95 protein-coding genes and 1 pseudogene are annotated in these 107,593 nt (G+C 40.7%); 43 read left to right on the top strand and 53 right to left on the bottom strand.

From position 1 onward, the window contains the following. Positions 1–282: 282 nt before the first annotated feature. Positions 283–1,044, bottom strand: coding sequence for a TatD family hydrolase (locus PVK70_RS09805; RefSeq protein WP_130048027.1), 762 nt, complete (start codon positions 1,042–1,044; stop codon positions 283–285). Positions 1,045–1,195: 151 nt separating this feature from the next. Between PVK70_RS09805 and hemB the strand changes: the two genes are divergently transcribed. Next, positions 1,196–2,209, top strand: coding sequence for a porphobilinogen synthase (gene hemB, locus PVK70_RS09800; protein WP_130048026.1), 1,014 nt, complete (start codon positions 1,196–1,198; stop codon positions 2,207–2,209). A 321-nt stretch (positions 2,210–2,530) separates the two neighbouring features. On the opposite strand, the gene gppA is transcribed toward hemB, so the two are convergent. Both gppA and rhlB read right to left on the bottom strand, forming a co-directional pair. Then, complete coding sequence (gene gppA, locus PVK70_RS09795) at positions 2,531–4,027, bottom strand: guanosine-5'-triphosphate,3'-diphosphate diphosphatase (RefSeq protein ID WP_130048025.1); 1,497 nt, start codon at positions 4,025–4,027, stop codon at positions 2,531–2,533. Positions 4,028–4,060: 33 nt separating this feature from the next. Continuing rightward, entirely contained in the window at positions 4,061–5,365 is a 1,305-nt protein-coding gene (gene rhlB / locus PVK70_RS09790) for an ATP-dependent RNA helicase RhlB (protein WP_130046371.1), read from the bottom strand. A gap of 112 nt (positions 5,366–5,477) precedes the next feature. Here rhlB and trxA point away from each other — a divergent pair, with 112 nt between their 5' ends. The 4 genes from trxA to ubiD all read left to right on the top strand — a co-directional run bounded on the left by trxA (position 5,478) and on the right by ubiD (position 10,403). Next, positions 5,478–5,804 (top strand): thioredoxin TrxA, encoded by a 327-nt coding sequence (gene trxA / locus PVK70_RS09785; protein ID WP_005416871.1) that lies wholly within the window; start codon positions 5,478–5,480, stop codon positions 5,802–5,804. 240 nt (positions 5,805–6,044) lie between these two features. Continuing rightward, positions 6,045–7,304: a transcription termination factor Rho gene (rho, locus tag PVK70_RS09780; RefSeq protein WP_130048028.1), complete on the top strand. Its 1,260-nt coding sequence runs from the start codon at positions 6,045–6,047 to the stop codon at positions 7,302–7,304. A gap of 159 nt (positions 7,305–7,463) precedes the next feature. Next, on the top strand, positions 7,464–8,459 hold the full coding sequence (locus PVK70_RS09775) for a hypothetical protein (protein ID WP_130048024.1): 996 nt from the start codon (positions 7,464–7,466) through the stop codon (positions 8,457–8,459). A 90-nt stretch (positions 8,460–8,549) separates the two neighbouring features. Continuing rightward, positions 8,550–10,403 carry a 4-hydroxy-3-polyprenylbenzoate decarboxylase gene (gene ubiD, locus PVK70_RS09770; protein ID WP_130048023.1) on the top strand — a complete coding sequence of 618 codons (1,854 nt, stop codon included), beginning with the start codon at positions 8,550–8,552 and terminating at the stop codon, positions 10,401–10,403. A 37-nt stretch (positions 10,404–10,440) separates the two neighbouring features. Here the strand turns inward: ubiD and PVK70_RS09765 are convergent, their stop codons facing one another. After that, complete coding sequence (locus PVK70_RS09765; protein WP_130048022.1) at positions 10,441–11,529, bottom strand: methyl-accepting chemotaxis protein; 1,089 nt, start codon at positions 11,527–11,529, stop codon at positions 10,441–10,443. A gap of 189 nt (positions 11,530–11,718) precedes the next feature. On the opposite strand from PVK70_RS09765, the gene PVK70_RS09760 reads away from it, so the two are divergent. After that, positions 11,719–11,982: a 2Fe-2S iron-sulfur cluster-binding protein gene (locus PVK70_RS09760; protein WP_130048021.1), complete on the top strand. Its 264-nt coding sequence runs from the start codon at positions 11,719–11,721 to the stop codon at positions 11,980–11,982. Positions 11,983–12,079: 97 nt separating this feature from the next. Next, complete coding sequence (gene fre / locus PVK70_RS09755) at positions 12,080–12,790, top strand: NAD(P)H-flavin reductase (RefSeq protein WP_130048020.1); 711 nt, start codon at positions 12,080–12,082, stop codon at positions 12,788–12,790. A gap of 74 nt (positions 12,791–12,864) precedes the next feature. On the opposite strand, the gene PVK70_RS09750 is transcribed toward fre, so the two are convergent. Genes PVK70_RS09750 through hemC form a run of 4 tightly spaced genes read right to left on the bottom strand, consistent with a single transcriptional unit; the run spans position 12,865 to position 16,979 of the window. Continuing rightward, entirely contained in the window at positions 12,865–14,049 is a 1,185-nt protein-coding gene (locus PVK70_RS09750; RefSeq protein ID WP_130048019.1) for a heme biosynthesis HemY N-terminal domain-containing protein, read from the bottom strand. Further along, entirely contained in the window at positions 14,046–15,284 is a 1,239-nt protein-coding gene (locus PVK70_RS09745; RefSeq protein ID WP_130048018.1) for a uroporphyrinogen-III C-methyltransferase, read from the bottom strand. Before PVK70_RS09745 ends, PVK70_RS09750 begins: the two co-directional genes overlap by 4 nt. After that, entirely contained in the window at positions 15,271–16,041 is a 771-nt protein-coding gene (locus PVK70_RS09740; RefSeq protein WP_130046378.1) for a uroporphyrinogen-III synthase, read from the bottom strand. Before PVK70_RS09740 ends, PVK70_RS09745 begins: the two co-directional genes overlap by 14 nt. A gap of 2 nt (positions 16,042–16,043) precedes the next feature. Continuing rightward, the gene (gene hemC, locus PVK70_RS09735) at positions 16,044–16,979 is read right to left on the bottom strand and encodes a hydroxymethylbilane synthase (RefSeq protein WP_130046379.1); all 936 of its coding nucleotides are present in this window, start codon (positions 16,977–16,979) and stop codon (positions 16,044–16,046) included. A 255-nt stretch (positions 16,980–17,234) separates the two neighbouring features. Here hemC and PVK70_RS09730 point away from each other — a divergent pair, with 255 nt between their 5' ends. Both PVK70_RS09730 and uvrD read left to right on the top strand, forming a co-directional pair. After that, a complete protein-coding gene (locus tag PVK70_RS09730; protein WP_130048017.1) occupies positions 17,235–19,751 on the top strand; it encodes a class I adenylate cyclase in 2,517 nt (838 codons plus the stop codon). 151 nt (positions 19,752–19,902) lie between these two features. Beyond that, complete coding sequence (uvrD, locus tag PVK70_RS09725) at positions 19,903–22,107, top strand: DNA helicase II (RefSeq protein WP_130048016.1); 2,205 nt, start codon at positions 19,903–19,905, stop codon at positions 22,105–22,107. A gap of 67 nt (positions 22,108–22,174) precedes the next feature. On the opposite strand, the gene rarD is transcribed toward uvrD, so the two are convergent. Next, a complete protein-coding gene (gene rarD, locus PVK70_RS09720) occupies positions 22,175–23,089 on the bottom strand; it encodes an EamA family transporter RarD (protein ID WP_130048015.1) in 915 nt (304 codons plus the stop codon). Between the two features lie 180 nt (positions 23,090–23,269). Between rarD and recQ the strand changes: the two genes are divergently transcribed. The 5 genes from recQ (at position 23,270) to PVK70_RS19105 (ending at position 30,022) form a co-directional block, all read left to right on the top strand. Beyond that, on the top strand, positions 23,270–25,105 hold the full coding sequence (recQ, locus tag PVK70_RS09715) for an ATP-dependent DNA helicase RecQ (protein ID WP_130048014.1): 1,836 nt from the start codon (positions 23,270–23,272) through the stop codon (positions 25,103–25,105). Positions 25,106–25,108: 3 nt separating this feature from the next. Beyond that, positions 25,109–25,399 (top strand): DUF3630 family protein, encoded by a 291-nt coding sequence (locus PVK70_RS09710; RefSeq protein WP_130046384.1) that lies wholly within the window; start codon positions 25,109–25,111, stop codon positions 25,397–25,399. A 138-nt stretch (positions 25,400–25,537) separates the two neighbouring features. Beyond that, positions 25,538–26,212: a 7-cyano-7-deazaguanine/7-aminomethyl-7-deazaguanine transporter gene (locus PVK70_RS09705; RefSeq protein ID WP_130046385.1), complete on the top strand. Its 675-nt coding sequence runs from the start codon at positions 25,538–25,540 to the stop codon at positions 26,210–26,212. A 728-nt stretch (positions 26,213–26,940) separates the two neighbouring features. Next, complete coding sequence (gene polA, locus PVK70_RS09700; protein ID WP_130048013.1) at positions 26,941–29,742, top strand: DNA polymerase I; 2,802 nt, start codon at positions 26,941–26,943, stop codon at positions 29,740–29,742. A 232-nt stretch (positions 29,743–29,974) separates the two neighbouring features. Continuing rightward, on the top strand, positions 29,975–30,022 hold the full coding sequence (locus tag PVK70_RS19105; protein WP_439903470.1) for a hypothetical protein: 48 nt from the start codon (positions 29,975–29,977) through the stop codon (positions 30,020–30,022). Positions 30,023–30,465: 443 nt separating this feature from the next. Here the strand turns inward: PVK70_RS19105 and yihA are convergent, their stop codons facing one another. Continuing rightward, complete coding sequence (gene yihA / locus PVK70_RS09695) at positions 30,466–31,113, bottom strand: ribosome biogenesis GTP-binding protein YihA/YsxC (protein WP_130045179.1); 648 nt, start codon at positions 31,111–31,113, stop codon at positions 30,466–30,468. A 285-nt stretch (positions 31,114–31,398) separates the two neighbouring features. Here yihA and PVK70_RS09690 point away from each other — a divergent pair, with 285 nt between their 5' ends. From PVK70_RS09690 to hemN, 5 genes are all read left to right on the top strand, one after another. After that, positions 31,399–32,016, top strand: coding sequence for a c-type cytochrome (locus PVK70_RS09690; protein WP_130048012.1), 618 nt, complete (start codon positions 31,399–31,401; stop codon positions 32,014–32,016). 155 nt (positions 32,017–32,171) lie between these two features. Continuing rightward, positions 32,172–32,813 carry a class I SAM-dependent methyltransferase gene (locus PVK70_RS09685; protein WP_130048011.1) on the top strand — a complete coding sequence of 214 codons (642 nt, stop codon included), beginning with the start codon at positions 32,172–32,174 and terminating at the stop codon, positions 32,811–32,813. Beyond that, entirely contained in the window at positions 32,813–33,367 is a 555-nt protein-coding gene (gene yihI / locus PVK70_RS09680) for a Der GTPase-activating protein YihI (RefSeq protein WP_130048010.1), read from the top strand. The genes PVK70_RS09685 and yihI overlap by 1 nt, the downstream gene beginning before the upstream one ends. Positions 33,368–33,369: 2 nt before the next feature. Next, positions 33,370–33,861 (top strand): DUF2489 domain-containing protein, encoded by a 492-nt coding sequence (locus PVK70_RS09675; protein ID WP_130048009.1) that lies wholly within the window; start codon positions 33,370–33,372, stop codon positions 33,859–33,861. A gap of 106 nt (positions 33,862–33,967) precedes the next feature. Then, positions 33,968–35,341 carry an oxygen-independent coproporphyrinogen III oxidase gene (gene hemN / locus PVK70_RS09670; protein WP_130045174.1) on the top strand — a complete coding sequence of 458 codons (1,374 nt, stop codon included), beginning with the start codon at positions 33,968–33,970 and terminating at the stop codon, positions 35,339–35,341. A 190-nt stretch (positions 35,342–35,531) separates the two neighbouring features. Here hemN and asnC read toward each other — a convergent pair whose 3' ends face one another. Further along, positions 35,532–35,993 (bottom strand): transcriptional regulator AsnC, encoded by a 462-nt coding sequence (gene asnC, locus PVK70_RS09665; RefSeq protein WP_130048008.1) that lies wholly within the window; start codon positions 35,991–35,993, stop codon positions 35,532–35,534. 154 nt (positions 35,994–36,147) lie between these two features. Here asnC and PVK70_RS09660 point away from each other — a divergent pair, with 154 nt between their 5' ends. Further along, on the top strand, positions 36,148–36,924 hold the full coding sequence (locus tag PVK70_RS09660; protein WP_130048007.1) for a class I SAM-dependent methyltransferase: 777 nt from the start codon (positions 36,148–36,150) through the stop codon (positions 36,922–36,924). Between the two features lie 37 nt (positions 36,925–36,961). Here the strand turns inward: PVK70_RS09660 and PVK70_RS09655 are convergent, their stop codons facing one another. Beyond that, on the bottom strand, positions 36,962–37,390 hold the full coding sequence (locus PVK70_RS09655) for a universal stress protein (RefSeq protein ID WP_130048006.1): 429 nt from the start codon (positions 37,388–37,390) through the stop codon (positions 36,962–36,964). A gap of 182 nt (positions 37,391–37,572) precedes the next feature. Here PVK70_RS09655 and ftnA point away from each other — a divergent pair, with 182 nt between their 5' ends. The 4 genes from ftnA (at position 37,573) to PVK70_RS09635 (ending at position 42,399) form a co-directional block, all read left to right on the top strand. Continuing rightward, positions 37,573–38,100 (top strand): non-heme ferritin, encoded by a 528-nt coding sequence (gene ftnA, locus PVK70_RS09650; protein WP_130045168.1) that lies wholly within the window; start codon positions 37,573–37,575, stop codon positions 38,098–38,100. A gap of 94 nt (positions 38,101–38,194) precedes the next feature. Next, the gene (gene uspB, locus PVK70_RS09645; RefSeq protein WP_130045166.1) at positions 38,195–38,533 is read left to right on the top strand and encodes a universal stress protein UspB; all 339 of its coding nucleotides are present in this window, start codon (positions 38,195–38,197) and stop codon (positions 38,531–38,533) included. A 48-nt stretch (positions 38,534–38,581) separates the two neighbouring features. Next, positions 38,582–39,766, top strand: a complete 1,185-nt coding sequence (locus PVK70_RS09640) for an NAD(P)/FAD-dependent oxidoreductase (protein WP_130048005.1) — start codon at positions 38,582–38,584, stop codon at positions 39,764–39,766. A 143-nt stretch (positions 39,767–39,909) separates the two neighbouring features. After that, positions 39,910–42,399: a bifunctional diguanylate cyclase/phosphodiesterase gene (locus PVK70_RS09635; protein ID WP_130048004.1), complete on the top strand. Its 2,490-nt coding sequence runs from the start codon at positions 39,910–39,912 to the stop codon at positions 42,397–42,399. Here the strand turns inward: PVK70_RS09635 and PVK70_RS09630 are convergent. Next, complete coding sequence (locus PVK70_RS09630) at positions 42,363–42,992, bottom strand: tRNA-uridine aminocarboxypropyltransferase (protein ID WP_130048003.1); 630 nt, start codon at positions 42,990–42,992, stop codon at positions 42,363–42,365. The genes PVK70_RS09635 and PVK70_RS09630 overlap by 37 nt on opposite strands. A 4-nt stretch (positions 42,993–42,996) precedes the next feature. Next, positions 42,997–44,013: a COG3650 family protein gene (locus PVK70_RS09625; protein WP_130048002.1), complete on the bottom strand. Its 1,017-nt coding sequence runs from the start codon at positions 44,011–44,013 to the stop codon at positions 42,997–42,999. A 148-nt stretch (positions 44,014–44,161) separates the two neighbouring features. Between PVK70_RS09625 and PVK70_RS09620 the strand changes: the two genes are divergently transcribed. After that, entirely contained in the window at positions 44,162–44,797 is a 636-nt protein-coding gene (locus PVK70_RS09620) for a bifunctional 4-hydroxy-2-oxoglutarate aldolase/2-dehydro-3-deoxy-phosphogluconate aldolase (RefSeq protein ID WP_130045157.1), read from the top strand. A gap of 88 nt (positions 44,798–44,885) precedes the next feature. On the opposite strand, the gene PVK70_RS09615 is transcribed toward PVK70_RS09620, so the two are convergent. From PVK70_RS09615 to PVK70_RS09520, 20 genes are all read right to left on the bottom strand, one after another. After that, on the bottom strand, positions 44,886–45,332 hold the full coding sequence (locus PVK70_RS09615) for a low molecular weight protein-tyrosine-phosphatase (protein ID WP_130048001.1): 447 nt from the start codon (positions 45,330–45,332) through the stop codon (positions 44,886–44,888). Next, on the bottom strand, positions 45,325–46,746 hold the full coding sequence (locus tag PVK70_RS09610; RefSeq protein WP_130048000.1) for an O-antigen ligase family protein: 1,422 nt from the start codon (positions 46,744–46,746) through the stop codon (positions 45,325–45,327). The genes PVK70_RS09615 and PVK70_RS09610 overlap by 8 nt, the downstream gene beginning before the upstream one ends. Before the next feature lie 103 nt (positions 46,747–46,849). Beyond that, a complete protein-coding gene (locus tag PVK70_RS09605) occupies positions 46,850–47,326 on the bottom strand; it encodes a hypothetical protein (protein ID WP_130047999.1) in 477 nt (158 codons plus the stop codon). A gap of 90 nt (positions 47,327–47,416) precedes the next feature. Continuing rightward, positions 47,417–47,812 (bottom strand): VanZ family protein, encoded by a 396-nt coding sequence (locus tag PVK70_RS09600; protein ID WP_130047998.1) that lies wholly within the window; start codon positions 47,810–47,812, stop codon positions 47,417–47,419. After that, positions 47,805–48,437, bottom strand: coding sequence for a hypothetical protein (locus PVK70_RS09595; protein ID WP_130047997.1), 633 nt, complete (start codon positions 48,435–48,437; stop codon positions 47,805–47,807). The genes PVK70_RS09600 and PVK70_RS09595 overlap by 8 nt, the downstream gene beginning before the upstream one ends. A gap of 169 nt (positions 48,438–48,606) precedes the next feature. Then, positions 48,607–50,769: a choice-of-anchor A family protein gene (locus tag PVK70_RS09590; protein WP_130047996.1), complete on the bottom strand. Its 2,163-nt coding sequence runs from the start codon at positions 50,767–50,769 to the stop codon at positions 48,607–48,609. A gap of 66 nt (positions 50,770–50,835) precedes the next feature. After that, a complete protein-coding gene (locus tag PVK70_RS09585; RefSeq protein WP_130047995.1) occupies positions 50,836–51,576 on the bottom strand; it encodes a WecB/TagA/CpsF family glycosyltransferase in 741 nt (246 codons plus the stop codon). Beyond that, on the bottom strand, positions 51,563–52,747 hold the full coding sequence (locus tag PVK70_RS09580; RefSeq protein ID WP_130047994.1) for an aspartate-semialdehyde dehydrogenase: 1,185 nt from the start codon (positions 52,745–52,747) through the stop codon (positions 51,563–51,565). The genes PVK70_RS09585 and PVK70_RS09580 overlap by 14 nt, the downstream gene beginning before the upstream one ends. Next, positions 52,747–53,820, bottom strand: a complete 1,074-nt coding sequence (locus tag PVK70_RS09575; protein ID WP_130047993.1) for a glycosyltransferase family 4 protein — start codon at positions 53,818–53,820, stop codon at positions 52,747–52,749. The genes PVK70_RS09580 and PVK70_RS09575 overlap by 1 nt, the downstream gene beginning before the upstream one ends. Continuing rightward, positions 53,820–55,160 carry a phenylacetate--CoA ligase family protein gene (locus PVK70_RS09570; protein ID WP_130047992.1) on the bottom strand — a complete coding sequence of 447 codons (1,341 nt, stop codon included), beginning with the start codon at positions 55,158–55,160 and terminating at the stop codon, positions 53,820–53,822. The genes PVK70_RS09575 and PVK70_RS09570 overlap by 1 nt, the downstream gene beginning before the upstream one ends. A gap of 1 nt (position 55,161) precedes the next feature. Next, the gene (locus PVK70_RS09565) at positions 55,162–55,662 is read right to left on the bottom strand and encodes a serine O-acetyltransferase (RefSeq protein WP_130047991.1); all 501 of its coding nucleotides are present in this window, start codon (positions 55,660–55,662) and stop codon (positions 55,162–55,164) included. Between the two features lie 37 nt (positions 55,663–55,699). Beyond that, positions 55,700–56,902 carry a VpsF family polysaccharide biosynthesis protein gene (locus tag PVK70_RS09560; RefSeq protein ID WP_130047990.1) on the bottom strand — a complete coding sequence of 401 codons (1,203 nt, stop codon included), beginning with the start codon at positions 56,900–56,902 and terminating at the stop codon, positions 55,700–55,702. Beyond that, complete coding sequence (locus tag PVK70_RS09555) at positions 56,895–58,325, bottom strand: oligosaccharide flippase family protein (protein ID WP_130047989.1); 1,431 nt, start codon at positions 58,323–58,325, stop codon at positions 56,895–56,897. The genes PVK70_RS09560 and PVK70_RS09555 overlap by 8 nt, the downstream gene beginning before the upstream one ends. After that, complete coding sequence (locus PVK70_RS09550; protein WP_130047988.1) at positions 58,318–59,460, bottom strand: VpsD family glycosyltransferase; 1,143 nt, start codon at positions 59,458–59,460, stop codon at positions 58,318–58,320. The genes PVK70_RS09555 and PVK70_RS09550 overlap by 8 nt, the downstream gene beginning before the upstream one ends. A gap of 120 nt (positions 59,461–59,580) precedes the next feature. Further along, positions 59,581–60,819: a UDP-N-acetyl-D-mannosamine dehydrogenase gene (gene wecC, locus PVK70_RS09545; RefSeq protein ID WP_130047987.1), complete on the bottom strand. Its 1,239-nt coding sequence runs from the start codon at positions 60,817–60,819 to the stop codon at positions 59,581–59,583. Positions 60,820–60,854: 35 nt separating this feature from the next. Next, positions 60,855–62,003 carry a non-hydrolyzing UDP-N-acetylglucosamine 2-epimerase gene (gene wecB / locus PVK70_RS09540; RefSeq protein ID WP_130047986.1) on the bottom strand — a complete coding sequence of 383 codons (1,149 nt, stop codon included), beginning with the start codon at positions 62,001–62,003 and terminating at the stop codon, positions 60,855–60,857. Positions 62,004–62,012: 9 nt separating this feature from the next. Continuing rightward, the gene (locus PVK70_RS09535) at positions 62,013–64,229 is read right to left on the bottom strand and encodes a GumC family protein (protein ID WP_130047985.1); all 2,217 of its coding nucleotides are present in this window, start codon (positions 64,227–64,229) and stop codon (positions 62,013–62,015) included. Between the two features lie 36 nt (positions 64,230–64,265). Beyond that, positions 64,266–64,766: a polysaccharide biosynthesis/export family protein gene (locus PVK70_RS09530; RefSeq protein WP_422836532.1), complete on the bottom strand. Its 501-nt coding sequence runs from the start codon at positions 64,764–64,766 to the stop codon at positions 64,266–64,268. A 57-nt stretch (positions 64,767–64,823) separates the two neighbouring features. Then, entirely contained in the window at positions 64,824–66,056 is a 1,233-nt protein-coding gene (locus PVK70_RS09525) for an outer membrane beta-barrel protein (RefSeq protein ID WP_130047983.1), read from the bottom strand. A 10-nt stretch (positions 66,057–66,066) separates the two neighbouring features. Beyond that, entirely contained in the window at positions 66,067–67,470 is a 1,404-nt protein-coding gene (locus tag PVK70_RS09520; RefSeq protein ID WP_130047982.1) for an undecaprenyl-phosphate glucose phosphotransferase, read from the bottom strand. Between the two features lie 762 nt (positions 67,471–68,232). Between PVK70_RS09520 and PVK70_RS09515 the strand changes: the two genes are divergently transcribed. Then, positions 68,233–69,030: an RbmA family biofilm matrix protein gene (locus PVK70_RS09515; RefSeq protein WP_130047981.1), complete on the top strand. Its 798-nt coding sequence runs from the start codon at positions 68,233–68,235 to the stop codon at positions 69,028–69,030. Between the two features lie 43 nt (positions 69,031–69,073). Here PVK70_RS09515 and PVK70_RS09510 read toward each other — a convergent pair whose 3' ends face one another. The 6 genes from PVK70_RS09510 to glnA all read right to left on the bottom strand — a co-directional run bounded on the left by PVK70_RS09510 (position 69,074) and on the right by glnA (position 76,365). Continuing rightward, positions 69,074–70,258 carry a right-handed parallel beta-helix repeat-containing protein gene (locus tag PVK70_RS09510; RefSeq protein WP_130047980.1) on the bottom strand — a complete coding sequence of 395 codons (1,185 nt, stop codon included), beginning with the start codon at positions 70,256–70,258 and terminating at the stop codon, positions 69,074–69,076. Positions 70,259–70,513: 255 nt separating this feature from the next. Continuing rightward, positions 70,514–71,515, bottom strand: coding sequence for an adenosine deaminase (add, locus tag PVK70_RS09505; protein ID WP_130047979.1), 1,002 nt, complete (start codon positions 71,513–71,515; stop codon positions 70,514–70,516). 164 nt (positions 71,516–71,679) lie between these two features. After that, complete coding sequence (gene glnG / locus PVK70_RS09500; protein WP_130047978.1) at positions 71,680–73,083, bottom strand: nitrogen regulation protein NR(I); 1,404 nt, start codon at positions 73,081–73,083, stop codon at positions 71,680–71,682. A gap of 42 nt (positions 73,084–73,125) precedes the next feature. After that, on the bottom strand, positions 73,126–74,181 hold the full coding sequence (gene glnL / locus PVK70_RS09495) for a nitrogen regulation protein NR(II) (protein ID WP_130047977.1): 1,056 nt from the start codon (positions 74,179–74,181) through the stop codon (positions 73,126–73,128). An 81-nt stretch (positions 74,182–74,262) separates the two neighbouring features. After that, entirely contained in the window at positions 74,263–74,790 is a 528-nt protein-coding gene (locus PVK70_RS09490; RefSeq protein WP_130047976.1) for a DUF4124 domain-containing protein, read from the bottom strand. Between the two features lie 165 nt (positions 74,791–74,955). Then, entirely contained in the window at positions 74,956–76,365 is a 1,410-nt protein-coding gene (gene glnA, locus PVK70_RS09485; protein ID WP_130047975.1) for a glutamate--ammonia ligase, read from the bottom strand. Between the two features lie 557 nt (positions 76,366–76,922). Between glnA and typA the strand changes: the two genes are divergently transcribed. The 4 genes from typA (at position 76,923) to PVK70_RS09465 (ending at position 81,567) form a co-directional block, all read left to right on the top strand. Continuing rightward, the gene (gene typA / locus PVK70_RS09480) at positions 76,923–78,758 is read left to right on the top strand and encodes a translational GTPase TypA (RefSeq protein ID WP_130047974.1); all 1,836 of its coding nucleotides are present in this window, start codon (positions 76,923–76,925) and stop codon (positions 78,756–78,758) included. A gap of 313 nt (positions 78,759–79,071) precedes the next feature. Further along, a complete protein-coding gene (locus PVK70_RS09475) occupies positions 79,072–80,004 on the top strand; it encodes a virulence factor BrkB family protein (protein ID WP_130047973.1) in 933 nt (310 codons plus the stop codon). Then, entirely contained in the window at positions 79,976–80,410 is a 435-nt protein-coding gene (dtd, locus tag PVK70_RS09470) for a D-aminoacyl-tRNA deacylase (protein ID WP_130047972.1), read from the top strand. Before PVK70_RS09475 ends, dtd begins: the two co-directional genes overlap by 29 nt. Before the next feature lie 257 nt (positions 80,411–80,667). Then, positions 80,668–81,567: a bifunctional GNAT family N-acetyltransferase/hotdog fold thioesterase gene (locus tag PVK70_RS09465; protein WP_130047971.1), complete on the top strand. Its 900-nt coding sequence runs from the start codon at positions 80,668–80,670 to the stop codon at positions 81,565–81,567. 332 nt (positions 81,568–81,899) lie between these two features. Here PVK70_RS09465 and trmH read toward each other — a convergent pair whose 3' ends face one another. The 4 genes from trmH to gmk form a co-directional block, all read right to left on the bottom strand. Beyond that, on the bottom strand, positions 81,900–82,589 hold the full coding sequence (gene trmH, locus PVK70_RS09460; protein WP_130047970.1) for a tRNA (guanosine(18)-2'-O)-methyltransferase TrmH: 690 nt from the start codon (positions 82,587–82,589) through the stop codon (positions 81,900–81,902). A gap of 219 nt (positions 82,590–82,808) precedes the next feature. Continuing rightward, positions 82,809–84,935, bottom strand: coding sequence for a bifunctional GTP diphosphokinase/guanosine-3',5'-bis pyrophosphate 3'-pyrophosphohydrolase (gene spoT / locus PVK70_RS09455; protein ID WP_130047969.1), 2,127 nt, complete (start codon positions 84,933–84,935; stop codon positions 82,809–82,811). Between the two features lie 54 nt (positions 84,936–84,989). After that, positions 84,990–85,262, bottom strand: a complete 273-nt coding sequence (rpoZ, locus tag PVK70_RS09450; protein WP_060993374.1) for a DNA-directed RNA polymerase subunit omega — start codon at positions 85,260–85,262, stop codon at positions 84,990–84,992. 108 nt (positions 85,263–85,370) lie between these two features. Then, the gene (gene gmk / locus PVK70_RS09445; RefSeq protein WP_130047968.1) at positions 85,371–85,994 is read right to left on the bottom strand and encodes a guanylate kinase; all 624 of its coding nucleotides are present in this window, start codon (positions 85,992–85,994) and stop codon (positions 85,371–85,373) included. 241 nt (positions 85,995–86,235) lie between these two features. Between gmk and PVK70_RS09440 the strand changes: the two genes are divergently transcribed. Continuing rightward, on the top strand, positions 86,236–86,661 hold the full coding sequence (locus PVK70_RS09440) for a phosphate-starvation-inducible protein PsiE (RefSeq protein WP_130047967.1): 426 nt from the start codon (positions 86,236–86,238) through the stop codon (positions 86,659–86,661). An 81-nt stretch (positions 86,662–86,742) separates the two neighbouring features. Here the strand turns inward: PVK70_RS09440 and PVK70_RS09435 are convergent, their stop codons facing one another. Then, on the bottom strand, positions 86,743–87,606 hold the full coding sequence (locus PVK70_RS09435; RefSeq protein WP_130047966.1) for a YicC/YloC family endoribonuclease: 864 nt from the start codon (positions 87,604–87,606) through the stop codon (positions 86,743–86,745). Positions 87,607–87,766: 160 nt separating this feature from the next. Here PVK70_RS09435 and rph point away from each other — a divergent pair, with 160 nt between their 5' ends. Next, positions 87,767–88,483 carry a ribonuclease PH gene (gene rph / locus PVK70_RS09430; protein ID WP_130045092.1) on the top strand — a complete coding sequence of 239 codons (717 nt, stop codon included), beginning with the start codon at positions 87,767–87,769 and terminating at the stop codon, positions 88,481–88,483. 247 nt (positions 88,484–88,730) lie between these two features. Continuing rightward, positions 88,731–89,372 carry an orotate phosphoribosyltransferase gene (pyrE, locus tag PVK70_RS09425; protein ID WP_130045090.1) on the top strand — a complete coding sequence of 214 codons (642 nt, stop codon included), beginning with the start codon at positions 88,731–88,733 and terminating at the stop codon, positions 89,370–89,372. A 23-nt stretch (positions 89,373–89,395) separates the two neighbouring features. Here the strand turns inward: pyrE and PVK70_RS09420 are convergent, their stop codons facing one another. Continuing rightward, positions 89,396–90,136, bottom strand: a complete 741-nt coding sequence (locus PVK70_RS09420) for a ParA family protein (protein WP_130047965.1) — start codon at positions 90,134–90,136, stop codon at positions 89,396–89,398. A 211-nt stretch (positions 90,137–90,347) separates the two neighbouring features. On the opposite strand from PVK70_RS09420, the gene ompR reads away from it, so the two are divergent. Then, complete coding sequence (gene ompR, locus PVK70_RS09415) at positions 90,348–91,067, top strand: osmolarity response regulator transcription factor OmpR (protein WP_130047964.1); 720 nt, start codon at positions 90,348–90,350, stop codon at positions 91,065–91,067. Positions 91,068–91,466: 399 nt separating this feature from the next. Continuing rightward, a complete protein-coding gene (envZ, locus tag PVK70_RS09410) occupies positions 91,467–92,771 on the top strand; it encodes a two-component system sensor histidine kinase EnvZ (RefSeq protein ID WP_130047963.1) in 1,305 nt (434 codons plus the stop codon). A gap of 493 nt (positions 92,772–93,264) precedes the next feature. On the opposite strand, the gene PVK70_RS09405 is transcribed toward envZ, so the two are convergent. Then, positions 93,265–94,665, bottom strand: coding sequence for a uracil-xanthine permease family protein (locus PVK70_RS09405; protein WP_130047962.1), 1,401 nt, complete (start codon positions 94,663–94,665; stop codon positions 93,265–93,267). A gap of 684 nt (positions 94,666–95,349) precedes the next feature. After that, on the bottom strand, positions 95,350–96,054 hold the full coding sequence (locus PVK70_RS09400; protein WP_130047961.1) for a ComF family protein: 705 nt from the start codon (positions 96,052–96,054) through the stop codon (positions 95,350–95,352). 67 nt (positions 96,055–96,121) lie between these two features. Here PVK70_RS09400 and bioH point away from each other — a divergent pair, with 67 nt between their 5' ends. Further along, complete coding sequence (gene bioH, locus PVK70_RS09395) at positions 96,122–96,892, top strand: pimeloyl-ACP methyl ester esterase BioH (protein WP_130047960.1); 771 nt, start codon at positions 96,122–96,124, stop codon at positions 96,890–96,892. 49 nt (positions 96,893–96,941) lie between these two features. After that, positions 96,942–97,421: an ATP-dependent Lon protease gene (locus PVK70_RS09390; protein ID WP_130047959.1), complete on the top strand. Its 480-nt coding sequence runs from the start codon at positions 96,942–96,944 to the stop codon at positions 97,419–97,421. A 414-nt stretch (positions 97,422–97,835) separates the two neighbouring features. Here PVK70_RS09390 and PVK70_RS09385 read toward each other — a convergent pair whose 3' ends face one another. From PVK70_RS09385 to coaBC, 5 genes are all read right to left on the bottom strand, one after another. After that, complete coding sequence (locus PVK70_RS09385) at positions 97,836–100,172, bottom strand: Tex family protein (protein ID WP_130047958.1); 2,337 nt, start codon at positions 100,170–100,172, stop codon at positions 97,836–97,838. A 294-nt stretch (positions 100,173–100,466) separates the two neighbouring features. Further along, positions 100,467–100,934, bottom strand: a complete 468-nt coding sequence (gene greB, locus PVK70_RS09380; protein WP_130045074.1) for a transcription elongation factor GreB — start codon at positions 100,932–100,934, stop codon at positions 100,467–100,469. 32 nt (positions 100,935–100,966) lie between these two features. After that, positions 100,967–101,905 carry a Kdo(2)-lipid IV(A) acyltransferase gene (locus tag PVK70_RS09375; RefSeq protein WP_130047957.1) on the bottom strand — a complete coding sequence of 313 codons (939 nt, stop codon included), beginning with the start codon at positions 101,903–101,905 and terminating at the stop codon, positions 100,967–100,969. 21 nt (positions 101,906–101,926) lie between these two features. Beyond that, a complete protein-coding gene (slmA, locus tag PVK70_RS09370; protein WP_130047956.1) occupies positions 101,927–102,517 on the bottom strand; it encodes a nucleoid occlusion factor SlmA in 591 nt (196 codons plus the stop codon). Positions 102,518–102,637: 120 nt separating this feature from the next. Beyond that, the gene (coaBC, locus tag PVK70_RS09365) at positions 102,638–103,897 is read right to left on the bottom strand and encodes a bifunctional phosphopantothenoylcysteine decarboxylase/phosphopantothenate--cysteine ligase CoaBC (RefSeq protein ID WP_130047955.1); all 1,260 of its coding nucleotides are present in this window, start codon (positions 103,895–103,897) and stop codon (positions 102,638–102,640) included. A 216-nt stretch (positions 103,898–104,113) separates the two neighbouring features. Here coaBC and radC point away from each other — a divergent pair, with 216 nt between their 5' ends. From radC to PVK70_RS09335, 6 genes and pseudogenes are all read left to right on the top strand, one after another. Beyond that, complete coding sequence (radC, locus tag PVK70_RS09360; RefSeq protein WP_130045068.1) at positions 104,114–104,788, top strand: RadC family protein; 675 nt, start codon at positions 104,114–104,116, stop codon at positions 104,786–104,788. A 195-nt stretch (positions 104,789–104,983) separates the two neighbouring features. Next, positions 104,984–105,220 (top strand): 50S ribosomal protein L28, encoded by a 237-nt coding sequence (gene rpmB / locus PVK70_RS09355; protein WP_130045066.1) that lies wholly within the window; start codon positions 104,984–104,986, stop codon positions 105,218–105,220. Between the two features lie 14 nt (positions 105,221–105,234). Continuing rightward, positions 105,235–105,402, top strand: a complete 168-nt coding sequence (rpmG, locus tag PVK70_RS09350; RefSeq protein WP_012549068.1) for a 50S ribosomal protein L33 — start codon at positions 105,235–105,237, stop codon at positions 105,400–105,402. Positions 105,403–105,823: 421 nt separating this feature from the next. Further along, complete coding sequence (locus PVK70_RS09345; RefSeq protein ID WP_130047954.1) at positions 105,824–106,279, top strand: hypothetical protein; 456 nt, start codon at positions 105,824–105,826, stop codon at positions 106,277–106,279. A gap of 241 nt (positions 106,280–106,520) precedes the next feature. Next, positions 106,521–107,345, top strand: a complete 825-nt coding sequence (mutM, locus tag PVK70_RS09340) for a bifunctional DNA-formamidopyrimidine glycosylase/DNA-(apurinic or apyrimidinic site) lyase (protein ID WP_130047953.1) — start codon at positions 106,521–106,523, stop codon at positions 107,343–107,345. 7 nt (positions 107,346–107,352) lie between these two features. Next, positions 107,353–107,593 (top strand): annotated as a pseudogene (locus PVK70_RS09335) (LTA synthase family protein); the annotation flags it as partial.

Here is a 107,593-nt window from a genome sequence, read left to right as displayed (position 1 = left end):
CTGAATTAAATAGATTATGGTGCCAACAACCCCCTCTAACTCCCCCTTGTATTGATATTATCGATCCCAGTAATTCATAGATAAAGGGGGAGAACCTTCTTTGGTGCGGATATTTCAGCGATCGCAATACAGTTCCTCCCCTTGAGTAAATATCTCATCTGATCACCAATGTCGATATAAGGGGAGGTTAGGAGGGGTTGTGAATGCTGGTTTTCACCTCTCAAGCAACTTGTTGCATCTTAAGCGAAGCGCTCTCAAGGTGAAGCCGTCTATCTTTTGATCTTAAATCCCAAAAAGTTTTTTCGCATTCGCCGTCGTAATCGCATCCACATCCGCCAAACTCATTTCACGCAAATCCGCTACACGCTGAGCAACTAACTGCGTATATGCAGGTTCATTACGCTTACCACGGTGTGGTACAGGTGCTAGATAAGGGCAGTCTGTCTCTAAGATTAAGTAATCCATATTAAGGTGAGGAATGATTTTATCCATACCACCATTTTTAAAAGTAGAAACACCACCAAGACCTAAATGAAAGCCTAAATCATTGATCGCTTTGGCTTCATCAACCGAGCCACCAAAACAGTGGAAAGTGCCTGATAATGAGCCATCTTGCTCTTGTTTAAGCAGGGTTAATGTCTCTTCAATAGAATCACGAGTATGAATCACAACAGGCAATTTCATCTCTTTAGCCCAATTTAATTGGGTGATGAATGCCATCTCTTGTTCCGCTTTAAAGGTTTTATCCCAGTATAGATCAATACCTATTTCACCTACTGCAATGAAGTTGTGTTTTTCAAACCAAGAGTGAATAGTTGCTAAGGTCTCTTTGACATCAGCATTCACATAACAAGGGTGTAATCCCATCATTGAATGGCAAATCTCAGGGTAAGACGCTTCGGTTTTTAGCATTGATTCGATAGATTCTAAATCAATATTAGGCAATAGAATTTTGCTAATGCCTTGTGCTAGTGCGCGCTGAACAACAGCATCTCTATCTTCATCAAATTCTTTAGCATAAATATGAGCATGAGTATCGATCATGGTGAAACCCTAAAAAAAGAATAATTATCGCTATCATACCAAGTTCAAAGTAAAAATCAGATCTATACGAAAAAGTCAGGGTAAAGACTACGATTAGCTACCCGATAGGTATATATTGGAACGCATCATAAATACAAAAAAGGAGCACAGTGTGTCTGTATCCATTCTAGGTGCGTTTCCAAACCGCCGTATGCGTCGTATGCGTAAACATGAATTTAGCCGTCGTCTAATGGCTGAGAACCAATTAACCGTTAATGACTTAATCTATCCAATGTTTGTACTTATGGGTAAAGATCGTCGTGAAACGGTAGAGTCAATGCCGGGTGTTGAGCGCTTATCAATTGATTTATTGCTTGAAGAAGCACAACGTCTTTATGATTTAGGCATTCCTGCGATTGCACTTTTCCCTGTGGTTTCACAAGATGCGAAGAGTCTTTGTGCTGCTGAGGCTCACAACCCTGAAGGTTTAGTTCAACGTACAGTTAAAGCTTTGAAAGAGCATGTGCCAGAGCTTGGTGTGATTACAGATGTGGCTCTAGACCCATTCACAACACACGGCCAAGATGGCATCATCGATGAAGATGGTTACGTAATGAATGACGTAACGACAGAAGTTCTGATTAAGCAGGCGTTATCGCATGCTGAAGCGGGTGCTGATGTGGTGGCTCCGTCTGATATGATGGATGGTCGTATTGGTGAGATCCGTAAAGCACTAGAAAAAGCGGGCCATGTTCATACACAAATCATGGCGTACTCTGCAAAATACGCGTCTTGTTATTATGGCCCGTTCCGTGATGCAGTTGGTTCTTCATCAAACCTGAAAGGCGGTAATAAGAAAAATTACCAGATGGACCCAGCAAACAGTGATGAAGCAATTCATGAAGTGGCAATGGACATCAATGAAGGTGCGGATATGGTGATGGTAAAACCAGGTATGCCTTACTTGGACATCGTTCGTCGTGTTAAAACTGAACTTCAAGTGCCTACGTTTGCTTATCAAGTATCAGGTGAGTACGCGATGCACAAAGCCGCTATTATGAATGGTTGGTTGAGTGAGCGCGATACGGTAATGGAATCGTTACTGTGCTTTAAGCGTGCTGGTGCGGATGGCATACTAACTTACTTTGCGAAAGATGTAGCAGAGTGGTTGGCGGAAGAGAAATAAGAGTAGGGTTCAGATCGCTTCGCTTAAAGGTTTCAGGGGTGGGTGTGGTGAGTTTTGGTGTTAACTAGAGACTATACGCTGCGCTAACTAGAGGCTATAAGAGCATAGAATTCAGTGCTGTTAACTCTTTTCTAAAAAATAAAAAAAGCATGATGATTTTAGTTAATCATCATGCTTTTATTTTTCCTGAATCCTGAATCCTGAATCCTGAATCCTGAATCCTGAATCCTGAATCCTGAATCCTGAAATTAGTACCAGTAAGGCTCTTGTTCTTATAGAAGCGAAGCGTTCTAGCCTCTAGTTAGCGCAGCGCATAGGCTCTTACTCGTCCCTAGCATCTATAACCAAATCCCAACCAATATTCGTCTGCTTATCTGCTTCAATCTCTAGTTCAGCTCTTGTTAGAGGATTCGCAGCTAACCAAGTAGCATCAATAGACAGCGACAGAACATCGTTGTTTTCAGATAGCGTTACCGCTGGCGCTAAATTCACATCACGACGATGAGTGAGAATAATCGCTAAACGTAAAATACGTAACATACGTTGCGCTGAGGTATCTGAAACAGCATGTTGGGTTGGCATTGCTGAAAATGATTCACGGTAACGGCGTAATAGTTCGCCAAGTAAATGTTTTTGAGCGCGGGTAAACCCCGGTAAATCAAGGGCATTGATTAAATAGGCAGAGTGCTCTCCACCTTTTTTATAATCAATACACATACCAATTTCATGCAGCTGAGTTGCAGCCGTTAGTAAAGGTAATGCTTGAGGTTCAACAAGCCAGTTATCACCACACTGTTGAACGAGTTGGGTAGATAAGTCTGTCACTTGTTGTGCGTAATCAACATCTAGTTGATAGCGTTGTTGAACACTTTTAATCGTACGTTGACACACTTCGTCGTGCTGCAATTCATCGATCATGCCGTAGCACAGACCTTCACGCAAAGCGCCGCCAGCTAACGTCATAGAATCGATGTCTAATAATTCAAAAATAGCAATAAGGATGGATAAACCGCTCGGGAACACGAGTGCTCTCTCAAGAGTCAATCCATCGATATCTAATTCTTCTAGGTGTTCATATTGCATTGCTTGTTTTTGAAGGCGCTTTAGCTTGGCCAAGGTAATCACCTCATCCATGCCTTGCGCCAACATAATTTCTTGCAATGCTTGGACCGTACCACTTGCCCCTACACAAGTTTGCCAACCAAGGTTGGTATACTGAGTTAGGATAGGAGCTAGCGTCTCTTTTGCGCCAGCAATGGCCGCATCAAAGTTACTTTTCGTTAATGCACGATCTTTAAAATAGCCTTCTAACCAAGTTACACAGCCCATTTTTAAGCTTGTGAGTGCTTGTGCTTCAAAGCCATCGCCAATAATTAACTCTGTACTTGCTCCGCCGATATCAACAACTAAACGACGACCATTACCACCTGAAGTGTGCGCAACTCCTTGGTAAATCATACGAGCTTCTTCTTCGCCTTCGATCACATTAATGTCATGACCTAAGATTTGATTGGCTTTTTCTAAGAAGACATCCACATTGGTCGCGACGCGCAATGCAGCGGTTCCGACAATGCGAATGTTTTCTACAGGAATGTCTTGCAGGCGTTCTGCAAATAAGCTCAAACAATCCCACCCACGCTGCATAGCTTCATGGCTGAGTGTGTAGTTTTCATCTAATCCCGAAGCCAAACGAACTTTACGTTTAATTTTGGCCATGGTTTGCACACTACCATTTATATGACGCACAACAAGCATATGGAAGCTATTGGAGCCTAAATCAATGGCGGCATACATAGGTGATATTGTTGAACTTTTCATAAAATCCTTTTAATTTTTTCCGTAGAACTCAGATTATACTTGAGGGCTACGAGGTTGACGTGGGCGAGAGTATTTGCGATTTCCGCCTTGACGTTGACCATTATTGTTGCCGTTACGACGATTTTGCTGCGGACGACGTTGAAGACGTAGTGGCGCAGGTAAATCTTCAAGCAATGCTGAAGCGTCGTAATCAGATTGTGGAATTGAATGCTCAATATACTCTTCGATTGCTGGAAGGTTAATTGCGTATTCTTCACATGCGAAGCTAATAGAGTTACCACTTGCACCAGCACGACCAGTACGGCCAATACGGTGAACATAATCTTCTGCTTCGTTTGGTAAATCAAAGTTAAATACATGCGTTACTTGTGGAATGTGAAGACCACGAGCAGCGACATCAGTAGCTACTAAGATATCAACATCACCTTTAGTAAACTCTTCTAAAATGCGCTCACGTTTTTTCTGTGGAACGTCACCCGTTAGAAGACCAACGCGGTGTTTGTCAGCAGCAAGGTGGCCCCAAACTGATTCACACTTGTGCTTAGTGTTTGCAAAGATTATCGCGCGATCTGGCCACTCTTCTTCAATAAGAGTTTGAAGTAATGCCATTTTGTGATCATTTGAAGGATAGAAAAGCTCTTCCTTGATGCGATGACCTGTTTTTTGCTCTGGCTCAACAACAACGTGCTCTGGCTCTTGCATGTGTTCAAAAGCAAGCTCTTGTACACGGTAAGATAGCGTAGCAGAGAACAGCATGTTCAAGCGCTCTGTTGGCGCAGGCATACGACGGAAGATGAAGCGAATATCTTTAATAAAACCAAGATCGAACATACGATCGGCTTCATCAAGAACAACCACTTGGATCATCTTAAAGTCAATGTGACCTTGCTTGTAGAAGTCGATGATACGACCGGTAGTACCGATCAAAATATCAACGCCTTGCTCAATCACTTGCTGTTGTTTTTCGTAACGTTCGCCACCGTAAGCTAACGCGGCTTTTAGACCCGTACTTGCGATCAGTGACTCTGCATCATTGAAGATTTGAATCGCTAATTCACGTGTCGGAGCCATGATAATGGCACGCGGTTGCGTAATTTTACGACCTTCAGGAGCAGGTGTCGTTAATAGGTGATTAAAAGTAGCAGTAAGGAACGCTAGCGTCTTACCTGTACCCGTTTGGGCTTGGCCTGCAATGTCTTGGCCGGCGAGCAGTACCGGCAATGCCTTAGCTTGAATAGGAGTACATTTAATGAACCCTTTTGCATTCAAACCGTCGATAACCTGAGGCTGTAAACCTAGGTCGGCAAAGTTTTGCTCTGTGATGTGCGTCTTTTTCATTGCTATAGAATATCAGTTAAAGCTTGCAATACGAAACGGATTCCATTCAAATAGAGAATCAATTTGCTGGTTATCATCAAATCAGCCTTTAAATTTAACGTTGGAGTTGACGATGAGCGACAAAATTTTGCAGCTTACAGATGGCGGTTTTGAAGAAAGTGTGATCAATGCTGCAGGCCCAGTATTAGTAGATTTCTGGGCGGAATGGTGTGGTCCTTGTAAAATGATTGCTCCTATTTTGGACGAAATTGCTGACGAGTACGAAGGCAAATTAACGATTGGTAAATTAAATATCGATCAGAATGCAGGAACACCACCAAAGTTTGGTATTCGCGGTATTCCAACACTGCTTCTTTTCAAAGATGGCGGCGTAGCTGCAACGAAAGTGGGTGCACTTTCTAAGACTCAACTTAAAGAGTTTCTTGATGCAAACCTGTAATATAGGACAGCATTAAAGCAGATAGAACCGCATATAATGAGAAATTATGTGCGGTTTTGTTTTATCTGAGCTAAGCTAAGCTCAGAAATTAAGGGGAATCCCCTAGACTAAAAAGCGAATAAGTGATAATTTATCGCGCGTAATTCATACGATTTCATTTCTTGACCGAGCTCGAAGGTCATCCATTCTTAAATCAACTAAAGACAGAATCTGATTTTGACTAAACAACTACCTACCACTATGAATCTTACTGAACTTAAAAACCGACCTGTATCGGATCTTGTTGCTCTTGGCGAATCATTAGGCCTAGAAAACCTAGCTCGTCTAAGAAAACAAGACATCATCTTCTCCATCCTTAAGCAACATGCGAAAAGCGGTGAAGACATCTTTGGAGATGGGGTTCTTGAGATTCTTCAAGATGGCTTTGGTTTCCTTCGTTCAGCAGATTGTTCTTATTTGGCTGGTCCGGATGACATTTATGTGTCTCCAAGCCAAATTCGTCGCTTTAACTTGCGTACTGGTGACACGATTTCTGGAAAGATTCGTCCACCGAAAGATGGCGAACGTTACTTTGCACTTCTTAAAGTAAACGCAGTTAACCATGATCGTCCTGATAATGCTCGTAACAAAATCCTTTTTGAAAACCTTACTCCTTTACATGCGAATGATCGTTTACGCATGGAGCGTGGTAATGGTTCAACAGAAGACATTACAGCGCGTGTTCTTGATTTAGCATCACCAATTGGCCGTGGCCAACGTGGTCTGATTGTTGCTCCGCCAAAAGCGGGTAAAACAATGTTGCTTCAAAACATTGCTCAAAGTATTGCGCATAACCACCCTGAGTGTGAGTTGATGGTTCTACTTATCGACGAACGTCCAGAAGAAGTAACTGAGATGCAACGCCTAGTTAAAGGTGAAGTAGTTGCGTCTACGTTTGATGAGCCTGCGTCTCGTCACGTACAAGTTGCTGAGATGGTTATCGAGAAAGCAAAACGTCTTGTTGAGCATAAGAAAGACGTGGTTATCTTACTTGACTCTATTACTCGTCTAGCTCGTGCATACAACACCGTAATCCCATCATCTGGTAAAGTTCTTACTGGTGGTGTGGATGCTAACGCACTTCACCGTCCTAAGCGTTTCTTCGGTGCGGCACGTAACGTTGAAGAAGGTGGTAGCTTAACTATCATCGCAACAGCACTTGTTGATACTGGCTCTAAAATGGATGAAGTTATCTACGAAGAGTTTAAAGGTACAGGTAACATGGAATTACACTTAAACCGTAAGATTGCGGAAAAACGTGTATTCCCAGCGATTGATTTCAACCGTTCAGGTACTCGTCGTGAAGAGTTATTAACTAAGCCGGATGAGCTACAGAAAATGTGGATCTTGCGTAAGATTGTTCACCCAATGGGCGAGACTGACGCAATGGAATTCCTAATTGATAAGTTATCAATGACGAAGACTAATGACGAATTCTTTGATGCGATGCGTCGTCAATAATTGATACTTAACTCAATCATTGGTACCAAGGTCAATAAATAATGAAACGCTGCCTATTTAGGTAGCGTTTTTTGTTGAGTTTTTGTTAATTTAACGGCATTATCATTTGTACTAAGCTTGATAAGGAATATCAACTTAGTTTATATCAAGGAGTAACATATGCGACAAGGACTGTTAGCATCGATCCTCCTCTCTGCAAGTTTGCTGACGAGTCAGGTCTCGGCATCTGATGTTCAACCAAGCTTCATCAATAGCTTGCTGGTTGATCAGCTGCTCAATAAGAAGGTCGATGAACTGCATCAATATTTGATTGATGGCGATATCATCACACTCAACTTTTCTCTTAATCGTCTCTCTATGCCACAGCAAGAAGCCGTTCGCTTCATGTTGATACAGCAAATAGAACAAAAAAATCTGATATTAAGCCCTAAGGGGACCATTTGGCTGAAAGAACAATTGGCTATTCATCCAACTTATACCATTAAAGATCAAGGTAATGGGTATGTGGTGACTAAGTTAGCGTTTGATTATTCTAGTATAGCTTCGCGTGTTCTAAACCAAATGAAAAAAGACCAACAGGTATTAGATTTTATTCTTGCCGCTGAAGAGAGACGTTTGGTGTTGTCTGAATGGCTAGTGGGTGAGCCTCATGAGGTTCGTGTTCGTCAATCGATTGTCTTAGCTGAATTGGATAGCTTAACCCCTGAAGCGCTAGATTATCTTGTATCACAAATTATCGATGATCCTTTGTCTGTTTGGTTACCAACGACTGAGGTAATGGTGCGCCTTGCTCAATTGTCTCAAAGCAGTGATGTGTATAAAATCTTATGGAAAATGCGTACCGATCAACACAGTATTGCAGAGCTTGAGCGTTTATCTAGTATCGCTCCCGATCCATTTGCGACTCAGCAATTAATGTCAGCAACCAATAACCCATCTTTAAAACAGAATGCTTTTGCTTCATTAGCTCAGTTGCATCCTCTTCCTCAAGATGTTCAACAGTTTTTATTAGCCAAAATTGATCATATTCAAGACGGCGGTGCAGTGGCAATGCATCTTGCTAATTATGGCCATACATCGTGGTTAGAAAGCCTGTCAACAACACGCAATAAAGTTCGCAAGCAACACGTAAGATTAGCGTTATCGCAACGCTAATCACGAGCTTGATTGGCAAAAGTAAATAGAGAGTGTGAGTTTGAATTGGGTTGGGTATAATCTATTCAAACTTCACGACAGTAGATAGCGATGAAATATAAGGATTTACGTGATTTTCTCGATCACTTAGAACAGATCGGACAGTTAAAACGCATTTCACACCCCATTGACCCGCATTATGAAATGACAGAGATCAGCGATCGTACTTTACGAGCGGGTGGTCCAGCATTGCTATTCGAAAATCCTACCGGTTACGATATTCCTGTATTAACGAACTTATTTGGTACTGCTGAACGTGTTGCGATTGGTATGGGTCGTAAGGACGTTCTTGAGCTGCGTGAAGTGGGAAAATTATTAGCGTATCTAAAAGAGCCAGAGCCACCAAAGGGTTTTAAAGATGCTTTAGATAAACTGCCAGTATTCAAACAAGTATTGAATATGCCAACCAAGAATATTCGCAAGGCCAATTGCCAACAGATTGTTTGGCAAGGTGATGAGGTCGATTTAGATAAAATCCCCGTAATGAGTTGTTGGGCAGATGATGTCGCACCGCTATTAACTTGGGGTTTAACCATCACTAAAGGCCCAAATAAGAAACGTCAGAATCTGGGTATTTATCGTCAACAGAAACTGAGTAAAAACAAAGTTATCATGCGTTGGCTTGCTCACCGCGGTGGTGCGCTTGATTTGCGTGACTGGATGGAAACGAATCCAGGTGAACCTTTCCCTGTCTCTGTTGCATTTGGTGCCGATCCTGCCACCATTCTTGGCGCGGTAACGCCTATCCCTGATACCTTATCTGAATACGCATTTGCAGGTCTTCTGCGTGGTAGTCGAACTGAAATTACTAAGTCGATTAGTAACGATTTAGAAGTCCCAGCCAGTGCTGAAATTGTACTTGAAGGCTATATCGACCCAACAGAATTTGCCGATGAAGGCCCTTATGGTGATCATACCGGTTACTATAACGAAGTTGAAAAACATCATGTATTTACCGTAACGCACATTACCATGCGTAAAGAGCCTATCTATCACAGTACATATACGGGTCGTCCACCTGATGAACCCGCGGTATTAGGTGTGGCATTAAATGAAGTGTTTGTGCCGATCTTACAAAAGCAATTTCCTGAAATTATTGATTTTTATCTGCCACCTGAAGGGTGTTCGTACCGCATGGCGGTAGTGACGATGAAGAAACAATATCCGGGTCATGCCAAACGCGTGATGATGGGCGTGTGGTCGTTCTTGCGTCAGTTCATGTACACCAAATTTGTATTAGTGTGTGATGAGGATGTTAACGCACGAGATTGGTCACAAGTGACAGCAGCAATGTCTCAGCATATGGACCCATCACGTGATAGTTTGATGATAGAGAACACGCCAATCGATTCACTAGATTTTGCTTCACCAGTAGCTGGTTTGGGCTCAAAGATGGGCTTAGATATCACCAAAAAATGGGATGCAGAATTAGCATTATCACCAAACGTGGAATGTTCATTCACAAGCAGTGAGCAGATTGAAGGGTGTATCGCTGAAATAACCAAAATGTGTCCTGAGATGATTGAAATTCATTTGCAGAATGACAATGCCAGTATGGTGGTTGTATCCATCAATAAACAGGCTGCAGGCAATGCTAAGAAAATCATGGATGCCATTTGGTCTCAATTTGAAGAGAACAAATTTGTGATCGTGTGTGATGATGATGTCAATGTGAGTGATTGGAATGACATCATTTGGGCGGTAACCACACGAATGGATCCTGCGAGAGATACGCTCTTTTTGCAAGACGGGCTCGGTCACTCAAAAATGGGATTAGATGCAACCAATAAATGGGAAGGTGAATGTCTTCGTGAGTGGGGAACACCAATCAAGAAAGACCCAGAAGTCGTCGCTAAAATTGATGCTATTTGGGATCAGATGGGAATACTCGATCGATTTATATAAAATAAAGCAGTCTAATATGGCTGCTTTATTTTTAGATTTATCTTTTTTGTTTTACTTGGATTATTTCAGCTTCTAATGCATTTAAAATATGGATAACATCGTTTGCCGCATTTTCCATCTCTTTTATATATTCCATTCCCTGAATATCATTGTGCTCTGCGTAGGCTTGTAAAGCCTTTTGCCCAAAATTATGAACTCTAGCATGAGGTGTGAGGAGTTGTTTATAAGACTCACAATGAGAAAAAAGCGCTTTACCTCTTCCTGTGTCATACCACTGGCCAAGGCGGCATTGATGATGGTTAGGAGTATCTATCTTATTTAGATCGTTATTTTGAATCTTTTTATAAACATTAACTTTCCAAACGACATGATCAAGTTGAACAAGACGTAAGAAAATTGAAGTATAACTTTCATCTGCTAGATTGTAGAGTTGTTCAGTATTAGTCATTAAATTTGTAATAATATCGATAAGTGTTATTACTTTTCGATCTAAAGACTCACATTGCTTCTCGATAAGTGTTGAGTTTTGATGACAAGTGAGAGTATTTTTATTGATTTCATGAACGACATTTTCAATTTGCTTGGCGGCTTCATTGGCACTTCGTGCTAACTGACGGACTTCATTAGCAACGACAGAGAACCCGCGACCGTGTTCACCAGCTCTTGCTGCTTCAATAGCTGCATTTAGTGCTAATAAATTGGTTTGGTCTGAAACATTATTGATCGTGACAATAAACTTGGTTATGTCTTCTGAATTTATTTTTAAAGTATTAAGTAAGTCATTATTAATTTTTATTTGAGATGAAAGTGATATTAATATTTGTCGAAATTCATTTAAAATATTAATACCATCTCGATTTTCGGTAATATGTTGAGATAGGTGAGCGTTTAAGTTTTCTGCTGCAGTGGCAATATTAGTTCTAATTCTATCAATAGGTTCAATTGAAAATAACAGTTGAGAAATAAATTCATTTTGATTTTTCAAGTCGTTGTATAACGAAGATTCAGAAGATTTAAGTTCTTTTATTTCATTATCTTTTTCGGTGATATTTGTTTGAATAATATTGAACTGATGGTCTGAAGTAGGTTCAGAGGTCTGTTTTTTTTTGAAACTAAAGGTAAACATATAATGTAACCGTATGTTAATTTAATAGGGAATAAATAATAGTATTTGCATACTAATAATATATAAAAAGATCCTATTTTATTTCACTATTAATTTCTATAGTAAATATCACGAAATGAAAACGGTTTTGTAATGATTTTTTATTAGCTTTTAGAAAGTAACTATATTCTCCTTTGGGGTTAACGTTTAATGAACAGAATAGTATTATTACCACAACAAAAAGAATTCAGCATCGAAGAAGGACAGACCATCTTAGATGCAGCATTAGAGGCGGGGATAAACTACCCAAATCGATGCCAGGTAGGTGCATGTGCTATGTGTCTATGTAAAAAGTTAGAAGGAGAAATCGAATACGATTTAGAACCACTTCTAACCGACAAAGAACAACAAGAAGGGTGGGTATTTGCGTGTCAGGCAACAGCAAAAAGTGATTTAGTGCTGTTGTTAGAATAAATCCTCCCCGTATAATTAGAGCTTAATGCTCAATACACATAATAATGACAGCGTATAAATACCATGTTAAGTAGGTATCAGCTGAAAAAGGAAAGTCATGCCAATCAATTGCAAAGTAAAGTCTATCAAGCCATTGGCTTGTAATACTTTTCAAATATTACTTCACCCAGAACAACCAGTAGAATTCAAAGCAGGCCAATACCTCATGGTAGTGATGGGAGAGAAAGACAAGCGCCCATTCTCAATCGCGAGCAGTCCGTGTCGTCATGAAGGTGAAATTGAACTACACATTGGTGCCGCAGAGCACAATGCTTATGCAGGTGAAGTGGTTGAATCAATGAAAGCTGCATTAGAAAACGGCAGTGATATTCAAATTGATGCCCCTCATGGTGAAGCGTGGATCCGTGAAGACAGTGAGCGCTCAATGCTGTTAATCGCAGGTGGTACCGGTTTTAGTTACGTGCGTTCGATTTTAGACCACAGCATTAGCCAAAACATTCAAAAACCAATCTTCCTATATTGGGGTGGCCGTGATGAATGTCAGCTATACGCAAAAGCAGAAATTGAAACCATTGCTGCAGCGCATGAGCACATTACCTTTGTTCCCGTTGTCGAGAAAGCAGAAGGCTGGACAGGCAAAACGGGTAATGTACTTGAAGCGGTAAAAGAAGATTTTAACTCATTAGCAGAGATGGATATCTACATTGCAGGTCGTTTTGAGATGGCCGGTGCTGCGCGTGAGCAATTCACCACAGAAAAACAAGCGAAGAAAGAACAGTTATTTGGTGATGCGTTCGCTTTTATCTAATTTAGCTTTAGTTAATACAAATAAAAATGCCACTGTAATAGTGGCATTTTTTATGGGTATAAATTACTTTTGTATTACTCTGTATCATCAACCATAGTCAGTGCTTTACGAGATAAGTCCGCTGCTGCTTGTTTACGGTTTTGCTTATCTAGCACTCGTGCAAGGTAGGCGTAATCAGACATATCTTCACGCACCTCTAATGCCGCTTCAAAGTGGTCGCGTGCGGGCTGCCATTTTTCTGTGCGCATATATAGCTGGCCAAGCGTACTTTGAATAACAGGGTTACGAACGTCGTAATTGGCCATGTTTTCTAGTAATACGGTTGCAGGATGATAATCAGCCAGATTCAACGTAGGTAAGAGTGCGACTAGGCGATCATCCGTACGTTTCTTCAAGTTATCACGCAGGATAATATAAGCTTCAGAGTCTGCTTTACGCTCGTGTAATTGTTTGATTAAACAGATTAAAACAGGAACGTGTTTTTTTAGTTTTTTAGGCAACGTATTCCAATGCTCTAATAAGCCAGCTGTGCCTTTATTGGTTGCGATAAAGGCCATTAATCCACATTCCGCTTTCTCTTCCAGTTCTAACGCTTGCTGTTCCGAAATAAGATTCGCCTTAGTTAAAGGATGAATGATGTTCTTTAGGGCTTGCCATTCATTAAGTGCCAAATAACACTCTTTAAGTAGCTCAAGCAAAACAGGATTACGTGGGTAATCGACTTTGACTGACTGAAGAGTAGCAAGGGCGCGTTCATACTCTTCTTCACGCATTTGTAATTTCGCACTTGTTAGCGCTACCGCTAGTGTACTGTCTGATTGTTCAGAAGCCAGTTGTAGGTAGCGATCACGCAGCTCTATTTGTTGACGACCCTGAGCGGCTTCTGCTGCTGCAAGGTAATTCAATAATGGAAAGTCGTTGTGGCGACCACCTTTAGTGATTAGACGTTCCGCTTCTTTCCATTCCCCCTCATGCAGTTTGATCATACCTTTAAAGGTGTTGTAACGCGCTTTACGTAAGTGACGAGCACTGAACCAACCGCGAGTAAAATTACCAACAGAAAGAATGCGTTTTACCAGTATTTCTAATAAAAATAACCCTGCGATCAAGGCTGCAATAAAGATAACCAATGTGGTTAGGCTCATTTCAATCGTAGTATCAGCCACAGAAATAAGCACATAACCTTGTTGGTCGGCAAATGTCGTCCCTACGATTAATCCACCGACTAAGACAATGGCCAGAAGAAGTAATCGGATCATGATTTATCTCCTTCCGTGGTATTTTCTACACTTGCTTGCTTTTCAGGAACAAGAGCTTTCTTTGCTGACTCTGTTTTTACTTGCGTTTCGCCAATGGATTGGACGTTACGACGTAGGCGCTCAGAGATGAAATCAGACAGTAGCGCTTGAGTTTTAAGCTTTTGTGGATAGCGCACATCGACTTTGAATTTTGCTAAGGAATCCAACTGAGCCATAAAGCTTTTTACTGCTGGGTCATCTTGTTGGAAATATTGTGAAGACCATAATTTCGCACTTTCTAAAGCGGTTGCGTACACTTCACTTTGCTCTCGATATAACGCTTTTGAAGCCAGTAGCAATTTACCTTTAATGTTTTCTGTTAGGTAGAAGTGTTGCTCAGGACTTAGTAATGGGATGACATTGCCTTCACGCACACGATAAGTAATAAAGTGTCCTGCGAAGTCATCCAGTGATTGCATTAGGTTCGATTGCCAATCATTGATATTGGTTGACACTTCTTTTTTCTCAATCGCATTGGCTTCAGGAAGAATCGCACTGGCTAATGGTAATTGATTAATCTGTTGTTCAAGGCTATTCAGTTTAAGAACTAACCCATCACGGTCAATAAGAGGAATGGCTTTTAATGTCGCAATGTCATTAGCCATTGCACGGCGTAGAGGGGTTAAGCTTGGGTCGTTTAGTGCAGAGATTCGTTGGTCGGCATTTTCCATCAAGCGGGTAGCGCTCACCACATCATGTTCAAGCCACAGTTTACGACCAGCCATTTTTACTAAGTAATCGGCTTCAGCAAGTAGCCAGTCATTCGGGCGACGACCTTGCACATCAGCAATCGCCAATTGTAGGCTCGCAATGCTTTTATCTTGCTGTTGCATTAATACTGTTGCTTTACGAACGATTTCGTCTGCTTTATCGGTAATACGCTGCTCTGCGGTGACCAGTTTTGCATCAAAAGTGCTATCAGCTGCCTTGAGTTGTTGTTCAAGCTGAGCGATTTTAATTTGCTGTTGTGTTGTTTGTTGTTGAGATGCCAAGAAGGTTCCGCCACTCAACAGGATAGAGATAATAATAGCAACAGTGCCTAGGCGACGACTTTTTTTATCAACAGATGCGTCTGTTTTTGTCGTTGATTGTGGTGGTGTTTGCTCTGTTTTCTTCTGTTCTTTTTCTATTGCAGGAGAAGAGGAAACCAGTTCTGTTTCTTCTGCAGTCTGTGGTTTATTATTATTTTTTGTCATTTGAAATCCCATCATGATGATGCTCACTGATATAGTGCAGCAAGTCGGAATTAGAGGCTCCGCCAACCGTTTCAATATGTTGATAACCAAGTTGTTGTCCAAGTTGGTTAATTCGTTCGCTAGGCACTAACAATCGACAGTGCAGTACCCAATCTAAATCTGTTCCAGCAAATTGAGAGGTGAAAAACGACAGTTGCTCTCCGCTGGTAATAATTATGGTATTGATATTTTGTGATTGCCATTTTTTGGCGTTGAGTTTGCCATCAAAAGGCGTCATTTTACGTTGATAAGCTTCACAGTAATTTACTTCTGCACCGAGAGCTTCAAGTGCTTGATAAATTAGGTCACGTCCCCCGTTTCCTCGTAAAATAAGTACTTTCTTACCTGACACACGGTTTAGCACTGGAAGCGCTAATAAATGTTCACTGTCGCTCGGTGTTGGGAAGTGTACTGTATCTGAAATATAGGTTCTGAGGTGTTGGGCGCTCTTTTGACCAACAGCAAGATAATTTAGCCCTTTTTTCCACTCGATTTGATGGTGTTGCAAGTAATCTTGAGTGTGTTCGACAGCGTGCTGACTGACCGCAATAAGGAAATCCCCATCAGAAAGTGGTGAGAAAAGTTCTGGGAGTTGAGAGAGTTCTTTACCGGGGTGAATGGTTAACAGAGGATGAGAAATAGCAGGATGCCCTAATTGATTAAGGGCATCACACAATGCTTGGCTCTCTTGCTCTGGGCGAGTCACCAAAATCGTCATCGTTAGGCGTCAGCGTAAAGGCGATCTAAAATATCTTTCGCGCCATCGTTAAGTAACTGCTCTGCCAGTTGTGTACCCAATGCTTCTGCGTCTGATACCGGCCCTGTAATTTCACCACGAACCATGATAGAACCATCTGGCTCACCAACTAAGGCACGTAACCAAATTTGGTCACCATCGATAAGAGAGTAGCTACCGATAGGAACCTGACAGCCACCTTCAAGGCGGTTATTCATAGCACGCTCACACAACACTCGATGTGCGGTTTCTGGGTGGTTTAGTGGTTCAAGTAAAGCGCGAATGCGAGTATCGTCCAAACGCGTTTCAATACCCACTGCACCTTGACCAACCGCAGGTAACGATTGTTCTGGTTCAATTGAGCTTTTGATTCTATCTTCTAGACCAAGACGGATAAGGCCTGCACACGCAAGAATGATCGCATCATAATTACCGTCATCTAATTTTTGTAGACGAGTGCCTACGTTGCCACGTAGTTCTTTAATGATTAAGTCAGGGCGAGCTTCTTGTAATTGACATTGACGACGTAAGCTACAGGTACCAACAACAGAACCCAATGGTAAGTCTTCAATACAGTTGTAAGTATTAGAGACGAATGCATCACGCGGGTCTTCACGCTCACAAATCGTCACTAAGCCTAAGCCTTCAGGAAACTCAACAGGAACATCTTTCATTGAGTGAACCGCAAGGTCAGCACGGCCTTCTAACATAGCCACTTCAAGTTCTTTTACGAATAATCCTTTTCCGCCTACTTTTGCTAATGGCGTATCAAGAATGATGTCGCCTTTAGTTACCATTGTAACTAATTCTACTTCCAAACCTGGGTGAAGTGTTTGCAGTGCATCTTTAACAAAGTGTGCTTGCCATAGAGCCAGAGGGCTTTTGCGAGTGGCAATTCGAACTGGTAATTGCTGTGACATAGTAGTATCCGATCAAAATAATTACCTTATCCTACCACTACTTGAGGGTGAGGTGAAAATACAGGATGACAACAGTGTGATTATAGGTTAAAAACGACACCGAAATGGTATGGACACCCATATTGTTGTAAGCGTGTAAACTTTACGAGCATAATGAAAAGTGTTATCTTGATCACGTTTTACAGTCGGTATTGAATAAATGATATTCAATATTAACCGTCATCAGTGATGACAAAGATGAGCTAGGCTTTCTATTTGCAAACCTATATTGAAACTTTAATTGCTAGACAACAACGCCTTACTGAACAACGTATAGAGCGTGCACTGGCATTAATGAAACCACTCGGGCAAGAGATATTCCATCAATTGCCATTATTGTTGCATTTCAATCACTCGGAGCTTCCGGGTTTTATTGAAGGTGCACCTAGTGGTATTAAACAGTTTCATGCAAATAAGAAGCAGCGTGAGTGGATGGCTCAACTGACGCTTCGTTATCCTTTATCTACCTCTAATCAGGGCTGTATCCTTGGTTTGTATTCTATGGGTAGTACCTCTTCTATTGGCCAAACCATTGGCAGTGACCTTGATATATGGGTCTGTATTCCAGAAGATCTTCCCGCAGAGAAAAAAGTATTATTGCAGCAAAAATGTAATGCTCTAACAGAGTGGGCAGAGCAGTTTTACATTGAAGCAAACTTTTTCTTAATGGAACAAAGCCGCTTTCGTGAAGCTTATTCAGAAGAGATGACGGGCGATAACTGTGGTTCTTCTCAGCACTTATTATTGCTAGATGAATTCTATCGAACGGCAGTATGTCTCGGTGGACAGCAACTATTATGGCAAATTATTCCACCAGAAATGGAAGAAAGCTATGATGAATATGTTGAGCAATTATGTTCCCAAGGTATCATCAAAAGAGATCAGTGGATTGATTTTGGCCGCTTAAACCATATTCCTGCAGAAGAGTATTTTGGCTCTAGCTTATGGCAACTCTATAAAAGTATCGATTCACCGTTTAAGTCGGTGTTAAAAGCGATCTTATTAGAAGCCTATTCTTGGGAATACCCACACACTCAATTATTAAGCATTGATAGTAAACGTCGATTCTTTGCCGATGAGCCTGATCTCTACGGTATGGATGCGTATTATCTGATGCTAGAAAAAGTGACGCGTTATCTTGAGCGAACCAATGATCCGGCTCGTTTAGAATTAGTACGCCGTAGTTTCTACCTTAAAACCCATGAGAAACTGTCTCGTCGTCAAGGGCAAGGCTCTGTTGAATGGCGTCGTAAAGCGCTAACAGAATTGACGACTCAGTGGGGATGGTCTCAAGCAACGATTGTTGAGCTTGATTCTCGTCGTACATGGAAGGTAGAACAAGTTAAAAAATCGCATAACGACTTACTCGAAGCGTTAATGCAAAGTTATCGTAACTTGATCCGTTTTGCGCGTAATAATGATATAACGTCGTCGATTAGCCCTGAAGATATTAGTATTCTTGCTCGTAAGCTGTATGCGGCATTTGAAGAGTTGCCAGGCAAGGTGACCTTGCTGAACCCACAAATTACCCCAGACTTGCATGAAGCAGATTTGAGCTTCGTTGAAGTGCAAGATGGCGGTATTAATAAAGCGGGTTGGTATGTTTATAAAAAACCATTAATAGCAAAAGAATTAATGGGAGCGAAGCACCTAGAACATAACCGATATTTGAGTAAGTTAGTGGCATGGGCATTTTTTAATGGCTTACTAACCGAATCAACGCGTTTAGATGCGGTTGTTCGTCAGGCTGATTTGAACATTGATAAGTTCTATCAAATGGTCAGTGATTTAAGAAATACCTTTTCTGTTCATATGCCACAGCCAACCAAAGAAGAGTTGGGTAGTCCATGTGAAGTTCGCCAGCTTTCTATTTTTATTAATTTAGAAAATGACCCAACAGAAACATTGAAGATGAAGCCTGAACGTATGAATCAGACGGATGCGGATATTTTCAGTTGTGGTAGTGAGCAGAATAATCTGATCGGCAGTGTCGACTTGGTGTACCGTAATTCATGGCATGAAGTTAGAACGCTTAACTTTAGTGGTGAGACCGCCATTCTAGATGCGCTTAAAACCGTACTATGTAAAATGCACCAAGACGCAACACGTCCTGAATCGGTGGATGTTTTCTGCTACAGCAAACAGATGCGCGGTATTATTCGCAATAATATTTATCAATTGCTGGCTGAGTGTATCGAACTTCGTCTAAAACCCATTGAAAACAACGAAAAACGTCGTCGTTTTAAAGGCATAAAGATTGGCTCGACCATGTATGGCTTGTTCTTTGAGCGTCGTGGTGTATCTATTCAGAAATTAGAAGATTCGGTACAATTCTACTCGAGTATTTCAACCAATAAAGCGATTGGTTCAACGACTATTCCTCTTGGCGATAGCAGTGGTATTGTTATTCCAGAAGCAGTGGATTCGTTTGCAAGTGAAGGCTTAATTCAGTTTTTCTTTGATGATAGTGAAGATGAAGGCTTTAATATCTATGTCTTAGATGAAGAGAATAAGGTTGAGATTTACCATCAATGTTATGGCAGTAAAGATGACATGGTAAACAGCATTAACCATTATTACACCTCAAGCCGTAATAATGTCGATTTAGCGAATCCAGATAAAGTGAACTTCAATTTACCTCAGTTTTATGAAGTGGTCTCTAATGGTGAGCAAGAGACCTCTATTTTACCTTACCGTAGTGGACAGCAACAATGTAAGGCAAAACAGGCCTAAGCTTTCTTATAAACTAAAGCGAAGGCACATAAGCTAAGTCGAAGTCAGTCTTAGCTTTGCTCAATTAAAGGCAAATCCCCCCTCGGCGTTTGGGTCTCACTTCATTTCAGTATATACTTCACTCACATGTATAAATAACCAGTGTGATGTGATGGACGTTTCTTTTCTTCTTGATGGTCTTAATGACAAACAACGCGAAGCCGTAGCCGCTCCGTTAGAAAACATGCTTGTGCTTGCGGGTGCCGGTAGTGGTAAAACTCGAGTACTTGTGCATCGTATCGCATGGTTAATGCAAATCGAACAAGCGTCTCCTTTCTCAATCATGTCAGTAACCTTTACCAATAAAGCCGCCGCTGAAATGCGTGGTCGTATTGAAGAGTTAATGCATGGCAGTGCTGGCGGTATGTGGAATGGTACTTTCCACGGTATTTGTCACCGTATTCTTCGCGCTCATTATCTTGATGCAAAATTGCCTGAAGGCTTTCAAATTATCGATTCGGACGATCAACAACGTTTATTAAAACGCTTGATCAAAGCCCAGAATCTAGATGATAAGAACTGGCCAGCTCGCCAAGCGGCATGGTTCATTAATGGCAAAAAAGATGAAGGTTTGCGTCCGCATCAAATTAACACTTTTAATGATCCTATCGCTCAGACTTGGCTAAAAGTATATACCGCTTATCAAGAAGCATGTGATCGTGCTGGTTTAGTCGACTTTGCTGAAATTCTTCTTCGTGCTCATGAACTACTGCGTGATCACAAGCATATTCGTGAGCATTACCAAGCGCGCTTTAAGCATATTTTGGTCGACGAATTCCAAGATACCAACAACATTCAATATGCGTGGTTACGCATGATGGCTGGCTCAGATTGTAATGTGATGATCGTGGGTGATGATGACCAATCGATTTATGGTTGGCGTGGTGCGCAGATTGAAAACATTCAAAAATTCTTAGATGAATTTGTTGGTGCAAAAACCATTCGCCTAGAGCAAAACTACCGTTCAACTGCCAATATCCTAAATGCTGCCAATGAATTGATCAGTAACAACACTGAACGCATGGGCAAGAAATTATGGACTGAAGGGGTTGAAGGGGACTTAATCTCTATCTATTCGGCGTATAACGAATTAGACGAAGCGCGTTTTGCAGTAGGTAAAATTAAAGAGTGGCGTGATAACGGTGGCGCATTGGAAGACTCTGCTTTCCTATACCGTAATAACGCCCAGTCTCGTGTTCTTGAAGAAGCGTTAATTCAAGCAGGCTTACCGTACCGAATTTACGGAGGTATGCGATTCTTCGAACGACAAGAGATTAAAGATGCTTTGTCTTACTTGCGTTTAATGAATAACCGTAATGACGATGCTGCGTTTGAGCGTGTCGTAAATACGCCAACGCGTGGTTTAGGTGATAAGACATTAGAGACGGTTCGTTTTGCTGCTCGTGAGCGTGGTGCAACCATGTGGCAAGCGAGTATCGCTTTAATTGAAGAGCAAGTATTACCGGGTCGTGCTGCTGGTGCATTAAGTCGTTTTATCGAGCTAATTAATGCACTAGAAGACGATACTCGTGACTGTCGTCTGCATGAACAAACTGACCAAGTGATTAAAAGCTCGGGTCTGTTTGCTATGTATGAGCAAGAGAAAGGCGAAAAATCAAAAGCACGTATTGAGAACTTGGAAGAGTTGGTAACCGCAACTCGTCAGTTTGATAAGCCAGAAGAAGCAGAAGAGATGACTGATCTCACTGCTTTCTTAACTCATGCAGCATTAGAAGCGGGTGAAGGTCAGGCGGATGAGTTTGAAGATGCCGTACAACTGATGACACTGCACAGTGCTAAAGGGTTAGAGTTCCCATTGGTGTTTATGGTCGGTGTTGAAGAAGGCATGTTCCCAAGCCAAATGTCAGCAGAGGAAGCGGGGCGTTTAGAAGAAGAGCGTCGCCTTTGTTATGTTGGTATGACACGTGCAATGGAGAAGCTTTATATTACGTATGCAGAAATGCGTCGTTTGTATGGCCAAGATAAATACCATAAACCATCACGCTTTATTAAAGAGATCCCAACGGAATGCGTAGAAGAAGTACGCATGAAAGCGAAAGTCAGCCGTACCGGCTCATACGGTAGCTATGGCTCGCAGGGCGCGTCTTCAGACAGTCGTTTTGGTCAAAAAGCGGTAAATAATAACTTTAATGAAACGGGTTATGCGTTAGGTCAGCGAGTGAAGCATCCTAAATTTGGCGAAGGAACCATTATTAACTTTGAAGGTGCAGGTCCACAAGGTCGTGTTCAAGTTGCTTTTAATGGCGAAGGGATTAAGTGGTTAGTCACTCAATACGCTAAATTAGAATCGCTGTAATTTAAGTGATTTAAAAATAAAAAAAGAGAGCGAATTTGCTCTCTTTTTTATTAACGTAATATCAAAACTAATGGCTGATCTTCTTCTTTTTCTTTCTGAACAAGATAGCATCGGTAGTAAATACAATCAGAGCAGCCCAAATAAAGACAAAGGTAATTGCCTTATCTGCACTGAACTCCTCTCCGTAAAGTCCTACCGCAAGAATAAACATTAAACTTGGTCCTATGTATTGGAAAAAACCTAACGTTGATAGTTTTAATCGTGTAGCAGCACCGGTAAAACAAAGTAGAGGTACCGTGGTAATAATGCCCGCAGCAACGAGTAATAAGTTTAGGGTAATTGGGTTTGCTGCAAAGTTTGAGGTTGGGGAGTCTGCAATAAATAATAAATAAACAGCAGCAATAGGTAGCATGACTAAGGTTTCAATAAATAAGCCTGATTGTGCATCCATCGCTACTTTTTTACGTAATAAGCCATAAAAACCAAAACTACAAGCTAGTGCTAATGCAACGATAGGGATAGAGCCAAAAGTGACTAGCTGAATAATCACACCAATGACGGCAAAAGTAACTGCAAGCCACTGTAGTTTGCGTAATCGCTCACCCAAGAAAACCATTCCTAGCATGACGTTAAAAATGGGGTTGATAAAATACCCAAGGCTGGCATTCAACATATGATTGGTGGTAACAGCCCAAATAAAGATGAGCCAGTTAGTCCCTATTAATAATCCTGTAGTTGCCAGATAAGCCATTTTTTTCTTATCTTTTAACGTATTAGAAACGGTTTTCCAACCTTTAGATAGAAACAGTAATCCTGCCAGAAAAAAGAAAGACCAAATCACACGGTGGCTTAAAATCTCAAAAGGCGAAACTTCACTGATGGTTTTAAAATAAATAGGTGCAATGCCCCATATGGTGTAAGCACCAAGAGCAAAAAAAACACCCTGGCGAGTGCGCTGTTGTTCGAGTTCTGTGGCTGGCATAAGCAAACTCTTAATGAAGTATTGTAATAATAAGATGTTTTTATGATCACACCTTGTAGGCGTTATTATGCGACGAAGTATAGAGTGGAGTGTCGAATGTGCCTAGTATTTTCCTATTGCTCTTTTCCTCACCAATAACCATAGGTAGAATAAGCCTCCCATAGTATTGATGAGTTTTTTATGTCCAGCATTATCGCAGAGCAGTTAATGGAACAGGTATCGCCAAGTTATACCGTTTTAAAAGACGTGTTTGGCTACCAAGAATTCCGTGTTGGACAAGAAGAAGTCATTAATGTCGTTCTTGATGGTAAAGACAGCCTCGTTATTATGCCAACAGGTGGTGGTAAATCTCTGTGTTATCAAATTCCCGCGTTGGTTTTTGAAGGGCTAACCTTGGTTATTTCTCCTTTAATCTCATTAATGAAAGACCAAGTTGATCAGCTTAAAGCCAATGGGGTAAGAGCGGAGTGTTTAAACTCAACCATTGATCGCGAAGAACAAATAGCGATTTGGAATCGTGTGAATTCGGGTCAGGTGAAAATGTTGTATGTTTCTCCTGAGCGCGTGATGATGCGTGATTTTATGGATCGTTTAGAGTCCTTAAACCTATGTATGATCGCTGTTGATGAAGCGCACTGTATTTCACAATGGGGGCATGATTTCCGTCCAGAATACGCCTCTCTTGGCCAAATCAAACAACGCTTTCCTGCTGTTCCTATTATGGCCTTAACCGCGACAGCTGATGATGCTACGCGTAAAGACATTTTAAATCGTCTCTCTTTACCGAATCCTCATGAATATTTGGGCAGTTTTGACCGCCCAAATATCCGATATACGGTATTAGAAAAACACAAGCCAGTAAGCCAAATTGTTCGTTATCTTGCCACACAGAAAAACCAGTGTGGTGTGATCTATTGTGGCAGTCGTAAAAAAGTAGAAATGCTGACGGAAAAGCTCTGCAACAATCATATTCGAGCGGCGGCTTATCATGCTGGTTTGGATTTGGATGAGCGCAACTACGTACAAGAAGCGTTTCAGCGAGACGATATTCAGATAGTAGTCGCTACGGTTGCTTTTGGTATGGGGATCAATAAATCGAACGTCCGTTTTGTCGCACACTTTGATATTCCTAAGAACATTGAATCTTACTACCAAGAGACAGGACGAGCAGGGCGTGATGGTTTGCCAGCAGAAGCGGTAATGTTATACGATCCTGCGGATATTGTATGGCTAAGAAAACTGGTAGAAGAGAAGCCTGAAGGTCCTCAAAAATTGGTAGAAAGCCATAAACTGAATGCCATGACCGCTTTTGCTGAAGCCCAAACTTGCCGTCGCCAAGTACTATTAAACTACTTTGGAGAATACAGCGCTAAGCCTTGCGGTAACTGTGATGTATGTTTAGATCCACCAAAACAATTTGATGGTACAGAAGCGGCACAAAAAGCATTATCTTGTGTATATCGAGTAAACCAAGGTTTTGGTGTTGGCTATGTGGTGGAAGTACTCCGAGGGCTAAAGATCGCCCGTATTCGTGAACATGGCCATGATAAGTTATCGACTTATGGTATTGGTAAAGAACACAGCCATGAGTATTGGGTGAGTATTATTCGCCAGCTGATCCATAAAGGATTATTAGCGCAGAATATTACGCGAAACTCGACCTTACAATTAACAGAAGAAGCTCGTCCTATCTTAAAAGGACAAGAAGCCTTAGAGCTTGCTGTTCCGCGTTTAGATATTGCGGCGAAAACAGCAAAATCAGAGAAACTCAATAACCGTAATTACGATAAGCAGCTGTTTGCTAAGTTACGTAAATTGCGTAAATCGATTGCTGATCGTGATGATCTGCCCCCTTATGTTGTTTTCAGTGACGCGACCTTAATGGACATGGCTGATATTACGCCGACATCCTATGGTGAAATGCTTGCCGTAAATGGCGTAGGTCAGAAGAAGTTAGAGAAATACGCCGATCCATTCTTGGATCTGATTGAAATGCACATTACCGGACAAGGATAAATCATGAGCTTATTTTCTGTGATTGAGTTTGATAAAGACGCCGGGCGGATCATTTTTTCTATTCCAGAGTTTGATTTTGATTCGTTTGAAATGATAGGTAAGCAGCTAGTGAGTGCCATGGATGCTACAATTACAGAGCAGCAAATGGATGCAGATTTACATTCTTGGTTAATCGACTTTGAAGGCGCACAATTTATGCTGCGTGCTGAGCATTACTCTAATTCTGTTTGGCTAGAAGCCTTAGCTCGTACCGAGAATCAAGAGGAGTTAGCGTTTATCGCAGGTTTGTTTTAAGCGCCTCTTGTGATCAAAAACGGTTAATGTATAATCACCGCCCTGAAAATTGGCTAGAGTTATTACGTAAATAAACGGTAATTTTAGCTTTGTGTTTAATTTGGGTTCCCTCGCCCCCAATGACAAAAAGGTACTTATATGAGTACATTTACGCCCGCGCAACAGCGCAACGCTTTATCCTTCCTTGTAGTGTTCCACCTTGTAATTATTGCATCAAGTAACTATTTGGTTCAGTTACCCTTTACTATTTTTGGGTTTCATACCACTTGGGGTGCATTTACCTTTCCTTTCATTTTCTTAGCGACAGATTTAACGGTTCGTATTTTTGGTGCCAAAATGGCAAGAAGCATTATCTTCTTTGTTATGTTGCCAGCATTAGCGGTATCGTATTTCTTATCTGTTGTCTTTTTTGAAGGCCAGTATCAAGGTTTTTCCCAGCTTGGCGAGTTTAATTTATTCGTTGCGCGTATTGCGATAGCAAGCTTTATGGCTTACCTACTTGGGCAAATTTTAGATGTGCACGTATTTAATCGTCTACGTCAGCTAAAACAGTGGTGGGTCGCTCCGACGTGCTCGACATTGTTTGGTAACGCATTAGATACGCTTGCTTTCTTTAGCATTGCTTTCTATCAAAGCCCAGATGCCTTCATGGCGGAGCATTGGACAGAGATCGCATTGGTTGATTATGGCTTTAAATTGGTGATCAGTTTAGGTCTATTTGTACCAATGTATGGCATGTTATTGAATTATTTAACTCGTAAGTTAACTTCTGAAGGGCATCAATTAGCAACGCAGCCTTCGCAGGTTTCATAGTTGCTTGTGCTTTAAGAAGACGGTCAGCATTTTGCTGACCTTTTTTATATCTAATCTTTTGAAAATAAAAGAATTAATAATCTTGTTGAGATCTTTTCTCATTTAACTATTGCAATTCAAATGAGAATGGTTATTATTAACTTGTCTTCAGGGAGCTACGCACTATGGTTTACCCCGTATTGCTCCAAGAAGGCACGACATTGCTCACATTGCTTCCAGTGTAAATCAGCTCCATGAGTAGTGGTGACGTTTCTAAGTTAACGGTTATCATTATTCTCTTTTGCTGAGCGGCGCTTCTTTTCGAAGACGCCGCTTTTTTTTGTTTATTTTTTGACATGTTATCCAGATTTTTAATGAATGTTTATGATTATGAATTGAGTGTTTTTCCGCAAAAAAAGAGTTGATTTAATATTATTGTCCACAAAGCATGATCAATTAAGGATCTCTTTTAGGATCGTCGTATGCGATCTAAGTTTTTGATTTTTTAGTTTTAAATTTGCTTATTTTGAATTGATAAAATAGTTATTAATTAAGCAAAAAATAATTACAAACAGACTTATCCACAGAAAGGATGCTTGTGTGAATTAAGGTTTTTTCTTAAAAGATGGAGAAAAGCACGAGCTATTTGCAGAAGATAGCGAAGCAATTATCGTGGAAACTAGCATCTTGAAGTTACTTGGGTATAAAATGAAACTTACAGTTCATCAAATCTCTGGATAATACCGACCATGGCAAACATTCCTGATAACCCATTTATTTTAGTGGATGGATCTTCATACCTTTTCCGCGCTTATCATGCGGCACCTAACTTTACTAATGGCGATGGCCAACCAACAGGGGCGGTGTATGGTGTTATCAATATGCTGCGTAGTCTGTTAAAGCAATTTGAAACCGATCGTATTGCGGTTATTTTCGATGCAAAAGGAAAAACCTTCCGTAACGATATGTACCCAGAGTACAAAGCAAATCGTCCGCCAATGCCGGATGATCTGCGTTGCCAAATTGAACCACTGCATAAACTAATTAAAGCAATGGGTTTACCTTTAATTTCAATTCCGGGCGTAGAAGCGGATGATGTTATTGGTACATTGGCATCTCAAGCGTCAAAAGCGGGTATCCCGGTACTGATTAGTACGGGTGATAAAGACATGGCACAGTTAGTTGATGAAAACGTCACGCTAATTAATACCATGACCAATGTTGTTATGGGGCCTGAAGGCGTTGTTGAGAAGTTTGGCATTGGCCCTGAGCTTATTATTGATTACCTAGCACTGATGGGCGATAAGGTCGACAACATTCCGGGTGTTCCTGGCGTGGGTGATAAAACTGCGACAGCATTATTACAAGGCATTGGTGGTTTAGATGCGCTTTACGCTAATCTTGATGATATTGCACCCCTTGGTTTCCGTGGTTCAAAAACCATGGCGAAGAAGCTGATTGATAATAAAGAAGGGGCTTACCTTTCTTATGAATTAGCAACCATTAAACTTGATGTTGAATTAGATCAACGTCCAGAAGAATTAGTGAAACAAGAACCAAATGTGGATGAACTGATCCAAATGTTTGGTCAAATGAATTTTAAACGTTGGTTAACAGAAGTGTTAGACGGCGGTGACGGTAAGATCGTTTCACATGAAACATCGGCAAACCGCGCTACCAAAAATACAGCAACAGAAAGTACTGATCCTGAAGATGTGATTATTGCCGTTCAGGTTGATCGTTCAAAATACGAAACGATTTTAACCAAAGACGCATTTAACGTGTGGCTAGAGAAACTTACTAATGCGGATGTTGCTGCATTTGATACTGAAACCGATAGCCTAGATTACATGGTGGCTAATTTAATCGGTTTATCTTTTGCTGTTGAAGAAGGCGAAGCTGCCTATGTACCTGTTGCTCACGATTATCTTGATGCACCAGAGCAACTTGATCGCGATTGGGTTCTAGAGCAACTAAAGCCGTATTTAGAAGACGACAGCAAAGCAAAAGTAGGTCAAAACTTAAAATACGATGCAAGTGTATTAGCGCGTTACGATATCGAAATGAAAGGCATTAAATTCGATACAATGCTTGAGTCTTATGTGTATAACAGCGTTGCTGGTAAACACAATATGGATAGCCTAGCGCTGCGTTACCTTCAACATAACACGATTTCATTTGAAGAAATTGCGGGTAAAGGTAAAAAACAATTAACCTTTAACCAAATCGCGTTAGATGAAGCGGCCCCTTATGCTGCTGAAGATGCAGATATCACATTACGCCTACACCATGTATTAAACGCTAAGCTAGAAGCTGATGAGAAACTAAAATCAGTATTTACTGATATTGAATTACCTCTTGTTTCAGTGCTTTCTCGTATGGAAAGAAAGGGCGTATATATTGATGATATGCTGCTGTCTGCACAGTCGCTTGAAATTGGTCAACGCCTTGATGAGCTAGAAAAAGCTGCGTATGAAGTGGCAGGTCAAGAGTTCAATATGAACTCACCAAAACAGCTTCAAGCGATTCTATTTGAAAAAATGGAACTGCCAGTCATTAAGAAAACCCCATCAGGTGCGGCATCAACTAACGAAGAAGTACTGCAAGAGCTAGCACTAGATTATGAATTGCCTAAGCTGATCTTAGAGTATCGTGGCTTAGCTAAATTGAAATCCACTTACACTGATAAGTTACCTAAGATGATTAACCCATCTACGGGGCGTGTACATACCTCTTATCATCAAGCAGTAACGGCGACAGGTCGTTTATCATCGACCGATCCAAACTTACAGAATATTCCAATTCGTAATGAAGAAGGTCGTCGTATTCGCCAAGCGTTTGTGGCTCCTCATGGTTGGAAAATCTTAGCTGTCGATTACTCTCAAATTGAGCTACGTATCATGGCGCACTTATCTCAAGATAAAGCGTTATTAGAAGCTTTCTCAGCAGGTAAAGATATTCACTCAGCAACAGCGGCAGAAGTGAAGGGCGTATCTATTGAAGAAGTGACCTCTGAAGATCGTCGTCGTGCAAAAGCGATCAACTTCGGGTTAATTTATGGCATGAGTGCCTTTGGTCTTGCGAAGCAAATTGGTATTTCTCGTGGTGAAGCGCAAGATTACATGAATGTGTATTTTGAGCGTTATCCTGGCGTTATGCAGTACATGGAAGAGACTCGTTTACTAGCAACAGAACAAGGCTATGTTGAGACGCTATATGGACGTCGTCTGCATTTACCTGAAATTAATGCTCGAAATGGCATGCGTCGTAAAGCGGCAGAACGTGCGGCTATTAACGCACCAATGCAAGGTACAGCGGCTGATATTATCAAAAAAGCTATGATCCTAGTGGATAACTGGATTGAAGCGGAAGGTAATGGTCGAGTTAACTTGTTAATGCAAGTACACGATGAATTGGTATTTGAAGTGCAAGAAGATGCACTCGATGAAATCACCAATAAGGTGAAGGCATTGATGGAATCTGCCGTTGAACTCGATGTTCCATTAGTCGCAGAAGCTGATGCGGGCAACAATTGGGATGAAGCACACTAATTGTGATGTACTATGCATCATTTGATGTAACTGATTAAGTTGTAATTTAGTTACATTGAAAATAAAAACTATGAGCCAGCGCACGCGTTGGCTTTTTTTTATCTAAAATAAAGTGAAGTTTGTCAGGTATTTGTTGTGTTTTTTGATACGAAACTGAAAAAAAATTACAAATAAAGGTTTTCAAAACTGCTCGTTTGTTGTACATTTATCTGCGTAGGGTACAGAGGTAAAGATGTTCTATCTTTCAGACCTTTTGTTTCACGTTATTGAATTTGGCTAAATTCAGCCGCCTCAGTCAACCTTTTTGACTGGGGCGTTTTTTCTTTCTGGGCCTTATAAAACTCATTCCCCTCTCTTTTTCTGTGTTTTTCTCTATATCTTCTTATCTTTCATTCTATGTAATTTTACTACAAGTTATTTTATTGATAATTAATTTACATAAATATCTTAAGTTATTGTTTTTAAATTGTTTAATTGTGTATTGAATGGTTTTTAAGGTGAATTTTTTGCTTTGAAGGGGATTCGTTATTTTAATTGGCAGTATTGGCTTTGTGGCGGTTTGTTTACAGCGAGGGTTTGTAGCATGATGCGCAGCAGAAAAATAATAACACCTCTTTATCTCTCCCATTTCCCCACCTGTTACGGTGGGGTTATTTTTTGTCACAGGCTGAAGCTGAATCAATCTATACGGATAGTGTTTATATAGATTGATATTAGATGTGATTACTCTGCATCTAATTCTTCAATGAATTCGTCATCGATTTCAAAAGCCGGTGCAAACCATGTGTCTAATTTAGCGCGAAGAATATCCACACCAATGCCTTTTAATGAAGAGAAGGCATCAACCACTACTTCCCCACCAAAATCGACAGCAGCTTCACGTACTTTTAGCACTTGAGCTTTACGCGCGCCACTTTTCAGCTTGTCAGCTTTGGTTAACAAGATTTGTACTGGAATATTTTGGTCAACAGCCCAAAACACAAGTTGCTGGTCAATGTCTTTTAGTGGGTGACGAATATCCATTAATACCACTAAGCCTTTTAAGCACTGGCGCTTCTGTAGGTATTCACCTAAAGATTTCTGCCACTTCTTTTTCATCTCAATCGGTACTTGAGCAAAGCCGTATCCTGGTAAATCCACGATATGGCAGTTTTCATCCACTTTGAATAAGTTAATTAGTTGCGTACGACCAGGAGTCTTAGAAGTTTTCGCTAAGCCTCTTTGGTTTGTTAAGCGGTTTAATGCGCTTGATTTACCCGCATTCGAACGGCCAGCGAAGGCAACTTCAATACCTTCATCCTCAGGTAGATGGCGAATATCTGGTGCACTCGTAATAAAGTGCGTATTTTGGTAGTGAATAGTTTTGCTCACTGTTAACTCCGTCTCGAAGGAAACCAAGCTGTAGATAATGATCCAAGTAGGATTATTGTAGTCAGCTGATTACTTTTTTGTGAAAATGTGTAAAATAACCGCATCAAGGTTGTCACAATATTTTTTATAGTGTCAAACTTGGCATAAACGGTAAAGGTCGCTCATTGTACCATGCTGTAGCCAATTTAGAGCGGTACTGGAAGCTTAATATCCAACACAATGTAAATAAATCCTATTAAAAAGGATAACTCATTGTGGGGGAACGATAATAATAAATGGAATGTCATGAAAAAATTAGCGCTGATATTAACTCTCCTAGCTAGTTGCTCAACATGGGCTCAAGGAGATATCGAGGCTGGAAAGCAAAAATCGGTAACGTGCACAGCTTGTCATGGACAAGATGGTAACAGTGCGTTAACACAATACCCAAACCTAGCTGGTCAACATGCAGGTTATCTTGAGAAGCAGCTTCATGACCTAAAATTAGGTATGGAAACGCAAGGTAAACAAGGTCGTATGGACCCTGTAATGAGTGCAATGGCAATGCCACTAAGTGAGCAAGATATTAAAGATATTTCTGCTTACTATGCGTCATTACCTATGGCTGATAATACGACGCCAGAAAATGTAATCCCTGAAGGTAAAGCATTATACCTAGCCGGTGATATGGAACGCGGTATTACGGCTTGTATCGCTTGTCATGGTCCTCGTGGTAATGGTACTTCATTATCTGGTTTTCCTAAGATTTCAGGTCAACATGCAGATTACGTGAAAGCGCAGTTAGAGAAATTTCGTTCAAGTGATCGTAATAACGACATGAACGGCATGATGCGTGATATTGCAAAAAAACTGACAGATGAAGACATTGCTACCTTGTCTCAATATGTTGGCGGATTACATTAATTCGTAATGTAATTGCTGTTGCTTAACGACACAATTTGAAGAAGCAGCTCTCGTAGCTGCTTTTTTTTATCAAAAAGACGTTAAAACGATTATCTTTGCACCAGTATCAGGTATACTTCCCGCCCTAGAATTTTCAGGTAGTGGAGTGAGCGTATATGCAATCTTGCCCTTTGTGTCAGCATTCACACGCTGATGACTTCCATCAAGATAAGCGTCGACGTTATTACCGTTGTCAGCAATGTCACCTTGTTTATGTGGATAAGGCGGATCATTTAGACTCTGATACAGAGAAAGCTCACTATGATCTCCATGAAAATAATCTTGAGGATGAAGGGTATCGAACCTTCCTATCACGATTTGCAGAGCCGTTGTTGCAGCGTGTTGGTGAGACACCTCAACAAGGACTAGACTTTGGATGTGGCCCTGGACCATTGCTTGCTCATATGATGAGAGAAGCGGGTCACCATGTCGAACTCTATGATATTTATTACGCCCCAGATAAGCACGTGCTTACTAAGCAGTATGACTTCGTCAGTTGTACAGAAGCGATAGAGCATTTTTATCAACCTCAAAACGAATTGGAATTGTTATTGAGTTTGGTGAAACCTGGTGGTTGGTTAGGTATCATGACGAAACTAGCCAGGGACGAAAGCGCGTTTGCCACTTGGCATTACAAGAATGATTTAACCCATGTCAGCTTTTTCAGCAAAGAAACGTTTGAGTTTGTAGCAAAGCGTTACCAACTTGAGCTCGAATTTGTTGGGAATGATGTCATCTTACTGAGGAAAACCCAGTAATGAGCCGTATTAAAAAAGCCCGTAAGCCGGGAATGGCGAGTGAGCCAGTTGTTGTTACACGTAACCGTACCGATCGTGATGTTGATAGTCGTGAAATTAAGCGTAAGAGAAAGCGTAAAGGCCTAAAAGCGGGCGCTCGTAATGCTGAAAGTAACGCAGAGCAAAACCGTCGTTTCGCACAGAAAAAAGATCCACGTATCGGCAGTAAAAAACCAATTCAACTTGTTGTTGAAGCGAAAGTGAAGTCAACGAAACAAGAGCGTCGTTTAACCAACGAACAAGAATTAGCAATGCTAGAAAATGATGCACAGCTAATGGTTCTTCTAGACCGTCTCGATAATGGTGAGAACCTAGGTACTGGTCTTCAGAAATACGTTGATGAGAAATTAGCACGTATCGAACACTTAATGGGTCGTTTAGGCTTATTAGATGATGAAGAAACAGAATCAGAAGAAGAAATTGCTGAATTCCCTGAGTTCGCAGAGCGCAAAGCGAAAAGCGATGATGATCTGTTAGCTGAATTCGATGACTTCAACATGGATGACTTTAAGTAATTATGTCTACAGTAACTCTGTTAGCACTGCTTGGCGGTGCAATTATTCTTGCGTTAGCTGGTTATGCTGGCAGCTTACTGATGAAGTTAAAGAAGCAAAAGGAACTGCAAGAACAACACAGAAAATTGGCGATACAGAAACGTAACGCCAATATTTTTGAGAATGTGGTATTGCTATGCCAAGCAGGAATGCAGGAGCAGTGTGATCACTCAGAATTAGCGATTCGCTTATACTGCATCATGGATTATCTGCAAGAAGATGATCGTATTGATGTAGAGAAAGACTATCCAGCGCTTTCTGAGCTTTATCATGTGGTTAAAGACATGCCGCGTGGTGATGAAAGGCAAGAACTCGCAAAGCAAGATCGAATGAAAGACAATTTGATTCGAACTAAAGCGGAAGCTCGCCTACAAGATGCAATTAAAGAAGAGATTCAACAATTGCATGATCGCATCAAACCACAGAATCAAAAAATTGATATTAAAATGATCTGATCGACACTTCTATTTACCACTGCATTGAAGTCATCGGCTTTATGAAGCAAATGTTTTATGATGCAGGAACAGTGTCAATGCAGATATAAAGAGATGGAAGTAAGTCATGTCAAATCAACAAATAGTATGGGACCAAGAGATCATTGAGAAGTACAACTACTCAGGTCCGCGTTATACCTCTTACCCAACCGCTTTAGAGTTTCACGAAGCTTATACTCCTGCTGAATTCGATATGGCGTGTACTCAGTATCCTGAGCGCCCACTGTCTCTTTATATTCATATCCCATTCTGCCACAAGCTATGCTACTTCTGTGGCTGTAATAAGGTGATCACGCGTCATCATCATAAAGCAGATATCTATTTAGATTCACTAGAGCTTGAGATCCGCCAACGTGCAGCGCTATTTACTGAACGTAAAGTGACACAACTGCATTTTGGTGGTGGTACTCCAACCTTCCTAACTAAAATTCAATTTACTCGCTTAATGACGTTATTACGTGGTGAATTCAATTTTGAAGAAGGCGCAGAGATCAGCATTGAAGTTGACCCGCGTGAAATTGAATTGGATATGCTTGATCACCTACGTGATGAAGGCTTCAACCGTCTAAGCATTGGTGTACAAGATTTCAATAAAGAAGTTCAGCAACTGGTTAATCGCGATCAAGATGAAGATTTTATTATTTCTATGGTACAACGAGCAAAAGACTTAGGCTTCCGCTCAACAAACCTAGATTTAATTTACGGTTTACCAAAGCAATCTGCAGAATCTTTAGCATTAACGATCAAACGTGTACTAGAAATGGAACCGGGTCGTTTGTCTGTATTTAACTATGCACACATGCCAACGTTGTTTGCTGCTCAACGCAAAATTAAAGACGCCGATTTACCAGCACCCGCTGAGAAGTTAGTCATGCTGCAAGAAACCATCGAAAACTTAACGGGCGCAGGCTACCAGTTTATTGGTATGGATCACTTTGCTTTACCTGATGATGAACTAGCAGTTGCACAGCGTGAAGGTATTCTTCACCGTAACTTCCAAGGTTACACTACTCAAGGTGAGTGTGACTTATTGGGCATGGGCGTATCAGCCATCTCAATGATTGGTGACAGCTACGCACAGAACAAAAAAGACTTAAAAGAATACTACGCTCAAGTTGATGAAAAACGTCATGCTCTGTGGCGTGGTGTAGCACTTGACCAAGATGATTTAATTCGTCGTGAAGTGATTAAACAACTTATCTGTAATTTCACATTAGATACTAAAGCGATTGAAGCTGAATTTAATTTAGACTTTGATAAGTACTTTGCCGAAGACATTAAACTTCTACAAACGTTTATTAACGATGAGTTAGTAACAATGCATGAAGGCCGTATTGATGTTGAACTGCGTGGTCGTTTATTGATCCGTAATATCTGTATGTGTTTTGATAAGTACTTACGAGACCGTGCGCGTCAGCAGCAGTTTTCTAGAGTTATCTAAAAAGCGCGGTGATCTTTTTGAACATTTGAAACCGTAGGTGTTAATGCACCTGCGGTTTTTTTTAAGAGCAAGGTTTCAGGGCGCTTCGCTTGCAGGTTTCAGGATTTGTTCTTTTTTGTTTTTGTGCTGTGATTACAGCGAGCACCTCTGAATCCTTTAAGGGAGCTTGCGACCGATCTGAACCCTGCTCTTAAGGCTTCACATTCCTACTGATCGGGTTCTGCAACGAGATCAGCGTCTCCGTCGATTGAACCTCCTCAATCGCTTGCAGCTTATCAATCAATACAAACTGCAGTTCATGAATATTTTTACACATCAACTTAACGAAAATATTGTAAGCACCCGTAGTGTAATACGCCTCAACCACTTCCTCTAACGCATCTAACTTAGCAAGGGCTGAATGGTAATCACGAGCGGCGTATAAATTAATACCAATAAAGCAACACACGTCATAGCCCAAGGTTTTTGGATTCACGATAACCTCGGTACCTTCAATAATCTTGGCTGACTTCATTTTTTCAATACGAACATGAATAGTCGCAGGGCTGACATTAAAGCGCTTTGCTAATTCAGCATAAGGGGTGCGGGCATCATTCATCAGCGCTTGTAAAATATCGCGGTCGAGATCATCAATTTTGTTGGTTTGATTCATGAAGCGTCCTTAGCTGATGGGAATTTATATCGTCCAGCCTTTAAATTACCTCAAGATCCCCAGGACAGCGAGCACTTTATCTAGTCGTTTTTATCAATATCCATTACCATAGGCGCTTGCTGTTCCTAATTGATTAAGCTTGTTGGAGTACCCTGTGCAAATAGCGTTATTGTGTGAAGACCCAAATCGTCAACCTGAGTTAGAGGCCATTGCCACTCGCTGGGGATTAACGCATGACCAAGATAATGTCTTTGCTTTGGTGCTAACGACTGAGAAGCTAGAACTGCGTAAGCGTGATGAACCCAAATTAGGCGCAATCTTTGTTGATTTGGTTTCAGGCGCCGTTGCTCATCGTCGTAAATTCGGTGGTGGTAAAGGCCAATCTATTGCTAAAGCGGTTGGTTTAAACAAAGGGGCAACACCAGTTGTGCTTGATGGTACGGCAGGGTTAGGGCGAGATGCGTTTGTATTAGCATCGTTAGGCTGTAAAGTTCAAATGGTAGAACGTCATCCAGTGGTTGCCGCTTTACTTGATGATGGCTTAGCGCGTGCAAAACAAGATCTAGAAATTGGTGGATGGGTATCAGATCGTATGTCACTGCTTCACGCTTCAAGTCATGATGCGTTAGCGCAATTGATGGCACAAGATGATTTTGAGCAGCCTGATGTGGTTTATCTTGACCCTATGTATCCGCATCCAGAAAATAAAAAGAAAAGTGCGCTAGTTAAAAAAGAAATGCGTGTTTTCCAATCTTTAGTCGGTGCAGACAATGATGCCGATGCATTATTAGCACCGGCATTAATCATGGCAAAGAAACGAGTTGTGGTAAAACGTCCAGATTATGCAGAGTGGCTTGATAACCAAAAACCATCAATGGCAATTGAGACCAAAAAGAACCGTTTTGATGTCTACGTTAATGCGGCCATGTAATTTAGCCACAACGTGTTTACTCGTAAATAACTAAGCTTTATTCGTCTTTAAATGGCACCACAAGAACATCAATTGGGCAGGTGTTGATCACTTGTCTGGTTGATGACAGTAACTTACTCCAGAAATCTTGATGGTGACCACAAACCACGAGATCGACATCAAGATTTTCAATCGCCTCACACAGCTCATTACTCAAATCACCACTGCTTACTAATGTTTTATGGATTGGGTACTCTGCAAACGCCACTAAATGCTTCATGGCTTCTTTTGAGGCTTCCATTGCCTGATGTTGTGTTTCTGCAAGATTGATATCAATTAAGCCTGTGTAAAGCTCAGCATAGCTTACATCGATATGAATAAAAGAAACTTTAGCATCTAGAGCTTTTGCTAGCCCAGCAGCTTTAGTAACCAAAGATTTACTCTCTTCTGTTAAATCGACAGCAACAAGAATATGTTGGTAACTCATGATGTTTCTCCTATTAATCCAATATGAAATCTGTTCATAAATATAGATTAGCACCAGATCTGTTCTTTTTTTGTCGTCTAGATCTCGTTCTGATTGATGATTATTGAATAAGTTATTGGCTAGCGAGATATGATAGAATTGTTATCATTTTTGAAGAATACTGCTCATAAAGGAACGTGAATATGTTAGCTAAAACGATGGTTGATCATCTAAATGCACAAATTAACCTAGAATTTTTCTCATCTAATCTATACTTACAGATGAGTGCTTGGTGTGAAGATAAAGGTTTTGATGGTGCGGCGGAGTTTTTCCGAGCTCATGCTGCCGAAGAAATGGAACATATGCAGCGTTTATTTACTTATGTAAGTGAGACGGGCGCAATGCCAATTTTGGGCGCGATTGAGGCTCCACAATCAGAGTTTTCTGGTCTAGGTGATGTATTTCGTACTACGCTTGAACATGAGCAAATGATCACGCAAGAGATCAATAAATTGGCGCATGTGGCATTCACTTCACAAGATTACTCAACGTTTAATTTCCTTCAGTGGTATGTGGCTGAACAGCACGAAGAAGAGAAATTATTTAAAGGTATTTTAGATAAAATTGATTTAGTAGGTGAAGACGGTAAGGCATTATTCTTTATCGATAAAGATTTAGCAGTATTAGCGAAATCTGGTTCTACATCTATTATGGATAGCACTGCTGGATAAATATCAATCTTTGCAATGTAGTTGTCTACAGGTAATGTAAGTACACCAAGGGTCGTTATTTATCAGGCACACAGACAAGCATGTCGAGGTGATTATGATAAGTGGCGACCTTATATTATTAGCGTTATTCTCAGTAACGGGCATCAACATTATCCGTTATTTAAGTACATTAAAAACCCTTCTTTTTGTGATGAAAGAAGCGCATCCTCTGCTTTATCAACAAGTGGATGGTCGCGGATTTTTTACAACCCACGGTAACATTGGTAAGCAAACCAAACTCTTTCAATATTTATGGCAAGAAGAATACCTTGACCATTACGACACTCTTTTTGTTTTTAAATGTGAAAAAGCTCGTTATCTATTTATGCTCTCTAGCGCGTTATTGCTTGTGAGTGTGGCGGTGTTTTTCTTCGTAATTAGTTTGGGCATCTAGCGCTGATAATAGTACACTCCCTGCCAATTGAATTTGGGGTAGAGTGACATGAAAAAAGTAGATGTAGTGGTTATCGGTGCCGGTGCTGCCGGACTAATGTGTGCAGCAGAAGCGGGTAAGCGAGGCCGTAGCGTGTTAGTGGTTGATCATGCTAAAAAGCCAGGACGAAAAATCCTGATTTCTGGTGGTGGTCGCTGTAATTTCACTAACTATGATGTCACGGCTAATAACTATGTGTGCAAGAACCCTCACTTTGTTAAGTCCGCATTATCTCAATATACCAATTGGGATTTTATCTCAATGATATCTAAATATGGTGTTGAGTTTGAAGAGCGTGATCATGGACAACTATTTTGTGTTGATTCAGCCAAAGAGATTGTCGATATGCTGCTTAAAGAGTGTGAATTGGCCGGTGTTAATTACCGTTATCGTTGCGCTATCTCTGATGTTACTAAACAAGACTCTGGTTTCTCTCTTAAATTAGATTCTGACATTATTGAATGTGAATCCTTAGTTGTTGCAACGGGGGGGCTTTCAATGCCAAAACTTGGCGCTACACCATTTGGCTACCAATTAGCCGAGCAATTTGGTCTCTCTATGGTTCAAACTACTGCGGGTCTTGTGCCGTTTACGCTACATAAGGAAGATAAAGAAGCGTTTTCTGAGTTATCTGGTATTGCAATACCTGTGGTGGTTGAGTCAGAAAGTGGCGATAACTTCAAAGAGAATTTATTGTTCACACATCGCGGTTTGTCGGGTCCCTCTATTCTACAAATTTCATCATATTGGAACGCAGGTCAAAAAGTAATGATAGATCTATTACCTAATGACGACTTGTCTGAAGAATTAGATAAGATGCGTGAAGCTCATCCAAATCAAAGTGTTAAGAACTCACTTGCGAAGTTTTTACCTAAGAGAGTGGTAGAGACCTTATTAAATAATACTATTTTTAATGATCGTTCTCTAAAACAAGTCAATCATAAAGAGCAAGAGCAGTTATGCTCTCTGATCCATCAATGGAAGGTGTTACCTAACGGCACGGAAGGATACCGTACTGCTGAGGTCACATTAGGTGGAGTTAATACGGATGAGCTATCTTCTAAAACAATGGAGTCAAAAAAAGTCTCTGGTTTATATTTTGTTGGTGAAGTAATGGATGTCAGCGGTTGGCTAGGCGGCTATAACTTTCAATGGGCATGGTCAAGTGGCTATGTGGCAGGAATAAATGCGTAATATTCGCTGATTCGTTATTTGCTTAATGGCCAACTCAATTAGCTAGAGTTGGCTATGTTGTTATTCCAAACTTTGTCATGGGAAGATATATTTTTAGCGAAAGCTATACTTTGTTTAATAAAAATCATAAGGCTTAATGAATAATGAAAACCCTCTCGATCAGTGTGCAAAGTGTTGTTCAACTTCAAGAAGAGTGTGATTTATTATCCATAAAATCGGGTGTTTCTTGTTTAATTCAACTTTTTTCATCTCAAAGTAAAGAAGACGTTGAAGCCTATTATGATGTATTAAATAAGCACTTTCCAAATGCTGAGATTATCGGTCTTAGCGTTATTCACGCAAGTATTAATTCGGCTATTTATTCACTGTCCACAGTGATTTCAATCTCTACATTTGAGTCGAGCCAAATTACTTCTGCCAATGTTTTCCATTGTGTTGATGAGAAAACAGTCGGTCATCAATTGCTAAGAAAACTGTCGATGAACCAAGCAACTAAGAGTGTGATCGCTTTTGGGTGTTATGGCTCGGCAAGTAACTATCCTTTATTTGAGGCCTTCTCAGAATCTCCCTATGGCGTACCCGTTTCGGGTGGTGTTGCTGCCGATGCTGGGCATGAGATTTGGGTATTTTTAAATGGACAGTTTTACAAAGACTGCATTGTTGCTGTTGCATTGCATGGCGAGAACTTGAAAACATGGTATGAAGCTTTTGTAGAATGGAATCCAATTGGCAAGCGTTTTCGAATTACGTCATCAGAAGGTCGAGTTGTAAAAACCATCGACCATATACCGGCGTATGAGTTTTATTGCAAATATCTAGCAGATAATAAAAATTTACCTTTGAGCCAAATTCAAGCATTTCCCCTCATGCTTGAAGAAGACACTGCACGAATTATCAACCCGGTAGAGTCGATAACAGAAGAAGGGTATTTACAGTTTACGTTAGAAGTCCCGCTAGGAGATGAAGTACGATTCTCTTATTACCATCCTTCATTGACTCAAGAACAAGTGAATCAAGGGGCGTTGATGCTTGCTAAAAAGTGCCCTGAGTCTATTTTTATTTATAACTGTGAATCTCGTATCGAAAGCAGTTCTGAGTCAACGGAATTACAAAGTTTTTCTGATATAGGTCCATGCCAAGGGATGTATGGTATGGGGGAGTTTTTCCGTTCAGCGAATCAACAAATTCTTCATCATAGCTTAACCTATCTAGCATTGAGTGAATCATCTGATTCTATTGTTATTGATGCCTCCATTTCACACTTACCACGCACACATAATTTAACGCCGCTGTTCTCACTGATTAAAAATTCAATTCAAGACTTGGATACTATGACGTCTGAAATGGAAAAAAAGATCAGCGAGCAGTCGATGCGGCTTATTCAAACGTATCGTATTGATAGAAGAACGGGTCTACTTAATCGTACTGTATTAAAAGAGCGTTTATCCCATATCGCGTGCACCGATCATTTACTCTCTTTTAAGTTAACCAATTTAAGTCAGGTCAATGAGAAATATGGCTATCAAGTGGGTGATAAATTACTGCAAGACATTAGTCTTTATATCAATACGCACTTAGGTAAAAAAATAGAGGCTAATATCGAGCTGTACAGCATTGGTATTGCTGAGTGGGGAGTTATTTTCCACAGCGATAAAAACAGTGAGTTTTTACGAAAATGCATTACTGACTTTATTGAAGACTTAGAGCATGAAAACTTTGAACCATATGGACTCAGTGATGTGGATTATCTGAGTGTCGCTATCTCTGGCGGTATTATTAGTCGCCGTGATTTTGCTCATGTTGCCGTGGAAGATTTAATATTAAAAACGGTAGAAGCTCGTCGAATCGCGATGCGCCGTAATCGCCATTTGTGCAATGCCCGTGATCTTCTTAATGAGGAGCGTTCACGCCAAAGTCAGCTTGATTGGTTAACTTGTGTGAATAGAGCGGTCTCGCAACAAGGGGTGTTAGTGTATGGTCAGCCTATTTTTGAATCACATACACGCCAACTTGCCTCTACAGAATGTCTAATGCGGATCCGTGAGGATGACCAAATATTTGCTCCTGGGCAGTTTTTACCCGCTGTTGAGGGGACTCATTTATATACTCGATTAAGTCGTGAAATGATCTCTCGCTCGTTTGAGATTATGCAAAATAATGATCTGAAGTTTTCAATTAACCTATCACCACAAGATTTAATGAGTGATAGAACTCTCGACTTGTTAGAAACATCAATTCTACGTTTAGATAATCCTTTTAGAGTGGGGTTTGAAGTGCTTGAAACTGAGCAAATTCAAGATTATGACCGCATGATAGAAGTGTGTAATTATTTTAGACGTTTAGGGGCTCGTATCATCATTGATGATTTTGGTTCTGGATATTCAAACATCGATGAAATCATGAAACTAGAGCCCCAAGTGATTAAGTTAGATGGGTCTATTATTAAAAATGTACACCAAGATAAACGTCAGCGTTTGATCTCTCAACAAATGGTACAACTGTGCCATGCCCTTGATGCCAAAGTCGTGGCTGAATTTGTTCATAACCAAGAGGTGTGTACCATTGTTGAAGACATGGGTGTTGATTACTTACAAGGCTACTTTTTAGGTGCACCTAAAGCATTAGAGTTGTAACTGTGACCGCTGCGCTCGGCCTGAAACACCGTTAAAAATTGATCGTAATACTTAAAAAGAGCTTGAGCATTCTCAGGCTCTTTTACCATTTCTAATACCTCTATTCCCGCCTCACAAGTACAGAGATTTCCTTGGCTTTGATTACGACGTAAATGGTAACGAGAGATCTCAGATGGACTTAGTTCTAGACAAGGAAGCGCCTTTAACCAAGGGCTTTTATTTACCATTTTTTTGGCTTCTTGCCATGTTGCATCTAACAGAATAAAGAGCTGTTTTTTGCTTGGATCTCTACTCGTTAAATATTCAGAACTTAAAGTTGGAGCATCACTAGGAAACAGCAACCACGTTTCTATATCCTCTTGATGTATTTTATTGATGAGCGCTTCTGGCTGAACTTTTCTTTGCCATAAATAGCTTTTAGCTTTAGGTAGGCCATTTAGTAATAGCCTGCCAGTATTGGTGAGTTTATCTAACTCGTTTTCATGGTAAAGCAAAGCAAATTCAACCTGGGATTCTAAGTTTGGTTGATGATCGCAAATGCAATTATGAATGAAACCACAAACAGAACATGGGAGATAAGGTGTTGTTGTCATTAATCTATTTACTGTCAGTTGAATAAAGTGTCAGCCCTGATTGAATAGGGAATAGTACGCCATTAACTTGCTCTTCTTTGGCTGAAATCTTTTCCCCATCCTTAGAGAACACGCGCTCAGAAATCATGTATTGGCGTTGGTGGCGGCTCATCAGAACATGTAGTTTGTTGTCTCTGGTTGCTTGCCATACACCAGTTTCAACCAATTGAGGTTCGTCAGTATTGTAATCGTAAGTCGTTATTGCTGAGTGATCAGCATTTAATGTTAATCCAATGGTTAATCCTGAAGCACCAACTGGACTGGTGCCTTGATAAGTATTCACCCAATTAAGCGTCGTATCTTGGGCGGCTAATGTGGCGCAGCCTTGGTACTTTTTATCATTAATAGTGACTTCAGAGTTCCATCCATAGATAGACTCAACCATGGTATCTTTGCAGATCCCTTTAGTCATAGTAAGGGAGAAATCACGACTTTGATATACTCGTTTATTGATATCAAATTGTTGTTCTGTGATGGTTTGTGCCTGTTTTTGTTTCCCAATTTCAGAGAAAATCAATTCACCATTGACCACTTGTAAATTCCAAAATGGTTCAGAGCCAAAAGCCTTGGTTGGCTGAATACTTCGCTGGCAAGATACGCCTTCACCGGCGACTAGAGTGTTAATTTGAGAGACGACAAAACGAGCAGGATAATCATTGGCAAAGCCACCTTTTGGTGGTGCTTCAAAGTGGCCAATAAGCTCACCATACATAGGTTGATAAGGGGAGGATTGGATATCATTCCCTGACTGCCATTGTTTTGGAGATAGGTTTATCCAGTATTGCTGATCACTGCCGCAAGGTTGAATGCTTTGAGATTCATGGCCAATAATTACAGTGCCACGCAACATAAACGTATGAGGCGTTTTTATCTCGCTTAAGTGGTTTTTTTGAGATGCGTTTTTTGATGAATTAGTCGCATTGTGTTGACTGCATCCTGATAAAAACAACAAGGCGCCTAGCGCGAGTAATGATGTTCTCATTTACTTCCCTTATATATGATTAGCCTAAATACCAGTATGCCATAGGACAGTAAAAATGCGTGAGAATTCACCTTTATCAGAGCTATTGAAATAAAATTAGCGTAAAATACCGCCGTCAATTTAAATGAGTAAAGAGAGCTATAAGAATATGAGTTGGAACCTTTCGCCTTCAGACGTATTTAGTGCATCACCAGTTGTCCCTGTAATGGTTATTGAGCAATTGGAAGATGCAGTACCAATGGCTCAAGCCCTAGCTGCGGGTGGTATTAATGTTTTTGAAATTACATTGCGAACAGCCGTTGCTCTAGAAGCGATCACTGCGATCCGCAAAGCAATGCCGACGGCATTAGTTGGTGCAGGTACCGTCATTAGCACTCAGCAGTATGATCAAGCGGTAGAAGCGGGAGCTCAATTTATTATTTCACCTGGATTTACACCCAGCTTATTAGCACACGCTAAAACTGCGGATGTTCCATTAATTCCAGGAGTAGCTACGCCATCAGAAGTGATCCGTGCAATTGAGTTAGGTTACGCTCATCTAAAATTCTTCCCAGCAAGTGCGTTTGGTGGCCCATCAGTATTAAAAGCAATGGCAGCACCGCTACCACAAGTTCAGTTCTGCCCGACAGGTGGCATTAACCCACAAAACGTAAATGACTACACGGCATTAGATTGTGTGGCGACAGTTGGTGGTTCTTGGATGCTACCGAAAGACGCAATTGCAGCAAAAGATTGGGATAAAGTGACGAGACTTGCAAAAGAAGCGGTCGAGTTGATTAAGTAAAAAAGAATAGAATAGAAAGAATACGCTCCACTTCTATAAGAGTAAAAGAATATTGTTTTTACTCTTACAGAAGTGGAGCGTTTTTATTTTAGATTTTTACTTTCTGTACCCAAGAATCAATGGCTCGGTTCAGAGTATTAAATAAAAGGGCAAATTCCTCTCTAGGTTGTTGAATAGGATCGGCAACTTCCCCTTGACCTATCCAGTACCCTATTAACATGGTCTTGCTTCTTGCTTGAGGGGATAATTGAGCCACTTCATCGATCTGTTCATGTGCCATCACTAATATTAAATCAAATTCAGCACAAAGCTCAGGGGTAAGTTGACGTGCCCTGTGTTGTGAAATATCGATACCATGTTCATGGCAGACTTGCTGTGAGAATGGGTGAGCATGAGCATCATGTAATGTATTTTTAGTTACTGAAATGCCTGCGGATTCGACGGTATGGGTTGGTAGTTGAGCTTGTAATAACGCTTCAGCAATAGGTGATCGGCAAATATTACCAGTACATACAATAAGAATACGCTTAAACATGAGGGCCCTCACTTTGTAAATGAAGAGGCTCGTTTGATTGACTGTCTAATCTACCTATAGCAGGCAGTACTGCTGTTGCGTTGGCTAGGAATAATATTAAGATAAATGTCATCGCGTTTGCCATCGGTTGAAGATTAAAATCCACGCTAATATGAATCAACATTCCTATCACTGACATAATGCAACCCAATGCAATTCCCTTCATCGTTCTACTATGTCGAGTTCTTATCACAGTTAATGCACGCCAAAAAGAATACAGGATAATTGAACCAAGAAGCAGTGTGGCAGGAATGCCTGCTTCGACCATAAATTGAATATAGTCGTTATGGGCATAATCATAAAATCCAATATCGTCTTGTGAATACATTGGGAAAACAGTGTAAAAGCTGCCCATTCCCGTGCCAGTCCAAGGAAAGTCTCGAATGATATCAAGTGACCAAATGACCACTTGGTCGCGAGATTCTGCACCTAATGAGGTATCGACTAATCGCTGTTTTACCTTTTCAAGACCAAACCAAGCTCCAACAATAATGGTATCAATGGCAATAACACTACCAACTAATGCGGTTAATGCTCGTGGTTTGTTCTTGTAGAAAAGCAACGCGATTATCCCACCAATGGTCGTTGCGGCAAAAAAGGCCGTATTTCCCATACGAGATCGAGTCATGACCAATGCGATAACCATAATGATAAGACATAAGCGGATGTACATTTTTCGGCTGAGGACGCCCTCTAGAAGTCGCTTTATAAATACAAACCGTGAGTTTGATGGGCTGGTGTGTAGATGAGTCACAATTAAACCAATTCCCATGCAGAGGGTCATCATAAGGTAGTTAGCTAAATGATTTTTATATACAAATGAACCTGTTGCTATCCCTTTTTCTGAAAAACCGAAAACTGGGCTCTCTGTGATATTGAGCAGTACCATCATAGCAGCGTAAAAGGCTTGTATTGTTCCACTGATCACAATGATTAACACCACTTGCTTAATACGCTTACTGGAATTAATTAAAAATATGGCATTGAAGATCAGTAGAGTATAAGTCAGACCTTTTAAAAAGGACGTTAATGTCATGCGCGAATCAAGGGAAATGAATCCTTCTGGTGCACCAACAAGCTGGTATATCTCAGCACTTTTACTAGATAAAAAAGAGAGCGGCCCCCAAGAAAGAGGAAGGGTTTGGAAAAGCACCCAAAGCTGAAATAGAGCTAGGCCACATAGTAGGTATTTATAGTGTTTTATTAGCGTGAAGGGTAACTGGCCACGATAGGCGATGATAAGGCTTATAGATTGTAGAGCGATCCATATTTCAGCAATTGCCCAAGCCCAATCTCTATTGCTGCCAAGTGGGATGGGCAACCAAATGATGAGGATGAGTAATGAGTAAAATGAATATTTTTCTAGGGTAGTCATGCTGTAGCTCAGTAAAATAGAACAATAAAAAACCCAACAGATGCTGGGTTTTCATGAGATAACGTTAAAAACAGTAGGGTATTAAGCATTTATAACGATAAGTTTAGCTTGGTGATACCACACCACTACCGCCACCACCTTGGCCGCCGACTGAAGGAGCTGATGGAGGTGAAACTGGAGAAATTGGTGTTACTGGTGTATTCGTTGGAATACCCGCAGCAGATGCCTCCGCGACTTGTGTTGGGTCTATACCAGCGAGTAGAGCTGCGGAAGTGATGTCTTCGTTACTTACTCCAGCATCACGAGCAATTTGTGCAATTTCTAATACTTTATCGGGTGCTGCGAGCATTGCTGTTTCAATGGCTTTTTGAGAATCAATACCGTCTTGCTTAAGTAATATCGATAAAAACTCTGGGGCAAACTCGGGATAAGCTTGTAGGATATTTTTATATATTAGTTCGCTTGGATTATTACTTAGTTGCGATTCAATCATGTCGCGTTGCTCTTGATTTTCAATAGCAAAGGTTAGTGATGAGAAAGCAATAGAAAGTATGCTCAATATAGTTACGGAAGTTTTCATAATATTCCTTTTTTAATGAGTACTATTTCAGTGAGTAAAAAGGGGGTTAAATATACAGACAATGTTAAAACGATAAGCTTGAACATTTAATTAGAGTAATGCTTTTCTCTTTGAGTTATGCCACAGCACAGCATTGGTAAAATAGGTTCCTAGCAAGACACCAAAGACGTTCACTTGCATATCAAGCCAAGAAAACTGTCGTGATGGAATAAAAAATTGAATCGATTCATCCAGTATGACTAGCAGAAGCACAAAAACAGTTGTCGGGGGTAAGGCTAGACAGAGGTTTTGTTTAGTGGCTAAGCGGCAACAAATCCCTAAAAGTAAAGAGGCGAATAAGTGCAGATAAATGGCCCCATGAATAGCGATTTCCACAGTACGTATCTCATTCCCTAATATACCTGATGATTTAAAAATAGAAGCGCTACCAAACAGAAGCACCGAAGCGATCAGTATGGTGAAAGGCATTTTAGCTATTTTACCCACAGGCCTGTACCTTTAATTTATTGAATGCGAGTAGGTTGCAGATACGCTGCTTACCTTTAGAGTGAGTGATCATTTGATTAAGAGAAGACCGATGACTCCAGCTACGAGTTATGGCAATAAGTTGTTTAGAAACGTCAAGTCGCTGCGAAACATGACTGTTTTCCCAGTATGTAAACGTTTGATCAATAGCAAGCAAACGACTTGATGGAGAATAAGGACCAAATAGCATAGCGAGTTGCTGATATTGACTGGCTTGCTGTTGGTCTTTTGATAACTTAGACAGTTCAACGTAAGTGTTCGGCCATGTTGGTCTAACGTGAGTGCTTGTGTTCAATAATGCGATCCAATGATTAGGTGTAGACTCTTCTTGACTAAGATAGGCAACCCATTGGTTGAATAATACAAAACTATTTAATAAATGGGCTGATGTTGTTAGCGAATTAGGATCTGGTTCACCTAATTTTGTGTCATTCGAACGTACAGCTGGGTTTGAATTACTAGAAAAGTAATCCAACCTCGACTCAATTGCATTTGTTATCAGTGCATTCTGTAAAGACAGGTAGCCAGAACACAGTAAAAACAAAGCAAAGAAGAGCGACAGTATACTGAGTAAATTTATTTTCATTTTTAGAGCCAGTTTTACTTAACTAGGGAAATACAAGGTTGCGAAAGCATTATTTAGGAATTCAAAACAATATAGATTACTTCATTTCCTATGTAATGTGCGGTGCGCTATATACATCAATAAAAAAGTGTTGAGTTTGGTCTGCCATACCAAACTCAACACAAGCAGTTTATTTTAATGTACTTGAGCGATAAGAGTTATTTAAAAGCCAACTCGGTTTTTCAACTAAAGGCACTTTACCGTCTTGTGAAATATTAGTTTGGTGATATGAGTGTTGGTTCCAAATACGCGTAGCTCCTTTCCATGGTTTGCCTGCTGATTCAAAGGCGCGAACACCTTTATGGCTACTCCAGTTTGATGAGTAATCATTCGCGACAAAAATCAATTCAGCATTATTATCTCCTTCAAGATCGACAACAATAGGGTACTCCCAAAGCGTTCCTGTAGAGTTAGCTGTCTCAAATAATGTCTTACCGGTTAGGGAATCCAAAATGGCTACTTTATTATGATCTTGATAAATGACTTCATCACGACCGTCACCATTGAAATCGAAAGCAGAAACCCCAATTTTACCACTACCAGAATCATCAATCTCGATATCCCATACCAGATCCCCATTAGCATTCAGCATGACTAACTTTTCATAGCCAGAATAAGCAATGCCGGGTTTACCCGCTTGAAGGAAGGCCCCAACAGTTTGAGCACCACCACCATGAGCTGAGATGTTTCGTTTTTCCCATTTTACGCTACCATCGTGTTCCAATACGGCGATGGAATGCGAAGTGGAAAATAAGCCAGGAATGGAAACAACGATTTCTGGTTGAGGATCTTGGTCGAGATTAGCAATTGAAGAGAACCATGCGGTATCATGCCCCTCGTATGACCAAATGGTATTACCTGATGCGTCATAAAGAGTACCACCAGCAAGATAGTTGTTAATGCCATCTCCGTCTGCATCAAATACAGAGTAGTCAGGCTTAAATCCATTAAGAGTGTAAAGCAAGCCGGAAGAGTAGTTATAAACTGAGGTACCCGTTAGGATCTCAGCAACGCCATCGCCATCGAGATCGGCAATGCTAATACCTCCAGTTGATTTATCGTTTCTAGAGATAACTTTTTTAATCTCGCCTTCATTTGTGATGATGCGTATTTCGTTCGTTGCTTGATCTGATACAACTATATCAATTAAGCCATCATTATCTAAGTCGGCCAATGCGGGTGTATGGCGAGGGTCGGAGTAGACTGCGCCATTCTTATAATCCCATAATTCCGTACCATCGATACCGCTAAGAGCTCTTACTATACCAGGCTTGGTGTATTGGCTTCCTTCAAAGGTCACTACAATAACATCAGCAACATCTGAATTATCAATAACGCCATCGTTATTATCATCATTTAACTGTGCCACGAGTGGTGTGGCCATTATTTGATTTGCTTTAGGCATAAAATCACCACCTTGCCAGTGCCATTTTAACTTGGCATCAATCGGGGTAGGTTCTTTGCCAGGAAATTGCCCATTGTATGGGTGGTAGTCTAAGTACATAGAACCCTCCCAACTATTGGCTATGATCCCTACATTAGAAGAGCCTGAAGGTGCTGTTATATCGGCTTTAGGAGCAAGTACTAAGCCTTCGATTGCTACACCAGTAAGTTGTAATGATGTCGATTCATAAAGGTTAAAAATGGTTTGTTGGCGATGAGGAATAAAATCCGATAAATTAAGGTTACTTAAAGGCTTAAAGCTCGATTTATTACCACTAATATTCACAATAACAGTCGCGTTATCAGGAATACAATTTAGCTCGAATGTATGAGCTTTTTCTAGCTCATAGCCATTAACGTTAAATACTTGGACATCACTGCTACAATCACCATGTAAATATATACCTCCCCATTTCGAAGTAATGGTTCCTGTATTATCCTGTTGGCTTAATTTTAATGAGTAATCGATGCTTTTTTGTTGTAATGCATTAAAGTCAATAGGTAAAACTGAGGCTCCCTTGACCGTCGCATTATCAGCTAAACCTAAGTAAATATTTTCAGAGACGTTAGCAATGTCGCCATGTACCACAATACTTCCTTTATACACTCGACCGTCTTTGTAAGATAAGTCTCCACCTACAATTAACGAGTACTCTTTAGCTGGGAATACTACATCATCATACATAATGCTGTAGCCATTTAAACTGGCATCATGGCCAACGGCTAAAGGTCCCATGCTTGCTGAATGTGGAGAGGTGAAATCATTGAAAATTAAAGCACTGTATTCTGTGGTTATGGCGGAGGCATTGGCACTGAATAATACTAGGCTTGCACTAAGTAGTTTTTTCATTTTCAATCCTTTAAATAAAAAAATGGTTAATTTAAGCGGTTTATGATGGAACTGACGAAATAGAAATTACGTTTTTTTACCGTTTATTTTTGCTTTGAATAATAACCAAGCAAATGTAGAGTTTGTTACTAAGTAGCGTTTCCACATGCGGCGAGGCTCTTGAATAACACGATATAACCATTCTAAGCCTGCATTTTGCATCCACTTTGGCGCGCGGTTTACTTTGCCGGCAACCACATCAAAGGTTCCACCAACGCCCATTACAAAATCCACACCTAGCTTGTCTTGCCATTTATTAATGAAGTTTTCTTTCTTTGGTGAAGTGATGGCAACAAACAGCAATTTAGCTCCAGACTCGCGTATTTTGTTCACTACGGCTTCTTCATCATCCCAAAAGTAACCATCATTAAAGCCTGCGACATTAAGATCTGAATATAACGATTTCACTTTTGTGGAGGTAGCTGTAACTACATCATCAGTTGCGCCTAATAGGAAAACCGGAAAGTCTCGTTTCGCACTCATTTTCAGTAACTCATGAAAGAGATCTACTCCTGCAACTCGCTCAGGAATATCGTGGCCTAAAAAACGAGCGCCAAAGACAACTCCCATGCCGTCAATATTAATTACATCACAGGCTTTTACCGATTCAGCAAGTACTGGGTCTTTTTGCATGTTGACAATTTTGGCTACATTAACCACAACATGTTGTAAAAATTCACCATCTGCGATTCTGTTTTCAATATGAGACACAGTCTCTTCCATTGTGGCTATATCCATTGGGGTGCCAAGAAATTCAATGCGTTTCATGCGAGTGTCCATAATTGTTTAAGAATGAAAACGAATAATAAACCCAGGCTTGGGTCCATCTTATATAGTTAATATTATTGCTAAAGCGATGATGTTTTTGATAGGAGAAATATTTTTTCTCCGGGAGGTATAATGTATCAATCGAGCGGCTAACCACTTTTTTAGTAAAAGCGAGGTCTTCTTCTGTCTTACCGACTTTAATTAACGTGAAAATAGCTTGAGAAACACAATGCATATCAAGAGGGTATCTATTGGTGTTGTAATATTTAGCTGTACCATCGGCTTCAAATAAGTGCGTTTTATAATATTGAAGCCCTCTAATAATCGCATCATCAAAGCTGTTAATTTGTAATGCGTCACTTAACATCTGTAGGGCTTCTAGGTTATATCCGGTATGAAACCCATCAATAAATTGATGGTGATGACGAGCCCCATACACCCAAGAACCATCTGCTTGCTGCTCTTTTACTGACTGGGCTGCAACGGTTAATGCCAATTCTTTATAGTCGTTGTTGTTGGTCAGACTTGCCACTTTTGCAACCCAAGCGGCTCCCCATAGACTAGCGTTATGGACAAAAGCCTCTTCACCTGGGATATACGCAAAATATTGTCTGCCCTCTAATTCTTTATATAGTGTTTTTACGATGAAGTGAGCACTGTCTAAAGCTGGATGGAGATACTTATCTTCTTTTGTTATTTCACTTAACGCATATAAAGCTTGAGATACGTAAATGGTGGTGATGATGTTTGGCTTGCCTTTAGGGACAAAGAAGGCACGCGCATTCCAATCAAAATGGTAACCCCAACAAGCGTGTTTCCACTCTGCAGCATCACTTTGTCGTGTGAGTAACCAGTCACCTAATTCAATGGCTTGATTTAAGTACACTTTATCATTCGTGCGTTGATAATCCTCAAGCAAACCCATTAAAAAAAGAGCCACACCTTTAGGATTACGTTTTTTAGGGACACCAAGAAAAGGTCTAAAATTAACAATAGAACGTTTATTAAATTGAATCCAAGCTAAACCAAATACACCTTTTTTTAATCGAGGGAAGTAATTGAAAAAATTACTATTTAAGCTATCAAAAGGGTCATAACCGGCGAAATTATTTTGCTTTGCTGATTCAATAGTGCCTTGTGAAATTGTTTGAACCTGATTATAAAAATCCATTATTTACTCATTAGCTCCGTGTAAATTTTATCTAATTCAGGAAAAACGGCTTGTTTGCTGAAGTTCTTTATAAATTTATTTTTTGCGGTGGTAGAAAAGGTAGTATTCAAGTCACGATTACTGATCATCAATTCTAAGTGTTCGGCCAGTTTTTCAACATCGCCCGCTTCAATTAATAAGCCATCGACACCATCTTTAATCGCATCGGGAATGCCGCCAGCAGTTGAAGCAACAATAGGAATATTCGCAGACATGGCTTCAAGCACTCCCATAGGGAACCCTTCATTGTAACTTGGCAAACAATAGACATCGGCTTTACTTAACCATAAATTTTTTTGTTTACCAGCAACCCATCCTAAGAAATCGACATTATTTGAAATACCAAGCCTTTCAACGTGTTGTTTGAAAGTTTCTATATCACCATCCCCACCAAGGGTTAAGCGAGCGTGAGGATAGTTTTTTACAACAATAGCAAAGGCATTAATGAGATCTTTTACCCCTTTTCTTTCACCCAAGCGGCCTAAGAAAAGAATGCGTCCTTGCTCAACGTTATTACGGTTTAGCGCAAGAGTCTCAACTGCATTATAAACCACATGAACTTTAGTAAGATCGCTCACTATCGTTGTCATCCATGAATACCATTGTGTTGATAAAACAATGACAGCATCAGCAAGGTTGAACGTATTGCGGATGTGTTGTTGTTTATCTGGCGAGCATTCATTGTTGTAAAACTCTTGAAATTCAGCGCCATGAAGGTGAAGTATAACCTTAGCGTTAAATAACTTTGCAAGACGAATGATTAATGATTTTCTTTTATAGCTTCCACGTGATGCGATGTGAATGTGAATTACGCCAACGTGATAAAAAGTGAGAAACCAAACGAGTTTTATGAGAGCAAAGATAAATAGAAAGATTTTATTTAAACCAAAAAGGCGGGATGCGTTGGTGTGTGTAGTGACATGACGCATATTCCATTGTTGGAAAAAACCATTATTGAGTACATTTAGTACAGTAGCGATACCTCCCATTTCATGCATTCCAGTTGCAACGGTAATATTAATCCTTTTTTTCATTACGCATCCTTTACTCGGCAAATAGCCTGACGAGTTTTTCCATTTTTTGTTTTTTGTATTTGTTCGACAATAGTGACAAAGACATCCATAGATTGACCTAATCTTTCTTTGGTATTTGCGATCAATATATGTTCTTGTTGTTCATCAAATAAATCCCTATTAACAACCGCTTGTACTTCAATACTTTTTGGTTCATTTTGAATGAATTGCGTAGCAATAAGGCCGGTTACGCCTTTTGGTATGTGGTTTAATATATGAACTTTTTGCCCATCTTCTCCAAGTAAATAATCACCAATACGGCCTTCTATGCGATCAATTACAGGGAATACACGCCCGCAAGGGCACGCCGTTTCATTAGAAAGATAAACATGATCTCCCGTGCGATAGCGAATGAGAGGTTGAAGACTGTTATTAAAGTTGGTACCGATTATTTCGTGTCGTCCATCACCTATATCAATAAGTTCAACATGTGAGTAATCACTTAAAATATGATAGCGACCATGCTCACAACTGCCTATTGCTGCTACTCGTTCAAATAACCCATACCAATCAAAAACAATACAACCAAAACGTTTTTCAATGAGTTGTTTGTCTTCTTGGCTAAGTGATTCTGAGGAGGTAACAATAGATTTTAAATTACCAGAATAATACTGATCATGAATATCGAGGTGTTTGGCAAGAGTTACAATAGAGGATGGGTAGGCTTGTATTATTTGCGTACCGTAATTTACCATCGCATCGATATAGCCTTGTAAGTTATTTGGTGACATATGAAAAGAAGAGAGCATTATCATATTTTCAAACCAAGAATAACGCCAAAAAGGCCCCTCTTTTTGGCTTAGAGGTACAATCATGTCACCACGGATCCAGGCGCGTTTATCGCCAGATTTAAAGCCAGCCCACTCAAGATGACGAGCCACAAAGGCTTGTTCACGAACGACGGATGTCATGTTTTGTTTAATAACTAATGGCGTTCCCGTTGTCCCACTCGTTGCCCCGGAGACGATAACACCACGATGATTGTCAGCTAAGAAATTATCTCCATTTTCTCTAATATCAGCTTTACTTATTATTGGGAAGTCAGCGATTTTATGAACTGGCGATACCATTGCATGCTTGTAAAATGGGACGTGTTTTGTTGCTTGTGTCAATGTATGAGTTAATTGAGTATCAACAAACGATCCCATTGCAGATACATCAAATTCATTCTTTTGAATGTCACTTAAAAGAGTGGATTGATTTTTTCCTTCTCTTAATATCTTTCTGATTAATGCTCTACAAGATAATAAGCCATTTTGGATAGGGACAGGTGATTTTTGATATATCCTATTAGTATACATTTCAGTCCTTATTTGTAGTCATATATGGCGCTATATCATCAAGGTAACTTTCATTCTTTAAAATGTCATATTCTAAATCGTGAATGCTTCCAATGATTTTGGCAGGTATCCCACCAACAATGGATCCACTTGGAACACTTTTAGTTACAACTGAGTTAGGTGCAATAATAACCTTATTCCCTATTTCAACAGGGCCAACAATTACTGATCCTGGACCTAGAAAAACATCATCACCTATATTAGGTACTCTTTTATAAGGGCCTTTTCCAACGATTTTACAGCCAATACCGATTCGGCATCGTTGACCTAGTTTTGCATTATCAATAATAACAACACCGACCCCTTTTACGACCAAAAAGGAACCTTTTCCAATGTCAGCTGTTGGAGGTACTTTGGAGTTGTATAGTAAAAAAATTAATAGTTGAATGAGTTTTGGTAGAAAAGGAATTTTCTTTAAGTGAAGCCATCGAGCTATGCGATAGAAAAAAATTGCGTTCGGCATAAGTACCTCTTTAAATATAACGAAATAAATGGGACATTTAAATTTTAATTCTTTCGCGTAACCTAAAACAAAGGTACAAGGCAGAAAACATAAAAAGTAATGCTGGTGTTTTTGTTGAAAGAGAGTTGTTTGATATAGAAACAATTAAAAAAGTTAAGACTGCGAAAGATGCAAAACCACGAGCTTTTACGGCAAGAGATAACAACATTATCACCAACATTGAAAGTAAGGGTAGCATTCCAATTAGACCAAACTTATATATCCATGCAATAATAAAGTTTTCGATTACAGAGATCCCTAAGTATAATTCAATAGCACTTTGTAAATTATTCGATGCTCCCCAAAGCCACTCACTAGGTGAGAGTTGGTCTAATAAATAAAATACCGTAAATCTTGCTGAGGCACTTCCATCAATATGCAGTTTACTCATTATCCTTTCTGTTATACCGCTTTCTATAAGTACAATACCAACAGCAATACTTGCAAAGTAAAATAGACAGAGCATAGCGGCAAATCGCTGTTTACTTATTTCAATACCATGAGTGAAAAAGCGAAACATATAAGGAATGCAAGCAATGGCTGAAAATAGCAATAAAATCCCTATTGCAGCGCGTCCACCAAAGGCAAACATAGCCAATAAAATGATGGAAAGATAAATAATATTAGGGATACGAGTTTTATTAAAGACTAATAATGTTAGGCCTGCGGTAATAAATGCATTATTTAACGGGTGGGTTAATAATGCCGTTGATCGAAAGTAAGAAAACGATGAAAATTCAACATCAACAAGACGAGAGCTAGTTATAAACTCAAGTACAGCAAGGATAGAATTAAATAACAAAAGCCCTGCAACTAGTGAGAGTAATCGTTGGCATTCTTCCGAATTCAGTCGAGAGAGTAACAGTAAAAATAACAACGGGGTAAGGAAGGTATCAATAATATAAGCCATACCTGACGTGCCATAACGGAATAAGCCGTAGATAATGACAAAACTCACCATGATGACAGAGAATAGCCAAGGTTTTGCTAATGTATCTAGGTGAAGCAGCTGTTCTTTCACCCCTTCTTTTAAGGTAAATAACCCAATTGTTAGCAGTATAATGTAGGAATAAATATGTATTTTAAATAAAGGCGTCCCTCCTTCAGATACGTACTGTATTCCCATGCCTTCAAGCATATAGCCGCCTAAAAAGAAGGCGAGTATGATAACTGCTGAGCAAATAAAATAAGGTCTAAGCATTTACTTTCCTTATTTTATTTTTAACCACTTTTCTTGAACCCATCAAATTCATTGCTAATGAGGATAGTGCAAACATAGGGATACCCACTGCGATTGAAATAGCGATTTGTAAAATATCAGATATTGCCCAAAGAGGTGTTTGTCGGATGAAGTACAGAGAAAGAGCCATCCCTCCTGATGCAACTAAAATTTTTATCAGTTCACTATTTATCAAATATTTATGACCTGCTTTTTTTGCGAATATAAAAGACATTACTAAAGCAATTACGTTACATATAAGTGATGTATAGGCTGCACCATATAAGCCTAAAATAGGTAGCAAGACAAAGAGCATGGTGACATTCAAAGAGAGTGAGGCACCTAATATAAAAGGTAATATATTGGTGCGAGAGGCAAACTGTAAACCATGATCGATATAATGCATTCGTAAGTTAAAAATAAAAGCTGAGGTGGCTAATATCCAAAAAAGAGGTATTCCTGCTGAAAGGTATGATTCCCCTAAAAATAATCGAATTAAAGGTTCAGCAATAAAACACAGTCCAATCAGCGCGGGAAGAGAGATGGCTAACATCATCACTTGATAGCGTTGGTGTGCATTGAAAAGTTGATCTTTATTATCCGCTTTACGCGCAAGGTCAGGGTAGAGAGGAAGCGCGACAACCATGAATACCAACGCCATCAAGCCCAATAGCATATTTGATAGGGCAGAGTAAATTCCTGCATCGGTATACCCTAATTGGTCTGCAATAAAAAAACGGTCAATGCGCGATCCCGCAACCCCAATTAAGCCCGATGCCATTAGAGGTAACCCATAACTAACCAAGGTAGATATGGCGGGTTTTGCTTGGTTGAATGAAACTCTAGATGGTAAAAACCATACTAGAGGAAGTGATACAAAATAGCTTAGCGTCAAGCCAAATGCGGCACTATCTACTGATGGAGAGTATTCAAGTAATAGCCAAGTGAACATCATTGAAAGGATAGATTGTAAGGCTGTAGCTCTTCGGTATTGAGATACTTGGTCATTGAGTCTGGCCATTTCTTGGAAAAAAATGAAAAAAGACTTAATCACCAATAACCCAACTAGCGAGGATAAATTCAGCCAAGAGACCCCTTCAAAAAAAGCAAATAAAGCCAGAGTGAAAAGAATACTGATGGGAAGAAATAATCCAACAATACCTGAAAAAACAACACTAGCGTAAAGGGGTTTATCTGTTTTATCCGCCCCTGGATAATGTCGAATTAATGCGGTATTTAGCCATTGGGAATAAACCGTTCTTGTGATTTCTACCAGTACCAAATATACAGATAAAACACCGTAAGCCTCAACGCCTAGATAACGGGTTTGCAAAGCAATTAAGACAAAAACACTCAGTGCTGATGCGATTTGTACCGGAGCATAATGAAGTAAGGTTTTAAGCATTTAATAGCGTCTTATAAATATGGAAATATTGCTTATTCACCGCATTGACGGAAAATTCATTTTTTAAGGCGTCACAATCTATTTTTGGAAGGCGGTCGATAAAAGATAGGACCTGAGTAAGTGATGCGTCTTCTTGGGTTGGATCTATGATACAAGTGCCGATAGAGGTAAATAAATCGGGGCGTTCTGCGATAATGCCAACAGAGCTGGAGATTAAAGGCAGGCCACTGGCTAGCATTTCAAGGGGAGCAAGCCCAAAGGTTTCCTCTGAAGACAGAAAAATACCTACATTAGATTGGGCATATAACGAGATGATTTCATCTGTATTTTTACTTCCTGTAAATGTGATGTATTGTTCTGCCTTTTCTTTTTTTACAAGGTGTTCTAATTCTTCACCATATTGATTATCTACAACTGGGCCAATGATCGTTAATTCAATATTAAGCCCTTGTTGATGCATACGAGAGGCTAGTTTAATAATGGCATCAATGCGTTTTTTTCGGCTGAGCAATGCACAGGTCACTAACTTGATTTTTGAGGTATTAAGACGGTGATTATTCGTAAAGTATGCAGGGTTTAATGGATTACCAATAATAGATACTGAGGTCTTCACGTTTTTTTGTAGTTCAGATTTAAGCAGATCTCCAACACAAGTGTATTGATCAACATAAAAGTCACACAACCAAGGAAGGAACTTTGCATAAACGAGGTCATTTAAAAAAGAGACAGGTTTACGTCCTATATTTTTATAACTATGTAGTGTGGCAACTCTTTTTACCCCTCGAATACCAAGCAACCAAGGTGCTAAATGGGTATGTACGATATCAGGCTTAAAAGTGCTTATTTCTTTATTTATACGGATAAGGTTATTTAAAAGGCTAGGTACTTTTATTCCTTTTATTTCACCTTGAATAGGGACGTGTAAAATATCGATATAAGGGGATAAAGAAGTAATGGGAGCACTTATGTCGGTCTTCGATTTTGGATTAAAAGCCAATATACGAATTTGATACTCGTTATATTCAGTGCCTACTAAATCTTTTAATAAAATTTGGCAGACTGAATCAACACCACCGGTTGTACTTGAGCCAAACTCTAAAGTGGACAGTGGTACGATCAAAAGTATTTTTTTCATAATAGTATCTTTGGATGGTGATGTTTTTATATGGTGAAGGGTGAATGTTATGTGAAGGTGTATTTTAGCTTTTTAGCATTAAATACACCTTGGAGTCATATATTTATAGCAATTAAATATTTAAATAATGCCGCGAGTATCAATGACAACTTTTGTCGCAAATTGAATTTTATCTGCTGCTTTAAATTGTTTATGATCGACAAGTACCACAATGATGTTGGCTTTTTCTAGTGCGGTTTCAAGCGTAACCTGCTCAACACCTGCATGCACTAAACCTTCAGGCAGGGAATGAACATTCGGCTCGACAGCAAAGAGCTGACCAATGTTTTTGCCCGCTAATTCCTCGACGATTTGCAGTGCAGGGCTTTCACGTAAATCATCAATATCTGCTTTAAATGCCAAGCCTAAACAAGCAATCACAGGGCGCTTAAACTCGTCTGCTGCTTTTTCGATTTGATCAATCACATAGTGAGGTTTTGCATCATTCGTTAAGCGAGCTTGACGAATTATCTTCGCATCATCTGGGCAACTGTCTACGATGAACCAAGGGTCAACGGCGATACAGTGGCCACCTACACCTGGACCTGGGTTTAGAATATTAACTCTAGGGTGACGGTTTGCTAGTTTGATTAGCTCCCACACGTTAATTTTTAATTTGTCACTGATAACAGAAAGCTCATTGGCGAAAGCGATGTTCACATCACGGAATGAGTTTTCTGTTAATTTTGCCATTTCTGCAGTACGAGCATTGGTGATAATGCACTCGCCACGAACAAAGGTTTGGTATAACTCAACCGCACTCTCGCTACAGGCTTTTGACATGCCTCCAATAACACGGTCATTAGCGATAAGTTCTTGTAAGACATACCCAGGAAGAACACGTTCCGGACAGTGTGCAACCTTGATGTCTGCGCTGTCTCCTGCATCTTGTGGAAAACTTAAATCTGGACGTGATTCTTTTAACCATGCAGATAATTTTTCTGTTGCGCCAACTGGAGAGGTAGACTCAAGAATAATTAAGTTGCCTTTTTCCAATACAGGTGCAATTGCTTTTGCTGCGGCTTCAATGTATTTCAGATCTGGGGCATTACCTTCTTTAAATGGGGTAGGTACCGCAATCATGAAGGCTTCTGCAGGTTCCGGGGTGGTCGTTGCACGTAAATTTCCAGTGGTAACAACACCACGAACGACAATATCTAAATCCGGCTCTACAATGTGAATGTTACCTTGGTTAATAGTATCAACTGCGTGTTGGTTCACATCAACACCGATGACTTCAATACCACGAGAGGCGATGACTGCTGCTGTTGGTAGCCCAATATAGCCCAGACCAATGACGGAGATTTTTTTAAATGACATGGTTGTTCCTTAACAATGTAATGTCGTTACGATATTTATAATTCTAAGTTTGAAAAGTGTTGTTTAATGCTGTCAATGATACGGTCACACGCTTGACCGTCGCCATATGGGTTATGTGCTCGACTCATTTTTTCATAGTCAGTTTGGTTAGTAAGCAAGTTTTCTACGGCATCGATAATGGCTTGTTTATTTGTTCCGACGAGTTTTACTGTGCCAGCTTCAACCGCTTCGGGGCGTTCTGTTGTATCACGCATTACTAATACAGGTTTGCCTAGAGATGGCGCTTCTTCTTGAATACCACCTGAATCAGTCAGGATAATGTGCGCTTGGTTCATTAAGTAGACAAATGGTAAATAGTCTTGTGGTTCAATAAGATGAACGTTATCGACCCCTTTAAGGATGCGGTTGACAGGTTCTCGTACATTTGGGTTCAGGTGCACAGGATAAAGAACTTGGGTATCTGGGTGCTTCTGCGCAATTTCAACAAGGGCTTCACAAATACGCTCGAAGCCGCCACCAAAGCTTTCACGACGATGTCCTGTTACAAGAATAAGTTTTTTCGCTGGGTCTAACTCTGAAAAATGAGCCGCTAACGTTGCATTGAGATCTTGATCTTGTTCCAGTTTTTTTCTTATGAGAAAGAGTGCATCAATAACGGTATTTCCTGTGGTCGAAATACTGTTGTTATCTATACCTTCGTTCAATAAGTTTTGTTGTGAAGTACTTGTCGGGGCAAAGTGGAGTGTCGCTATCGCACCAGTGAGTTTTCGGTTGCCTTCTTCTGGCCACGGAGAATAAATATTTCCCGTGCGTAGGCCTGCTTCAACATGACCGACAGCAATTTGCTGATAGTAAGCGGCTAAACTGGTTGAAAGTGTGGTCGCAGTATCACCGTGAACAAGTACAATGTTAGGTTGAAACTCTTCTAATACGGGTTTAAGTCCCATGAGGATATTTGATGTTACGTCATATAAAGATTGACCAGGTTTCATGATGTTTAGATCAAAATCAGGTGTAATATCAAATAAGTTAAGTACTTGGTCGAGCATTTCACGGTGTTGTGCAGTAACACATACCTTACTTTCTATGCCTTGAGCTTCACTCAGTTTATGTACCAGTGGCGCCATTTTAATTGCTTCTGGACGAGTACCAAAAACAGAAAGCACTCTAATTTGTGTCTTCATGGTTATTCCTTAACCTTTATTAGCATGAGCGTATTGTGAATATTCAGAATAGGTATGTGTGCCTTTCTTGGGTGGCAGAACTCGGTTTAGCACTACGCCATCAATCGTAATTTGATGCTTTGTAAATAGTGTCATTGTATGTTTATAAACCGATTTACTGGTGCTGTTCACTTTGACGACAAGTAAAATTCCTTGAGTTAATTTACCCACAATAAATGCATCTTTTACCGGTAAGATAGGTGGGGTATCTAAAATAATGCGGTCGTATTTATTTGTTAAATCAACAATTAATTGTTCAAAAGCGGCACTGCTGAGTAACTCTTGTGGATTTGGGGTAAACATCCCAGCGCTTAACACATCTAAATTAGAGTTATTGACGGGCGTAATGCACTCTTCTAGCGGGGTATTCATTAATAAAATATTGCTTAAACCTGGGTGACTATGTGGCAATCCAAAGCGCTCTCCAACAGATGGTTTTCGTAAATCACAATCAATAATCAATACTTTTTCTAGTTGAGAGAAAGAGTGGGCAAGGCTTATTGCTGTAGTTGTTTTCCCTTCCCCTGGAACGGATGATGAAATCGCCAATAGTTTCCTTTCTGATTTTGGAAGAATTAAATATAACGAAGTTCGTATTGAATCGATAGATTCTTGAAACAGCGTAAATTTATTATTATTGAATACGTTTGCATCAATCGGAGATTTTTTGTATTTCTTATCTTTAATTACTGGAATTGTTCCCGTTGGTAATAAACCTAGTTTATTTTCAAAATCACGCGCTGAGGTTATTGTGTTATTAAATGCATCGAGACAAATTACTAGTACAACAGCAAAACTGGCACTGGCAATAAATGCAAGTACGACAATCAGTTTACGATTTGGTTTACTAGGAAACTCAGGCACTAAAGCATAATCACTGAAGCGAGCATTAGCAGCACTAAAATCACTGGTTGCTGAGGTTTCTTTTTGGCGAGTTAAAAATAAATCGTACAGTTTTGCGTTACTGTTTACTTCACGTTTGAGCGCATCATATTCACTTTTTACAACGCTTAAGGCTTGGAATTCTCCTTTTTTACTTAATAACTCATTCTTAAGTACGCGTTCTTGTTCTTTGGCGCTAGCAAGCTCTTTTTTGATGCCACTAACCAGTTTCGCGGTTAACACTTTTATACGGCTTTGAATTGATTGTAATTGTGCATTCGCTTGGATCATTTTGTCGTGCTTAGGACCATAGCGCTTAGATAACTCACTTACTTCTTTTTCTGCATTCGATTCAGCAAGCCTAATATCACGTATTTGAGGGTGGTTAGATATTAAAGAGTTTGCACCAATTGATGAGCTACCTTTGTTGTTATTTAGAGCATTATATAGAGCTTGTGCTTCGATTCGTTTATCCGTTGCTTCTGCAATACGAGTGGTTAAGCTAGATAGCTCCGAACTGGTTAGTGCTTCGATCCCACTATTATCAATTAATTTCTGTTGCTGTAAAAATTGCAGCAGAGTTTGTTCTGAATTATTTAGATTTTGTTTTAGTTCACTGAGTCTTTGATTTATCCATCCCGTTGCTTGTTCTGTTGCAACTAGTTTTGACTCTAAATTATTTTCTATAAAAGCAAGACCTACTGCATTTGCTATTTTTGCTGCTAATTTAGGATCTTGAGATTCAAAAGAAATGTTAACGAGTTGGGTTTTTCTGATCGGCGAAATGGTCAAACGAGATTTAAATGTTTTTAGTACAATACGATTAATGGCTTCTTGTTTATCCAAAAAATCAATATCATTACTGGTATCCTCGGAAAAATGCGCTTCTATCAATGGGTGGGACAGTAACTCATTTATTATATTATCAATAAATCCAGGTTCAGTAACGGTAAGGCTTGGGTTGAACTCTTCGACTTGGTTTAGTTCTAATTTTTCAATAACACGCTGTGCGACTTGGTTGGATTTTAAAATTTCAAATTGAGTGAGATAATATTCTTTTGCGCTAGTATCAATACCAACAACTTCTTCAATTGAGATAGCCCTTTGCTGAGAGGATTCAATTAAAAGTGTGGCGGTGGCACGGTACATTGGGGTAATAGATAATGCGATTAACGCCGCAATAACCGTACATAATAAGGAAAATAGAGAAATAGAAACCCAACGCTTTTTTATAAGATGGAAATAATATCCAAAATCAATCAATTGCTCTTGTTGTAATGAATCATTTTTAAGGCTAGCCAACATTATTCAGTCCGTTGTTAAATTGCAGAGAGTGGGGTATTAAAAAAAGCTTTGTTCGATAACAATAATGTCACCCGGAGATACGGAAGAAGAGAGCTTAACTTTATTTTTAAGATCATCTTTTCCTGCTTGTGCTATATACACATTTTTACGAGCTGCTCGATCAGTAAAGCCTCCCGCAAGTGCAATCGCTTTATCTACAGTTAGGCCTGGTTGGTATTCATAACCGCCTGGTTTTTTTACTTCACCATTCACATAGATACTTCTGAACCCAATAATACTGATACGAACTTTAGGGGAGATCAGGTAGTCACCTTTTAATCCATTAATTATTTCGTTCTGTAGTTGTTCGGTGGTTTTATTCAATGGTTTCAATTGGCCGAGGTATGGGTATTCAAATGTTCCACTATTGTCGATGTATAACTCATCAATAGAGAGGTTTTCTTCGCCATAAACTGATATTTGGATTTTATCACCAGCCCCAATCGTGTAATTATTATTTATGGCGATAGATTTAAATGAAATGGTCATAAGAAACATGAGCCATAAACTGATTGTAGAAATACGTGCCATTACGATATCCGTTTTGTTATAAATTTAAAAAATCAAACTAGTGGCGATATACCACACGTTTTGGGTGTAAGTATTTGTTGTTATAGAAGAGTCATTATCTTCGTAGCGCCATCCCGCTGTAATTTCAGCGTAGTCTCTAAGCTCATAGCCAAAAATGAGAGCGGTTTCTACGAGGTCATCTTGACGAGAGCTACTAGAATAATCATCGTTGATTAGTGCAACATTGATGCTGCTGTAGAAGTGGGTTTGCCAATAATGCTTCCACGCACCATTAAAACGCGTTTTGTTGATATAGTTCGCGCCTTGGTCTGGGTTTTCTGCTCGTTGAGAGGCAGAAACATTAATCGTTGAGTAATCGAGTGGCTTCCAAGTGACATTGAGATCCCAGCTAAAACCGTTAAAATCTTCTGAGTTGTGATTTTTGTATTTTTTATTTTGCAAACCTAAACGTAATCGGCCTGATGTCTTTCCTGTAATATCCCATTTGGTACCAACAAGGTAATATGCATTTAAATCATCTTGTGACTGTTTATTGAAAGGATCATTTAGTCGGTAACGGCGATCAGCTAGTTCAAGCTCTAACAATAGCTCGGTTGCAGGTTTAATGTTGTAATAAAAGGCTACACCACCACCAAACTCATCATAATCATTAAATCTTGAGCTAAACACATCGTTTGAAGAGGAGAGGTTTCGATAGTTTTGATACGTCTTTTTTTCATACTTTAAGTTAGATTCAATACGACCTTTCGCATTTTCTGCACCATAGACATGAGTTAGGTTAGCGTTGTGCAGTGAATACTCGACTGGTTTGCTTGCAATAGTAGAGAATTGATCTCCTGCAAATATACCTGTGCCTCGTTCTTCATGCTCATACAAATAGGTATAGTTAAAACCGATTCCTGAACGTTGATTTATTTGAACAAAATTGTTTGTCATAAACAGATGGTCGAGGTAATCATCATCGTGGCTATTGAAGTAGCTGCCTGAATCCATTTGATAAAGGACTTGATATTGATTGCCATTTCTATCTGATTCAACCACTACGCCTGGCTTGACCCTTAGAATATCTGACGACTCAGGTTGTTGGGATGACGAATAGCGGCCAATGTTATCGTTATTCTCTAATGCCATTTCAAAGAGAGGGGTAATTTTAAGACCTGATTCGGTAATATACCCATGGCTTTTTTCATTGGCATAAACACCACTACTTGCACTTAATAGCGTGGTGGTTATCAGTGCTTTTGTTAATGTCTTCATTACTTGTCCTTTAGTAAGCAGTTTTCCCTGAAAAGCCTTTGAATATGGTTAAGAAAATAATTTTCACATCTAACCAGGTTGACCATGATTGGATGTATTTAAGGTCAAATTCAACACGTTTTTGCATCTTATCAAGCGTATCCGTTTCTCCACGAAATCCTTTGATTTGAGCAAGTCCGGTAATCCCAGGCTTTACTTTGTGTCGTAACATATAGCGCTCAACAATGGTTCGGTATTCTTCATTATGGGCGACTGCGTGAGGACGTGGGCCTACAATCGACATACGGCCTTGCAATACATTGAAAAATTGTGGAAGTTCATCAAGAGACGTTTTGCGTATAAATGCACCGAAAGGAGTGATTCTTGGATCGTTCTTTGTCGCTTGTTTAACGATATTACCGTTATCCATCGTACTCATTGAGCGAAATTTCCATACTTTGATTCGGCGTCCATCTAAGCCATAACGGAATTGTTTAAAAATAATTGGGCCAGGTGAAGACAGTTTTACACCAATCGCAACCCCAATCAGAACTGGGCTGATAAGTAAAATAATGGCGCTTGCAACGACAATGTCTTGTGCTCTTTTTAGCCAACTACTCGAACCATAAAATGGCGTGTCATGGATACTAATTGTTGGAATATTACCAATAGCACTGAGTCGTGATTGCATTAGGTTATAAACAAAAAAATCAGGAATCAGGTAGGTATTGGCAGTGGTGTCAGAGAACATATTGAGATATTGCTTAATACGATCACTGGCTTTCATGGGCATTGATATATACACATGTTGTATCAGGCCTTTTTTGGACAGTTTTAATCCCTTTGCGACGCTTCCCTTAAAAGGCGCGGGTAAGTTATCGAGTGATAATCGATCTTTTTCGCGATCATCGTAAAAACCAATAACATTTATTCCGAGTTGTGGTTGATTTTTAAGCTGGTTAGCCAATTGAATACCACTTTCAGTCACACCAATAATAACGGCATCTTTTTGATTGTAGCCATAATCACTTAATGTTTTTAATACTTGTTTTGCGAAATATCGCCATATTGTCAGTAATATAGGTGTGAGAATTAACCAGAGACCTGCCACCACACGTGAATAGTCCGCACTTACTTTAGAGAAAAAGGCAATAATAAGTAGAGTTAGAAAAGTAACAAACCAAATGCGACTTAGGCTAAAGACTTCATCAATAAAACGATAAACACGCCATGATCGGTATAGGTCATCTCTTTCTGCAATGATGAGATATATTAATATACTGTACGTTACTATCAGAAAGTGGTCTCGATTGAATTCACTAGTATAAAAAATTGATATGAAATAGAAGGTAGAGAAAATGATGATAGAATCAATCGCTCTATAGATAAGGCTAAGCCCATTATTATTACTGTGTAATTTAAGATTAGTATCCATACTATATAGCCAACAAAGGTTAATTCATTTTTGAAGGGAGATATATTAAATACGCTACCGCCCGTGAGTTTCCGGCTCCCAATATGCCATCTTTATATTAAGTTTTTATTATCGACAAAAAACAAGAAATAACGCAATGTGGGCGTCAAATGTTTGTCGCTAATATACATGCTAATAAAAGAGTGTCAATCTTGAATAAGGTAAGTTATTTGTTTTTTTATTATCTTCGACTAATATCCCAAGTTGTTATTTTTATCTTATTAGTTTTTTTTCTGCATTTTTGTACCTTGTCGCATTTTTTTGTTTGTTTTCTTTGCTTTATCGTAATTACGTACTACCTAGTAAGTTATTGATAATAATGACATTAAGGATTTGGTTCTATTGTTTTGATTGCATTGTGATTGAACGGTAATGATCGCTTAAGTGATAGAGTTGATATTAATTGAGTTTGTTTTTATTTAGTTATTGTTGGTAGCGTTGTTTTTATTGTGATTAAGTAAATATATTATTGTTAATGTCTTTTTTTTGACACAATACTATATCTTGAAAGTGAGAATGTGATTTTTTGATTAAATTTATAATCCTTTTAGTGTGAAAAGTAGTCTATCTTAACTTCCGTAAATATAAAGTAGGTTGGTTTTGTATTTAACATTATTATCATTAAATAATATTTTAGTGTAATAAAAAATAAAGTTGTAATTAGATCCGAATATCAATTTACTAAATCTACACATTTTTGTTTTAATTAAACATGGAGTTATTATGAACAGTATGTATAAATCTTTTTTTGTTGGCGGATTACTTTCTTTGTCTTCACTTTCTGTAAGTGCAGCAGAGCCAGCTACGTTTGCATTAGATGCTTCAATTTTACTTTCTAATGAGACATTAGATGCAGAAGGTGGCTATCTATCGGCTTCTGTTAATATGAAAAATGTCGGAGATGTTGATGCCAATATTAAATACTGGATCTCTGTAAAGGGACCTCAAGGGCTTTCATTCCCTGCTAAAGCTGTTGTAAATACCAATAGTTCAACCTTTGAAGTAGATGAAGTTGAAGAGGGCTCTAGTTTAGCGTTTAATCGTGGTATTTGGGTTTATGACTACATGAATAATGGTATTTATACTGTTAGCCTTGAAGGTGTAAATGTAGATACAGGAGATACATTTCAATACACGGCTGAGTTTACAAAAGGCGTGGATTTAGATGGTACAAAAACGGTCGGAGATATCAAAGTTAATGCTGATTTAATCAGTAGTAATAACTTCCCATCGGAAGGTGGGTATGCAACGGTATCTTTTGCAATAGATAATGTAGGGCAGAGCCCTGTTGATGTGGAATTTTGGGTTACTGCTAAAGCGCCAAATGGTTTTGATATACCAGTATATTCTAGGGTAAGCCGTGTAATTCAACCTGAGGAATCTGAGTTTGTTGTTCGTGGATTTTGGCTTGAATCAATATACCCTGATGGGAAATATATCGTTAAACCTCAGTTATACAATAAACAATCAGGAGAGCGTATAGGGTATGAATTGGAAATTTACAAAGGCGAACCACAGTAATTTTTTCCATAATTATTCCGTTTTTTAACAAATGAGCAAAGCCCTAAAGTATAGGGCTTTGTTTTTTTTCATGGGTAGATACGCTGATATTTTCTTCTATTAATACATTGCGGTCTCTTGCATCGAGACTTAGAAAGTCGCAGCCCTGATCAATATCAAATCTATTTTCACTTATCAGTACGTTTTCAAAAGACAGTGTTGCGTTTTGGCTATAGGTTCTGATTAGTTTCTTGTATTTGTCATTGTCTGTTCCAACACAAGACATTTTGCGAAATATATTCTGAGTAATTGATAAGTTCTGTATGGGATTCTCTGCCACTTCAGTAGAAGAAAAACTTTGCAGTCGAATACCTAAATCAGAGTTATTAAACGTATTGCTTGTGATGTTGATATCACCCCATTTAACCTGATGTTGAGCTCTGCTGTTTGGGTATACATTGATAGCAAAGCCAGTATTGTTATCAAATTGATTGTGCGAAATGGTCACATCGTTGTAGTAACTGGATTCTAGCGCCGTGCTACTAATATTTTTAAAGTGGTTATTAAAAACAACGGCCTTTTGTGTTGCTTTACGTGCGGATAATTTTAGCGTGCAGTTATCAAATTGATTGGATGCAAAGATAATGTTGTGGGTGCTTGGTACGCTAAAGCCCTCGGTGGCTTGCGCTTGGGTGGTTGTCACTTGTCTGCAGTTAGAAAAGTGATTATTAATAATTAACGCATCTCTTGATTCAATGGCATCTCGTGTTGGTCTGGTTGTGACTCGAAGCGCGGCATCACCAAATTGCTCAAATCGATTATTTGCTATGACGCTATTTTTTGTACTCGCCAAATACACGCCTTGTTTTCCCCAGTTGGCCGTTTGCCCACCATTAAATAATCCTACAAAATGAAGGTTAGATACTTTTAAATAGTCGGTATTTTTTATATATAGCAAATACTCGCTATTAAACTCTGGGCATTTTTTTAAAATTGATCCATAACTACCAAAGATGGAGACATTGTCTTTATCGGTCAGGAATAAGGTATTACAGATGGTGTACTCGCCTGAGGGAATGGTTAAATTAGCATGATCAGGAAGCAGGGATAAGGCGTGGTTGAAAGCGCTACTATCATCGATACTATCATTAGGAATAGCGCCAAAATCGGTTACTGAATAGCTAGTATTTGCCATCATATTATCGGATGGAAATAAGCTTGATATTAATACGAGTGTTTTGATGTACATAAATACCCTATTTGCTTTTTAATCATGACATTGCCAGTTTGTTTTGAGGCTAGTCTATTGAGTTAAGTATAGGGGATTCATCAGTCATTTTTTATTTATATTGCAATGGATTATACAATAAAGTGAAATGGATACTTATTTGGGGGTTAAGTTATTATTTATAGCTAAAGTATATTAAAAAGGCAGTTAGATAATATCTGAACTGCCGTAAATAAAGTCATTCTTACTCTTACTAGGGAGTCATTTGCTCTAGCGTTAACGCTTAGCGGCCATATCACGCAGTGCTTGTTTCTCGGCGTTGCTTAGGAAAGCTAAATCCAACCCGTTGACTTGAATTTGACGCAGCTGTTCTTGAGTTAAGCCTACTTTTGGTGCAGCAACTTCATATTCATAAGGAAGTTCAATACCCTCAACAGCAGGATCATCCGTATTAAGACAAACTTTAACACCATAGTTAAGGAAAGTTTTGATAGGGTGCGATTCAAACGAAGCAACCGTACTTGTTTGGATATTTGATGTTAAGCAAGACTCAATACCAATGTTGTTTTTCGCTAAGTATTCCATTAGCTTTGGATCTTCAATCGCTTTTACACCGTGACCGATGCGCACTGCACCAAGCTCGTTGATTGCTTGCCACATACTTTCTGCACCCGCTGCTTCACCGGCGTGAACCGTTACTCGAAGCCCTGCATCACGAACTTGTTTAAAGTGGCTTACAAAGCGATCGCCTGGTTGGCCTAATTCATCACCAGCAAGATCGATAGCAACCAATTTGTTCTTTTGGGTTAGAAGACCATCAAGTTCTTGCTGACAAGCATCTTGACCAAAAGTACGACTCATAATGCCAATTAGGTTTGCTTTTACCCCAAAATCTTTACAGCCAGCTTCAACGCCATCCACTACGGCTTCAACAACGCCTGCAATCGGTAAGTTGTGTTTCATTGCCATGTAGTATGGAGAAAAGCGTAATTCAGCGTAATCAATTTGTGCATTCATTGCGTCTTGCACATTTTCGTAAGCTACGCGGCGACATGCTTCTAAATCACCAAGAACCGCCACACCCCAATCAAGTTTAGATAAAAAGGCAACAAGGCTTGGCTCTGCTTCTACGATTTGTACGTGAGGGCGCAATGCTTCAAGATCATAAGCTGGTAATTCTAAGCCAAATTTTTGGCCTAAATCTAAGATAGTCTCAATTCGAATGTTGCCATCAAGGTGGCGATGTAAATCAGTAAGAGGGAGTGTTTTAGTTATCATTATTAACAGTTCCTACAAAAAAGATGTGAATGCGTATAAATATTAAGACTGAGTATAGAGAGAGATTATTATGATGTCAGTAGCCGATTGGCTAAAAGCAGCGCAATTTGATGGATTGCGCTTTGATGTTAACTTATTCTGTTGAGGCTGTTCTTTAAAGTATATTATTCAATCTCTTTTAATTTTCGAGTTAAGGTGTTTCTTCCCCAACCAAGCAATTTTGCTGCTTCTTGTTTATGCCCGTGAGTATGATTAAGGGCCTTTTCTAATAATATGCGTTCAACATTTGGGATAACTTTATTTAGGATATCCATTTCCCCTTGTTGTAATTGTTTCTCAACCCAGTCACTTAATTGCGCTTGCCAATCCTCATTGATGCTTTGTATCGGTGAGCTTGACGTTGCAAATAATTCTTGTGGTAGATCGGCTGAAAGCACTTCTTGGCTGCTTGCCATTACCGTTACCCAGCGACAGGTGTTCTCAAGTTGTCTGACATTACCTGGCCAATCACATTGACTGAGGGCTTTGCTGGCTTCGTTGCTTAGAGTTTTACATTCTATACCAAGCTCTTTGGAGGCGAGGTGCAAGAAATGCTCAGCAAGTTTAGCAATGTCTTCTCGACGCTCCCTTAGTGCAGGAATATGCACGCGAATAACGTTGAGTCGATGAAACAGATCTTCACGAAATCCTCCGTCGGCGACCAGTTTCTCTAAATTTTGATGAGTTGCCGCAATGATCCGAACATCTACTTGTACCGGTGAGTGTCCACCTACACGATAGAATTGCCCATCAGCAAGCACTCGAAGTAGGCGAGTTTGAATATCTAATGGCATATCTCCAATTTCATCAAGAAATAAAGTGCCTCCATTGGCTTGCTCAAATCGTCCCTTTCGAACGGCATTTGCTCCAGTAAAGGCGCCTTTCTCGTGCCCAAAGAGCTCAGATTCAATTAAATCTTTTGGGATTGCCGCCATATTAAGGGCGATAAACTCACTATTTGCTCTTGGACTGTGACGATGAAGAGCGTGAGCAACCAGTTCTTTACCCGTACCGGATTCTCCGTTGATGAGTACTGAGATTGAAGATCGAGACAAACGACCAATGGCACGAAAAACTTCTTGCATTGCAGGCGCTTCACCAATGATTTCAGGAACATGGTGAGTTTTATTTGGTTTGTTCCCATTTTGTTTCTTCTGCTCTTGGCTGTGAGCGAGTGCGCGCTCAACGAGTGTTAGGGCTTCATCAATATCAAAGGGCTTTGGTAAATATTCAAATGCCCCTTTTTGATAGGCACTAACGGCGGCATCTAAATCCGAATGTGCGGTCATTATAATGACAGGCAGTTCAGGGTAATTTTCTTGAACGTGGTTAAGTAAAGATAGGCCATCCATTCCCGGCATACGAATATCCGATATGATCACATCTGGCACATTACGCTCTAGGGCTTGAATGACACTTTCAGCATCACCAAAACTTTCACACATCATGTTTGTACTGGTTAAGGTTTTCTCTAATACCCAGCGAATCGAGCTGTCATCATCGACAACCCAAATATATCCTTTGCTCATAAAGTGTTCTCCGTAGCCACTTAAGTGTTTTATTGGTTATGGTTATTTAAGTGGAAGATAAATAGTAAATACGGTCTTTCCAGGCCAACTTGTGACGTCGATTTTTCCGTTATGTTGGTCGATAAGGTTTTGTGAGATCGAAAGCCCAAGCCCTGTGCCTCCTTCTCGTGCACTGACCATGGGGTAGAATAAGGTGTCTTGAATATGGCTAGGTATGCCAGGTCCATTGTCAGTAATATCAATTTTGACAGCAAGGCGATGGCGCTGACCATAAATATTGGTTTGAAAATCAGTACGAGTACGTAAAGTGATAGTGCCATCGGGTTGGTCTTTGAGTACTTCAGCGGCGTTACTAACAATATTGAGGATGGCCTGTTCTATTTGCTCTGCATCCATATCAAAATCGGGCAAGCTAGGGTCATAATCTCGAATGATTCGTACCTGATAACTGGAGTTAAGCTCAATCAGTTGGCGGACTTTTTCAATGACTGCGTGTAGGTTTTCTGGCTTTTTGTGGCCTAATTTTTGAGGTCCCAATAGGCGATCAACTAAGTTTCGCAATCGGTCTGCTTGCTCAATAATGATTTGAGTGTATTCATGTAATTCAGGTTTTGGCAGCATTCGTTCGAGTAGTTGTGCTGCGCCACGTAATCCCCCTAATGGGTTTTTAATTTCATGAGCCAAACTACGAACCAAGACTTTAGCGGCTTGTTGTTGAGCGTGTTGATTAATTTCTTGAGACAAACGGCGTTGTTGTTCGATTTGGCGAATTTCAACCAATAGGTAAAGTGATTTTTCGATCTCAATGGGGCTTGATGTGACTTCAATATAAAGTGATCGGTCATCAATCATGATTTGAACATCACTATCCGTCACGCTCTGGCCTGTTGTTAGCGGTTGCATTAAGGTAGAGAGATCAAATTTAGAGTGGTGGAATAGCTCATCAAAACGATGTTGAGCCATTCGCTGCGCGCTTTGAGAAAAGAGTTGTTCTGCTGCTGGGTTGGCATAATGAATAGTACGGTGATCATCCAGTAATAAAATCGCCGTTACTTGGTGCTCAAGCAGCTGTGTCGAAAAGTCCATCGTTAACATCATCGTCCTTGTATCGCAAAACCCATCTTGCACCATTGTAGTGCATTGCACCTTGCTTGTCAGACAGGAACTGAAGCGGTTCCTTTAGTTTGTTGATGGGCGATGCAAAAAAACAGTAATAATAGGTGATGATGCAATTCTCTTGCCGTCTTTCAGAGCAATAACGGTAATGAGGTGGGTTCCTCTATTTATGTTTTTTAGTTTCCACTCTGTGGATGTTTGTGGCGGACCATAAGGCGCACCATCGAGCAGTAACTGTAATTTTTCATTAATGCTGAGCTTACGTGTGAGTTCAGTTAATACGGTGATATGACCTCGAGAACTGCGGATTGTTTCTTCTTGTTGTAAGTTAGTCACAGAGATAGCGAGTGGCTTGAGTTTCTTTTTCATTGGCTTGGTTGTGGGTGCTGTTTTTTTCGAATGTTCAGGTACTGCAGGAGAGGTTTCAACGCTAGTTGTGGGTGATAAAGAGATCGTTGTTACAGGCCCCTTACTAAGAGGTGCGCTATCACTAAAATGGCGAACGCCCTTGCTGTCTTCCCAAGTGTAAACCGTATTAGCGAAAATCGATGCTGAGAGTAAGCTAAAAAGGATGAAAAAAATATAACGCATAATGTCACCATGATATTGATGTCATAACGATACTGCAGAAATGAAATCTGGGTAAGTGTGAGCCTATTAGAATTACTGTTAAAAGAGAAATTGCCAACATAAAAAAGGCTCGCTTGTGAAGCGAGCCTAAAAATAGCAATTTGATTTCAAACTGTTGCGTCAGAATTAAACTGAGTAATACATTTCAAACTCAAGTGGGTGAACCGCTGTGTTGATTGCTTCAACATCTTGAGACTTAAGTTTGATGTAAGAATCAATAAAGTCATCAGAGAACACGCCGCCAGACGTTAAGAATTCACGGTCAGTATCTAGCGCTTGTAGAGCAATATCTAGAGACTCAGCTACTGTTGGGATTTCTGCCGCTTCTTCCGCAGGAAGGTCGTACAGATCCTTATCCATAGCTTCACCTGGGTGGATCTTGTTCTTAATTCCGTCAAGACCAGCCATTAGCATTGCTGAGTAGCATAGGTATGGGTTAGCCGCTGGGTCACCAAAACGAACTTCGATACGACGTGCTTTCGGGCTTGGTACCACAGGGATACGGATAGAAGCAGAACGGTTACGTGCAGAGTATGCAAGCATAACAGGTGCTTCAAAGCCAGGAACAAGACGCTTGTATGAGTTTGTTGATGGGTTAGCAAATGCATTGATTGCACGAGCATGCTTGATGATGCCGCCAATGTAGTAGATAGCCATTTCAGATAGGCCGCCGTACTTATCACCAGCAAACAGGTTTACACCGTCTTTTGCTAGAGATTGGTGAACGTGCATACCAGAACCGTTATCGCCAACCAGTGGTTTAGGCATGAAAGTCGCTGTTTTACCGTAAGCGTGCGCTACGTTATGAACAACGTACTTATAGATTTGAGTCTCATCCGCTTTTGTTGTTAGCGTGTTGAAGCGTGTTGCGATCTCATTTTGACCCGCAGTTGCTACTTCATGGTGGTGTGCTTCAACAACAAGGCCCATTTCTTCCATGATTAAACACATAGCAGAACGGATGTCTTGAGAAGAATCAACAGGAGCTACTGGGAAGTAACCGCCTTTAACACCTGGACGGTGGCCTTTATTGCCGCCTTCGTATTCAGTACCTGAGTTCCAAGCTGCTTCGATATCGTCAATTTTGAAGAAAGAACCAGACATGTCAGTGTTGAAACGAACATCATCAAATAGGAAGAACTCTGGCTCAGGACCGATTAACACTGTGTCAGCGATACCTGTTGAACGCATGTATTCTTCAGAACGCTTAGCGATAGAGCGTGGGTCACGATCGTAACCTTGCAGTGTTGCTGGCTCAAGAATGTCACAACGAATGTTTAGTGTTGGATCCGCTGTGAATGGGTCAAGTACCGCACTTGCTGCATCTGGCATCATTACCATGTCAGATTCGTTAATGCCTTTCCAGCCTGCAACTGAAGAACCATCGAACATTTTACCTTCTTCAAAGAAGTCGGCGTCAACTTGATGAGAAGGAATTGAGATATGTTGTTCTTTACCTTTTGTATCGGTAAAGCGTAAATCAATAAATTTTACTTCGTTCTCTTGAATTAGAGCTAATACGTTTTCTACTGACATGTAGGATAACCTCCAGTGTTATAATATAAATATTGGCCAGCTAAGCTGTTATTTACTATGTAGCTAGAACTGTGCCAAAAGTAATAATCCTTTATTATTAATGACTTGCGTTTTTAATTTACTAAAATCCATCTTTAACTGCACTAATTTGATCCCTGTTTGCACCATTATTGTGCGTTGCAATAGGAAAGTGCAGATAAAAATAAATTGTCATTAATTACTTCTATCCGCTATTCAGCAGTGAAATGGAAAATTTGTCAATCTAATTCCAACATGAAATTAAATTATTAGTAACAATACTGCTCCTAAGGTGTTGATAATTATATCCTTTAGTTTTTTGGTAAAGATAATAAAGTTATTAACTAGATTGCATAAATCTCGCTAGAGTTGGTCGTTTTTACAGCGTTTTTTGGGGCTGTATTAAATTAATTTAAAAATAATTGTGTCTTTAATCACATATTTCGTGGGTTTTGCGCTAAAATCTGTTAAATTATTGACCGTTTTTAAACCAAGTAGTGCCAATGGTGGCTCTACATGCTCTGAGTGAATTTGAATCCATGTCTACTCCACAGATTGATAAACTAAGAAATATCGCAATTATTGCGCACGTTGACCACGGTAAAACAACCTTGGTTGATAAGCTATTACAACAATCAGGCACACTAGAATCATCTCGTGGTGAGACTGAAGAACGCGTAATGGACTCGAACGACATCGAGAAAGAGCGTGGTATTACGATCCTTGCTAAAAATACAGCAATTAACTGGAACGATTACCGCATCAACATCGTAGATACTCCTGGACACGCCGATTTCGGTGGTGAAGTTGAGCGTATCATGTCTATGGTTGATTCTGTTCTTCTTATCGTAGATGCTGTTGACGGCCCAATGCCTCAAACGCGTTTCGTTACACAAAAAGCATTCTCACACGGCCTTAAGCCGATCGTTGTAATCAACAAGATTGACCGTCCTGGTGCTCGTCCTGATTGGGTTATGGATCAAATCTTTGATTTATTCGACAACCTAGGCGCAACTGATGAGCAACTAGACTTCACTACTGTTTACGCATCAGCACTTAACGGCTGGGCAACAATGGAAGAAGGCGAGACTGGCGAAAACATGGAACCATTGTTCCAAGCAGTAGTTGATAACGTAGATGCGCCAAGCGTAGACATCGACGGTGCTCTACAAATGCAAGTTTCTCAACTAGATTACAACTCTTATGTTGGTGTTATCGGTGTTTGTCGTGTTACTCGTGGTTCTGTAAAAGCAAACCAACAAGTAACTATCGTAGGCGCAGATGGTTCTAAGCGTAATGGTAAAGTAGGTACAGTTCTTGGTTACCTAGGTCTTGACCGTCACGAAGTTGAAGTTGCAAATGCTGGTGACATCATTGCAATCACAGGTCTTGGTGAGCTGAAAATTTCAGACACAATCTGTGACGTAAACAACGTTGAAGCGATGAAGCCACTGTCTGTTGATGAACCAACAGTAACAATGACTTTCCAAGTAAACAACTCACCTTTCGCTGGTAAAGAAGGTAAGTTCGTTACTTCACGTAACATCCTTGAGCGTCTAGAAAAAGAACTAGTTCATAACGTAGCATTACGTGTTGAGCAAGCGTCAGATCCAGATAAATTCCGCGTATCAGGCCGTGGTGAACTTCACCTATCTATCCTGATCGAAAACATGCGTCGTGAAGGTTTCGAGCTAGCAGTATCTCGTCCAGAAGTTATCATCAAACATGATGAAAACGGTGTTCTAACAGAACCGTTTGAAACAGTAACTATCGATGTTATGGAAGAGCACCAAGGTGCAATCATGGAAAACATCGGTATCCGTAAGGGTGAGCTAACAGATATGGCTCCAGATGGTAAAGGCCGTATTCGTATGGACTTCATGATGCCTTCTCGTGGTCTTATCGGTTTCCAAACTGAATTCCTAACAATGACGTCTGGTTCTGGTCTAATTTACCACTCGTTTGATCACTACGGTCCACACAAAGGTGGCGAAATTGGTCAACGTGCTAACGGCGTATTAATCTCGAACGGTATGGGTAAAGCAGTAACTTACTCTCTATTCAACCTTCAAGATCGTGGCCGTTTATTTGCAGAGCACGGTGATGAAGTATATGAAGGTCAAATCATCGGTATTCATAACCGTGCTAACGACCTGACTATCAACTGTCTACGTGGTAAGCAACTGACTAACGTACGTGCATCTGGTACTGATGAAGCTCAAACGCTTTCTCCTGCTATCAAATACACACTTGAGCAAGCTCTAGAATTCATCGATGATGATGAACTAGTAGAAGTAACACCAGTAAGCATCCGTATCCGTAAGCGTCATCTTACAGAGAACGATCGTAAACGTGCTGGTCGTGCACCTAAGTAATTATTGATTCGGATTTAGCTTTAGTTAAATCACAAATCAAATAAAATTTTAAATCCCTTTGTAGGCAACTACGAAGGGATTTTTTTTATCTGTTATGATGATACCAACTCAAATAAGTAGGTGTTCATTCTTGCTTGTTAAAATAGATTATAACTGCGTTATGCTTTTCGTTTGCAAAGATTGGTTATAATTAGGCCCACTAGTTATTGCAGTTTATGCCTTGTTTTAATCTATTTTTCCTACGCAATTATCTAGACACTTACTCACTTGAATTGGTATATGTAAGCGTTGATATATAATAAAGAGTGAATTGATGGAAGAAAAAATCAAACATAAGCTAAGGATTAGCTGGTCATATCTGCTTTTCTTAAAGCAACGGATTATCCATGACAGACTAACCGTCAGCGCCGGATATATGGCCTATATTACGTTATTGTCTTTGGTGCCGTTAATTACCGTTTTATTGTCTGTATTGTCGCAATTTCCAATCTTCTCTGGTGCAGGAGACACAATACAGGCATTTGTGATTCAGAATTTTGTACCCGCTGCCAGTGATGCAGTTGAAGCCAGTTTAAAAGAGTTTATTTCTAATACAGGAAAGATGACGGCGGTCGGTTCTGGATTCTTATTTGTTGCTTCAGTAATGCTGATTTCTGCTATCGATAAAAGCTTGAATTATATTTGGCGAGTAAAGAAAAAGCGTCGTCCAATGTATTCATTTTCTTTGTATTGGATGATCTTAACTTTAGGCCCTTTATTAGTCGGTGCAAGTTTAGCTGCGACGTCATATGTGACTTCACTAAAGATCATGGATGATGAAATAGTGTCGAGTTTTTACCGGACTTTATTAGGTTGGTTGCCTATCATATTGTCGTTCTCAGCATTTGTTGGTTTGTATTTATTAGTGCCGAACAAAAAGGTTCGAATAACGCATGCGCTTGTTGGAGCTATGTCTGCAGGTTGCTTATTTGAGTTTAGTAAAGTGGGGTTTGCGCAATACATAACACAATTTCCATCGTACCAAGTGATTTATGGCGCGTTGGCTGCGGTACCAATTTTATTTGTTTGGGTTTATTTATGTTGGATTATTGTCTTAATTGGCGCTGAAATTACAGCAAGTCTCGGCGAGTTTGAGGGATGGAGAGCTGGTAAGGTAAGCACTAATATATTGGAATCAGACATTAAAGCATTAACAGAACAACAAGGGTTGATAGAAAGTGATAGCACTGATCCAGAGAGTAAGTGAAGCTGCTGTAAAAGTAGATGGCGAGATTACCGGTGAAATTAATCAAGGTTTATTAATTTTATTAGGCGTTGAAAAAGAAGATGATGAAGCAAAAGCTAAGCGTCTAATGGAAAGAGTATTAACTTACCGAATCTTTGAAGATCAAGACGGTAAGATGAACTTAAATGTGCAACAAGTAAATGGTAGCGTATTGGTTGTATCGCAATTTACGCTGCCTGCAGATACAAAGAAGGGTACTCGCCCAGGTTTTTCAAAAGGGGCGCATCCTGTGGATGCAGAGCGCTTATATGACTACTTCTCTGACTTATGTGAAGAGAAGTTACATACTCAAAGAGGACGTTTTGCTGCGGACATGAAGGTGTCGCTAGTGAATGATGGTCCAGTGACGTTCTGGTTGCAGGTTTAAAGGCAAGGGCGAGATTCTATGAAGGGTGACAGCTGAGAGTTTAGATGCGTTTGCTGTTTTGCTCCTCCCCCTTAGTAAGGGGGAGGTTGGGAGGGGGTCAAGAACTAACAGCGTATAATCAAGGTAGATTCGCATTTAATTCTACCTGTATCGCAATGACCCCTCCCTAACCCTCCCCTTATTAAAGGGAGGGAACTGTATTGTGTCCTCTGAACCCTTAGCTCTTCCTCACCCCTAACAACAATAAAAGGATTTATATGTTTCGATTGATCACACCAACCACAGACGCGGAATTAAAAGCGTATTACCATTTTCGTTGGCAAGTATTGCGTGAGCCCTGGCGTCAGCCTGAAGGCTCTGAGCGTGATGCGTATGATGACATGAGCCAACATCGAATGATTTTAGATGGTCGTGATCAACCTGTCGCAGTAGGGCGTTTATATTTAACGCCTGATAATGATGGCCAAATTCGCTATATGGCCGTTGCAGCACATTGTCGAGGTAAAGGTATAGGCGCATTGATTTTAGTGGCTCTGGAGTCTTATGCGCGCCAAGAGAACGCTAAACGCTTAGTATGTAATGCTCGTGAAGATGCAATTCCTTTCTATGTGAGAAATGGATTTACTAACCAAGGTGAACTGAGTGATGAGAGAGGCCCAATTCGTCACCAACAAATGCTTAAACATTTAGATCCTCTGGCTGATGTACTTCGACGTCCAGATTGGTGCGCAGAGCTTCAAAAACGTTGGGAAAATGAAATTCCAATCAGTGATAAAATGGGCATAAAAATCACCCAATATACAGGTTATCGCTTTGAAGTCAGTGCGATTTTAAATGCGAATCTAAACCCTCATAATACGATGTTTGCAGGCAGCATCTTTACCATGGGAACCCTCACTGCTTGGGGGATGGTATGGCTGCTGCTAAAAGAGCAAGGTTTAGATGCAACCAGTATTATGTTGGTAGACAGTCATATTCGTTATCGCCAACCGATCACCGAAAATCCAAAAGGCATTACGTCATTAAACTGTTTGCAAGGGGACTTTGACCGCTTGAAATCAGGCAAGAGAGCCAGAGTGAAAGTGAAGGTTGATTTATGTAATGGGGATCAACCTGCGGCCGAGTTTATTGGGACGTTTATGTTGATGAGGGATTGAGAGTAGGACGCAACAAGTTGCTGAAGGGCGCTGCGCTTGAGGACGGACTTCGTCCTAAAGGATTCAGGGTTCAGGAAGAGCAGAGCTCAGAGGTTTTATTTTTGGCTTTTAGCTCCTCCCCCTTACTAAGGGGGAGGCTGGGAGGGGGTCAAGAACCAACTGCGTATAATTAAGGTTGATTGGTACTCAATTTTACCTGTATCGCAATGACCCCTCCCTAACCCTCCCCTTATTAAAGGGAGGGAACAGTATTGTAATCTCTGAAATCACAACGATCACCCCTAAACTCTGCAAGGGAGCTTGCGACCGATCTGAACCCTAAGTTCTTGCTCTTAATCCGCCGCCTGCATTCTTGCCCACCACGCTTCATCTGCAACGATCTGCCCAGTTTCATCAAGCTGCGGCAATTCAAGACCTTTACGTTTGGCTACTTTCGCAAGTACAGGGTGGCCACGCTCAAACAGCACCTTATTGATGTACTCTTTTGGTAACATACTCTCTTCACGGTCATACATACCGGCTAAATCGCGTTGACGTTGTGCTTCATACAAAACCAATGCACTAGCAACAGAAACATTCAGAGATTGCACCATACCGACCATAGGAATAATAATATCCTGATCTGCGAGGGCTAATGCTTCTTTGCTGATCCCAGTTTTTTCACTGCCTAAAATGATAGCGGTTGGCTTGGTGTAATCAATTTCACGAAAATCGACTGCCGTATCAGACAAGTTAGTTGCTAAAATTTGCATGCCTTGCTCTTTTAAAACAGAGACAGCGTCCCCAATACTTTTATGAGTTTCAACATCAACCCAGTTACGAGCACCTGCAGACGTATGACCAAGCATTTGCATTTGCTCTGTTGGCCATACCGCATGAATCTTATGGATGCCGGTTGCATCGGCTGTACGAACAATGGCAGAAACGTTATTGGATTTATGGGTTTCTTCTAAGCACAGAGTAAGATCAGTTTGACGAGCTTTTAATACGGAAGTAATTCGTTGATAGCGTTCTAAGTTCATGATTTTTATTTCTTGAAATAGGTGAGTAAGAGCAGGGCGCAGCAAGCTGCTTAAGGTCGCTTCGCTTAAGGAAGACTTCGTCCCACAGTCGCTACGCTTGAGAAGAGCAAATTAAAGAGATTACTATCTTTTTATTGCTCTTGAATGTTTAAGCGTAGCGTCCTCAGGCAGCTTGCTGTTCCTTAAGCGAAGCGCCCTTAAGACGAAGTCGCACTGCCTTTAGTTCTTATGTCTACGAACTTTAAGTGCGTGTGGCATAACACGAATTCGACGCATGATCTCCGCTAAGTGCGTACGATCTTTAGCCGTTAATTCAACCGTAATTGTGTATAAACGGCCGTCTTTCTCTTCGGTACTAATACCACGGATATTTGAGCCCGTACCTGCAATTACATTGGCTAAATCGGCTAATGCACCTTGGTGGTTCTGAATATCAATATCCAGAGCAGTCGCGAATTCTTGATCAAATTCATCAGCCCACTCAACTCCCATGTACTTATCAAGTTCTTTTTGATAACCACGAACGTTTGCACACTCTTCCATATGAACCACAAGACCACGGCCAGGGCTTACATGAGCAATGATGTGATCGCCAGGAATTGGACGACAACAATTAGCAAAGGTCAGCAAAATACCATCAGCACCACGGATAGGTAATTTTTTACCTGTACTGGTTTCAATGTTTGATGAGTCTTGCTCTGTTAGTTCATCCGCATCGCCAAGTAGACGACGAGCAACCACAATACTCATTAACTCACCAAGACCAATGGCCGCTAGTAAATCCTCAGTGTCTGCAAGCTTAAGATCAGACAGAACATGAGTAATGTTATCTTGTGAAATATCATCCAGAGAGACATTGTGGCCCAGCGCATGGTTAAGTAGACGGCGACCTAAAATCACAGAGTCTTCTTTACGCATGGTTTTCAGTACTTGGCGGATCTTAGTACGAGCTTTTGAGGTCACTACATAGTTTAACCAAGCTGCATTTGGACGCGCACCTGGAGCACTGATGATCTCAACCGTTTGTCCGCTTTTCAGTGGTTTACTTAGAGGGTAAGGTTGACGGTTAACGCGTGAACCAACACAGCTGTTACCAACATCAGAGTGAACAGCGTAAGCAAAATCAACCGCGGTTGCGCCAACAGGCAGTTCAAAAATGCGGCCTTTTGGTGTGAAAACGTAAATTTCATTCGGGAATAGATCCGATTTTACGTTTTCAATAAATTCAAATGAGCTACCTGCACTTTGTTGAAGTTCAAGTAAGCTTTGCATCCAGCGCTGAGCGCGGATTTGAGCGGTAGTACTAGAGTTATCACCCTCTTTGTACGACCAATGTGCAGCAACACCCTTGTTTGCCATCTGCTCCATATCTTCAGTGCGAATTTGCACTTCAACAGGAACACCATGAGGGCCAACCATAGAGGTGTGAAGCGATTGGTAACCATTGGCTTTTGGTACCGCAATGTAATCTTTAATGCGGCCTGGGCGAGGCTTATAAATACTATGAACCTGGCCTAGTGCGCGATAACACGTATCGACATTGTCAGTAATCACTCGGAACGCGTAGATATCCATAATAGTATGGAAACGCTGCTCTTTATTTTTCATTTTATTGTAAATAGCGAACAGGTTTTTCTCTCTACCAATCACTCGACCAGTGATGCCAGCTTCAGCAATACGGCCTTCAATTTCAGAGTGAATTTTTTGGATCATTTCTTTACGGTTACCACGTGCAGACTTTACCACTTCTTTTAATACGCGATAGCGATTTGGGTAAAGGGCTTCAAAACCTAACTCTTCAAGCTCAGTTTTAATGTTGTGGATACCAAGGCGATGCGCCAAAGGAGAGAATATTTCTAAGGTTTCACGAGCAATGCGACGACGTTTATCAGGGCGTAATGCACCTAATGTACGCATGTTGTGGGTACGGTCAGCAAGTTTGATCAAAATAACGCGGATGTCTTGCACCATCGCCATGACCATTTTTCGGAAGTTTTCAGCCTGCGCTTCTTTTTTATCGCGGAACTTGAGTTTGTCCAGCTTAGAAACGCCATCCACTAATTCAGCAACCGTATCGCCAAATTGTTCTGCTAGCTCTTCCTTGCTAACTTCAGTATCTTCAATAACATCGTGAAGCAGTGCAGCCATTAGCGTTTTATGGTCGAGTCGCATTTCTGCAAGAATACGAGCCACAGCTACTGGGTGAATGATGTAAGGTTCGCCACTTGAGCGAGTCTGCCCTTCATGGGCCTCTTTTGCTACCAGGTAAGATCGACGAAGAGCCTCAATGTGAGGCTCTGGCAGGTAATCTTTGGCAACATCTTTCAGGCTATCGAATAAATCCAAATTTCGCCCCGTCAGGTTTGCTGTAATTTATAATCTATATAAAGATTATAGAGATTAACGATTGTGTGTGATTGAGCTTACTGCTGCTAATTCAGCGGCATCTTGCTCTTGTTGCTCTTGACGTTCACGAGCATCAAGTAATTCTTTAGTGATCAGGCCTTCTTCAATTTCACGAAGAGCGATAACAGTCGTTTTATCGTTCTCTTCAGGCACTAGCGCATCTTTACCACCAGTTTGCATTTGACGTGCGCGACGAGATGAAACTAAAACAAGGTCGAAACGGTTGCCGATTTTTTCAACTGCGTCTTGAACGGTTACACGTGCCATGAGGACTCCAATTTATTAACAAAAATAGTTATATGTTGAGAAAGTATACAAGTAACTAGTATAAGTTTCTAGCTAGGGTTACGAGATACTAATAGAAATACGAAGAAATTAGTCAGCTAATAGCGCGTCTAACATACCTTTGTATTTCATAGTTTGTTTGTCTTGCTTTAAACGCTCTGCACGGATAATGGCACGGAAGTCCATTTGTGCAGTATCAAAGTCATCATTAATAATCACATAATCGTATTCATCATAGTGAGAAATTTCTGACTTTGCTTCGCTCATGCGCTTAGCAATAACAGCATCGCTGTCTTGACCACGTGCATTTAGGCGTCGTTCAAGTTCTCCATTTGATGGAGGTAAAATGAACACACTTTTTGCTAAAGGCATTTGTTCACGGATTTGACGAGCGCCTTGCCAGTCAATGTCCAAGAATACATCAATGCCTTTATCAAGCGTTTCTTCGATCCATACACGAGAGGTTCCGTAATAATTACCAAACACTTCCGCATATTCTAAGAATTCATTTTTTCCAATCAACTCTTCAAAATGCTCTTTCTGAATAAAGTGATAATGAACACCATCAGTTTCTCCTGGACGCATACCACGAGTAGTATGAGACACAGAGACTTTCATTGCATAAGTTGGGTTGCTTTCTAACAGTGCCGTGATCAAACTCGACTTACCAGCACCACTTGGCGCTGACACAATATAAAGTGTACCTTTACTCATGATAGATTCTCTTGGGAGTTATGGCATTTCTCTTTAAGTTACACTTTAAAAGGTAAAATAAAGATGGATGCGAAGCATAGAAAATTGGGTGGCGAAGAATAGCACAATCAAGAATTAATTTGAATGAAATAAATACGCTAATTGAAATAATAATTTTGTGTTAACTTGGCTTGGCACTATCATTAGAGTGCAACCAATTAATTATCATATTTATTATAGCAATAACGGTGGATAACTCCTTATGCCTTCTCATTTACCCAAATCATTTAGTAAGCCCTTCTTAAAAGTATTTCATATTTTAGAGGCGGTTCTGTTGGTTGCGATCACATTAGCGACCTTATTTGCCATGGTGAATGAATTTATCCATGTGTTTTCTGTAAGACAGATCCAGTTAACCGATATTTTATTGATGTTTATCTACCTTGAAGTGTTGGCCATGGTGCAGCAATTTGTGATGAACGGAAAAATCCCGGTGCGTTACCCTATCTATATCGCCATGATGGCCATTGCTCGTTACATCACGCTAGGAATGAAAGAGATCGATGCGGTATTAGTGGTTTGGTTGGCGTTAGCGGCCTTTATCCTTGCAGCAGCGACATTATTGATCCGTGTTGGGCATCATTATTGGCCATATGAAATAAACGAAAACAAACATTATGATGAGTAGTGAGTAATTCCAATCCAGATAATAAAAAGCCTCGAAGATATGCATCAACGAGGCTTTTTTGTAAGCGGTGATCAGAACTGATTATTCAATATTCTGGATCTGTTCACGCATTTGTTCGATAAGTACTTTTAACTCAACACCCGATGCTGTGATGTCTGTGCTAATAGATTTAGACGCCAGCGTATTTGCTTCACGGTTAAATTCTTGCATCATGAAATCAAGTTTACGGCCACAAGCGCCGCCTTTCTTCATTACGTTGGTTGTTTCTTTTACGTGTGAATCTAAACGATCAAGCTCTTCAGCTACGTCAGATTTTTGAGCAAGAAGGATAAGCTCTTGTTCAACACGAGAAGAATCTAATTCAATTTTCGCATCTTCAAATTTAGTTAGAAGACGGTTACGTTGCCATTCTAGAATCTCAGGCATACGAGCACGAACTTTTGCCGCTTCTTCAGTGATCGCATCTAAACGCTGAACGATCAGTGCTTTCATGTTTTCGCCTTCGCTCGCACGAGCTTCAACAAAATCATTCACAGCCAGTTCAAATTCCGCCAATAGTTCTTTATTGATAGAGTCGAAATCTTGCTCAGGCGCTTCCATCACACCTTGCCATTGCAGAACTTGGAAAGGGTTAATGCCGCCTTCGCCAGATTCTGTTTTCACCCACTGCGCCGCTTTAATTACTTGGCGAGCTAAATCTTCATTAATTTTTAGTTCGTTGCTTGCTGCGTTGTTTGCTTCAAAACGTAGATGACATTCTACTTTACCGCGAGCAAGACGCTTACGGAAACGCTCACGAAGAACAGGCTCTAAACCACGGAACTGTTCTGGCATACGGAAATAAGTTTCTAAATAACGTTGGTTTACTGAGCGGATTTCCCACACAGCGTTACCCCAATCAGCTTTTACTTCGCGGCGTGCATAAGCCGTCATACTGTAGATCATGTAAGCGTCCTCAAATCATCAATAGGAAGGATGATGAATAAAATATCGCGATACTATAACAGATAAGCGCAATAGTGAGTAACTAGAGAAACGGGAGCTATGCTTTATTATACGAGTTCGGTATAATCGCCGACAATTTGTCATAATCAAGGTATCTGCCATGCGTCCTAGCGGAAGAACAGCTCAGCAAGTCCGTCCAATTACTCTTACTCGTAACTTTACTGCGCACGCAGAAGGTTCTGTATTAGTTGAATTTGGTAATACAAAAGTAATTTGTACTGCAAGTGTTGAAGAAAATGTTCCTCGCTGGTTAAAAGGCAAAGGTAAAGGTTGGGTAACGGCTGAATACGGCATGCTACCTCGCGCAACACACACTCGTAATCGCCGTGAAGCAGCAAGCGGTAAACAAGGTGGTCGTACGATGGAGATCCAACGTCTGATCGCTCGTAGCCTTCGTGCTGCTGTTGACCTAGAAGCACTAGGTGAGCAAATGATCACGGTCGATTGTGATGTTATCCAAGCGGATGGCGGTACTCGTACAGCATCTATCACAGGCGCAAGTGTTGCATTAGCAGACGCTATCAACCACATGATTGCATCGGGCAAGTTAAAGACGAACCCTATGAAAGGCCACGTTGCTGCGGTTTCTGTTGGTATCTACAACGGCGAAGCAATTTGTGACTTGGAGTATGTAGAAGACTCAGCAGCCGATACCGATATGAACGTCGTAATGATGGAAGACGGTAAGATGATTGAAGTGCAGGGCACGGCAGAAGAAGCGCCGTTCTCTCACCAAGAATTGTTAGACATGCTGGCTCTGGCGCAACAGGGCATCAATGATATTATTGAGAAGCAGAAAGCGGCATTGGCCGAATAATTGATTTTTAATGGCTCCTAATTCAGGGGCTATTTTTTTATGTGTAAAAAGAGCAAAGCAGACGGCTTTGCCTTGAGAGCGCTGCGCTTAAGACGCAGCAAGCTGCTAAAGAATGAAGAAGAGCAATATTGAATACATTGTGTTCTTTTGATTTTCTTTAGCGAAGCGTCTCAAGGACGGAGTCCGTCTTAAGCGAAGCGCTCTTAAGTAACTTGTTACGTCTATTTTTTAAAAAGAGAGAATGAAAATGAAAGCATACCAGCGTGAGTTTATTGAATTTGCCCTTGAGAAAGAAGTACTAAAATTTGGTGAGTTTACTTTAAAGTCAGGCCGCACAAGCCCATATTTTTTCAACGCTGGCTTATTTAATACCGGTCGTGATCTAGCGCGTCTAGGTCGTTTTTACGCGGCAGCATTGGCAGATTCAGGTATTGATTACGATGTGCTATTTGGCCCTGCGTATAAAGGTATCCCAATCGCAACAACCACAGCGGTAGCGTTAGCGGATCACCATGACACAGATAAGCCATACTGCTTTAACCGTAAAGAAGCAAAAGATCACGGTGAAGGTGGCAACCTAGTCGGCAGCGCTCTTGAAGGTCGTATTATGCTAGTGGATGACGTGATTACGGCTGGTACCGCAATCCGTGAATCAATGGAAATCATCCAAGCAAATGGTGCTGATCTGGCTGGCGTTCTTGTTGCGATTGATCGTCAAGAAAAAGGCAAAGGTGAGTTATCTGCGATTCAAGAAGTTGAACGTGATTTTGGTTGTTCAATTATCTCAATCGTAAGCTTAACTGACTTGATCTCATTCTTAGAAGAAAAAGGCGGTAATGCTGAGCAACTTGAAGCGGTAAAAGCGTACCGTGCAGAGTTTGGTATCTAATTTCAAACACCAAACATAAGGCACTAATAGCGCCTTTTCAATAGAGAACGATAAGTGGTTGGCTTCGGCTCAGCCACTTTTTTTATTTCAGGTTCTGGTGGTTGTGGTGGTGTCATATCAACATCTAGCCACTGCTTCATGTTTTGCCATAGTGGTTTATCTAAATCAGGATGATGGATCAAAAAGCTGTTCTTTTCAGAAAACATATTTTGATATGCCTGGCTCTCAGACATAGTTCCTAATAGCGGGTATTTCATGTGTTGTAGCACTTTATGAACGAACTCGGTGCCTTGTTTGTTTTCTTTACAACGAGTGATCACAAACGCAAGCTCAACATTGTTTTGTTTAAAAGCAGGAGATTTAATTAAATCTTTAATAAACCCTAGCATAGAGTGGACATCAATGGGTGAGGGTTGTACTGGAAAGACTATTTTATCCACCATTGAAATGTATTTTTCCATCTCAAATTGACTAAAGTTAGAAGGCGAATCAATTACCGTAATTCGAGTATCTGCTTCTAATCGCAAAGCTAAAGAAAAAGGCACATTAGAAGAAGGTAAAAATTTAGTTGTTCTAACCCCATCGTTTTTACTTCCCCAAAAATGACTTGTACCTTGAGGATCAAGATCGATAATTTCAGTTTTCACATTTTGATGAGCGTAGAAAGATGCCATTGCAATCGCAAAAGTTGATTTCCCAGCACCACCTTTACGGTTGATAACTAGAACCTTTTTGCATTGTGCTCGTTTATATCCGACTAACATATTTACTCACTAATCTATCGTGCTTATGACTTCTTATTGATTAAGTAGTCAATATGGCATGTAAATTTACTCTAATACCTTATTTTATACGTAAAACTTGAAGCTGTTACATAAAAAGTAACAATTTCACCTCTCATTTTTTATGAAATAGCACTTCTATTGCTTAAAGTTACGAGTAAACTGAAATAAGACATATATTGAGGTTAAGCCCATGCAAGAAAACCATAAGATTTTAGTAGTTGATGATGACGCTCGCCTTCGTTCGTTATTAGAGCGTTATTTATCAGAGCAAGGCTTTCAAGTACGTAGTGTAGCTAATAGTGAGCAAATGGATCGCTTATTGGCTCGTGAAACGTTTCACCTAATGGTATTGGACTTAATGTTGCCAGGTGAAGATGGCCTATCTATTTGCCGCCGTTTACGCAGCGCGAACAATATGTTGCCGATTTTAATGCTGACAGCAAAAGGCGATGAAATTGATCGTATCGTTGGTTTAGAAGTGGGTGCAGATGATTATCTACCAAAACCATTTAATCCACGTGAACTATTAGCGCGTATTCGTGCGGTTCTGCGTCGTCAAGTAATTGAAGCACCTGGTGCACCAAGCGCAGAAGACAAAATGGTTGAGTTTGGAGAGTTCCGTCTAAACTTAGGTACCCGTGAGATGTTCCGTAACGAAGAGCCGATGCCACTAACATCTGGTGAGTTTGCAGTACTTAAATCACTTGTGACGAACATGCGTGAGCCAATGTCGCGTGATAAGTTGATGAACATGGCGCGTGGCCGTGAATATTCAGCAATGGAACGCTCTATCGATGTTCAAATTTCTCGTCTTCGCCGCATGATTGAAGAAGATCCAAGCCGTCCTCGTTATATCCAAACGGTATGGGGATTAGGTTATGTGTTTGTTCCTGATGGGGCAGAAGCGTAAGATCAGGGGCGAGGAAGAGCGTTAAAAGCAGAGTTCAGATCGGTCGCAGGCTCCCTTGCAGGTTTCAGGGGGGATCGTTGTCATTGAAGCGTCAAAAATACAGTTCCCTCTCCTTGATAAGGGGAGGGCTAGGGAGGGGTTATTGCGGTGAAGTTGGAGTTGAGTTCATAGCTAACTTGATTATGCGCTGTTAGTTCTTGACCCCCTCCCAGCCTCCCCCTTATTAAGGGGGAGGAGCTAAAAGCTAATACCTCCGAATTCTGCTAGCGAAGTGATCTGAACTCTGCTCTTCCTGAAACCTGCAAGCGAAGCGCCCTGAAACCTAGAATTTACTACATCAACCATACCTGCTGTTATCGTTTTTAGCTCTCTTCAAATTAACAACCACAGAGAACTCCCATGAAAAGTACCTTCGCCAGAACCCTTTTACTCCTCGCATCCCTTCTTATTGCTAGTCAGGTATTCTCTTATCTCGCTGTATTTAATTACGCGTTACTACCTAGTTTGCAGCAATTCAATCGCATTTTGGCTTATGAAGTTCGTTTAATGTTGGCTGAAGACGTCACATTGAAAAATGGAACAAATATTCAACTAGACCAACCATTGCGCCGTCAATTACTAGAACAGCTTGGTGTCAGTATTCATGATGAGCATGATCCTGAAATGAGAGAGTATTACCAAGCGAGCCCCGTTGAATTTTTAAGTGAAGAGATGACTCAGGAATTAGAGTCACCAACAGAAGTGCGCTTGATACTAGGAGCTGAAAGCTATGTTCTCTGGATGAAAACAGAAGCAATGCCAGAGTTTTATATGCGAATACCGCTTTCGGAGTTACAAGAAGAAGACTTTGCTCCGTTATTCAGAAATAGTCTATTTATCGCGTTATTAGTGATTTTGGGTGGATGGGCATTTATTAAAATTCAAAATCGGCCATTAATGGCTCTGCAAACCGCCGCTCGTAAAGTCGGTAAAGGCGAGATCCCAGAACCATTACCAGAAAAAGGCGCATCAGAAATTCAAGCGGTAACTCGTGCTTTTAACCAAATGTCAAAAGGGATCCAGCAACTAGAACAAGACAGAGCATTATTAATGGCTGGGGTGAGTCATGATATTCGTACTCCATTAACACGCATTCGTTTAGCAACCGAAATGATGTCACCTCAAGATGATTACTTAGCTGAAAGTATGATTAAAGATACTGAGGAGTGTAATGAAATCATCGGTCAGTTTATGGATTATCTTAAGCCAGTAGCAAAACAAGACTTCATTGATGTTGATATCAACACTATCGTTAATGAAGTGATTTTGGCTGAAGGGGGTTATGAGCGTGAAATCAAAACCAACTTAGCTGAGATCCCTAAATCTCTTCACGGTAATGCGATAGCCATTAAACGAGTTGTGACTAATCTCGTAGTGAATGCGATTCGTTATGGTGGCGATTGGATTTCAGTCTCCACTCGTGTCTCTGCTGATCACAAAACAGCATGGATTATTATTGAAGATAATGGCTCGGGTATTGATGAGTCCCAATTAGAATCGGTATTTGAACCATTTACTCGCGGTGATACAGCCCGAGGTAGCGAAGGAACGGGCTTAGGTTTGGCGATTGTTAAGCGAATTGTTGGTCAACACCAAGGTGCGGTAAGTTTGTCGAACCGTCGTGAAGGTGGGTTAAAAGTGCAGGTTGAATTGCCGCTGGGGTAGAGCAGTGGCGAGGAAGAGCAAAAGCAAGTTCAGGTTTCAGGAAAAGAACTAGAGGCTATACGCTGCGCTAACTAGACCGCTTCGCTTCTATAAGGTCAAAAGCGGAAGAGCTAGAATTTAGAACGCCTTACTTGCAGCGTGTGCAATACAGTTCCCTCCCCTTAATAAGGGGAGGGTTAGGGAGGGGTCATTGCGATAAAGCTGGAATTTGAGTTCATAGTTAACTTAATTTATACGCTGTTAGTTCTTGACCCCCTCCCAGCCTCCCCCTTAGTAAGGGGGAGGAGCTAAAAACCAGTACCTCTGAACTCTGCTCTTCCTGAAACCTAAAAACGCATCACATCAGCCATACTCGCTTTTATAGTTTCTAATTAGCGCAGCGTATAGCCTCTAGTTATTTCTTCTCAAACATAAAAAAGACCGCAGACGATAATCATCTGCGGCCTTTTTGTTTTCTCTTAAGGGCGAAGCCCGCTCTTAAGCGAAGCGTCCTTTAGCAACTTGTTGCGTCCTGCTTTTCCTTCTCTTCTTTTAGCACTTCACTGCTTGGAAGAATAATATTCAGAAGAATGGCCGTCACACCACCAGCGGTTACACCAGATGAGAAAATGTTTTTAATCATCTCGGGCATGAACTGAAGGATCTCAGGTTTTTGAGCTAAACCAAGACCCATAGAGAAAGACATTGCCATGATTAGGATTGCACGACGGTCTAGCTCAACACGAGAGATAATACGCACACCCGCCGCAGCAATAGTACCGAACATCACAATCGTTGCGCCGCCAAGTACTGGCTCAGGAATGATTTGCACCATGCTTGCAACACCAGGGAATAGGCCAAGAATAACCAACATACCAGCAATAAAATAACCAACGTAACGACTTGCAACGCCCGTTAATAAAATCACGCCGTTGTTTTGGCTGAAGGTTGAGTTAGGAAAACTGTTAAACACAGCGGCAATGGCAGAGTTAAGACCATCGGCTAATACACCACCTTTAATACGCTTGATGTATACAGGTCCTTTTACTGGTTGGCCTGATACTTCAGACGTTGCAGTAATATCGCCAATCGCTTCTAGCGCGGTAATTAAGAAGATTAGAACCAGAGGAATAAACAGAGACCAATCAAAACCTAAGCCATATTGCATTGGAATTGGTAAAGCGATTAATTCAGCATCGTGAGCCATATTGGTATTAAGCATACCCATTGCCCATGCAGCTAAAGTACCAACAGTCATCGCAATTACGATAGATGCCATACGTAGGTAAGGATTAGTTGCACGATTTAATACCACAATAATAAGTAAAACAGTGCCAGCAAGAGCCAATTTATCTAGGCTACCAAATGTACCTTCACCCATTGCAGAGTAACCGCCCCCCATAGATACAAGGCCGACTTGAATAAGTGTTAAACCAATTAATGTCACAACGATACCAGACACTAATGGCGTTATAATTTTTTGTGCGTACTCAAGAACACGAGAAAGGAAAATTTCAGCAGTCGAAGCCACTAAGATAGTGCCGAAAATCGCAGCCATCATGGTCGGAACATCAGCACCACCCGCTTTAAGCGCCAGACCTGCGCCAATGATTGGGCCTAAGAAGTTGAAGCTCGTACCTTGAACAGAAAGAAGGCCAGAGCCAATTGGACCAAAGGTTTTAATTTGAATAAAAGAAGAAATACCAGAAGCGAACAGAGACATACTTATGATGGTATTGGTTTCTGCAGCAGGGACACCAAGCGTCTGACAGATGATCAGAGATGGAGTAATAATCGCGACAAACATCGCCAATAAATGCTGAAGTGCAGCAAATAAAGTTTGCGGAAGTGGTGGACGCTCATCTAATTGATAAATCAGTTCAGATGGTTTTGTGGTGTTGTTTTTAACGGTCATGGCCGATATTCCTAATAGTATAACGTTGTCTTCAAAGCTCGCTGAATGGGAGTTTGAAGTGAGTAGGTGTCAATCTGTGATTGCTGTTAATCAGAACCTATCTCTATTGGGGTTGGTTGATTAAAATGAGTAGTTAATCAATTGGGACGGTATTCTATAGATAATTAAACGAAAAGCAATCGTTTGCTAAAGTTTTTAAGAGCAGACGGCTTCGCCTTGAGGGCGCTTCGCTTAAGACGCAACAAGTTGCTTGAGATGGTAGGAGATCTGGGTTCAAGGAGATCGTTGTGGTATCTATAATCACAATACAGTTCCTCCCCTTGTTCGAGAATGTTACTTGGCAGTAATTATTAATATAAAAGACAGCATAACCAACCCCCTCTAACTCCCCCTTGTGTTCACTATATCGATCTCATGATTATAGTGATAAAGGGGGAGAACCATTTTTTGTCGTTGTACTAACAGCATCAAATATACAGTTCCCTCCCCTTACCAAGGGGAGGGTTAGGGAGGGGTGACTACGATGAAATTGGAATTGAGTTCATAGTTAACTTGATAATGTGCTGTTAGTTCTTGACCCCCTCCCAGCCTCCCCCTTAGTAAAGGGGAGGAGCTAAAAGCAACTACCTCTGAACTCTACTTTTGCTCTCCTCAAGCGAAGCGTCTCAAGGACGGAGTCCGTCTTCAGCAACTTGTTGCGTCCTGCTCTTTACTTTTCCCTGTTCGACAAATCGTATAAACATCAATCCTCTCAACCCCCGCTTTTCTTAACTCGACACACAAAAGATCAATCGTGGCTCCTGTAGTCACCACATCATCAACAATAGCGACATGCTTTTCAGTAATCGGTTTAGCCACTTTAAACGCACCAAGTAGGTTGGTTTGTCGAAACGATCTTGAGAGTCCTTGTTGAGGCCGAGTTGCCTTAATGCGCTTTAATATCTTGTTGTCACAGCGAGAAGCCATACCGTTCAAGTTAAACTGTTGTGCAAGAGTCCAACCAAGATGATCACTTTGATTATAAGATCGCCACCAAAAACGCTTCCAATGGAGAGGAACAGGAAGAATAAGTGGAGCGGGATCAGAGATCTGTTTACTCAGTAATACTCCTAAATCTTGAGCTAACCAAAAATGTTGAGCGTATTTAAGGCGGCCAACGTATTCACGTAAAGGCTCTGTATAATCACTCACACAAAACAAGCGATCCCACTGTGGTGGGTGGGTTAAGCACTCACCGCACACCTCTGTTTCATGTTCGGTTTGTAAGCCACATTGTCGACAACGCGGAACTTTAGGAATTAAGGCGATACACTTTTGACACCAAATCGTTTCTGAAGCGGGCATAGCCAAACGGCAATAGTCACAATGACTTGTACCTAATTTTTGCATTGACCTTCGAAGTAACCTGATGAACACTTAACCATCCATTATTTTTGAACACGAATAGGCAGTGTAGATGACAAGCTCTCTTTATTGGCAAACGGAAGGCGAAGGTTCCGATCTGGTTCTCATTCACGGATGGGGAATGAACGGAGCAGTGTGGCAACCTACGGTAGAGAAACTGCGCTCGCAATATCGAGTTCACTCCGTAGATTTATCAGGTTATGGACACAGTGCCGAGCTTGGTAGTGCTGATTTTGATGAGATGGTGGAACAAGTATTAACTCAAGCACCAGCAAAAGCGGCGTGGCTTGGATGGTCTCTTGGTGGTTTAATTGCAACCCAAGCAGCGTTAACGGCACCTGATCGAGTAAGTCAATTAATTACCGTAGCAAGCTCACCACGATTCTCTGCTGAAAAAGGATGGAGAGGAATTAAACCTGTGGTGTTATCTCAGTTTACAGAGCAGCTTAAAGATGACTTTACCCTAACGGTTGAGCGCTTTATGGCATTGCAAGCGATGGGAAGTCCAAACGCTAAACAAGACATAAAACAGGTAAAACGTGCGGTGTTTTCAAGACCATCACCAAATCAAGCGGCTTTAGCTACAGGTTTGGCGATTTTGGCCGATATAGATCTAAGAGAGCGTCTATCTCAATTAACGATGCCAGTATGTCGAATGTACGGTCGTTTAGATGGTTTAGTACCCATTAAAGTTGCTCAAGATATGGATACCTTGCTCCCTAATTCAAGTAAGGTAGTATTTGAGCAAGCCTCACACGCACCATTTATTTCGCACAGTGATGAGTTTATCGCTGAGCTGCGCTATTTTTTAGAACAACAATAGCGGTTTGTCTTAGTTTATTACGCCTAGTTTTTCGATAAGGAAACGTTTTATGAACTTTTCAACTAACAGTATTAGCGTGCCGCTTATTGCACCTTCTGTTAATTTGCCAACAGAACAAGTAGCACGTGAAAATCGTGTTAAGAGGGCTGTTGTGGCAACGACAAAGATGAGTGAGACGACGTCTGAAAAAGCGATTAAAGGCGACGATAAACAACATAAACGCGATGCGTGGGAACCATCTGACCACCCTGGTTATGATGTGCTTGAAGAGAAAGCAGAAAAAAAACCTCACATCGGCACCTTGTATGATGTAGACGATGATCTAGCAAAACTCGCCCGATTGTTGTCGTTAGATACGTATGCGCAAGGTGAAGGCACGGGGTACACCATGCGTTTCAATTTACCTAAAGAGCTACTAGAGAAACTGGCTGAGATGGGAAGAATGGTGCGCCGACGCAGTGTGATCAGTTTCCATTATGATAAAGCGGTAGTGCCGAATAACCCGTCGGATATATTGGCAGTGCTTTGAGACTAGAGATTATACGCTGCGCTAACTAGATCGCTACGCTTCTATAAGAGCAGAAAGCGAAAGAGTCAGCTTTCAGGAAGAGCAAAAGCAGAGTTCAGATCGGTCGCAAGCTCCCTTGCAGATTTCAGAGGTGATCGTTGTGATTACAGCGATCATCATACTGTTCCCTCCCCTTAATAAGGGGAGGGCTAGGGAGGGGTTGTTGCGATACAGGTCGAATTGAATACAAATCTACCTTGATCATACGCTGTTAGTTCTTGACCCCCTCCCAGCCTCCCCCTTACTAAGGGGGAGGAGCTAAAAGCTAAAGCAAGTGCCTCTGAATTCTAGATCTTGCTCTTCTCAAGCGAAGCGTCTCAAGGACGAAGTCCGCCTTAAGCGCAGCGCCCTTCAACAACTTGTTGCGTCCTGCTCTTACTTCTTCGCCTTCGCAAACGCCGCTGCAAACGCACCACCCATCGCAGCATTACCTACATCATTGCTTTGACGCTGTTGTCTTGTAGAAGAGGACGGTCTTGGTGCATGAGAACGGTCATTACGTTGCTGTGGTTTATTTGATTGACGCTGAGGGCGGTTATCTTCCCCTGGCTGATCATTCAAGCGCATAGAAAGGGCGATACGCTTACGTTGCACATCGACTTCCATCACCTTCACTTTCACGATATCGCCAGCTTTAACCACTTCACGCGGGTCAGAAACAAACGTGTCGCTCAGTGCAGAGATATGAACCAAACCATCTTGATGAACACCAATATCAACAAAGGCACCAAAGTTAGCTACGTTAGACACCACACCTTCTAGAACCATACCTAGCTCAAGATCCGACACCGTATTTACGCCATCTGCAAAGGTTGCTGTTTTGAACTCAGGACGAGGATCTCGGCCCGGCTTATCAAGCTCAGAGATAATGTCTGTTACTGTTGGTAAGCCAAAATCCGCACTAATGTAATCGTTAGCCGCTACTGAGCGTAAGAACTCAGTGTTACCAATAATTGCATCAATCGCTTTACCGTTTTTCTCAGCAATAGATTTCACAACAGGGTAAGCTTCAGGGTGAACGGCTGATGCATCCAGTGGATTTTTACCGTTCATTACACGTAAGAAACCTGCACATTGTTCAAAGGCTTTAGGCCCTAAACGCGCTACTTTTTTCAGTGTGGTACGGTTTTCAAAACGACCATTTTCATCACGATAATCTACAATATTTTGTGCGATTGTCGTCGATAATCCTGCAACTCGCGTCAATAATGCAGAAGATGCGGTATTTACATCAACACCTACGGCGTTTACACAGTCTTCAATAACCGCATCCAGTTTTTTCGCTAGTTGGCTTTGGCTAACATCGTGTTGATATTGACCAACACCAATCGCTTTAGGGTCAATTTTTACTAGCTCTGCCAGTGGATCTTGCAAGCGACGAGCGATAGAAACCGCGCCACGGATCGATACATCTAAATCTGGGAACTCTTTTGCGGCTAATTCAGAAGCCGAATATACCGATGCACCCGCTTCACTCACGATGATTTTCGCTGTCGATAGACCTGCATCTTTTAGCAAATCACCAACAAACGCATCAGTTTCACGTGAAGCCGTACCATTACCAATCGCAATCAAATCCACGTTGTGTTTTTTAATTAACGTTTCAATTGTGTGCGCAGACTTAGCTATTTGGTTGTGAGGTTGGTTAGGGTAAATAGTATCTGTTGCTAATACTTTACCTGTTGCATCTACAACAGCTATTTTGGTGCCTGTGCGTAAACCTGGATCTAAACCTAATGTCGTTTTAAGGCCAGCAGGCGCAGCCATTAATAAGTCTTTAAGGTTGGTGGCAAAAACATCAATCGCTTCGTTTTCAGAACGCTCTTTTAATGCGCCCATTAACTCGGTTTCCATGTGCATTAAAATCTTAATGCGCCATGCCCAGCTGATCACTTGTTTACGCCACACATCCGCAGGTTGAGAGCCTAGGGTAATGCCATAATGATTAGCGATGATGATTTCACAGTAAGAGCCACGAACGCCTTCTTCTTGATTCGGGTCTGCGTTAATTGATAGCTGTAAAAAACCTTCGTTACGACCGCGAAGCATTGCAAGCGCACGGTGAGAAGGAACACGTGTTAGTTTCTCATTATGCTCAAAGTAATCTTTAAATTTCTCACCAGCGTGCTCTTGGCCATCGACCATTTTAGAGCTTAATTCCGCATTTGTGGTTAAGTAGTTACGTACTTTTTCAAGTAAGTTAGCGTCTTCAGCCATGCGCTCCATCAAGATGGCACGAGCACCATCCAATACAGCTTTGGTATCTGCAAACCCGTTATCGGCATCAATGTACGATTGAGCGGCATCTTCTGGGGTATTTTCAGGTTGTGTCCACAGTAAATCAGCCAGTGGTTCAATACCGGCTTCAATTGCGATTTGGCCTTTCGTGCGACGCTTACGTTTAAATGGTAGATACAAATCTTCAAGGCGTGTTTTACTGTCGGCATCTAAAATCTCACGCTCTAATTCAGGCGTCAGCTTGTCTTGTTCTTTGATCGATTTTAAAATTGACTGACGACGATCATCTAACTCACGTAGGTAAGTTAAACGCGTATCAAGGGTACGAAGTTGAGTATCGTCCAAACCTTCAGTCACTTCTTTACGGTAACGCGCAATAAATGGGATGGTGCTGCCTTCGTCAATCAATTGAACGGCTGCTGCAACTTGTTGAGGGCGAACGTTAAGTTCTTTAGCAATTATGTTTATTATCATTTTGATTCTTTTTATTTGTTAGAAATTTTAAAAGAAGACGACTTCGTCTTGAGAGTGCTTCGCTTAGCTCCTCCCCCTTACTAAGGGGGAGGTTGGGAGGGGGTCAAGAGCTAACAGTGTATGATTTAGTGAACTATGTACTCTATTTGCCTTCATCGCAATAACCCCTCCCTAACCCTCCCCTTATTAAGGGGAGGGGACTGTATATTGGTCGCTGTAATTTCAACGATCATTATTTCGCTCTTCCTGAATCCTTAAGCGAAGCGCCCTTCAGCAACTTGTTGCGTCCTGCTCCTAGTACCTAATCGAATTCACAAACCACTCTTTATCCCCTTCAGGCGTCTTTACTACCGCTTCTTCATCCACTTCTTTTTTGATCAGCGCTCGCGCCATAGGGGAATCAATCGAGATGTAATCGTGACGGCCAAAAATTTCATCTGGGCCGACAATGCGAAAAGAGAGGGTATCGCCTTGTTCGTTTTCAATTTCAACGAACGCACCGAAAAAGATTTTTCCATCTTGCTGAGGAGAGTAGTCGACCACTTTCACTTGGTCTAAACGCTTACGCAAATAGCGCACACGGCGGTCTATTTCACGCAGGCGTTTTTTGTTGTATTGATAATCCGCGTTTTCACTGCGATCACCTAAGCTTGCCGCCCAAGTCACCTTTTTAGTGACTTCTGGGCGCTCTTCCTTCCATAGAAACGTGAGTTCATCTTGTAGCTTATTGAATCCCTCACGGGTAATTAAATTGGTTTTCATCTATCTTCCTTGAAAGGCATGCATATTTGCTGCTAATCGTAGCGAATGCCTTTCTTAATGCTTGGATCTTCCATTGTTTTAAAACGCTTATGTAGCCACATCCATTGTGGAATACAGCGTAAAATGACACGTTCTACAGCTTGGTTCATTACTGTTGCAACACCAACGGGATCTTTCTTCGGAAACTGCTCACTAATGTCATTATCAATTTGTAGGTGATAATTATTGTAAGTCCTGAATCCAGAAGCCGTAACGACAGCGCATTTACTTGCACTGATCAAAATGTCAGAGCCGACGGTGGTACAAGCATCAGGCACTGCAAAGAAAGGCACAAATACGGAGTTTTTACGGTTGTAGTCGTGATCAGGTAAATACCATAAACGCTCGCCTTTTCGTAATACACGCAGCATGCCTTTAACGTCTTTTCTGTCCACCATATGGTGACCAAAGCGAGTACGGCCCCAATATTGAATGAAATCATACGTAGGGTTAGTGTGCGGACGATAAACACCATAGCCAGGTGCAAATAGAGAGAAGGCACGTGCAGTTAACTCAAGGTTTAATGCGTGTACACAGACAACAAGTACGCCTCGTCCTTGTGCTTCAAGATCAAGCATGTGTTGTTTATTCTCAAAACTAAAATGCTTTTCAATACGCCAATTTGGCCATACCCATGCGATTGCCGTTTCAAAAATGGCTAATCCTGAGTTTTTAAAATTTTCAATAACAATGGCTTCGCGCTCTGAAGAGTCCATTTCTGGAAAAGCGAGCTCTAAATTTCGGCGTGCCACATGAGCTCGGGATTTACCTAACTTTAAGCCTAATAATCCAATCGCTCGACCAAGTTTATTGGTTGCCTTATAAGGAAGAAGAGTAACGGTAGCGAACAATAAACCAAACCCAAACCAAACACCCCAGTATTTAGGGTGAAGCAGGGCGGTAGAAAATTGCGGAGCTGGGTACTTTGACATCGTAAACCTATTTAAATCAAGCTATCGGATTTGAGCACTAAGCAGTGCCCAATATTCATTAAAATTAGCGGTCGGTTGGTATTTAAAATCAGAACGCACAAAGCGACAGAAACTGCCTTCCACTTGACCAACAAGCTGTGCTGCCAAAATGGCTTCATCAACAGGAAACGCCTTACCTTCACGTAGCATACGCTCACGAAGGATCTGTTTAAACTGCAGTTCAATACGTTCAAATAACTGACTGATACGCTCACGAAGGCGCTCATTTTCAAACATCAACGCGTGACCCGTCATAATACGAGTTAACCCCGGATTACGCTCTGCAAATGCCAGTAGCAGTTTTAATAATAGTTCAATGCGTTTTAAGGTATCTTTTTCATCTTCAATAATTCGATTAATACGAGAAAATAAAGACTCTTCAATAAACTCAATCAAGCCTTCAAACATTTTTGCTTTGCTTGGAAAGTGGCGATATAACGCTGCTTCAGAGACACCCACTTGTTTGGCAAGTTTCGCGGTAGTAATGCGTGAAGCACCTTCGTTAGATTCCAGCATTTCTGCTAGCGCTTGTAATATTTCATCACGACGATTTGTTTTTTTTGTTGTCGTCATTGTGGTTCCTTTGTTCCTAAGAGCGGTCGCAAGCTCCCTTAAGACGCTTCGCTAGAGGGCGCTACGCTTAAGAGTTTCTTGTTATTGGCTATTTAATATTTATATTTATAATTTCGACTCTTAAGCCGAAGGCGTCTCAAGAGCTTTGCTCGTCTTAAGGCCGGAGGCCGTCTCTACTCTCTTTATAATCTCCAACATAATCGCCTTACCCAACTCTGTCTTCGAACTCAACGGTAAAGCTTTATCGCCGCCTTTCCAATATAGATGAAGGGCATTGTCATTACTATTAAAGCCTTGTCCTTGAATTGAGACATCGTTCGCGCAGATCATATCTAGATTTTTACGATCCAATTTACCACGAGCATACTTCTCTACATCTTGTGTTTCTGCAGCAAAGCCAACCGTAAATGGGCGCTGCTCAATCATAGCAGCCACAGAAGCCACGATATCAGGGTTTTTCACCATAGAGATAGTCATGCCATCTTCATCGGCAGTTTTCTTCATTTTTTGAGTCGCCATTTGACTTGGTCTGAAATCAGCCACTGCAGCACAGGCAACAAAAATAGAGTGAGATGCCGCATTATTCATTACCGCTGTATGCATTTGCTCAGCACTTTCAATATCAATGCGTTTCACGTTATCGGGTGTCGGAAGGTTCACCGGGCCGCTTACTAACGTTACATTAGCACCTAATTGTGCAGCAGCTTGTGCAATCGCAAACCCCATTTTTCCTGAACTGTGGTTTGAGATATAGCGAACCGGATCAAGCGCTTCACGAGTCGGACCTGCAGTAATTAACAGAGAGTGACCATAAAGCGGCTTATCTTCATCCTTTCGAAAGAAGTCTTCACATAAATGAACTAGCTCCATCGGCTCAAGCATACGACCCATACCCACATCACCACACGCTTGTTGGCCCGCTGCCGGCCCCCAAATACGCATACCACGACGAGTTAATGTCGCAATGTTCTCTTGTGTGGCGACATTAGCGTACATTTGTTGGTTCATCGCGGGAGACACCGCAATCGGAGAATCGGTCGCTAATACTAATGTGCTTAATAAATCATTACCCATTCCTGCTGCCATACGAGCAATTAAATCTGCCGTAGCTGGAGCAAGTAATACGATATCGGCCCATTTAGCTAACTCAATGTGCCCCATTGATGCTTCAGCCGCAGGGTCCAATAAACTGTCTGCGACTGGATGGCCAGAGACCGCTTGCATGGTTAATGGGGTAATAAACTCTTTAGCCGCCGTTGTCATGACAACACGTACTTCTGCGCCTCGCTCAATAAGCCGACGAGTTAGCTCGGCACATTTATACGCTGCAATGCCGCCGCTGATACCAAGAAGAATGCGTTTTCCTGAGAGAGATGCCATGACACTAGTAACCTTAATAAGTGATTCATCGTAATGCGCTAACCATAGCATAATTTTTTTTCAGAGTGATGCACTTCAATCTCTGGATGTAAGTAAATGAGTAAAAACATAATTGCAATCAAGCTTTGAACCAAGTCGAAGGGCGCCAAATCAAAAAGGCGGTCATTATTTATTGTGCGTAGGCTGTATAAATAGTATTCACCGAACGAGTTATTTATGTCTTTAATGAATTTACCAGAAGAATCTCGCCCAAGAGAGAAATTACTCGCTCTAGGGCCAAAGTCCTTAACCGATGCCGAGTTACTGGCTATTTTTCTTCGCACCGGCATTCGGGGGATGAATGCAATCGAGTTGGCAGATAAGCTATTAAAAGAGTTTGGGTCATTAAGAAGGTTACTTAGTTCCAATGAAGGGGAGTTTTGCAGCCATAAAGGGTTGGGCACGGCAAAGTTTGCTCAACTGCAAGCCGTTGTGGAGATGACGGAGCGCTATTTATTTGAAACTATGGAGAAAGAAGATGCACTCACCAGCCCTGAGCATACAAAACGTTATCTAACGAAAATGTTAAGGGACCGACACAGAGAAGCGTTTTATGTTTTGTTCTTAGATAATCAACATCGAGTGCTAAAAGGGGAGGTGTTATTTGAAGGAACAATCGACGCGGCAGCGGTATATCCGAGAGAAGTTGTAAAAAGATCGATAGATTATAATGCAGCCGCCATCATTTTAGCGCATAATCACCCTTCCGGCGTCGCCGAGCCAAGTCAAGCCGACAGAAGAATTACAAAACGTATTTCAGATGCGGTAGAATTGGTAGATATCCGAGTCCTTGATCATTTTGTGATCGGTGATGGAGAAATAGTCTCTTTTGCCGAAAGGGGCTGGATTTGAGTGTTTTTTTTACCGATTGAATAAAAAAAACACAAAAAACAGTAAAAAGGATCCCTTTGGGTCTTGAGCAATGCGCATTCAGTTAGTATAATGCGCGACCTTTGATAGCCTTGAATTAGTTATTTCATTTGGAATATCTAGTGGTTTTTTGCCACCAAGGTGATATCGAGCTGAAACGATTTGGAGAAGACAGCAATGTCCCGAGTATGCCAAGTAACTGGTAAGCGTCCTGCAGTTGGTAACAACCGCTCACACGCAAAAAATGCCACCAAGCGTCGTTTTCTGCCGAACCTACAAACTCATCGTTTCTGGGTAGAAAGCGAAAAACGCTTCGTTAAACTTCGTCTTACCGCTAAAGGTATGCGTATCATTGATAAGAAAGGTATTGATACCGTTCTTGCAGATATGCGTGCTCGTGGCGAGAACGTTTAAGAGGAATCTGAAAAATGGCTAAAGGCGCACGTGAGAAAATCAAGTTAGTATCAACTGCTAACACTGGTCACTTCTACACAACAGATAAGAACAAACGTAACATGCCTGGCAAAATGGAGATCAAAAAATTTGATCCTGTTGTACGTCAGCACGTTCTTTACAAAGAAGCTAAAATCAAGTAATTCGATTACTGATTGCAACTTTGATAATATCGAAAACCCAGCCTTGTTGCTGGGTTTTTTTTTGGATTAAAGAAAGTGATAGACGCAACAAGTTGCTTGAGGTCGCTTCGCGAGAGACGGACTTCGTCCTTGAGACGCTACGCTTAAGAGGTGCTAGGGTTCAGATCGCTACGCTTGTTGATTTCAGAGGAGCTTGCTGTTATTACAGCGACAAATATACAGTTCCCTCCCCTTAATAAGGGGAGGGTTAGGGAGGGGTTATTACGATGAAGGTAAAATCGATTACATAACTAACTAGATCATTCGCTGTTAGCTCTTGACCCCCTCCCAGCCTCCCCCTTATAAAGGGGGAGGAGCCGTATGGTGAAAGTAGTAACAATAAGGGTTAATTCTGAACTCTGCTTTTAAAAAAGGATTTAAAATGAAAAGACCATCACGCCGCAAATACAACAATATGCTGATTATCTTTGTATTACTCTTTATTGGCGTACTACAAGCCCCACAGCTGATCAAAACCTATCTACTTGAACCAGAACAACAAGTAGAAACAGTAACCGGCGTACAGCCTTTATTTGAAGGTGCTAATGCCATTCAAAAAATGCATTTTGCAGACTATGATCTTGCTTCCGATACGTCAAAAACAGATAGCCAATTGATTAAACGCTGGTTTACCCTTGAAGGTACAGTATTGAATGAAGAGTCAGTGAAAGTACTAAAAACCAAATTACCAGCACCCAGCACGGTAGAAGTGTGGCTAGAAAATCAAGAAGAGCCACAGCGTGTGACTATCTATCAAGCCCCGAATTTTTGGATGATGCAGAACTGGCAGAGTGAATGGATTGCTGTTAGTGCGGAAGAAGGGTATTTGTTTAAATAGAAGAGCTAACACTCTGTTTACTGCATTTAATTACAGCGTATACAAAACAGTTCCCTCCCCTTAATAAGGGGAGGGTTAGGGAGGGGTTATTGTGATGAAGGTTGAATTGAGTATCTAGTTGGTTTGATCTACACGCTGTTCGTCTTTTACCCCCTCCCAGCCTCCCCCTTATAAAGGGGGAGGAGCAGAAAGGCATTCATTTTTAGATCAACCTGAAACCTTATTTTACAAAGGATCAAAAATGCCAGAATTACCAGAAGTCGAAACCAGTCGCTTAGGCATAACACCACACCTACAAGGCCAAACCATCAAAGCGATCACCGTCAGAACAGAGAAACTCCGCTGGCCGATCCCACAAGAGCTACAAAAACTCGTAGGGCAAAGAATTCAATCCATTCGTCGTCGCGCTAAATACTTAATGATAGACACTCCAGAAGGCACAGCGATTATTCACCTTGGTATGTCAGGTAGTTTACGTATTCTCGATGAAGCAATCCCATCAGCAAAACACGATCATGTCGATCTTGTATTAGATAACGGCAGACTCCTTCGTTATAACGATCCACGTAAGTTTGGTGCTTGGTTATATTCAGAAGTCGGCGTATCACATGAAGTGCTTGCCAAACTTGGCCCAGAGCCTCTAACCGATGCGTTTAGTGCAGATTATTTCTCAGAAAAAGCAGAGAATAAAAAAACCGTCGTAAAACAGTTTATTATGAACAACGCTGTAGTCGTGGGAGTGGGCAACATTTACGCCAGTGAATCCTTGTTTATGGCAAAGATACACCCTAAGACACCAGTAGGTAAATTGAAGCCAAAGCAAATACAAAGACTCGTGAGTGAAATAAAAAAAGTACTAGAGACGGCGATTAAACAAGGTGGAACCACCTTAAAAGATTTTAACCAGGTTGATGGAAAACCAGGTTACTTTGCACAAGAATTGCATGTGTATGGCAGGGCCAATAAACTGTGCTTAATTTGTAAATCTCTCATTCAAGAAGAGAAAATAGGACAACGAAATACATTTTGGTGTGATAAGTGCCAACCATTACCTAAAACAAAATAGAGAAAGCATGAACTTCCAACAAAATTTCAAACAACTCAGTAGAACTATTTGGTTATCTGTTTTTATTGCCACAGCCATAATGTCTGTAGGTCGATTAGTCTTCCTTGCTAATATTGGCGACATGACAGAATTAGTACACCGAGGGGGCGATCTATGGCGTGCTTTATTTACCGGTTTACGCTTTGATTTAAAAATTGCAGCAATCGGTTTTGCTCCGCTGTTCTTAATTGGCTTAGCCGTTGCCGTGT

Source organism: Aliivibrio sp. A6, from assembly GCF_028765505.1.
Taxonomy (GTDB): Bacteria; Pseudomonadota; Gammaproteobacteria; order Enterobacterales; family Vibrionaceae; genus Aliivibrio; species Aliivibrio finisterrensis_A.
This window is presented reverse-complemented; position numbering and strand designations above follow the sequence as displayed.

Coding starts and splice junctions, on each gene's coding strand:
- PVK70_RS09515 (WP_130047981.1), top strand. CDS start 68,233: ATGAACAGTATGTATAAATCTTTTTTTGTTGGCGGATTACTTTCTTTG.
- PVK70_RS09530 (WP_422836532.1), bottom strand. CDS start 64,766: ATGTTTCTTATGACCATTTCATTTAAATCTATCGCCATAAATAATAAT.
- yihI (WP_130048010.1), top strand. CDS start 32,813: ATGAGCCGTATTAAAAAAGCCCGTAAGCCGGGAATGGCGAGTGAGCCA.
- PVK70_RS09630 (WP_130048003.1), bottom strand. CDS start 42,992: ATGACAACAACACCTTATCTCCCATGTTCTGTTTGTGGTTTCATTCAT.
- PVK70_RS09615 (WP_130048001.1), bottom strand. CDS start 45,332: ATGTTTAAGCGTATTCTTATTGTATGTACTGGTAATATTTGCCGATCA.
- PVK70_RS09685 (WP_130048011.1), top strand. CDS start 32,172: ATGCAATCTTGCCCTTTGTGTCAGCATTCACACGCTGATGACTTCCAT.
- rpmG (WP_012549068.1), top strand. CDS start 105,235: ATGGCTAAAGGCGCACGTGAGAAAATCAAGTTAGTATCAACTGCTAAC.
- PVK70_RS09560 (WP_130047990.1), bottom strand. CDS start 56,902: ATGCTTAGACCTTATTTTATTTGCTCAGCAGTTATCATACTCGCCTTC.
- PVK70_RS09475 (WP_130047973.1), top strand. CDS start 79,072: ATGGAAGAAAAAATCAAACATAAGCTAAGGATTAGCTGGTCATATCTG.
- PVK70_RS09750 (WP_130048019.1), bottom strand. CDS start 14,049: ATGATCCGATTACTTCTTCTGGCCATTGTCTTAGTCGGTGGATTAATC.
- PVK70_RS09390 (WP_130047959.1), top strand. CDS start 96,942: ATGAACTTTTCAACTAACAGTATTAGCGTGCCGCTTATTGCACCTTCT.
- coaBC (WP_130047955.1), bottom strand. CDS start 103,897: ATGGCATCTCTCTCAGGAAAACGCATTCTTCTTGGTATCAGCGGCGGC.
- PVK70_RS09405 (WP_130047962.1), bottom strand. CDS start 94,665: ATGACCGTTAAAAACAACACCACAAAACCATCTGAACTGATTTATCAA.
- hemC (WP_130046379.1), bottom strand. CDS start 16,979: ATGTCACAGCAATTACCAGTTCGAATTGCCACTCGCAAAAGCCCTCTG.
- PVK70_RS09435 (WP_130047966.1), bottom strand. CDS start 87,606: ATGATCTACAGTATGACGGCTTATGCACGCCGCGAAGTAAAAGCTGAT.
- glnA (WP_130047975.1), bottom strand. CDS start 76,365: ATGTCAGTAGAAAACGTATTAGCTCTAATTCAAGAGAACGAAGTAAAA.
- glnL (WP_130047977.1), bottom strand. CDS start 74,181: ATGATGTTAACGATGGACTTTTCGACACAGCTGCTTGAGCACCAAGTA.
- PVK70_RS09565 (WP_130047991.1), bottom strand. CDS start 55,662: ATGCCGAACGCAATTTTTTTCTATCGCATAGCTCGATGGCTTCACTTA.
- PVK70_RS09740 (WP_130046378.1), bottom strand. CDS start 16,041: ATGACGATTTTGGTGACTCGCCCAGAGCAAGAGAGCCAAGCATTGTGT.
- PVK70_RS09775 (WP_130048024.1), top strand. CDS start 7,464: ATGCGACAAGGACTGTTAGCATCGATCCTCCTCTCTGCAAGTTTGCTG.
- PVK70_RS09655 (WP_130048006.1), bottom strand. CDS start 37,390: ATGAGTTACCAACATATTCTTGTTGCTGTCGATTTAACAGAAGAGAGT.
- bioH (WP_130047960.1), top strand. CDS start 96,122: ATGACAAGCTCTCTTTATTGGCAAACGGAAGGCGAAGGTTCCGATCTG.
- wecB (WP_130047986.1), bottom strand. CDS start 62,003: ATGAAGACACAAATTAGAGTGCTTTCTGTTTTTGGTACTCGTCCAGAA.
- gmk (WP_130047968.1), bottom strand. CDS start 85,994: ATGAGTAAAGGTACACTTTATATTGTGTCAGCGCCAAGTGGTGCTGGT.
- ftnA (WP_130045168.1), top strand. CDS start 37,573: ATGTTAGCTAAAACGATGGTTGATCATCTAAATGCACAAATTAACCTA.
- PVK70_RS09760 (WP_130048021.1), top strand. CDS start 11,719: ATGAACAGAATAGTATTATTACCACAACAAAAAGAATTCAGCATCGAA.
- PVK70_RS09520 (WP_130047982.1), bottom strand. CDS start 67,470: ATGGATACTAATCTTAAATTACACAGTAATAATAATGGGCTTAGCCTT.
- PVK70_RS09590 (WP_130047996.1), bottom strand. CDS start 50,769: ATGAAAAAACTACTTAGTGCAAGCCTAGTATTATTCAGTGCCAATGCC.
- PVK70_RS09575 (WP_130047993.1), bottom strand. CDS start 53,820: ATGAAAAAAAGGATTAATATTACCGTTGCAACTGGAATGCATGAAATG.
- glnG (WP_130047978.1), bottom strand. CDS start 73,083: ATGAGCAAAGGATATATTTGGGTTGTCGATGATGACAGCTCGATTCGC.
- greB (WP_130045074.1), bottom strand. CDS start 100,934: ATGAAAACCAATTTAATTACCCGTGAGGGATTCAATAAGCTACAAGAT.
- PVK70_RS09550 (WP_130047988.1), bottom strand. CDS start 59,460: ATGAAAAAAATACTTTTGATCGTACCACTGTCCACTTTAGAGTTTGGC.
- rpmB (WP_130045066.1), top strand. CDS start 104,984: ATGTCCCGAGTATGCCAAGTAACTGGTAAGCGTCCTGCAGTTGGTAAC.
- asnC (WP_130048008.1), bottom strand. CDS start 35,993: ATGAATCAAACCAACAAAATTGATGATCTCGACCGCGATATTTTACAA.
- PVK70_RS09705 (WP_130046385.1), top strand. CDS start 25,538: ATGAGTACATTTACGCCCGCGCAACAGCGCAACGCTTTATCCTTCCTT.
- PVK70_RS09620 (WP_130045157.1), top strand. CDS start 44,162: ATGAGTTGGAACCTTTCGCCTTCAGACGTATTTAGTGCATCACCAGTT.
- ompR (WP_130047964.1), top strand. CDS start 90,348: ATGCAAGAAAACCATAAGATTTTAGTAGTTGATGATGACGCTCGCCTT.
- PVK70_RS09690 (WP_130048012.1), top strand. CDS start 31,399: ATGAAAAAATTAGCGCTGATATTAACTCTCCTAGCTAGTTGCTCAACA.
- mutM (WP_130047953.1), top strand. CDS start 106,521: ATGCCAGAATTACCAGAAGTCGAAACCAGTCGCTTAGGCATAACACCA.
- rarD (WP_130048015.1), bottom strand. CDS start 23,089: ATGCCAGCCACAGAACTCGAACAACAGCGCACTCGCCAGGGTGTTTTT.
- pyrE (WP_130045090.1), top strand. CDS start 88,731: ATGAAAGCATACCAGCGTGAGTTTATTGAATTTGCCCTTGAGAAAGAA.
- PVK70_RS09375 (WP_130047957.1), bottom strand. CDS start 101,905: ATGTCAAAGTACCCAGCTCCGCAATTTTCTACCGCCCTGCTTCACCCT.
- PVK70_RS09580 (WP_130047994.1), bottom strand. CDS start 52,747: ATGGATTTTTATAATCAGGTTCAAACAATTTCACAAGGCACTATTGAA.
- rhlB (WP_130046371.1), bottom strand. CDS start 5,365: ATGAAAAAGACGCACATCACAGAGCAAAACTTTGCCGACCTAGGTTTA.
- PVK70_RS09745 (WP_130048018.1), bottom strand. CDS start 15,284: ATGACAAAAAATAATAATAAACCACAGACTGCAGAAGAAACAGAACTG.
- rpoZ (WP_060993374.1), bottom strand. CDS start 85,262: ATGGCACGTGTAACCGTTCAAGACGCAGTTGAAAAAATCGGCAACCGT.
- hemN (WP_130045174.1), top strand. CDS start 33,968: ATGTCAAATCAACAAATAGTATGGGACCAAGAGATCATTGAGAAGTAC.
- gppA (WP_130048025.1), bottom strand. CDS start 4,027: ATGAAAAGTTCAACAATATCACCTATGTATGCCGCCATTGATTTAGGC.
- PVK70_RS09420 (WP_130047965.1), bottom strand. CDS start 90,136: ATGTTAGTCGGATATAAACGAGCACAATGCAAAAAGGTTCTAGTTATC.
- PVK70_RS09805 (WP_130048027.1), bottom strand. CDS start 1,044: ATGATCGATACTCATGCTCATATTTATGCTAAAGAATTTGATGAAGAT.
- PVK70_RS09465 (WP_130047971.1), top strand. CDS start 80,668: ATGTTTCGATTGATCACACCAACCACAGACGCGGAATTAAAAGCGTAT.
- envZ (WP_130047963.1), top strand. CDS start 91,467: ATGAAAAGTACCTTCGCCAGAACCCTTTTACTCCTCGCATCCCTTCTT.
- PVK70_RS09385 (WP_130047958.1), bottom strand. CDS start 100,172: ATGATAATAAACATAATTGCTAAAGAACTTAACGTTCGCCCTCAACAA.
- PVK70_RS09765 (WP_130048022.1), bottom strand. CDS start 11,529: ATGTTTACCTTTAGTTTCAAAAAAAAACAGACCTCTGAACCTACTTCA.
- PVK70_RS09605 (WP_130047999.1), bottom strand. CDS start 47,326: ATGAAAACTTCCGTAACTATATTGAGCATACTTTCTATTGCTTTCTCA.
- polA (WP_130048013.1), top strand. CDS start 26,941: ATGGCAAACATTCCTGATAACCCATTTATTTTAGTGGATGGATCTTCA.
- slmA (WP_130047956.1), bottom strand. CDS start 102,517: ATGACGACAACAAAAAAAACAAATCGTCGTGATGAAATATTACAAGCG.
- PVK70_RS09585 (WP_130047995.1), bottom strand. CDS start 51,576: ATGAAACGCATTGAATTTCTTGGCACCCCAATGGATATAGCCACAATG.
- PVK70_RS09570 (WP_130047992.1), bottom strand. CDS start 55,160: ATGTATACTAATAGGATATATCAAAAATCACCTGTCCCTATCCAAAAT.
- trmH (WP_130047970.1), bottom strand. CDS start 82,589: ATGAACTTAGAACGCTATCAACGAATTACTTCCGTATTAAAAGCTCGT.
- PVK70_RS09490 (WP_130047976.1), bottom strand. CDS start 74,790: ATGCGTTATATTTTTTTCATCCTTTTTAGCTTACTCTCAGCATCGATT.
- recQ (WP_130048014.1), top strand. CDS start 23,270: ATGTCCAGCATTATCGCAGAGCAGTTAATGGAACAGGTATCGCCAAGT.
- PVK70_RS09675 (WP_130048009.1), top strand. CDS start 33,370: ATGTCTACAGTAACTCTGTTAGCACTGCTTGGCGGTGCAATTATTCTT.
- PVK70_RS09400 (WP_130047961.1), bottom strand. CDS start 96,054: ATGCAAAAATTAGGTACAAGTCATTGTGACTATTGCCGTTTGGCTATG.
- PVK70_RS09595 (WP_130047997.1), bottom strand. CDS start 48,437: ATGAAAATAAATTTACTCAGTATACTGTCGCTCTTCTTTGCTTTGTTT.
- PVK70_RS09440 (WP_130047967.1), top strand. CDS start 86,236: ATGCCTTCTCATTTACCCAAATCATTTAGTAAGCCCTTCTTAAAAGTA.
- PVK70_RS09510 (WP_130047980.1), bottom strand. CDS start 70,258: ATGTACATCAAAACACTCGTATTAATATCAAGCTTATTTCCATCCGAT.
- PVK70_RS09625 (WP_130048002.1), bottom strand. CDS start 44,013: ATGAGAACATCATTACTCGCGCTAGGCGCCTTGTTGTTTTTATCAGGA.
- PVK70_RS09535 (WP_130047985.1), bottom strand. CDS start 64,229: ATGTTGGCTAGCCTTAAAAATGATTCATTACAACAAGAGCAATTGATT.
- PVK70_RS09710 (WP_130046384.1), top strand. CDS start 25,109: ATGAGCTTATTTTCTGTGATTGAGTTTGATAAAGACGCCGGGCGGATC.
- fre (WP_130048020.1), top strand. CDS start 12,080: ATGCCAATCAATTGCAAAGTAAAGTCTATCAAGCCATTGGCTTGTAAT.
- PVK70_RS09610 (WP_130048000.1), bottom strand. CDS start 46,746: ATGACTACCCTAGAAAAATATTCATTTTACTCATTACTCATCCTCATC.
- ubiD (WP_130048023.1), top strand. CDS start 8,550: ATGAAATATAAGGATTTACGTGATTTTCTCGATCACTTAGAACAGATC.
- PVK70_RS09345 (WP_130047954.1), top strand. CDS start 105,824: ATGAAAAGACCATCACGCCGCAAATACAACAATATGCTGATTATCTTT.
- rho (WP_130048028.1), top strand. CDS start 6,045: ATGAATCTTACTGAACTTAAAAACCGACCTGTATCGGATCTTGTTGCT.
- typA (WP_130047974.1), top strand. CDS start 76,923: ATGTCTACTCCACAGATTGATAAACTAAGAAATATCGCAATTATTGCG.
- trxA (WP_005416871.1), top strand. CDS start 5,478: ATGAGCGACAAAATTTTGCAGCTTACAGATGGCGGTTTTGAAGAAAGT.
- wecC (WP_130047987.1), bottom strand. CDS start 60,819: ATGTCATTTAAAAAAATCTCCGTCATTGGTCTGGGCTATATTGGGCTA.
- PVK70_RS09555 (WP_130047989.1), bottom strand. CDS start 58,325: ATGCTTAAAACCTTACTTCATTATGCTCCGGTACAAATCGCATCAGCA.
- PVK70_RS09525 (WP_130047983.1), bottom strand. CDS start 66,056: ATGAAGACATTAACAAAAGCACTGATAACCACCACGCTATTAAGTGCA.
- PVK70_RS09635 (WP_130048004.1), top strand. CDS start 39,910: ATGAAAACCCTCTCGATCAGTGTGCAAAGTGTTGTTCAACTTCAAGAA.
- add (WP_130047979.1), bottom strand. CDS start 71,515: ATGATAACTAAAACACTCCCTCTTACTGATTTACATCGCCACCTTGAT.
- radC (WP_130045068.1), top strand. CDS start 104,114: ATGTCTTTAATGAATTTACCAGAAGAATCTCGCCCAAGAGAGAAATTA.
- rph (WP_130045092.1), top strand. CDS start 87,767: ATGCGTCCTAGCGGAAGAACAGCTCAGCAAGTCCGTCCAATTACTCTT.
- uvrD (WP_130048016.1), top strand. CDS start 19,903: ATGGACGTTTCTTTTCTTCTTGATGGTCTTAATGACAAACAACGCGAA.
- PVK70_RS09640 (WP_130048005.1), top strand. CDS start 38,582: ATGAAAAAAGTAGATGTAGTGGTTATCGGTGCCGGTGCTGCCGGACTA.
- uspB (WP_130045166.1), top strand. CDS start 38,195: ATGATAAGTGGCGACCTTATATTATTAGCGTTATTCTCAGTAACGGGC.